Below are 114,963 nucleotides of genomic sequence, written 5' to 3'. Positions count from 1 at the left end.
CGGCGCCACCCGCACCGACGCCCTGCTCGCCAACGTCGACGACGACCGGCTCGCGCAACTGGCCGCGCAGACGCCGCTGCGGCGGATCGGCGAACCCGCCGACATCGCCGCCGTGGTCGGCTTCCTCGCCTCCCCCGACGGCGCCTGGATCACCGGCCAGCAACTGCGCGCGGGCGGCGGATCGTTCTGACGACACAGACCCGAGGGGTACGGGTGGATTCAGCGGGTAGTCGCTGCGTGAGGAGGTGGTTCCGGATGGTCGACGATGTCGAGAAGCGGTGGCACGACCCTGGGATGTACCGCCGGGCCGCCGGATATGTGGCGACCGTCCTGGTCGTGACGGCGCTGGTCTGCGTGGCCGTCGTGCAGTGGGCCGCGCGCCGCGAACCGTGCGCCGACGCGGACACGGCCTTCTGCGATACCACCGCGCGCGGAACCATAATCGCCGCACCCGGCATCGTGCTGGTGCTCGGGACGCTCGGCGCGTTCGTGCAGACCTACCGGGTGTGGAAACGACACCGGGCCTGGCCGATCTGGCAGGGCGCCGGGTGGTTCCTGATGACGGTGACACTCGTCTTCCTGGGCATCGGCGCGAGCACGATCGGCCGTTGATCCGGTGCCCACCGGTAGCGACGGGCCGCACTGGCGCGGACCCGTCGCACCGAGTCAGGCCGACGCGACGGTTTCGCGGCGGCGCACCAGGCGATTCACGAGCGGGTATCCGGCGCACACCAGGACCGCCCACACCAGACCGACGACCAGCGCCGTGCGCCCGCTGTCGGTGAAGAAAAGCAGCACCACCACGAGCCCCAGGAACGCCATGGCCAGCACGCTGGTCACGGGGGCGCCGGGCAGCCGGTAGTCGCTGGCCGGGAGTTCCCCGCGGCGGACCTTGGCGCGATAGAGCAGGTGACAGACCAGGATCATGCCCCACACGAAGATGATGCCCATGGTGCTGACCGAGGTGATGTAGTTGAACGCCTTGTCCGGCGAGATCACGTTCACGACCACGCCGATCACCATCATCGCGGCCGACACCACGATCCCCGCGTACGGCACCTGGCGGCGGCTCAACCCCGACAGCGCGGTCGGCGCCTCCTCGCGCAGCGACAGGCTGCGCAGCATGCGGCCGGTGGAGTAGATCCCCGAATTGCACGAGGACAACGCGGCCGTCAGCAGCACGAAGTTGATCAGGCCCGCGGCGCCGGGAATGCCGATCTGCGCGAACACCTCGACGAACGGACTACGGCCGCTGTGGAATTCGGTCCAGCTCACCACCGACATGATGATGATCAGCGCCCCGACGTAGAACAGGCCGATGCGCAGCGGCAGCGTATTGATCGCCTTGCGCAGCGTGCGCCGCGGATCCGCGGCCTCGCCCGCGGTCACGCCCACCAATTCCACGCCGACATAGGCGAACACCACGATCTGCAATGCCAGCATGGCCTGATCGACGCCGTTCGGGAAGACACCGCCCGCCGACCAGAGATTGGTCACCGTGGAATGGTCGGTATGCCCGAAGCCGAAGACGAGTACGCCGATGCCGATCAGGATCATGCCCACGATGGCGGTCACCTTGATCGCGGAAAACCAGAACTCGCCCTCACCGAAAAGCTTTACCGAGATCAAGTTCGCCGCGAACAGCACACCGAGCACGACCAGCGCGGTCACCCATTCCGGGATCGCGAACCAATACTTCACGTATTTACCGGCAACGGTAATTTCGGCCATGCAGGTCGCCACCCACACGGCCCAATAGGTCCAGCCGGTCACGAAACCGGCGAAGCGGCCCAGGAATTCGTTGGCGTACTCGGCGAAGCTGCCCGAGACCGGGCGGTAGGTCAGCAATTCGCCGAGGGCGCGCATGATCACGAAGATCGCCAGACCGGCGGCGAGATAGCACAGGATCAGTGCCGGCCCCGCCTGTTCGATAGCGCCGCCCGCGCCGTAGAACAGACCGGTGCCGATCGCGCCGCCGATGGCGATCATCTGGATGGTGCGCGGATTCAGTCCGCGCTTGTAGCCTTCTTCGTCACTCGCGGTCGCGAGCGGTGGCGCGCCGGGCGCCGCCGAAGTGCGGTCGGTCGTCATGGTCGGCACGCTACCGCGCTCCCGCGCGACGCGCGCGGCCGAGCCGCGAAGCGCCTCAGCCCTGCTGGGCCTCCCACATCCAGTGCAGCTGCTCGAGCCGCGCGGTGATCTCGATGAACAGATCCTGGGTGACCGGATCGGCCTTCTCGGTCGCCTCGATGCGGCCGCGCATCCGCTGTACCACGGCGGCGAGGTTCCCGATGACGGCGTCGGTGACATCGACGTCGCGCTGCCAACCGCCTGGGAATCCCTTCGCGCCGGAGGAGTCGGCGACGGTGCGGGCCCGGCCGTCCGGGCTCACGCCGATCGCGGTGGCTCGCTCGGCGGCCTTGTCGGTGAAGTCGCGGGCGTCGTCGACCAGTTCGTCGAGCGCCAGGTGCACGGTGCGGAAACGCTCCCCGATCACGTTCCAGTGCGCCTGTTTCGCGATCAGTGTCAGATCGATCAGGTCGACGACGGCGCCGTTGAGCGCCTCGCCGGCGATGCGCTGCTGTTCGGGGTCGAGGGTCGTGGTGATGGGTTGTGCCACGGGATGACTCCTTCCTCTGTGGGCCACTTGTGACCGCCTTACCCGCCCGGCGCGAGATCAACCGGTCGCGGTGAGCCAGGCCACAGCCCGGACGGGTTGCCGAAGAATAATTGTGAATACACAATCATTGTGTGCCTACAACTATCGAGGGACTGACCGCGCGCCGGAAGACGATCGTCCTGGTCACGTGCTGCCTGAGCCTGCTGATCTCGTCCATGGACGCGACGATCGTCAACGTCGCGATCCCCACCATCCGCACCGATATGGACGCGCCGCTGTCTCGGCTGCAATGGATCGTCGACGTCTACACGCTCACCCTCGCCAGCCTGCTCATGCTGTCCGGGGCCGCCGCCGACCGCTTCGGCCGCAAGCGCGTGTTCCGCCTCGGCCTGGTCACCTTCGCCGTGGGATCGCTGCTGTGCAGCCTGGCGCCGAGCATCGAGATCCTGATCGGGGCCCGGTTCGTGCAGGCCCTCGGCGGTTCGATGCTGAACCCGGTGGCGATGTCCATCATCACGACGGTGTTCACCGGCCGCGTCGAGCGGGCGCGGGCGGTGGGTGTCTGGGGTGCGGTGGTCGGCATCTCGACCGCGCTCGGCCCGATGGTCGGCGGTGGGCTGATCGACGCGCTCGGGTGGCAGTCGGTGTTCTGGATCAACCTACCCATCTGCGCGGTCGCGCTGATACTCACGACCATCTTCGTGCCGGAGTCGAAGTCGAAGACGGTGCGCGGCATCGACGGAATCGGCCAGGCGCTGGCGATCGTGGTGATGTTCACGCTCGTGTTCGGGCTCATCGAGCGGCAACCGCTGGTGTTCGTGGTCAGCGCGATCGCGTTGGCGGCGTTCGTCTTCCACGAGTCGCGACACCCGTCGCCGTTCATCGATCTGCGTTTCTTCCGCAGTGTCCCGTTCTCCTCGGCGACCGTGACCGCGGTGTGCGCGTTCGCCGGGCTGGGCGCGTTCCTGTTCAGCGCCTCGCTGTATCTGCAAGGGACACGGCACTTCTCGGCCGTGCACACCGGTCTGCTGTACCTGCCGATGGCACTCGGCGTGCTGATCTGTTCCCCGCTGTCCGGGCGGCTGGTCGGCCGGTACGGGACCCGCCCGTCGCTGCTCGTGGCCGGGACGTTCATGGCGCTGGCCGCCGTGCTGCTCACGACCCTGCACGCCGATACCGCGATCTGGCAGCTGATCATCATGTTCGCCGTCTTCGGCATCGGCTTCGGCCTGGTGAACGCGCCCATCACGACCGCCGCGGTGAGCGGGATGCCCAACGATCGCGCGGGCGCCGCCGCGGCGGTGGCGTCCACCAGCCGGCAGGTCGGGGTCAGCATCGGTGTGGCATTGTGTGGCCTGTTGACCGGCGCGAGCCTGTGGTGGGTGGTGGCCGCGCTGGCCGCGAGCATCATCGGCTTGGGCGTGGCGGCCAACACCCGGTGGGCGGAGCGCTCCCGCGACCGGGTCGCACCGTTGCTCGAGGAGAAGGTCCCCGCCAGTGTCCGATGAAGTCCACACCGCACCACCGGAACCCGCGCCCACCCCGGACGAGGTCTGGCGGTTGCTCACCCACCTGGTCACGGACACTCGCGATCAGTGGAAGCGGGCGGTCGTGGAGCGAACGGGCATGCCGTTCAGCCGGATTCGGATTCTGCGCCGTCTGCGGCAGGGCCCGATGACGCTCAAGGACCTGGCCCGCGCGGCGACCATGGACGCCCCCGCGACCACCGTCACCATCAACGACCTCGAGGAACGCGGCCTGGTGATGCGCCAGACCGACCCGGCCGACCGGCGCTCGAAGCTGGTGTCCGCCACCGAATCCGGCCTGGCGGTCCTCGCCGACGCCCTCGCGACCCCGGACCCCGCACCGGATTCTCTGGCCGCCCTGTCCCCCGACGACCTGCGCACACTGCGCGATCTCCTGCGCCGCCTGGAGCACTGACCGATCGGCGAGAAGGTCAGCGGCGCACCGCATTCGGTCGTTACCGCCGGTTGTCAACCTCGCCGGGTGCGCAATGCCGACCGCGCTCGCTCGACCACCTGATCGACATCGCCTTCGGCATCGATCCGGACGCCCGGCTCGTCGGGGGCCAACGGTTGCAGGGTCGACAGTTGCGAGTCCAGCAGCTGTACCCGCATGAAATGGTTGCTGCGCGTGGTCAATCGGCGTACCAGTACCGCGCGTGGGACGTCCAATTCGATGAAGCGCAGGGCGGGAACCTTGGCGCGCAAGCGATCTCGGTAGACGCGTTTGAGGGCAGAGCAACTGAGCACCCCGCCGGGTTGCCCGGCCCGGTCCGCCAGCCACGCGGCGACCGCGTCGAGCCAGGGCCATCGATCGGCGTCGTCGAGCGGCACGCCGGAGGCCATCTTCGCCACATTCGCGGGCGGGTGGAAGTCGTCGCCGTCGGCGTACTCGGCCCCGAGCGCCGCGGCCAGCCGCTCCCCCACCGTCGACTTGCCCGCGCCGGAAACGCCCATCACGGCGATCGGCCCCCACGGTTCGGTCATGGCCGGGACCCTAGTCGCCGGGATCGCCCGGGACGCCTGAACTACGCTCGGAAGCGTGGCGGAGGAGACTACACCGGAGTGGGCGCCGAGCGCGTCGTCCGGCTTCGAACTGGGCACCGACGGGCCCAAGGTGATCCTCGTCGGGATCGACGGATCGGACGCGTCCTGGCGGGCCGCCGCCTACGCCGCGGGGCTCGCCCGCCGCCAGAACGCGCTGCTGGCAATGATTTACGTGCAGCCGTGGATGGCGATGGCGGGCGCCTACGGCGCCGATGTGCAAGCGGTGACCGCGGAGATGGCCGAGGATCTGGCCCGCGAGATCCAGCAGCACGCCGAGCGCGTGCGCGACGTCTACGCCGTCCGGTGGAAATTCCTCACCCGGCGCGGCGACCCGTATACCGGGCTGGCCGAGGCCGCCGACGAACTCAAGGCCGACGCGGTCGTGGTCGGGGCCTCGGAGAAAACGGGGCACCGGCTCATCGGGTCGGTCGCGGTGCGGCTGGTCAAGGCCGGGCGGTGGCCCGTCACGGTGGTGCCCTGACCCGCGTGGCGAAGCCGGACCGACCGGTCCGATGGTTACGATCCTCGTCGTGGATCCGGTCGACCGAGTTTGACCCACCCCACCGCGGGAATCGCCGGAACAGCCGTCGAGGGAAAGGGTTTTCTTCATGATCATCCGCCGTCTTGCCCGACCGCTGCTGGCTGCCAACTTCGTCGTCGATGGCATCGACACGCTGAGGCATCCGGAGCCGCGCGCGAAGGCCGCCGCGTCTCTGGTGACGCGTGGCCAGCAGAGCCTGTCGCCGCAACTGGCCGAAAAGCTGCCGAGCGAGCCGGGCCAGATCGTGCGTGTCAACGCCGCCGCCCAGGTGGGCGCCGGTGTGCTGCTGGCGATGGGGCGGCTGCCCCGGCTGTCGGCACTGGTTTTGGCGTGCACGGTGGTGCCCGCCACCGTCACCGAACAGGACTTCTGGAACGAACCCGATCCGGAGCGCCGAGCCACCAAGCGAGTCGCCTTCCTGAAGGATCTCGGCCTGCTGGGCGGGCTGATCATCGCGTCCGCCGACACGGCGGGCAAACCGTCGCTGGGCTGGCGTGGCCGGCGGGCCGCTCGCCAGGCCGCCGCCGCGCTGCCGTTCGTCGGCCCCACTTCGGGAGAGGCGCTGCGCGATCGCCTGCAGCAGCAGGCGGTGCACGGCCGCGAGCTGGCGCATACGGCCGCCGACAAGAGCGCGGAGTGGGCCGAGGTCGCGCAGTCGCGCGGCGCGGTACTGGCCGAAGTCGCCCGCCAGCGCGGCGCAGAATTGGCCGTTCCGGCGAAGGAACACGGCGCCGAGTGGGCCGAACGCGCCAAGCACCGCGGCGCGGAACTCGCCGAGGTCGCCAAGCATCGCGGCGCCGAACTCGCCGAAGTCGCCAAACAACGCGGCAGCGCTCTCGCCGACACTGCCGAAGACCGCGGCACGGACTGGGCCGAACGCGCCAAGCATCGCGGCGCCGAACTCGCCGAACTCGCCGAAGTCGCGAAACAGCGGGGCAGCGCTCTCGCCGACACTGCCGAAGACCGCGGCACGGACTGGGCCGGACGCGCGAAGCATCGGGGCGCTGAACTGGCCGAGGTTGCCAAGCAACGCGGCAGCGCGTTGGTCGATACCGCCGAGGAGCGCGGTAGTGAATGGGCCGAACGCGGTAAGCGGCGCGGGGCGGCCGCGGCGGAGACCGCGCAGCACCGGGGTAGCCGAGTAGCGGAGCGGGCCAAGCATCGCGGGGCCGACCTCGAGGACCGCACGCGCAAGCGCGGGAAGAAGCTGGCGCGGACGACGCGCGAGCGCGGGGCCGAAGTGACCGCCGCCGCCCGGCTGCGGGCCGCGCTGGCCGCCGCCGAAGCCGCCGAGCTGGCGGATCGGGCCAAGGACCGCGGCGCCGAGGTGGCCGGGTCGGGCCGGACCAGGTTCGGCCGCGGATAGTTCCGTCCGGTTCCGCATCCCGTCCTGTCGGCGGGGTGCGGTGCCGGTCAGCGGCGCGTCCGGCTAGTACTCCTGCGCCAGATCCGCGTCGTAGCTTCGGAATTCGGCCGCCTCGCCGCGCACTCGGCGCATCTCTAGATCGTCGAACAGGCCGATCCGCCGCACTGTCACCTCCGCGATGCCGAGGTTCAGGGCCTCGGCGGCCGCGACCTCCTTACGGACGGCGAGTTCGCGGTAGCCGGGATCGTCTCTCGGCAACCGTCCCAGCATCGTTCGCAGCTCCGACAGTTCCGCCAGGGCTCGGGTGCGCTGCCGCACCATCCGCCGATCCGGATCGTCCACCGTGCTCACCCGCTCCTAGGACGTGATTCTCGAGCACTCGCGCAAGGCCGCCTCAGAGCCGGGCGGCGGCCTCCAGCAACAACATTCGCGTTTTCTCCGGCGTCGCGGCCTGCACGCTCAGCGTGTCCATGACCTGCCGGTACAGCTCCAGATCGCGCGGCCGGTCCAGATACAGTGCGCTGGTGAGCTGTTCGAGATAGACGACATCGGGGAGTTCGGGCTCGGCGAAGCGCAGCATCGTGAACGAGCTGCCCGCGGCCGCGTGCCCGCCGACGGCGTAGGGCAGCACCTGAATGGTCACATTGTTCCGGGTCGACATCTCCGCGAGGTGCTCGAGCTGGCCGCGCAGCACCTCGGGCCCGCCGATCGCGCGGTGCAGCACCGCCTCGTCCAGCACCGCCCACAAGGTCGGGCCGCACGGGCGATCCAACACCTCCTGGCGGCGGCTGCGCAACTCCACGCGGCGCGGCGCGTCCTCCTGTGCGTCGCCCAGGGCGATCACGGCGCGGGTGTAATCCTCGGTCTGGAGTAGGCCCGGAACCAGCTGTCCCTCGAAGGTCCGGATGGCGTGCGCGGCGTGTTCGAGCCCGAGATAGGTCTCGAACCAGGGCGGCAGCAGATCACCGAAGCGCTGCCACCAGCCGGGCTCGTTGGCCTTGCGGACCACGCCGAGGAAGGCCGCCCGCTCCGCGGCATCGCCGACGCCGTACAGCGTCAACAGATCTCGGACGTCGCGTTCCTTGAAACCGGTGCGGCCCAGTTCCAGACGGCTGATCTTGGCGTGTGAGCCGCGGATGTGCTCCCCGGCCGCCTCGCGGGTGATGCCGCGCTCCTCGCGTAGTCTGCGTAGTTGCCCGCCGACTGCAATCCGTAGCGCGGTGGGCCCGCGCTCGACTACGCCCGAATCCACACGGCCGATGCGCGCGGGTTCCGAAATCATGGGATCGACTCCGATGCTCGGCGGCTATAGGAGGCGGTGCGAGGCCGGTCCGACGCTCCGGCCCGCCACGCCAAGCGGTAATCATACCCCCGCCGCGGCACGGATCGATGGGTTCGCGCATCCCGCGTCGGCGAAGGTTGCCGATCAGATGCGGGACAGCTGGTAGATACGGAAGACGCGCGCGCCGGCCAGCCGCTGTTCCATGGTGTAGCCGGGCCAGTAGGCGACCGCGCGCCGCCAGGCACTGTCGCGTTCCGGTCCGGCGAGGCGGCGCACCCGGACCTTGAAACGCTCGCCGCCACTGTGTATTTCGGCATGGTCGGCGGCATCGAGATTGGCCGACCAGGCGGGATGCCCCGGCCGCCCCCAATTGGAACCGACCAGTAGGAGGTTGCCCGGGCCGTCGGGCACGTAGAGCAGCGACACCGTGCGCGGCAACCCGGTCTTGCGTCCGGTTACGGTCAACTCCACGGACGGCAGGCCGGCGAGATCGAGGACACCACGGCGGCCCCGGCTGAGTCGGCGCACCAGCCGCTCCAGGCGCATGACGACCGGGGCGGCGCGCATGACCGATGGGCGACGCGCGATGGCGCGCCCCACGGCGGGCAGTGGATTCCTCGGCACCTGCTCACCGTAATCGACGGCGGTTTCCGTGCGGTGGCCCACCTGTTACCGGGCGGCTATGCCGGAATCGCGGATCACTCCGAGCATCTCGCTGTAGCTGAGACTCGAAGTGACGGTGAGCGTTTCGGATCCGGGATCGGTGTCGACGTGGCTGACGGTGTCCAGGCCGCGCAGGGTGCGCTCGGCGACCTCGGCGTCGGAGCCGAACTCGGGCAGTTCGAAAGTGTAGGTGCTCATGGATTTCTCCCGACATCGAATGTGGTTGTGTTCCCGGCGTATCCGCGACTACGCGACCCAAACTCCGTGCTCGCCGGTCATTCACCGTTTGATCCGCGCCGCGCCGGGAATTGCGAGCCCATACCATCCGACAACCTTGGGATTGCCATGATTGTTCTCATCGGATTGATCGTGTTGATCGCCGCGGTCGCGGTCGGCGTCGCGGCGGTGTCCGCCAATCTGGGCGGCGCGCACCCGCTGTCCACCGACTTCACGGTCTTCGACCAGCATTTCACCGGCTCACAGGGCGAACTGTTCGCCGCCGGCGCCGCGGTCGGCGCGGTCGGCATGCTCGGGCTCACGCTGGTGCTGGCCGGCGCGCTGACCACCGCGCGCCGCAATGCCGCCGTGCGCCGCGAGTTGCGTCGCTCTCGTCGTGAAATTGCTTCTGCCCGAAGCGATTCGGCGACACCACCGGAGGGCGCTCCGGCGCGGCAGCGACCGGCGTGGTCCTGGAACCGCTTCCTGCGCCGCCCCGGCACGCAATCGAAGACCTCCACCCGACAGGCGCAGCCGCAGAGCTGACGCCGTAGCCGAAACGGAATCACCATGATCATCGCCGGAATACTGCTCGTCATCGCCGGGTATCTGCTCGGCTTCCCCATCCTCGTCACCATCGGCGTCATCCTCGCCGTGGCCGGGCTCGTCCTGGTGCTGCTCGGCGGCGCCGGTCGCCCGGTGGGTGGACGCCGCCACTATTACTGAGTAGCGACGAGAAACTCCGCCATCGCCTTGGCGACGGCCGCCGGCTGGTCGAGCATCGACAATACGTACGCGTCGTCGATCTCGACCAGCCGTCCGCGGGGCAGCAGTTCGGCGAGCCGGGCGCCGTGTGCGCGTGGCATCACCTTCCCCGCCGACGACCACAGCACCAGGGTCTCGCCCGGAAAGTCGCGCAGCGCTTCGGTATTCGCGATCAGCTCGCGCTCGTCCGGCATCGACCGGCCGTACTTGCGGACGTCCCGGCCGATCCGCCGGTCCCGCAGACCGGGCTCGGTCCACCCGCGCACCAGTTCGTCCGAAATCGGCTGGCGGGCCATCCAGCCGAACAACAGCGGCGAACGCCGCAACCGGCCGATCCGCAACTGCCGCAGGGCGATCGGCAAAGCACCGGGAACCCGCAGCGCGACCACCGCCATCTTCCCCGGCAGGCCCGGCGGGAAGTTCCCGAACGCCTCGCACGGCAAGACGATCAGCCGCGACACGCGCTCGTCGAGCCCGTAGGCGGTGAGGAACAGACCGCCGCCCCAATCGGTGTGCACCAGCGTGACGTCCCGGAGGTCCAGCGCCGTAAGGAAATCCGCGATCAGGACGTTGAGCCCGCGCATGGACAGATCGGCGTCGGCGCGCATCGGCTCGGGATGCGAGCCCAGCGGCAGATCCGGGCGGATATAGCGGAATCCGGTGGGCAGCAGGCCCAGTACGGCGTCCCAGACCGTGTGGTTCATCAGCAGCCCGTGCAGCAGCACCACCGGCGGCCCCTCGCCGTGCTCGAGATAGTGCACGCGGCCCGCGGGAACCTCGATGACAGGCATACGGTCGATTCCTTCCGCTAGAACAGTCACTCTAGAGCGTGTGTTCTAGTGTGGTGGTATGGGCGAGCAGATGTCAACCAGCACCCGGGCGCGCATCCTCACCGCGGCGACCGAACTGATGCGGCGCCAGGGCTACGGATCGACCAGCGTCAAACAGCTCACCGCGGCGGCCCGCGCGCCGATCGGGTCGCTGTATCACCACTTCCCCGAGGGCAAGCAGCAGATCGCCGCCGAGGCGCTGCGTACCAGCGGCGCGGCCTACATCCAGTTGCTGCCGCTACTCATGGACCCGCACGAGGATCTGCGGGTGGCGGTGCCCGCGGCGTTCGCCGCGGCGGCGGCCGACATGGCGGCGTCCGGCTGGATGAATATGTGCCCGGTCGGCACGGTCGCCGGCGAGGTCGCCGACAGCGAACCGGAACTGCGCGCGGTGGCCGCCGAGGTGATCGAGTCCTGGCTCGCGCAGGGCACCGAGTATTTCGTGCGGCGCGGGCTGGCGCCGGAGTCCGCGCGCGAGTTCACCTTCGCGATGCTGAGCGCCCTGGAAGGCGCGTTCGTTCTCGGCCGCACGCTGCGGTCGGCCGAACCGCTGCACGCCGCCGGGCAGACGATGGCCGCGCACCTGACACGGCTCCTGGATTCCAGTCCGGATGCGGTCAGGCGACCGTGAATTCCGCTGTGGTGCCGGTGAATCGCGCCAGCGCTCCGCCGCCGTCGCGGCTGTCGCCGAAATACCGGATGCGGTAGCGTCCCAGCTCCGCCGCCTCCGGGACGGTCCACCGGATCGCGATCACGGAGGCGGCGGGCTGGCCGTCCGGGCGGGACCATTCCAGCTCGGTACACCAGTCGTTATCGTCGTACGCGCGCACCCAGTCCGCGCCCGTGGCGCGCTGGACCTCGAAATACGTTCCGCCGGTATGGAAGTCGTTGTTCGGGTGGGCGCCCGCGAACTCCACCGAAACCGTATGCCCCGCATGATATTCCGGCTCCGGCTGGACCAGCACGTCACCGAAGCCATGACCTGCTGCGGGCACGTCCGGCGCCACCGCCGCAAGCAGGTTGGGCTGTGCGCCCGAGGACCAGTCCAGCGGAGCCGGGCCGCGGCCGGGGTCGATCCGGGCGGCCAGCGCGCGGGCCAGCCGGTCGAATTCCTGCATGTAGGCCGGGAGCGTCCAGCGGCCGTAGAGCGTCTCGCCGCCCTCGTACTGCTGCGAGACATACTCCTCGGGCGTGGTCACGTAGCCGCTGTACCCGTTGGCGTAGCCCTGTAGCAGCACGTTGTCCACCGGCGCCGCCAGGGCGCGGGCGACCACCTGCCGGATCCGCAGCCCCGACACCACCGTGTACTCCGCCGGGCCGGACGCCAGCACCAGATCGCCGATTCGCATGATCTGGATCGGCACCACCTGGGGCACCCACGGGCGCGGCGGCAGCACGCCGAGCGGTGCCACGATCAGCTTGGGCGCCTGCGCGTCTCGCATCCACTGCTCGATCGGGGCGTCGATGCCGCCGAGCGCGGCGACCATCGGGTTGGTGTCGCCTTCGCTCAGGAACGCCAGCTGCGTCTTCCAGTTGTCCTCGGAACTGGTGGCCGCCGCCGCGGCGCCCATCATCGCCGGGGCGGTGCGGGCCGGCTTACCGTCGGGCGTGTAGACCCCGTCGATCGCGACGTCGGCCATGTCCACATAGCGCAGCACCGCGTCCACGCCACCGGTGGTCATCGGCCGTGCCGAGGCGAAAGCCGCACGGCCCGAAAGGTATTGGCGCTCCCCGATCAGCGCGCAGTTGGCGCGGTTGTCGTCGGTGGGGCCGCTGGGGCGCCACGGCGTGAGGTTCAGGTTCGGGGTCATGTCCCCCGCGTTGGTCTGCGCGAACGCGGCAACGAAGGCGGGTGCGCCGTCGAGGTGCCGCACGCCCATCTCATCGTGTTCCCAGCGGTAGCTGGCGTAGCCCTTGTTGTCGACGGAGATCAGCGTGTTCTTGTCGGTGAGCGAGGTGCCGTGGGTGGCGAACCAGGTGATCGCGCCGACGTCCTTGCCGCCCTGCCGCAATCGCAGCACCGTGACCCGCGGATCGATGCCGCCCGGGAACTCGGCCTTGTCCGCGGCGGGGTTGAGTTCGAACGCCTCGCGCGAGCGGTTGGCGCTGGCGTCGTGCAGTTCGCCGTGACCGAGCAGCACGGTGCCGGGCGCCAGCCGCTCGTGCGCGGCCACGATCGCCGCGACGATCCCGGCCACCTCCGCCTCGTGCGAGTTCTGCTGAAAGCCGTAGGCGGCAAGGGAATACGCGTACTCCCGCGCGGTGCCGCCGCACGAGTTGTGGTTGTGGGTGGCGTTGAGGTTGACGTTGCGCTCGGTGTAGAGCCCGCCGAAGCGCTCGGCGAGCCGCCGCAGCACCGCCAGGTGCACGGACTGGAACAGGCAGGCGACATCGGCGTTGACGAACACCACCCGGTCGCCGGTGGCACGATCGACGATGACGTAGGCCCGCGCCCAGCAGCGCGTGAGCAGCCCGGTGGCGACCTGGTCGAGTTCGGAGTAACCCATCATGCCCTGCCCGGCGACCGCGCCGGTGACATCGGCCAGACCGCACCCGACCAGATAGTCCTCGCCGTCCGCGGAGCGGCGGAGCGGTTGCGCCGCAGCGGGATTCGCACTCCCGACACCGGCCGCGACCGCCGCGGCCGTGCCGCCCGCCAGCATCGTTCGCCGGGAAACCGCCACCGTGGCTCCTTGGTTCCGTGGGTGTTCTGTTCGGCGAAGCGTACTGGACGCACGTCCAGGTTGCTACCGTTGTGCTGAATTATCGCCGCGAGCTGCGCCGATCCATCAGGTGACGACGACCTCCGCCATCAGCGGCAGCGCGATGACCGAGGTGCCGACCTGCAGCGTGAACGCGCCCGGCTCGGCCTTCCAGCCGTCCTCGGTCCAGTGCTCGAAGGCCCGCTGCGGCAACGCCAGTTCCACCCGTTGCGACTCCCCCGGTTCCAGGGTGACCGTCTCGAAGGCCGCCAGCCAGCGCAGCGGGCGCTCGATCGCACTGTGCTCGCGGGAGAGATAGGCCTGCACGACCTGTTTGCCCACGCGCTCACCGATATTGGTGACGGTCACCGTGGCGGTGCGCCCGGAGATATCGAGATTGCGCACCTCCCACGTGGTGTAGCCGAGCCCGTGCCCGAACGGGTAGGCGGGCTCGACACCGGCCCGCAGCCAGGCGCGGTACCCGATGTGCACGCCCTCCGCGTAGTCCAGCGTGCCGTCGGCGGCGGGGGTGGTGTTCAGCACCGGGACGTCGGCCATGGTCTTGGGCCAGGTGGTGGGCAGGCGGCCGCCGGGTTCGGCGACGCCGGTGAGCACATCGGCCAGCGCCGCGCCGAATTCCTGCCCGGGGAACCAGGACAGCAGCACCGCCGGCACCTCGTCCCGCCACGGCAGTTCCACGGGCGCACCGGAATTCACCACCACCACGGTCCGTGGATTCACCGCCGCCACCGCGGCCACCAGCTCGTCCTGCCGGCCCGGCAGGCGCAGGGTGGTCCGGTCCACACCCTCGCTCTCGATCTGCTCGGTGGTGCCGACGACGACCACGGCCACCTCGGCGGCGCGCGCGGCCTCGACCGCCGCCGCGAACTCCTCGTCCGGGGTGCGCCGGGGCCGGGCGGCGCCCAGCGTGACACCGAGGAACACACCGAGGCCCGGCAGCGCGGTCAGGTTGCCGACGGTGATGCGGATATCGACCTCCTCGCCCGCGGCCAGCGTCCGGGTCGCCTCGCGCTGCGGCGGATCCAGCAGCGCCGCAACGGGATCGGCGCCCGCGAACGCGACGTCGCCCTCGGCCACGGTCACGCCGTCGAGGTCGAGCCGCACCTGTCCGAGCGCGCCCGCGCCGATGCGCCACTCGCCCGCGCTGTCGGCACGCAGCCGGGCCCGCAGTTCCACCGCGGTGGCCCGTTCGGCCGCCGGGTCCCCGAACAGCACCAGATTTCCGGCGGCGCGGTGCTGGGTGTCGAGCACGGTATCCCCGTCGAGATAGCGCAGGCACAGGCCGGGCGTACCGGTCTCGGGGTCGGTGATCAGCTCCAGCGGTGCGGGAGACAGCTTGTCGGACAACCAGACTCCCGGCGTGTAGGTCACCGGCAGGACGTCGCGCAGGCCTTCCAGCGGCGTCGTGGTGTGCGCCGGGATCACCGTGGCGCTGCCCCCGCCCATGAGCCGCGGCTCGGCGGCCGAGGGTCCCAGCAGCGCGACCGTGGTGCCGGGGCGCAGCGGCAGCACCTCGTCGTTGCGCACCAGCACCATCGCGTCGGCGGCCGCGCGGCGCACCAGCCGCCGCTGCTGATCCTCGGTGAAAGCCGGTGTGGCACTCGGCGTCCCGTCGAGGGCTCCGACCCGGCGCGCGAAACGCAGGATGCGGCGGACCTTCTCGTCGATCGCCTCCTCCGCGACCGCGCCCGACCGCACCGCCTGTTCCAGGGGCTCGCCCCACAGCAGCGGCGGCCCGGGCATGCACAGATCGGTGCCGCGCGCCGCGCCCTCGGTGGAGCGCACCGCGGTCCAGTCCGACACCACCACGCCGTCGAAACCCCAACTGCCCTTGAGCGGTTCGTCCAGTAGCGGATGCTCCGTCATGGTGGCGCCGTCGACGGAGTTGTAGGCCGCCATCACCATCCACGCCCCCGCCTGCACGGCCCGCTCGAACGGGTACAGGTACAGCTCGCGCAGGGTCCGGTCGGTGGCGCGCACGTCGACGGTGAAGCGGTCGGTCTCGGAGTCGTTGGCCACGTAGTGTTTCGGGCACGCGCTGACGCCGTGCCGCTGCACCGCCCGCACGTAGGCCGCGGCCATCTCGGCGGTGAGCATCGGGTCCTCGGAGAAGCATTCGAAATGCCTGCCGCCCAAGGGCGATCGGTGCAGATTGACGGTCGGCCCGAGCACCGCGTACACGTTCTTGCGCCGGGCCTCGGCCGCGATCAGGCCGCCGATCTCCGCGAGCAGCTCCCGATCCCAGGTGGCGGCCAGGGCGGTGCCCGAGGGCAGGCTCACCGACGGGTCGCGCTCGTCCCAGAATTCGCCCCGCACGCCGGACGGACCGTCGGACACCGGCATCTCCGCCAGCCCGATCGCCGCGTCGCCGGCCATCCGGAACATGCCGGCCCCGGACACCAGGCGCACCTTCGCCGGCAGATCCAGTTTCGCCAGCACCTGCTCGATCTCGTCGTCCATGCGCTGCCCCGTTCGTGTCGACTGTCGTGTCCCGGCCCGAGGCTACCGGCCGACTCCCCGGCGCCGTGGCCGTTGCGGCACGGCGCGCCACGCTGACACGCCCCGCATTCCGGGCACCATCGTGTTCCAGCGCGCCATCCGACGCGCGGGCACCCGGCATGCCTCGCACTCCCGTTGCGGCCGGGTTCGAACGCGTCACGCGACATGCCCGGTGTTCCGGGCCGGCCAGTGCCCTAGCGTGGGGCCCGTACGGGGTCGATCCTGGTGATCACGGTGGTGTCGGCGAGCGTGCCGACGGTGACGGCCTGCCGGTAGACGCGGGTCGATCGGTCCAGGCGGGTCTCGGTGACGGTCACGAAGAACACGCCCGTCGGCTGCGGCACGATCTCCACGCAGTGGCGGGTGCCGACGGGCACGGTGGCGATGCCGACGTCGATCACCGCGGCGGCCGATACCCACGCGTCGGGTGCGGTCACCGCCCGCGCCGCGACGCCCGAACGAGTGACGTAATACGCGTGCTGGAAGGCCAGGATCACGTCCGGTCCGGACGCGGTCGATCCCGGGCCGTTGCCCCGGACCAGCTCCGCGGTCCGCACCGGCTCGCACCCGCCCCCGCCGCCCAAGCCCAGGTCTGCCGCGCCGGCCAGTACCTCGGCCGTCGGCGGCACGCGGGCCTCGACGCGGCTCAACACCAGTCCGCCGACCACCAGCACGGTGCCCACCGTCGCGGCCGACCCCACCAGCACCGCGCGGCCCCGCGTCCGCCGCCGGGGCGGAGCCGGTGCGATCATCCCCGGCCACACCGTTACGCGCGCGTCACCGCCGCGCGCCGCCGCACCGCCGCGCGACTTGCCGTGCCGTGCCCTGCGCCGCACCGCCATCGCCCACCGCACCCCCTTCCCGATGCGTGCCGCACGTGGGACCCCGACCCGGCGGCAATATCGTTGGGCGCTAACAAGATTGCACATCCGCGCCGGATTCGCCGGTCGAATGGCCAACTCCGCGGCCGGTGACGTCCGCGGACCCGCCGCGGCGCGGCCGAATCCGTTCGCGAGATGCTGTCGCGATGGCCTCCCCGCTCACGGAACCACAGTCCCTTCCGGCCGAATTGCGCACGTACCTGGCGGAGTTGGTGCGGCGCACCCACGATGTGTGTGGGCAGCGGTTGGTCAGCGTCTTCGCCGTCGGCTCCGTGGCGCTCGGTGACTACCGGCACGGGCGCAGCGATGTCGACGTGACCGTGATCGCCGAACCTGCGCTGTCCGAAGAGGCCCTGCGCGAACTCGCGAACGCGCTCGCGGCCTTGGACTGCCCGGCCGCGGGACTGGAGTTGGTGCTGTACGACAGCGATTTCGCGGCGCGGCCGTCCGGCGCGGCGGGATTCCGGCTCAATCTCAACTGCGGCCCGCTGCTGCCCTACCGGGCCGATCTCGATCCGTCCGGGGCGCCGGCCTTCTGGTTCGTCATCGACCGGGCGATCGCCCGCCAGTCTGGGCGACTCCTCTACGGCCGCCCCGTGGACCAGGCCCTTGCCGCACCCTCACACTCCGCGCAGCTGGCCGCGGTCCGGGCCTCCGTCCGCGCGCACGCACAGGACGAGGGGCACCTGGCCGACAACCAGGTGCTCAACGGCTGTCGCGCGGTCGTCTTCTGCCGCACCGGCCGGTGGTTCGCCAAATCCGAAGCCGCGCAACGACTCGCGGAGTCGGACCCCGCCGTCCGCCCGCTCGTCGACGAGGCGCTGCGCAGTTTCCGCCGGCCGCGCACGGCCGCGCTGCCACTGCCGCCCGCCGAGGTACGGCGATTCCTGTCGTGGGTGCGCGAGTACGTCGACAACACCGGCGACACCCAGCGATCGTCCTGATCCGCGCCGCGGTCACCGACGCTCGCGCAGCCGCGCCCGGATGACCTGCGCGGACCCGACGCCGATGCGCATGACACACCTATCACCTACCGATGCCCGCCCGGGGACCGCGTGCATACGCTGCCGCGTCGGGCAATTCGCACCATATCGGAGCCATAGTTGACAGTGCCACGTTCATCGAACCGTTCTGCCGCCGAACCGATTTCGCACCACGGCTCGCCGGTCCAGCTCGACCGGGAGCGGGTGCCGCTGTACGCGCCCGAGTTCGCCACCGACCCGCACGCGGCGTACCGGTCGATGCGCGGCCGGTACGGTTCGCTGGTGCCGATCGAGCTGGCGCCGGGCGTACCGGCCACCCTGGTCATCGGATACCGCACCGCCATCCGGATCCTGCACGACCCCGACCACTTCCCCGCCGATCCGCGCGGCTGGGAACGCACCGTCCCGGCCGACTGCCCGGTGCTGCCCGTATTGCAATGGCGGCCGAATGCCATGCGCAGCACGGGCAACGAGCACGCCCGCTACCGCCGGGCCAACACCGACGGCATCGACGCGGTGGATCTGCACGCGCTGCACGCCACGGTCGAGCGGATCGCGGGCGCGCTGATCGCGGATTTCGAGGCCGCCGGGTCGGCGGATCTGGTGGCGCAGTACGCGTTTCCGCTCGCGTTCGCCGTCATCAACGCGATGCTGGGCTGCCCGCCCGAGATCGGTGAGCGGATCGCCGCCGCCACGGTCGCGGTGTTCGACGGCGACGACGCCGAACAGGGCAACAAGCTGCTGGCTTCGGCCGTACTGGAACTGGTCGAGCTGAAACGGCGCGAGCCCGGCGACGACATCACCTCGCGGCTGCTGGCGCATCCCGCCGCGCTCGACGACGCGGAGGTGATACACCAGATCGTCGTGCTGTACGGCGCGGGCATCGAACCGCTGCAGAACCTGATCGGGAACGCGCTGCGGGTCATCCTCACCGACGACCGTTTCGCCGGTCACGTGATCGGTGGCAGCCTGTCCACCCGGGACGCGCTGGACGAGGTGCTGTTCGACGATCCGCCGATGGCAAACTTCTCGGTCACCTATCCGCGCCAGCCGATCCTGATCGAGGACAACTGGCTGCCCGCGCACCAACCGGTCGTCGTCAGTCTGGCCGGATGCAATAACGACCCGCTCGTCAGCGCGGGTGACCACACCGGCAATCGGTCGCATCTGGCGTGGGGCGCGGGCCCGCACGCCTGCCCCGCACGCTCGGCGGCCTATCTGACCGCGCAGGACGCCGTCGACCAGCTGCTGGACGCGCTGCCGGACCTCGCACTCGCCGTCCCGGCCGCCGAATTGACCTGGCGGCCAGGGCCTTTCCACCGTGCCCTGACCGCACTGCCGGTCGTCTTCCCGCCCGCGCGGCCGCCGGTGTAGATCAGATACCGGCGGCCAGTTCGGTCATGTTCGCCGGGCGGGCGAAGGTGTCGGCGAAGACATCGGCCAGCCGCGAATCGTCGGCCGCCGCCAGCATCAGCTCCTGCATCGGACCCGGCGGGTCGAGCACGGTCGCCGTCCAGCGCGCGGCCGGGTAGGCGATATCGGTCAGCCACGGCTCGGCCGCCGCGATCATCCAGTCCCGGTCGAACGGGCCGTCCGCGTGCCGCAGGATCGCCTCGCCGTATCGGAATCCGCAGTGCACGGCGCTGTTGGCGCCCTGCGCGCCGCCCGGATCCATGCGGCACACCACGTCACCGCCGCCCAGCACGGCGGCTCCGGACGGCAGCGTGCCCACCGGCCGGCGCACCACGGGGGTGACCGCGCCGACCAGCGTGGCCCCGGCGTCGGTCAGTTCGGCATCGCGGTAACGGTCCGCGAGTGCGGGCGGCAGATGCTGATCCAACAGCCGCCGGGCCAGCCGCAGCCGCTCGCCCGGATCGCCGACACCGCCGAACACATCCAGCGCGCCGCCGGGCCGCGCCTCGAAAAGCACCATCTCACAACGGCGTTCGGCCCCGGGCCGGCCGGTCAGGCCGGGATAGGAGATCACCTCGCCCGTCCCGGGCAGCGTCACATATGTTCCCAGCTCGTCCGGGTCGGGCACGACGCCGTCGAGATACAGCGCCGCCAGCTGCCGCTGCGGGCGCGGCGGCAGGTCCCAGGCCGGGTCCGCCGGGAAGCAGGCGGCCAGCTCACGATCCGCGCGCGTGACCACCGTCAGGTCGTAATCGGCTGTGCCGCGGTCGATCTCGGCGACCGACGGCGCGTCGATCGACAGCTTCCCCCGGCATCCGCGAACGCCCGCAACCAGCGGCCGAAGACCGTGCGCTGGTCGACGCTGCGCGCCGGCCGGGTGAATCGCCCGGACCACTGCACCGCCACCGCGCGATCGACCACCATGGTGAACCGGATGCCCGCGATCTGCGGCGCGGCCGACCGCCAGCAGTCCAGTCCCGCGGCCGACTCCAGGTCCAGCGTGGGCGGGAACTTGACCTGCGTGCTCGTGACCGAACCGGACAGGATCGCCTCGCTGTCGCGGTCGGTGATCACGGTGACCTCCGCGCCACCGGCCAGCAGTCGATGGGCCAGCGGCAGTCCGCACTCACCGGCGCCCAGTATCCGTATCCGTCTCATCTCGGTTCCTCTCGACGCCATCGGGCCGAATGCCGCCGTCCGCTCAGGTCCACAGCCGCCGACACGGCAGCGGCGGCAGATTGTCGCGCAGGTCCGAATCGATCGTCACCCTCGCACCGGCCTTCGCCACGGCAGCGGAGAACCGGGCAGCGACCGCCCGATCGTCCTGATAGTCGAAAACGATGGGCGGGCTGTCGAACCGCACTCGGATGTGACACGAGTCCGGGCTGGTGCCGCCCGGATGCGGCGTTCCGGCAACCACTGCGCGTATCTCACTGTTCGGCTTCGAGTTTCGTGGCCGCCGCGGGTCGGCGACCCATGCATAGTGACCCGGCGGCGCGCCGAGGACATCGGTAGATCCGGCACGGGCACGTAGGTAGGTATCTGCTCCCATCCGCGGCTACCCGTTCCCTCGGCGACGGCGGGTGGTTGCCTACTAAAGTGGCTGGATATGCCACCGCACCGTCCGCACCGGGTGGGAACTCCGCCGACCGCCGCACCCGAATTCATCGGCCGCGAGCGTGAACTGGAACGGATCGCGACGCTGTTACTGGGTTCCGCGCGGCTGATCACCGTGATCGGCGCGGGTGGCATCGGCAAGACCCGGCTGGTGGTCGAGGCCGCGCAGCGATTCCACAAGGCTCGCAGCACCCCGGTGCACTGGGTCCGCCTGGCCCGGTTGCCGCGCGGCGCGGACACCGCGACCGTCGAGGACGAGGTGGCCCGGTCGGTGGTCGACACCGATTTCTCCGGCCGATCGGCGTGGCAGGCCCTGATCGACACGCTGGACCACGGCGTCGGCCGCGCCGCCCAGACCGTGCTGATCCTGGACAACTGCGAGCACCTGCTGGCCGAGGTGGGCACGGTGATCACCGAACTGCTCGACACGGTGCCGCGGCTGACGATCGTCGCCACCAGCCGCGAACCCATCGGCTGGGTGGACGAACAACTGGTCGCGATCCCGCCGCTCACCCGCCGGCAGGCGGTCACCCTGTTCCGCCGCCGCGCCGCGCTGACCGGCCACATCCTCGACGAGACGCAGGACGCGGTGGTCGAGGAGATCTGCGCGCACCTGCACAACTATCCGCTGCACATCCGGCTCGCCGCGGCACGGCTGCGCCGCCAATCGGTGTCGATGATCCTCGGCGACCTCACCGGCGCGGCGAGCGATCGCCGGCTGCGCTGGTCGCCCGTCGCCCGGACCGGCGCCGACGAGCGGCACCACGGGATCGCGGATGTCATCGCGTGGTCGTTCGATCTGTGCGGCCCGAAGGAACGGCTGCTGTTCGAGCGACTATCGGTGTTCGCCGCGGGATACGACACCAATCCGGACGACACCGAGGACGGACCGGGCCTCGACGTGGGCGCCGACCTGGACGCGATCGAGACGATCTGCTCCGGTCCCGACGGCACCGGCGCGGAGCTGGCCCGCGAGGAGATCGAGGGCCTGCTGGAACGCCTCACCGATCAATCGCTGGTGTCGACGCATCTGGCCGCCGACGCCGTGCGGTATTCGCTGCTGGAGAGCTTCCGGGTATTCGCGCGGCAGCGGCTGGCGCACCGCGCCGCCGACGAGCCGCGACGGCTGGCGGACCGCCATCGCCGCTACTACCGCGACCGGGTCACCGATGCCGCACTGAACTGGTTCAGCGACCGGGAGCACACGCTGCTCGCCTGGGCCCGCGCCGCTTGGGACAACCTGCAACTCGCGGTCGAGGGCAGTCTGGCCACGCCCGGCGAGGCGGTGATCGGACTGGAGATCGTCGCCGGGATGATCGGCCTGCGAGTGCCCTTCTTCAAAGGGTCGCTGCGGGAATCGCGCCGGTTGGCCGAGCGCACGCTGGCGGCCACCCGCGGCGCCGGGCCGGAAGCGGCGGATCTCCAGGTGTCGGTGATGGCGTCGATCGCCTTTCTCAGCCTGTGTCAGGGGCTGTCGGGCGAGGCCGAGCAGATGCTCGAGCGATGCGTCGCGGCCTGTGTGCCCGACCCCGGCCGGGCCGCGGCCTGGCGAGCGGATCCGGTGACCGACGTCGGGCTGCCCGCTCCGGTGGAGTTCGCCTCCGGATGCGCCCTGATGCTCACGCACCTGGACGTTCGTGCCCTGACCGTACTCGCGCGGGCACGCGAGAAGTTCACCGCGGCAAACGATTTCGGTAGCGCCACGATGAGTGAGATGTTCGAGGCGCTCGCCGCGGCCTTCCTCGGCACGCCCGCGCAGGCGCTCGAGGTCACCGGTCGCCACCTCGACGCCGCGGCCCGCTCCGGCGCGGAATGGGCCCGGTCCTGGGCCGAACTCGCATGGGCCATAGCGGAAACCGCGCACGGCGATCCGCACGCGGCACTGACGCGCGGGCGCACCACCCTCGCTCGACAGGTCGAGATGCGCGACTCCTGGGGCACGGTGTGGGCGGTGCACATTCGCGCGTGGACCTTGGCGCGCTTGCTCACCACGGACGGGCGAACCGATTCGGAGCGGGCCGCCGACCGGGCGGTCGAGATCGCGAGACTGCTCGGCGGGGCCGCGGCGTTGCGGCACGAACTCGGCGTCGACATCGCGCATCTCGGCCCGTTCGCCACCGAGACCGAGCGCGCCGCCGACCTCACCCGGAAAGCGCTGGGACAGCACGACTTCGACACCGCGTGGGATGAGGGCGCCGCGTTGCGGCCGTCGCCGACCGAGGTGCCGCGGCTGGCCCTGGGCGACCTGACGCTGCGCCGACTCCCGGCCGACCGGCCGGGGCGCCGAGAAAGTCCCACCCCGTGGCAGTTGCTCACCGACGCCGAACGCGATGTCGCGGTGCTGGCGGCGGCGGGCTGGTCGAACACCGCGATCGCCACCCGTCGCGGCAGTTCGTACCGCACCGTCGACGCCCAGATGGCGGCCGTGCTGCACAAACTGATGATCCGCTCGCGCGACGACATCCTCCCCCTCGTCCCGGCCGAACACCGTGACCGGGTCGAACGCGAACGTGAACGCGAACCGCGCGCCACCCGCACCGGCGGGCGCGGCCTCACATGAACCGGAGCGGCACCGCGGGTAGTTCGGGTGTGCTCACCGCGTCGTCACATCGGTAGCTGGTCGGTGGCGCTCGTATCGGAGGGGGTTGCCGGGGCGGGTTCGGTCGTTCGCTCGCGGCGCAGGAACCAGCCGCCGACCAGCACCGGGACCATGATCAAGGGGACCGCGATGATCGCGCTGCGCTGCTCGGTGCCGCCACTGAACGCCATCAGCACCACCACGCCGACGAGGAAAACCAGCGTCGCGATCCCGGTGTAGGGCGAACCCATCAGGCGGAAGGCGGGGCGTTCGGCACGCCCGCTGCGCCACCACTGCCACAATCGCAACTGGCACAGCACGATTGCGGCCCAGGCGGTGATCACCCCGAGCGCCGACATGTTCAGCACGATTTCGTAGGCGCGTTCGGGGACAATGGCATTGAGCCCGACGCCGGTCAGCGCGATCGCTCCGGTCGCCAGAATCCCCACGTACGGAACGCCGTTCGAGGACAGCGCGGCCGCGCGGGCCGGGGCGCTGCCACTCATCGACATGGATCGCAGGATTCGGCCCGTCGAGTACAGGCCCGCGTTGAGGCTGGAGAACGCCGCGGTCAGCACGACCACGTTCATGACCGAATCCGCGCCGTGGACGCCGATGCGCGCGAAGAACGTGACGAACGGGCTCTCCCCCGCGCGAAACGCCGTGTACGGCAACAGCAGTCCGAGCAGCACGAGCGATCCGACATAGAACAACGCGATGCGCGCGATCACGGAATTGATCGCGCGCGGCATGATCTTCTCCGGATTCTCCGCCTCCCCGGCGGCGGTGCCCACCAGTTCCACCGCGGAGTACGCGAAGACGACCCCGGTCGTGACGACGACCAGCGGCAGCAGCCCGGTGGGGAACAGTCCGCCGTGGTCGCGCAGCACCGCGGGCCCGGTGCTGTCCCCTTCGATCGAGAAGCGCCCGGCCAGGAAAACGGTGCCGATCACCAGGAAGCTCACCAGCGCAACGACTTTGATCAGCGCGGCCCAGAACTCCAGCTCACCGAACCAGCGCACCGACACCAGATTGATCGCCACCACCACCGCCAGCGCGACCAGCGCGATGCTCCACTGCGGAATCGCCTTGAACGCGCTCCAGTAGTGCACGTAGGTGGCGATCGCGGTGATGTCGACGATGCCGCTCATGCACCAGTGGAAGAAGTACATCCAGCCGACGGCGTACGCGAGCTTCTCGCCGTAGAACTCACGGGCGTAGGAGACGAACGACCCCGACGACGGTCGGCGCAGCACCAGTTCGCCCAGCGCGCGCAGCACGAAGAAGACGAACACCCCGCAGACGGCGTACACCAGCACCAGTCCCGGCCCGGCATCGGCCAAGCGCCCGCCCGCGCCGAGGAACAGGCCCGTCCCGATCGCGCCGCCGATCGCGATCATCTGCAGCTGCCGCGGCCGGAGACTCTTGTGGTACCCCGCGTCCTCGTCCCGTAGCGCGTCGGTCATGGCGGCCTCCCGCGGTCTCGGATCGTATCGCTGAATAATGTATCGTCATTCAACGGCTCACTCAATGGTGTTAGGGTAGGCGACGTGCGAGCAGTGGTGGTCGGATCCGGAATCGTCGGGCTCACAACGGCATCCGAGCTGCTACACCGTGGGTACGAGGTCGTCGTGGTAAGTGCGGAGCCGGTCAGTTCGTCGACCTCCTTCCTCGCCGCCGCGGTGTGGTTTCCCACCGCGGCCGGTCCGGCCGACCGCGTGGCCGCCTGGAGCGCGGAGACGTTCACGCAGTTGGAGCGCCTCGCGCGCGCCGGTGTTCCGGGCGCGCGGATGTGCGAGTCGCTCACGGTCTACCGCGACGAGCCGCCGATCCCCGCGTGGTCCTCGGCCGTGCGCGAGTTCCGGCGGGCGGGGGCGGACGAACTTCCGCCGCACTACCGGTTCGGCTACCGGTTCACCGTCCCGCTGCTCGAGATGCCGCTCTATCTGCCGTGGCTGGAGAACCAGGTGCACCGGGCGGGCGCGTGGCAGGTACGCCGCACGGTCCAGGGGCTGGACGAACTCGCCGATCTCGCACCGGATGTCGTGATCAACTGCGCGGGCCTGCGCGCCGGGCCGCTGGCCGACGACGCCGGGGTCTATCCGATTCGCGGCCAGATCGTGCGGGTCGCCAATCCGGGCGTCTCGGTGTCGGTGCGCGACGAAGCGCATCCGCTGGGCCGGGCCTATGTCCATCCGCGCACCCACGATTGCATCCTGGGCGGTTCGCTGGACGCCGGAGCCTGGGACCGCACTCCGGATCCGCAACTGACACAATCGATTCTGCGCCGCTGCCGCGACCTGGTCCCCCAGCTCGCCGAGGCCGAGGTCCTCGAGACACTCGTCGGCCTGCGACCGGGCCGCGGCGAGGTGCGGCTCGAAATCGACGCCGCCGCATCCTCTTCCACACCCGTGATCCACAATTACGGCCATGGCGGCTCGGGCGTGACGATCGCGCACGGCTGCGCCCGCGAGGTGGCGGACCTCGTCGGCTCGCTCTGAGCGGCGGACGACCACGGCTTATGTCTGGTCATTCGACCAGAAATTAGCTTAGGCTAAGCTCGTGAAAGCGCGTCATCTGATTCCCTTGCTGGGCGCGGTGCTCGCCGCACCGGTGCTCGCCGCCCCCGCGCAGGCGGACACCGCGCCGCGGGGCGTCGTCGTGGTAGTGCCGGGCCAGGCCATCGGCGCGCTGCCCTACCAGCCGATGGCCGCCGCGCTGCGGAGCGACGGCTACCTGCCGATCGTGCTCGACCTGAAGGGCTTCTCGATGGCAGCCGATGCCGAGAACATCGCCGACGCAGTGGATTCCGCCGCGGCCGCGCACCCGGGCGTGCCGATCTCCTTGGTCACGCACAGCGTGGGTGCCGTCAGCGGCCGCTACTACCTGCGGGCGCTCGCTGGGCACGAGTCGGTGGACACCTACATCGCCATCGGCGCACCGCAATACGGTTCACCGGGGGCGTGCGGGCAGGCCATCGGTCCCGAGGTGTGCCCCGGCACGGACTTCATGACCGCGCTCAACGCCGGTGACGACACTCCGGGCGACACCGCCTACTACGCCGTGCGCAGCGCCCGCGAGTGGACCGACGGCCGCCTCGACGGGGGGCAATGCCGGATGACCCCGTTCGCCTCGCTCGGCAACGGCGGCGTCGACCACACCCTCGAGCCGGTGCTTCCCGTCGTGCTGGACCAGGTGCGCGCCGCGCTCGCCGGGGACTGCGCGGGCGAGTACGCCGACGACCCGGACGGCGTCGTCAGCTCCGACGCCAGCCTGTTCCCGAGCGGAGTTCCCTTCGGCTGACGGCATTTTCGGGCTAGAGCCGGACGGCGGCCTGAATGCCGTCGCCGATCGGCAGTTTCACCGACTGGTAGCCGTTCTCGGGTGCGGCGAGGTAGGCGAGGAGTTCGCCATGCACGTCGCGCCCGAAATCCATGTCCACGTCATCGATGAGGACCAGGGCGCCGGGGCGCAGTGCCGGTTCCACCACGCGCAGGACGGGCAGGGCCAGGTCCGGCCAGCCGTCCAACAGCAGCAGATCGACGAGTTCGGTTATCCCGGAGAGGGTTTCGCGCGCGTCGCCCGCCCGCAACTCGATCAGATCGGCGACACCGGCGGCGGCGAAGTTCTCCCGCGCCGCCGCCACCTTCCCCGGTTCGATTTCGGTGCCGATCACGGTGCCGCCGCCGTTGTCACGGACGGCGCCGGCCAGGTAGATGGTCGACACCCCGAACGAGGTGCCGTATTCGACCACCGACCGCGCCCCGGTCGCCCGCGCGAGCAGGTAGAGCAGCTCGCCGCCGTCGGCGGACACCGACATATAGATGTCCTTCAGCTGCGTCGCCCGCGCGGCCGCGTCCGGATTCGCGAGAAAGTCGGTGCCGGGTTCCAGTGCGGCGACCGCCCGCGGGTCGTTCTCTCGTTCGGCGGCCAGCAACCGTTGCAGCACAAGGGAAACCGGTTCGGAGTGCAGGGTGGAGGTCATGTCGATTCCTTCCTCTGTTCGGATACGACTCAACGTATGCCCGAAAAGAGTTGACCTCCAGTGCATCTTCGATAAGAGATAGTTGCGCGGAACGCAATTCAAGGCCTGGTTGTCATTTCCGGTCACCCGCGATGAGCCGGTCGAGCCAGGATTGCCATGCGGCCGTGCGGGTTTCGCGATCCACCTGGATCCCGTAGAAGTACTGCACCGAACTCACCATGTGGTGCGGTTCGTCGGCCATGAAGCGGTGGAAACCGTGCTCGGTGCGGATGCCCAGCAGCAGCCGGTCCCGCAGATCCACCACGCCCTCGACCGGTTCGAGGCCCGCCGGGGCGAGGCGCACGCGCTCACCGAGCGCCGGATCCGCGCCGAGACACGCGATCAGCTCGCGCCACACCGCCTCGACGGGCGAGGAGGTGAAGCCGGTGGCGACGATATTCGCCACCGGCAGTCCGGGGAAGTATCGGAAGTACTCGGAAAGGTTGTGCAGGAACATATCCCAGCCCTTGCCGAAGCCGTCGTACTCCGCCTCCCAATCGTCGCCGAAGAACCCGCTCTGCACCAGGCGCAGCACCGTGGTGCCGCCCGCCCTGCCCTCGACCAGGAATTCGAAGGTCATCGGCGCGGTGCCGTCGGGGCCGGGCGCGCCGTACACGATCCGCCTGCCCGGTTCCGACTCCAGCACGCGTCCGGCCTGGGTGTTGCCGCCGCCGAAATCCGCTTCGAGTTCCCCGGCGGCGTCCTCGTGCGGCACGAACCAGATCGACATGCCCTCCGGCGTGGAGATCGCCCGCCACACCTGTTCGGGTGTGGCGGCGAGTTCGATCTCCTTCGCCAGGCGACGCTCGTCCACCGAGGTCAGTCCTGCTGGGCGAGCACGATGAGATTGCCGCAGGTGTCGTCGAACACCGCCTGTGCACCGAAATCGGTTTTCGTCGGCTCCTGCGTGAACCGGACGCCGTGGTTCTTCATTCGCTCGTAGTCCTGTTCCAGGTCGGTGCTGCCGAGCATGGTGTACGGTATTCCGGCGTCGTAGAGCGTCTTCTTGTACACCTGCGCGGCCGGCTTGCCCTCGAGTTGAATGCCCGGATTCCAGTCGGGTTCGAGCAGTACCTCGACGCCGTCGGGCGCGTCGGGTGAGACGACGGTCAGCCATTTGGCGTCGCCCACCGGGATATCGGTCTTCTTCACGAAGCCGAGCACGTCGGTGTAGAAAGCCAGGGCCTTGTCCTGGTCATCCACGGGAATGCTGGTTACGGGTACGAACATGAATCAGCCCTTCTCTTGTGGTTGAACTGTCGGATGCACGGCGAGCACGATGCGGTGGGCGCGCCCGCCGGTCGCGGACTCGTCGTGATACTCGGCGATCAGCGACGTGACCGCCGCGGTCAGTTGCTCGGCGAATGCGGCGCGGTCAGCCGCCGAGGCGAACCGGACCTCACCGTCGAGGGCGAAGGTCGCCACCGGCTTGCGAGCCGCGGCCGCACCCGTGATCAGTGCGCCCACATCGCGCACCAAGCGCGCGGCCACCGCCAGCAACCACCGCGCCGACAACTGATCACGCGAGCGCTCCGGATCCGGCGCAACCGGCGCCAGCGCACTCGGCGAGATCACATACGACGCCGCGGTCGCCCGCAGTATGCGCTCGGTCAAGTTGCCCTTGCGCCGCTCCTCCACCAACTCCACCAACCCGTGCCGTTCCAGCGCGCGCAGGTGATAGTTGACCTTCTGCCTGGTCAGCCCGACCCGCTGCGCCAGCGTGGTCGCCGAGCCCGGTACGGACAACTCCGCGAGCAGCCGAGCCCGAACCGGGTCCAGCGAGACCTCGGCCGCCGCCGGATCCTCGATCACCGCTACGTCGTGCATGCCCCCACAGTTCCACCGACAAATTTTTTTGTCAAGGGACCGCACTGGACGAGGCCGCCGCCCGGATCAGTTCGTCCACGCCCGCAGACACCACAGCGGCCGTGACGGACCGGCATCGACCGGTCCGACCTCGACCGTGCACGCCGGGTCCCACTTCCGCAGCGCCACAAGGAATCTCGCGATCGTGTCCGGACTCGCGGTATAGGTGAGCGTCGGCGGCCGCTCGAGACCCGCCGCTTTAGGTCGTTGCGGAAGCTCCCCGTCCGGATTCATCGCACGCCCCCACTCCGCCTCCCGCGTGCAACGTACGGCGCGACATCCCGGCCACCGCGCCCGCGCCTCCGCCAGATCGGTCCCCCGGAGCAAACCTCACCACCTCCGGCCGAGCACCGCTGTCCCGCACCGCCATCACCTCGATTCCCTTCCTGGCGTCATGAGTGGGCCGCCACACGGCCAGAAGCCCACCCACCCGCGTCGTGCGCTCGCCGCCGATCACCGCAGCTTCGTTGTGTCCCCCTAGTGATGAACTGGCCCATGTCGCATGCACCAGCTATAACCAGCTTCCGACACATGACGTTTCGTCAGCCTCGCGTGCCGCGCTGCCTCAAAACCCGATACATCGACGCGCACCAAACAGATCGCAGTCGGCTTGTCATTCGGTTCACCGGATTCCATGCTTTCCTTTCGGCTCGACTTCGCTGGGGCACCCGCCGCCGGGAGTCTGCTCGCCATGGCCAGGCAAACGGTCGGGCGGGTGCCGCAGACGTTTCCGGAATTCGAGACAACGAAGTGCCAAACTTTTTGGCACGCTGGGACCCGCAGAGAGCGTTGAATAGAGCGGTGGACATGATGCCGAAAGACCGTCGAAGTATCGGTTCCCGAGTTGCACAGGCCCCGCAAACTGGCAGGGATCACCCAGCGCGAACTGGCTGCAAGAGCGGACGTTTCACACAGTCTCGTACGAGCCGTCGGACGGGGCGCAGTACCAGCTTCCGCGGCGTTCCTCGGCGCAGTGTCCAAGGCGCTCAGGGTCGGCGTTCCGGACCTCACGGGTCAGCCGTACGCTCCCACGCCTGGTCAGGATAGCGGCGTACATGCCGCAGTGGCAGTTCTGCGAACCGAACTAGCAGCCTTCGACCTGGACAATTCCGGCGTGCTCGAAATTCGGCCGCTTGCGCGAATCGCCGAGGACGTACAACAAGTCTGTCGTTACCGGCGTGCAGCGGCGTTTCACAAATTGAGTGATGCGCTGCCGCCCTTACTGGGGGAAGTACGTGCGGCTGTGCACCGCAACCACGGCAAAGCGCGTGATCAGGCGTTCGAACTACTTTGCGAGTTGTACTACTCGGCTCACAGTCTCGCGCACAAACTCGGATACACCGACCTCGCTGCTCTAGCCATCGATCGTTTGGCTTGGGCTGCAACCGAAGCCGACGATTGTCTCTGGATTGCCACGAGTCAGTTCCACCGTGCGGCAATCCTCACTTCCGGCGGCGACTGGACGGCAGCGCTGGCATTCCTCGAGCGCTGTCGCTTCAGCGTAGAACCGCGCCTGAGCGTCGGCCGTCGCCGGGATTTGACGGCATGGGCGGTGGCGCTGGCCGTCGAGGGCTTGGATGGCGTCGAGGCGTTGAACCGGGCCGACGCTCTCGTCATCCCACCCGGCACGCGCGATCGCACCCTCGCAGACCAGATATAACCCGATGGTTCATGAGACGGTGCGGGCATTGGCACGTGCTGAGGCGCGCAGTGTGGACGCCGTGCACGGTTTCGCTCTGTGGTGTGGAATCACCAACAAGCTGTAGCTCAACCTGTGGGGAGCCCTTTCGCGGCTACTGGCGTCAGGAACTCGACCCGAGCGGAGGAGACGTATCTGTCGCGCTCGGACAGGAAATGCTTTGTGTGCGGTTGCCGTTCGTGGTCGTCGAAAGCGGCGCGGTCGCGGTACACCTCGTAGAAGACACGGGCCAGGGGCTCTCCTTCCACGACGTGGGTTGAGTAGACCAACGTGCCCGCTTCGTGTCGGGTGATGCCGTCGACCGTTTCGGCTACCAGCTGGTCGAATCCATCAGCCTTGGCGGCGTCTTGCAGGTCGAACCTCACGACGAGTGCAAACATCGAATCTCTAAGCGCACGCCCGGAAACCCGCATGATTCGGATACCACCACGCCTATGGCTGTCGGAATCACCAACCAGCGCCGGGCGGCCCGGCTGGAGCGGTCACAATCGGGCTCGAGGTGGCAGATTTTGGTCGTCTCAGTGCTGGTTGTGTCCGCGGGGGCCGGGTCAGGCGGGAGTTCGAGGCACCACGGGTGGTGGTGTCCACTCACCGTTGTCGACTTGGGGTTTGGGCCAGTAGGTGTGGATGGTGAGTTCGAATTCGCTGCGTGGTGCGGGGAGCCGATTCGCTTCGTGTTCGGGGCCGAGTGAGTCGTGCTGGATGTAGAGGGTGAGTGTGCCGTCGGGGTCGCCGGACAACCGCCGATCCTGGTTGTCGTATTCGAGGAAGAAGTAGCGGGTTTCCTCGGGCTGGTTGACGTACATGTTGGATTTGGCGGCGGCGGTGCGGGTGAGATAGTCGAATCCCCAGCGGGCGATATTGGGTGGAGAGTTCCAATTGCCCGGCAGCCGTTGACCGTTGGTGCGGAACTTGAACAGCGGCGCGACGACTCCGGTCTCGGTGTCGCGCGCGGCGTCCTTGATCGCCGCGGCGACGTCGAGATCGGACGCGGTATCGCCCACGCCCTCCACGACGAACTGCTGAGCACGCGCCCGGAAACCCGTGCCACACTCTTGGTCGATCCGGACAACCAGCGCGCATACGAGCGCTACCGCAACTGGGGATGGCACCGCGTCGGCACAATGCGCCCACACTGGCCGGACGCCCCCCGATTCGACGTCTTGATTCATCCACTGGAGCCGTAAGGACCGCGCAACGAGACGACGCCCGGCCGCAGCGGTCACGATCGGGCTCAAGGTGGCAGATTTCGCCGTTTCGGTGCGGATTGTGTCCACGTAGGCCGGAGCCAGCGCCCCGCCACGTTTGTTCACCTGCGCGCCGGGTAGGGCTCCGATGTCCGAACGGTTCGGCGTACACCGGCAGGAGGCCGCGGGATGACCGATAATCGTGCAGATCAGCCAGGGAATGGCGGCGAGACGCATCAGCAGGCGCAGGGGGACGACGTACGGCTGACGACACAGCAGGGTGTGGTCGTCGGCGACGACCAGAACACACTCCGCTCCGGCGAGCGCGGTCCGGCATTGCTGGAGGATTTCCACTTCCGGGAGAAGATCTTCCACTTCGATCACGAACGAATTCCGGAACGGGTCGTACATGCCCGCGGCTTCGGCGTGCACGGCTATTTCGAGAACTACGAGCCGCTGACCGATCTGACCCGGGCCGACCCCTTCCAGGAAGCGGGCCTGCGGACCGAGGCGTTCGTCCGGTTCTCCACCGTGGCGGGCAACAAGGGTTCGTTCGACCTGGCGCGCGACGTGCGCGGATTCGCCGTGAAGCTGTATACCCGCGAGGGCAACTGGGACCTGGTGGGCAACAACATTCCGGTCTTCTTCATCCAGGATCCGATCAAGTTCCCCGACATGGTGCACGCGGCCAAGCAGGAGCCCGACCGCGGCTTCCCGCAGGCGCAGACCGCGCACGACAATTTCTGGGATTTCGTCTCGCTGACGCCCGAGTCGACCCACATGCTGCTGTGGATCATGTCCGATCGCGCCATTCCGCGTTCGTTCCGGTTCATGGAGGGCTTCGGCGTCCACACGTTCCGGCTGGTGAACGCCGAGGGCAAGTCGACCTTCGTCAAGTTCCACTGGAAGCCGAAGCAGGGCCTGCAGTCGGTGGTGTGGAACGAGGCGGTGAAGATCAACGGCGCCGATCCCGACTTCCATCGCCGGGATCTGTGGGACGCCATCCAGGCGGGCGACTTCCCCGAATACGAACTCGGCATGCAGCTGTTCGACGAGGACTTCGCCGACCGATTCGGCTTCGACATCCTCGATCCGACGAAAATCATTCCGGAGGAAGAGGTGCCCGTCCGCCGGGTCGGCAAGCTGGTGCTCAACCGAGTGGTCGACAACTTCTTCGCCGAGACCGAACAGGTCGCCTTCTGCACGCAGAACATCATTCCCGGCATCGATTTCACCGACGATCCGCTCCTGCAGGGCCGGAACTTCTCGTATCTCGACACGCAGCTGAAGCGCCTCGGCAGCCCCAACTTCACCCATCTGCCGGTGAACGCGCCGCGATGCCCGTTCGCGACATTCCAGCAGGACGGCCATATGGCGACGGTCAACCCGACCACGCGGGCCAACTACGAGCCCAATTCCTGGCCCGGCGACATCAAGGGCCCGCGCGAGGATCCGACGCGCGGATTCCGGACCTATCCCGATACCGAAGCGGGCCCGAAACGCCGCCTGCGCGCGGAGAGCTTCGCCGATCATTACAGCCAGGCGCATCAATTCTTCGCGAGCCAGACCAGCGTCGAACAGCAGCACATCATCGACGCGTTCGTCTTCGAGCTGAGCAAGTGCGATCGGGTGGATATCCGTGCTCGCGTGGTCGCCGCGCTGCGCAATGTCGACGAGGATCTGGCCGAGGCGGTCGCCGACGGTCTGCGGCTGCCCGAATTGCCGGAACCCGCCCGCAGTGCGCGCGAGCCGCGTCACGATCTCGCGCCCTCGCCCGCGCTGAGCATCCTGTTGAACGGCCCGGAAACCTTCGCGGGCCGCAAGATCGGCGTGCTGCTCACCGACGGCGCGGACGCGAAACTGCTGTCCGAGTTGCGCGAGGCGGCGCAGGCCGAACAGGCCATGCTCGAGATCGTCGCGGCGAAGGTCGGCGGCGTGGTCACCGACGACGGTGAGCGCGTCGAGGCCGACCAGAAGATCGACGGCGCTCCCTCGGTGCTCTACGACGCCGTCGTCATCCTCGCCACCGACAAGGCGGCGGCCGAACTCGCCGGCCTGGCCCCGGCCCGCGACTTCGTCAGCGATGCCTACGCCCACTGCAAGTTCATCGCCCACCGTGAGGCGGGTGCGTTGTTCGCCGCCGCTGGCCTCGGGGGCAGCCTCGACGCGGGCGTCGTCGACCTGACGGCATCCGGCACGTCGATGGCCGAGTTCGTCACCCAGTGCCGGGACGTGCGGTACTGGGCCAGGGCCAGCTGATCAAACCCGGACGGCCGCAAACAGATAGCAATCACAGCGGCCGGTCCGGGGAAATACCACCTCGCCGGGCCTGACGGTACCGCCCGGCGAGGAAGAGTTGCTCGCCCTGGACCTGGCCGCCGCGGGCTGGTGGATGATGTGGGAGGAGGACATGATCATCCATCACGAACCGTCGGTCAGCCGCGACGCGACGCGACGGCGGCAACTCGGCATCCGCAATACGCTCTGGACGCTGTGGCTGCGCCGCCCCGCCCGCAGCGCCCTGCGCCGGACGCGCGCAGTACTCGCGGGCGCGCCGAAGGACGCGGCGACCCCCGGGGCCGTGCTGGAGGCGGCCGCCTCGCTGCCCTGGGTGCTGCGCCACCGGAAGGTCGTGCCCGAGCATGTCGAGGCCGGGCTGGTGCTGCTCGAGGAGCCCCAATCACGGTCGCGCGCAAGGCGTTACATCGGCTGACCGCGCGGGTCAGATGTCGGCCTTGCGGCTGCCCTCGTTGCCCATGATCTGCGGTGGATCCTCGGCGGTACCGGACGCCTTCTTGCGCCGGATCAGCACGATGGCGACGAGCACGGGGATCACCAGCAATATCAGCAGAAATTCCATAATCAGCCACACCTTTCCGCTGGAGTACGAGCAGCAACCTATCGGCGAGCTACCCGGCGCAAGCGGGTCCAAACCGCCGCACCCGGGTGTTGCCGACGCCCGACGGGGCAGGCCGCCGAATGAACCTGTCGTCGAACCGAACGGACGTGCCGCCATGTCTATGGATCCCGACCCCGAACGTGTCCCGGACCTGGAGCAGGGCGGTGGGGTGCGCCCCGGCGCGACCCCACCCGACACCGCGCAGACGTCCGGGCTGTCCGCTCCCGAGCCGCGCACGCGACGATCGTTCCCGCCGACCGGCATCGCCATGATCGCCGTCGTCGTGGCGGTGGTGGTCCTGTTTCTCGGCGTCGCCATAGCGCTCCTCGCGACTCTGTGACCGAACGAGGTCGTGCCGGGCTCACCGCGTGTGGCAATGACCACGCTGCCGGTCGCCCGCGAATCCGGCATCCTTGACTCGGGCTCGCTTCGCCGGGCGCCACGACAACCCCGACGACTGGTGAAAAAGCTTGCGACACAGCCCGCCCAGGTCCCCGGCCACGAACGGCTCGGCGTGTCGCGAGTTCGAGTATCCGCGGCCCGAGCCGCTGCCGCAGACCGGTCGGCCCATCGAGTTCGTGGCGGATCTGCTCGACGATATCGCGACGCCGAATCCGGCGGCCCGCACGCTGACGGACCCGCACGCGGCGGCGGACCTGATCGCGGCCGAGACCCGGTCGCGGGTCCGCGCCGTCTGCGACGCCCTCCCCGGCAACCCGGTGATCCTGCTCAGCGGCGGGGTGGACTCGATCTATGTGGCCGCCGTCGCCGCGGCTCTCGGCCGCACGCCACACGCGGTCACGATCGTCACCGCCGAGGCCTCCGACGAGACCAACGCGGTCGTGGCGGCCGCCGCGCTGGGACTCACGCACGACATCGTCCGGCTCTCGCACGACGATGTCGTCCGCTTGGCGCAACAGACCATGGCACGCCTGAGGACCTCCGAGCTCTGGGAGGTCACCGCCGGGATTCCGCTGCTCGCCGCCCGCCGCGGCCTCGGCGGCGACATCGGCCCGATCCTGTCGGGCAGCGGCGCCGACGCGATCCTCGCCGGTGGCCGCGCGCTCTCCCATCCCGTCGAATCTCCCTCCGCCCGAGTGGAACTCGACACGATCGTGCGCACCGAGTCCGCCGCCAACTTCCGTCACGATCGGCTGGTTCCGCACTTCTACCCCGCGCTGCTCGACGAGTACGCCGACCGGCTCGTGCACGTCTTCCAGACCGTCCGATGGTGGCGTGTCGCCGAAACCTTCTCGCCGCCCGCCCTGTTCGGCGAGAGGGACGGCGTCCCCTTCGACAAACTCGCGCTCCGCATCGCCTGTGAGAAGCAATTGCCCATCGGCGCAAAGCATCTCGCCTGGGCGGTGAAATCCCCGATCCAGCGCTCGACCGGACTGACCGCGGTGCTGTTCGCCGCGGCCCGCGCCTACAGCGCCCGACTGCCGGGAGCGGCTACCTACACCGACCCCCTGACCGAGCCACCGGAAGCAGTAGCCACCCGCCTGTACCTCGCCGCACTCCATCGCATGATCAACGGCTGACCTCTCCTCCCCGCGAAACAGGTAGCGGGGTACTCGTGCCCGCGGGCCGGGCGTGGCCGAGTGTTGATACCGCAGCGTGGATCACCTCTCGGCGGTCCGCGCTCCGGAGGTGGATCATGAGAGGCGCGGTGCGAGCGTTCCTCGTCACGCTGTCGGCGGCGGGGGTCCTCGGTGCGACAGCGGCGACGGCGGGGTCTGTGCCCACACCGACCTCGCCGATCCCACCCGGCGGTCAGGTGGAATCGTGCGCTACGACGCCCAGTGCGGTCGGGCGGAGCTGCGAACGCCCGGATCCCACTCTCTCCGTCCCATCCAGGGCCGAACGCGGCACGCAGATCAGCGTGACGGGCGACAACTGGCAGTGCAGCACGGCGGCCCGGGTCACGCCGAGTTGGTCCGGGGCGGTGCAGAGCGCGATGGTCGACCGAGGATCGTTCGATGCCTCGCTCCCCGTCGATGCTCAGGTCGAGCCGGGCTCGTACTCCGTCGAGGTGTCGTGTGGCGACGACTTCGCCACCTCGCCGATCACTATCTTCGCGCGGCGCGGCGAGACCACCACGCCGACTACCACGCGCAGGACCACCGAGCCGACAGCGGAGATCACCACACCGTCCTCCGGCGTGGAGACGACCGACGAGCAACCGTCGATCGCCGCGCAGCCGGGCGATATTCCCCAGTCGCACAACACTATCGGCGGTCCGCTCGTCGTCCTGACGCTCCTGGCGGCCGTCCTGCTGGCGGCACTCGTTGTCTGGTGGCGCAGGCACGTGGCCCGTACACCGCACGAGCCACCCCCGCCCCGCGTTCGCGTACGGGTGGTCGCCGACGCGAATCCGTCCGTCCGGGTTCGCGAACTCGCTCACCCCGTGGGCCCGGCGGTTCGAGTCCGGCTCAGCGCCGGTGAACCGACCGTACGCGTGAAAGAGGTTCCGCGATGACGAATCCCCCATCCATCACGGCCCGCACGGTGCTGTTCGGGTACGCTCCGCGCGAGGCCGTCGAGCGTGAGTTGACCGAGCACCTCCGCACAAGCGGTGTCGACGATCTGGCGCTGCGACGTGCGCCCGCCGTCACCGCGCTCCTGCGAGCCGCCGCGCTACGCGAAATCGCCACGGCCGTAGACGGTTTGCTCGCGTTCGATATCGGCGGCGTCGCGGTCGCGGGCTGGCGGCGTTATGAACAGCTGCGCGACGCGGCAATGCGAACCAGGGCGGGCGGTACCGAACAGGTCGACCTGCTCGCGCATGAGATCACCCGGACCTGCCGCCCGCAATTCGACATCACCGTCGACGGAAACACGGTGGGCCGCTTCGAACTCGAACTCGAGGCCACGCTGCTGCTCCTGCCCGTCGCCGCCACCGTCCGCGACGGCCGCCTGGTAGCCCTCGGACCCGGCGACTGCACCGTCACGATCGCGATCCTGGTCCCGGAAATCGGTCCGGTCCTGGAACGCGAACGCGCCTTCCCCGTGGGGATCATGGTGGACCTCCGGCGTCCGATCCCACTGATCGGCCCGCAGGATTTCCCTGCGCCGCAACGCGTGTCCGGGCCGATGGCACGACAGCCGAACCGCTGACCGGCTAGCGCTACGGAACCCTCGCTGCGCGCCCCGCCGCTCCGAGGCCGGGTTCGCCGCGCCTCGCCCGCGACGGCCACCTGCCCGTACAACGCCAGGTTGTGGCCTGCCGGACGACTGGTTGTTTGACCGGGTCACCGCCGGTCGGCTTCGATGTCGGCTCGACACAGGGTGATGCGGATCGGACGGAGCCGGCGCGGGTGATGCGGGGCAAGCGGTCGCTGGGGCGGCAATTCGGGTGGCTCTGGGCCGCGTACGCGGCGAGCGCGGTCGGGACGTGGCTGGCCTTCGACGCGTTCGCGTTGATCGCGATCCAGGTGCTGCACGCGGGTCCGGGCGAGGTGGCGGGACTGGCGGCGGCGGGCCTGGCGGTGGGGGTGGTCGTCGCCCTGCCGCTCGGCCCCTGGGTGGAGTTCCGCCGCAAGCGGCCCGTGATGATCGCGATGGACCTGCTCCGGTTCGCGGTGCTGATGAGCGTGCCCGCCGCCTACGCCCTCGGCCGCCTCACCTTCGTCCAGTTGCTGATCGTGTCGGTGGTGGTCGCCGCCGCCGACATCACCTTCACCGCGGCGAGCGGCGCGTACCTGAAAGCGCTTGTGCGCCGCGAGGATCTGCTCGTGGCCAACGGCCGGTTCGAGTCCACGAGCTGGACGGCGACCATGCTCGGACCGCCGCTGGGCGGAGCCGTCGTCGGACTGTTCGGCCCGGTCGTGACCGTCGTCGCCAACGCGGTCAGTTTTCTGCTGTCGGCCGCGGGGATTCGCGCGATCGGCGGGCACGAGCCGCACCCGGCACGCGCCGAGGGACACCGATTACGCGCCGCCGACCTGCTCGAAGGCTGGCGCTACCTGCTGACCCATCCGACCCTGCGCCCGCTGCTGTGCAACGCCGTGCTGGTCAACGGACTGATCATGGCGACCCAGCCGTTGATGGCGGTCCTCATGCTCGGCCACCTCGGGTTCAGCCCGTGGCAGTACGGGCTCGCGTTCGCGGCGCCCTGCCTCGGCGGGCTGGTCGGTTCGCGGCTCGCCCCACGGTTCGTCGCCCGATTCGGGCAATACCGAACCCTGCTGGCCGCCGGGGCCTTTCGCGTGTGCTGGCCGATCGGGCTGGCGTTCGTCGGCCCCGGCCTGCCCGGCCTGGCACTCGTCGTCGCGGTCGAACTCGGCCTGATCACCTGCTGCGCCGTATACAACCCGGTGCTGGCCACCTACCGCCTCGACCAGATCCCGGCCGACCGGATCGCCCGCACCCTGTCCGCCTGGTCGATCGCGACCAAATCCGGCATCGCCGTCCTGACCGCTCTCTGGGGCCTCCTGGCCACGATCACCACGCCACGCACCGCACTCGCCGCCGCGGGCCTCCTGATCCTCACCACCCCGCTACTGCTCCCCCGCCCCGGCCACGCGCCCCACCCCGAACCGCAACCCGCCCGAACCCACGCCTGATCCGGACGCGTTCCTCGCATCCCTCGACCTCCGTCATGACGTAACGTCAAGCGGGCGTGAAGAAGTCGCCGACTCGCTTGCGGACGTCGGCGCATCTGAGGTCCAGGTCGTCGGCGTCGTCCGCGACGACGAATGCGAGGCCGAGGGCCACCGAGTCCATCATGGATCTGGTGGCCGGGTAGGTCTTGCCGGGTGCGGCCGCCATCCGGACCTCCCGCACACCCGGCAGGCCCGTCAGTTCGGCTTCGGCCCCGCCGAGGTACCGGGACGGTTCATCGATGCTGAAGAGGACGAGGGCGCCGCGCTGCGACAGGGTGTAGCCGGGCGATCGGCCCGATATCGGTGTCCGGATCCCGAAACGTGCTGCGATATAAGCGCATTCGCGATGGATCTGCGAGTTGCCGGTGAGCAGATAGGTCTGCTGTGGATGGCCGATCCCGTGCGCGCGTGCGCCGAAATCGATCAGCCGGGGGCCCAGCGCGCCGGACATGATCTCCATGTGCGCGGGACCGATGCGCACGCCGAGGGCGTCGAGCACCTGCCACGCGTACTCCCCCAGCTCGCCCACCACGGGGTCGTCGTGCTCGAGCCACCGCCCGCGCTCGTAGACGAAATCCCCTGCGGCCGAGACCCATTTGTCGTACACGCTCACACACAGCAGTTCGTGACCGTGCTCGGTGGAGAACGTGTCGACGGCGTATTCGACTCGGGGAGCGGGATACATCTGCTGAATCAGGGCGGCCGAACCGGCCCCGAACAATCCGGCGCCTTCGGTGATGGCGGCGACGGCGGCGGTCAACTCGGCGGGGGTCTCGACCGATCGGACGTCCACCGAGGCCGCCCCGCGAGCGGGCTTGACCACCAGCTTCCGGCCACCGCGCAGCTCCGCGAGGGCCGCGGCCGGAATGGCGTCGGGCGTCTCTACCGCCCGCGTCGTCAGGCTGGGAACGCCCGCCGCCGCCAGCGCCTCGAACATGTACTGCTTGTCCCAGCGCCGCATCGGCAGCGCCGTATCGCTGCCGGGGCAATCGGGCAGGTCGGCGCGCAATCGTTCACACAATTCGACGCCGGGCTCCGAACCGGCGATGACATAGTTCACCGCGCGGTCCCGGCACATCCGGAGCAGCAGCTCGTACGATGCCCCGAAATCCGCCTGGAAATTCAGCGCACCCGGAGTGGGCGCGGTACGAAACCCCGACACCCGCGCCTGCGCGGTATCCAGCAGTATCGTCTCGATGCCGAATTCCGCGAGCACGGCGGGATACAGCCTGCCCGAACTCACCGGGTCCACGATCAAAACCGAATTATCCGACACGGGACGGACTCCTGTTCTCGTTTACCCCCGCTACCACCGCCACCGCCCCCGCGACCAGCGAAATCTGTACCACCAGCGCCCAATAGAGCGACAGGTCGTGCAATACCCCGAAGGCGCCTATACCCGGACCGACCGCGAAACCGATCGACTGTGCCGCCGACAGATACCCCTGATATCTGGGATTGTCCGATCGAGACGAGAGCCGCGCTATCGCCGCGCTCGCCTGCGGAATGAAGAGGGCCTCACCGAGGGAGAACAGCACGAAACCGCAAATGCATACGGTCCAGCTGGTTCCGAAACCACAGACCGCGAGCCCGGCCCCGGTCACGAAGATTCCGAGCCCCAGCGCGTAGTTCCAGCGCAGCTTGGCCGTCACGAAGCTGAGCGGCAACTCGAAAACGATGATGAACACCGAATTCACCGCGATCAGAACGCCGTACAGGTGCCCGCCGCCGGCGATCCGGTCGACCGACAGCGGTATTCCGCTCATGCTCTGGGCGTAAACGGCCATCGCCGTACCGAATACGACGATCACCGCCCACAATCGCGCCGCACGGGAGCCGCGACGCCTGGTGAACGGCAGCTCGGTCTCCGTCGAATTCGACGGTCCCGCAGCGTTTTCCGCCGTACGCAGCCGCGCGCGCTCGCTCAGTAACAGCACCGCGGTCAGCAGCGAACCGAACGCGGACAGCGTGAACAGCGTCGGGAAGTTGTCCTCCCCGACCATCGCGACCACGATCGGAGCGACCGTGACACCGCTGCTGAGGAAGATCCGGTGGAACGCGACCACCGTCACGGTATTGCCCCGGTAGCCGGAACCGGTCACCAAGGCCGCCGCCGGCCCGGCGAACGATTGCGTCACCGCGACACTCAGCGACGCCACCACGATCGCCGAAACAGGCTGCGCCGAAAGCATTCCGAGCAGAAACAGCAGCGGCACATTGAGCACCGAACCGGCGATCAGTACGTCGGTCGACCCGAACCGGCCCGCGCACCATCCGCCCGCCAGCGATCCGAGCACCCCGGCGAAACCGGCCGCGAACAACGCCGGCGACAACGCGGCGGCGCTCAGCCCGATCGATTGGTAGAACACCGTGGAGAACAGCGCGAGGAACCCCACCGATCGACTGAGGAACGTGGTGATCGAAACGATCCACACTTCCGCGGGAAACTCCGGCCGCACCTGATCCTCCTCGCGATCCGCCGCGGGTACGCCGCCAACTAGTGGCAATCCGGACGCTAGTCGCCTGCCATCGGCGCCGGTTTCGCGCACGCGAAACGAACTTGCCGTCACGCGCAGAATCCGCGGGCGGGGGGCCGGTGGACCTCTCAGGACTGGGTGGAGTACCGGATGTCTCGCGGGCTGACGCCGAAGCGCTGCCGGAACGCGGTGCTGAACGCGCTGGCCGAGCCAAACCCCAGGCCCGAAGCGATCGACGCGATGCTCTGGTGCCGATACGACGGATCGCTCAGCCGCCGGTTCGCCAGTTGCAGACGTTCCTCCCGGATCAGCTCTCGCGGCGTGGTTCCGGAGCGCTGCAGCGCGAGCTGAATCTGCCGGACCGACCAGCCGAGCGAGCGCGCGATGGTCGCACCGGACAGCCGGGGGTCGGTGGCGTGCGAGCGGACGTACTCGCGGATCGCCGCGTCCAGTTTGTCGAAATGGCCCGCGCTGGTCAGCTGTTGCGCGCGGGCGTGCATGCACAGCAGGTCGACGATGTGGGACGAGGCGGCGTCGAACTGGTACCCGTCGAGCGTGCCGGACTCGTCGAGCAGTCCGGTCAGCATGCCGGTCACCACGCGTCCCAGTCCCGCGGTCAGGTCCATCGGCCGCCCGAGGAGCCCGTCGCCGATATCGAGGCGGTGCGTGATCTCGTGCCGCGGAATGGTCATCAGCACACCGCTGGTGCCCTGGCCGAGCGCGAATCCGAACGGCCGGTCGAGCGACACCAGGCAGCCGGAACCGTTCGGCAGAGGCGAACTGCCGCTGTCGTCCCAGAGGTCGGCACGCCCGCCGAAGGTGAGCAGCAGCCGGAAGTCGTCGTCACTGTCGCGGCGGATGTGCTTGGCCGTTCTGACGTAGGTGACATCGTCGGAATGCCAGCCCACCAGCTGGTACTTGCCGGTGCGCGCCAGCTTCGTGCGCCCCTGGAAGTCGGTGCCGCCGGGGAATTCGTATGCCAGGCGCCGATGGTAGGAGGTGATGAGTTCCGCCCAGTACTCCGCCCGTTCCCCCGGCTCGACACTGTGGGTCGTCGAGGTCTCCACCGTCAGCTGCGGCATGTTCACCGGCGTTCACTCCTGCTCGAACCGACAACACGCCAAATAATCGCTGGCCCAGCCCACCTCGTCCACACCGACCACGGTGAACCCGGTCACCGGCGCGGTGCGGGACCGGCGGCGCTCGTCACAGCCGACCCGCGATCATGATGAATTCGACGAGCAGCCCGAGGGCCGACAACACGATTCCGAGGATGGCGAGGCCGACCGCGCGGCGATGTCCGGTACAGCCGACGATGCCGCAGACCAGCCCGGCGACCGCGAACGGGACACCGATGAACGGCCGCAGGTTCGTCGGATCGACGATCACGTAGTTCGGCAGCAGCGGCAGGCTGACGGCGAGCAAGCCGAGAAGTACCGCCGCGACAGCGAACATCGGCCCCGGCCGACCGGTCGGCGGCGGGCCACCCTGCCAACCGGGTCCGGCCGGACCCGGCCACTGGTGCGGAGGCGGTGCCACCGGTCCTGGCGGAGCCGGGTATCCGGTCGGCGGGACCGGGAAGTTCGGATCCGGCGGTGGATACGACATCGCTCGTCCTCATCAATCGCGCGGGAAGTCGCTTCCACCCAACCACATTCGGCGCGCCGAGTCAGCCGATGATCACCGGCAAGGTCTCCCAGCCGCGCACGGTGGAGGTGGACGACAGCGCGATGCTGTCCCATTCGACATCCCAGCGCGGGAACCGGGCGAGCAGTTCCTCCAGGGCCACCTTCGCCTCGAGCCGGGCCAACGCGGCGCCCAGGCAGAAGTGGGTGCCGAAACCGAACGTTCGCAGATTACTGATCTTGCGATGGATGTCGAACCGGTCCGGCTCCGGCCAGCGGTCCTCGTCCCGGTTGGCCGAGGCGATCAGCAGGATCATCGCGCTGCCCGCGGGCACGGTGCGGCCGTACAGTTCGACATCGGTGGTGACATACCGGGCGATCGCGTGCCCGGTGGGCTCGAACCGCAACGTCTCCTCGATGGCGTTCGGGATGAGCCGGGGGTCGGCGACCAATTCGGCGCGCTGGTCGGGGAATCGGGCCAGTAGCGAGCCGAGCCAGCCGATCAGCCGGGCCGTGGTCTCATTGCCCGCACCGGCCACGACGGAGATGTAGGTCAGGATCTCCTGCCGAGTCAAGGTCCGGGTGACCCCCTCGGTGTCCACGAACTCCGCGCGCAGCAACTCCGTCATCAGGTCGTCGGAGGGATGGTCGGCACGCCAATCAATGTACTCGGCGAACTGTTCGGCATTCGGAATCGCCTGATCCGACACCTCCATCTGCTGACCCGGAGCGGTGCGCAGATTCGCGTCCGCGCGGTCGCGGACCGACTCCTGGTCGGACTCGGGAATGCCGAGCAGCATCCCGATCACGCGCATCGGCACCTCGTTGGCGAACGCCGTCATGAGATCGAACCGGTCGAGCCCGGCGAGCCGGTCGAGCGAGCGGACGCACATCTCGCGAATCTGCGGTTCCAGCGACAGCACCCGGCGCGGGGTGAACACGCTCTTGAGCAGTCCGCGGTGGATGTCGTGGGCCGGCGGATCCTCCATCAGCAGGGTGCCCGGCGGAATCTCGATGCCGGCCTTGATGATTTCCAGGATCGGGCCGCGCGAGGAGGAGAAGGTCTCCCAGTCGAGAAGGGCGCGGTCGACGTCGTCGCAGCGGCTGAGCAGGTAGAAATCGTGCTTGTCGTTGTAGTACAGCGGCGCCTCCGCGCGCAGTCGCCGGTAGATCGGGTACGGGTCGCGGGCGATCGCGGGATCGAAGGGGTCCCAGTAGAGCGGGCCGCCGGAATCCGGTGAACTCCCCTGCGGCGCTTCGGCAATGGTGGGCTGTGTGTCGGTCATGCTGCCTCCGGGGTGGGCGGTGGATTCGATTCGGGCGTAGTCGTCAGCGGGTGGCGTCGTATCCGGCGGTCATCCAGTACAAAGTGCGGTCGATGGCGGGCACGATGTCGGTCACCGCGATCTCTCCGGACGAGAACTGGCCCATCAGCCCGTACACCAGGCTGTTGAGAATCGCGTAGAGGTCGTGGATGAAGTCCATGTCCACATCGCCGAGCACGGCCATGGCGGCGGGGAAGACGGCATCGATGCCGTGGCTCATCAGGGTCTGCCCGCCCGCTGAGGCGCGGGCGCGGAAGTAGGCGGCGAGCAGGCCCGGATGGTCTTCCCACGGCTCGAACACCGGGCGCAGCACCCGCATCATCCCGGTGTGCAGTGATTCGCCCGGGCGGACAACGTATTCGGGCATGCGGGCGTAGCAATTCTCGGCCATCCACCAGTCCAGCGCCGCGAGGATGAGTTCGTCGCGGGTGCCGTACAGCTTGTAGATCTTGGCCAGTGAGACCCGCGCCCGCCGGGCGACCTCGCGCACCTGTATCGCGTCGTAGCCCTCGGCCTCGAGCAGTTCCACGACGGTCGCGCGGATGCGTTGCTCACCCTGTCCCAGGGCCGATTCCATGACCGAGTCGTGAGGATCGCTCATCGCGCCCGCTCCTCTCCAGGAGGTCTCGACGCCACCTTCGGTAACAAAGTTACCAATTTTGGAGATGACAGATCCCCAAAATCGACAATTGCACTTCGCGAGCCAAGAACGATATTCTGACCGTCAGAAACAGCATTCTCCCCGAGAGGTGGGTCGTATGGCTTGGGACTTCGAGACCGAACCCGAGTACCAGGCAAAGCTGGACTGGGCCGACGGATTCGTGCGCGAGGAGGTGGAGCCACTGGATCTGGCCTGGCCGCACGAGCAGTTCGTGCCGTTGGACGGCGGCCGCCGCAAGGCCATCACACCGTTGAAGGACCGCGTACGCGAACAGGGCTTATGGGCGACGCACCTGGGCCCCGACCTCGGCGGCCAGGGACACGGGCAGGTGAAACTGGCGCTGCTGAACGAGATTCTGGGCCGGTCGTCCTGGGCGCCGATCGTGTTCGGCTGTCAGGCGCCCGACACCGGCAACGCCGAGATCCTCGCCCACTACGGCACCGCGGAGCAGCGGGACCGGTACCTGCGGCCGCTGCTGGAGGGCGAGTTGTTCTCGTGTTACTCCATGACCGAACCGCAGGCCGGGGCCGATCCGCGGCAGTTCAGCACCGTCGCGACCCGCGACGGGTCGGATTGGGTGATCAACGGCTGGAAGTACTTCTCCTCCAACGCGCGCACCGCGGCGTTCCTCATCGTCATGGCGATCACCAACCCGGAAGCCGGTGCGTACCAAGGGATGTCGATGTTCCTGGTGCCCGCCGACACCCCCGGCATCGAGATCGTCCGGGACGTGCGGCTCTACGGTGAACCCGAGGCCACCGGTCAGCACGCCCTGATTCACTACGACGGCGTGCGGGTGCCGGATTCGGCGCTGCTGGGCGGGGAGGGGCAGGCCTTCGTCATCGCGCAGACCCGGCTCGGCGGCGGGCGCATCCACCACGCGATGCGCACCATCGGCCTGGCGCGCAAGGCGCTGGACATGATGTGCGAACGCGCGCTCAGTCGCGAGACCGCGGGCAGCCGGCTGTCGGACAAGCAGTTCACGCAAGGCTTCATCGCCGACTCCTACGCGCAGTTGCAGCAGTTCCGGCTGTTCGTGCTCTACACCGCCTGGGAGATCGACAAGCACAACGACTACAAGAAGGTGCGCAAGGACATCGCCGCGGTGAAGGTCGTCATGCCCACGGTGCTGCACGACATCGCCTGGCGCGCCATGCAGATCCACGGGGCGCTCGGCGTCACCGACGAAGTGCCGCTCATGCGGATGATCCACGGCGCGGCGGTCATGGGCCTGGCCGACGGCCCCACCGAGGTACACAAGACCACCGTCGCCAGGCAGGTGCTGCGCGACTACTCCCCCGCCACCGGGATGTGGCCCACCGAGTGGATCCCCGCGAAACGCGAAGCGGCACTGGCCCGGTACGCCGAATTCCTCGAACACGAAGTGGGAAACCGATGACCGAGCACACCGCCGAAGCCACCGCCCTCGATATCGCACGGCTCACCGACTGGCTGGACCGGACCGGGATTCCGGGCGCCGGCGAGCCACTCACCGTCACGCAACTGTCGGGCGGTGCGCAGAACGAGATCTACGACCTCCGCCGCGGCGACCACCGCAGTGTGCTGCGCATCCCGCCCGCCGCCGCCCCGGCGGAGCGCGACAAGGGAATTCTGCGCGAATGGCGTATCACCGAGGCGCTCGACGGAACCGATGTGCCGCACCCGGACGCGGTCGCGGTCTGTACCGATCCGGACGTGCTGGGCCGGACCTTCTTCCTGATGGGCTACATCGACGGATGGTCGCCGATGCAGCATCAGCGGGCGTGGCCCGAACCGTTCGGCAGCGATGCGCCGGCCCGGGCCGGACTCGCCTATCAGCTGGTCGAGAGCATCGCGCTGCTGTCGCGGGTCGACTGGCGAGCGCGCGGACTCGGCGACCTCGGCAGGCCCGACGGCTTCCACGATCGGCAGGTGTCGCGCTGGACGAGCGTGTTCGAACGGAGCAAGGGCCGCGATCTCGAGGGCATGGACGTCGTCACCGCGTGGCTGAACGCCCATCGGCCACTGGATTTCGTGCCCGGCCTGATGCACGGGGACTACCAGTGGGCCAACGTCATGTATCACCACGGCGGGCCGGCGCGACTCGCCGCGATCGTCGACTGGGAGATGGGCACGGTCGGCGATCCGAAACTCGATCTCGCGTGGACGCTGGGCGATTGGCCCGCCGACACCCACTCCGCCGAGGCGTCGCGGGCCAGCTATGTCGACCTGCGGTACATGCCCTCCCGGGACCAACTGGTCGCGCACTATGCCGAGGTGTCCGGTCGCCAGGTCGACGATCTCGACTACTACCTCGTGCTGGCGAAATGGAAGCTCGCCATCGTGCTCGAGCAGGGTTTCCAACGCGCGGGAGACAACCCCAAACTGCGGGCCTTCGGTGCGATCGTGCCGCCGCTCATGCGGTCGGCCGCCGACCTCGCGGAGACCACGACCTACCGCGGATGAACCGGGAGCAGCGCATGGGATTCGCCGACAACCTGTTCGATCTGACCGGCCGGGTCGTCCTGATCACCGGCGGCAGTCGCGGGCTGGGACGCGAAATGGCCTTCGCCGCAGCGCAATGCGGCGCCGACCTGGTCATCGCCAGTCGCGACTACGACAACTGTGCGGCCACGGCCGCGGAGATCGTCCGCCGGACCGGTCGCGCCGCGCTGCCCTACGGCGTGCACGTCGGTCGCTGGGATCAGCTCGACGGGCTGGTCGAGGCCGCGTACGAGCGATTCGGCACGGTGGATGTGCTGATCAACAACGCCGGTATGCAGCCGGTCTACGACAGCCTGACCTCGGTGAGCGAGAAACTGTTCGACGCCGTTGTCGCCCTGAATCTCAAGGGGCCCTTCCGATTATCGACGCTGATCGGCGAGCGTATGGTGGCCGCCGGGCGGGGCTCCATCATCAACGTCAGTTCGACCGGCTCCATCCGGCCCCGGCCGTCGATCGTGCCGTACGCGGCCGCCAAGGCGGGGCTCAATGCGATGACCGAGGGACTGGCCCTGGCATTCGGCCCGGCCGTGCGGGTCAATACGCTCATGGCGGGCCCGCACCGCACGGAGGCCACCGCCGGATGGGACCTCGGCAACCTCGAGGACGGGCGGAATCCGTTCGCCGCCCATGCCCTGCGACGCATCGGCGAGCCTTCCGAAATCGTCGGCGCCGCACTGTATCTCGCCTCCGATGCGGCCAGCTACACCACCGGTTCCATCCTCCGCTGCGACGGCGGCATGCCGTGACCGCCGCCCGGAGTGACGGTGCCAGAAGGGAAACCGATGGTGAGACGGCGGTGATCACCGGGGCGGCCGGTGGGATCGGCGCGGCCGTCGCCCGGCTGCTCGCGGCGCAGCGGGTGGATTGCGTTGTGGTGGACCACGATCCACGCGTCGAGGAGGTGGCCGAGCAGATCGGCGGGGTGGCCGTCGTCGCGGATCTCACCGATCCGGAATCCTCCGTGCGCGCCGTCGCGGCCGCCGGGAATCGCCTCGATCTGCTGGTGCTCAACGCGGGGCGCAATTCGGCCGACAAGGACCCCGCCGCCCTGGACCTCGACCGCTATCACGCGGTAGTGGGCGTCAACCAGCACGCGGTGATGTGGGGATTGCGGGCCGGGCTGCCGGTCATGCGTCGCGGCGGCGGTGGCGCCATTGTCGTCACCGCCTCGCTCGCGGCCGTGCGGGCGACGCCGCAGGATCCCGTGTACGCCATGACCAAACATGCCGTCATCGGGTTGGTGCGGTCGCTGGCCGGGCCGCTCGCACAGGAGAACATCCGCCTGAACGCGGTCTGTCCGGGCCTGGTGGACACGCCGCTGACGGCTCCCGGGCGGGATCGGTTCCGGTCCGCCGGTATCGCGATGCTGTCGGCCGACACAGTGGCCGCCGCGATCGTGGACACCCTGCGCGGCGGCGAGGCGGGGATAGAGGTGCTGGTCCGGCCCGGACTTCCGGATAGCCGATACCGGCCCGCCCCGCTGCCGTGAATCCACAGCGGACGCTCGGACCGACCGCCTCGCCACTGTCCGCAGCACCGTGATCGACTGCGGCACTGGGCAATTCGACACCCAGGCGACAGCCGTCCGGCCGGAGTCGTTGATCCGCGCAAACGACATTGCCCGGCAATGCCATTCGGACGCACACCGCAATTCGTGGCGAGCCGACGCCGTGTACACGCCACCGCGGGTCGCGGGCGATCCGTGGGCCGCTAGTCCGGCATCGGCGGAATGGCGCCCGCGCCACTGTCTTTCGCGATGGAGCCGCCGGAGGCGAGGACGTCGGGGCCGTACTTGGCGGCGATGAGTTTCCACGGATCGGCGTAGGGGCCGCGGCGTTCCGAACGTCTTTGCCGCGCAAGGAGTGTGCGCAGGATCGGGCGCAGCGCCGGGCCGAGGACGTGCAGCGCCGCCCGGATCGCGCGGGGTTGGCTTCGGGCGATCCAGTCGACGGTCTGCTGCCAGTCGTGGTGCTGATAGTCGAGCAGGGCTTGGGATTCGGTGGTGTCGAACCAGCCGGTGAAGCTCCAGCCGCGGTCGTCGCCGGGATCGCCGGGCAGGCTCGCGGACGGTCCGAGGCGGCCGATGCCCAAGGCCGCGAGCATCTCGTCCTCGACATCGCGATGCGTGTGCCGGTAGGTCTCGTTGCCCGCGATGAGCAGGATCTTGCCGTCGACGGCGGCGCGGCGGTCGACGGCGTTGACGAAGGCGGTCGCGACGTCGCGCGCGTCGACGGCGTGGAGCCGGTTGTCGCCGGGTGTGGCGCGCATGAGCAGCAGGTAGTCGCCGTTGACGCCGGCCGTGCCGTCGGGCGAGAGCACTCCGCCCAGGCGCAGGATCGCATGCGGCAGTCCGCTGCCGGTGACGACCGCCTCGGTCAGCACCTTGTCCTCGCCGTATTGATCGATCGGGTGCACCGGGGTGTCCGGGGTGATCAGCTCGGGATAGCGGTGCGGATTGCGGGAGCCGTAGACCGCGGCGCTGGAGGCGTACAGCAACAGCGGCGGCTCGGCGAGGGCGTGGGCGGCCCGGACCAGACCGGTGGTGCCCTCGACGCTGATCCGCCTCGCCGAGGCCGGATTCCGGTACGACCGCGGGGCAAACAACGCCGCGAGATGGACGATCGCGCCGGGCCGATGCTCGGCGACGAGCGCGCCGACGGTCGCTTCGTCGAGCAGGTCGGCGTAGACGGTGTGCAGCGTGCCGTCGTGCCCGGGGGCGTCCACACCGGCGGCGGCCGCCAGGGTGGCCTCGGTGCGCAGGTCGGTGGCGACGACGGTGCGGCCGCGCGACAGCAGGATCTCCACGCAGCGCTTGCCGACCTGACCGAAGGCGCCGGTGACGAGAACGGTATCGGTCATCTCACCGACCTCCGTGCCGCGGCCGCGCCCGCCGCATCACGCAACCGCGCCGGGATTCGGACGGAGACGATCGGGGTGTGGAGGTCTTCGCGCAGCCGAGTCAGCTTGGAGGTCTTGATGTACCAACGGCCGTCGGTCTTCTCGTAGGTCTCGTGGTAATGCCCGTAACCGACCATATGCAGTCCGGGAGCCAAGGCCACGACATCTTGAAGCGCCCAGCAGCCGCGGGCGGTGGTGAGCGAGGTCAGCTCTATCTCCGGCGCGTGCACCTGGTGCACGGTGATACGCGCGGGCTTGCCGAGAGTGGCGATCAGGAATTGCACGAACGCGTCGGCGCCGGTGACGAGCCGCCCGCCCACCTCGGACGTATCACCGACGAAATCATCGGTGAACAACCCCCGCCATGCCGCCCAGTCCTTCATGTCCAGATACCGACAGTACCGCGCCTTCAACTGCTTGATGGCCTCTACATCGCGGAAGTGCCGGAGTTCGTCGAGATCCGCCGCTGGTTCCTCATGGACCGAAGCGTTCATGCCAGTCCCTTCACATAGCCGGAAACCCCATTCTTCATTATGGAGAGTCCGACTATCAAGCGCGACGTTACCGCGGGAATGCGGATTGACCGAAACATGGGCCGGTGGCCTGGTGGTTTCGGGCGATGATGGTCAGCAGGATCTGCGGAATGTCCAGCCAGCCGGGGGAATTGGACATGTGGTGCGCGTCGCGGATGTCGGCGGGTGATACGTCGAGCCGGTCGTGGGCGGATTCGATTCCGCCCCACCACTGATCCTGTGCGCCGCCCCCGAGCCGGATCGGCAGCGCGTGCACCTGGATATCGGTGAATTCCAATCTGGTGAGCAGCGACGGCACGGTGCGAATCCAGGTCAGCGCCGCCCCGGTCCGCACGGCGTGATCGTGATAGGCCGCCAGCACCTTGCCCAGGACGGGGTCCGGCGCGTCGTCGAGTTGATAGGGCTCGGTGAGCATCAGGACGCCGCCGGGACGCAGCATGGTGGTCGCGGTCGCCACAATGCTGTTGCGCGCGGCGGCCTTTCCGAGCGTGAGCCGGGAGTGAATCAGATCGAATCTCCGGCCGCGTTGTCGCCCTGGGGAATTCGGGGACACTGTGCCGACCCGGCAACCGGCCGACAGCGTCCGGTGATCCGCGGTACTCACCCGGGCCGCGGGATATTTCGCCGCGAGCGCCGCCGCCAGCCCGACCGGTGCGGCGCTGATATCGAGGAGACGAGCGTCGGGTCGCAGCTCGAGCGCGGAAATCAGCCCGAGACTGTAGTCGTCGAGTGGCGTCGCGGCCTCGGAGTCGCTGTCGTCGCTCCCGTGCCGGCCTGGGATCATCTGCATATCGTGTGGCCCTGTATCGCGAGTGTGGTCCGGTAGTGGATTCGCCCGATTCTGCGCAGGGCCGCTAGCGGGTATCTTGCAATGCGCTTAACGCAGCGGCCGGATGGACCGCCCGCGGCACCGGCGGCGCGGGCGGTCACCGCGCTTACCGGACCGCGCTCCCCCGCCCGAATACGGTTGCGGCCGTGAGGATTCCCGCGACGGCCAGCACCGCGGTCATCGCGAACGCGGCATGGAAACCGCCGAGCCCGGTACCGGCCACCAGCACGGTCGAGACCGCGGCGACCCCGGCCGCGCCGCCGATCTCCCGCATCGTCTCGATCAGACCGGCGGCCAATCCCGTTTCCGCCTCGGTGACCCCGGCCAGCGCGCCGATCTGCAGCGACGGGACACACAGCCCGAAGCCGAGCCCCGCGAGCAGGAACGGCGTGAGCAGCCCGGCGAGATATCCGGCGTCGGCGGAGATCTGCGTCAGCCACAGCATGCCCCCGGCGATGAGCGCCAGCCCGGTGATCAGCATCCGGCGGACACTCACCGCCGCGGCGAGTCGGCCCGCGGCCGTCGAGGTCACGAACACGGTCGTGGTGGTCGCCAGCCACGCCAGCCCCGTCCGCACCGGCGAGTAGCCGAATTCCTGCTGCATCAACAGTGATCCGAGAAAGATGAACGAGAAGAATGCGCCGAAGCCGAACAGCGCCGTGAGGTTCGCGCCGAGCAGCGTGCGGTTGCGGACCGCCGCCGCGGGCACCAGCGGCACCGCCGCGCGCGTCTCGATCACCACGAACGCCGCCAGCGCCACCGCGGCCGCACCGCCCCACGCCAGAGTGGATGCCGCGGTCCAGCCGTGCGTCGCCGCATGGTGCAGCGCGTAGACGAACAGCAGCAGCCCGCTGGTCACCGTGCCCGCGCCGGCGAGGTCGAGCCGCCCCGAGCGGTCGCGGGAGCGGTCGGCGACGAGATACACCGCGACGATCGCGAGCAGCGCCAGCCCGGCCGGAACGTTGATGAAGAACGCCCAGCGCCAGCCGGGACCACCGGCGATCAGCCCGCCCGCGACCACGACGAGCGTCCCCGCCGCGCCAACCACGGCACCAAAGACGCCGAGAGCCCGATTACGTTCGCGCCCTTCCCGAAAGGTGACGGCGAGCAGCGACAACGCCGCGGGCACGACGAGCGCACCGCCCAAACCCTGCAAGCCCCGAGCGGCGACCAGCAGACCCAAGCTCTGCGACAGCCCCGCCAGCAACGAGGCACCGGTGAACAGCGTCAGCCCGGCGAGCAGCATCCGCCGCCGCCCCACCAGGTCGGTCAGCCGCCCGCCGACGAGCAGAAACCCGCCCAGCAGCAGGCCGTAGGCGACGACGACCCATTGGGCGCCGCCATTGCCGACGTGCAGATCCCGCTGGATGGAGGGCAGCGCCACGTTCACGATGGCGATGTCGACCGACACCATGGACTGGGCCGCGCACACCAGCCCCAGCACGAGGCCGCGCCGCACCGGGCGGGCGCAGCCGGATTCCGAAATCGTTTTCCGCGCGGTCTTTTCGATCAATGTCATGATTCGTGTCCTCTCGACGCGCGGGCGGTCAGTACTTCGCGATCGGGTCCCCGGCGCCCGTGGCGAGCAATTGCGGGAGACTCTTCGTGATGTAGAAGGTCCAGCCGCGCGAGCAGGCCTGGAAGCATTCCGATTCGGAGGCGGTCAGGCCGCGGTGGACGAAGTGCAGCGTCGTGCCCTCCGGGGTGGCCGCGATGTCGAAGACGACGTCGGTGCCGGTCCACTCGTCGTGGTCCGCGACGAAACCGAGGTACGAGTCGACGACGTGCCAGACGACGCGGGCGCCCGGCACGAACTCGGTGATCCGGAACCGGCAGAAGCGAATTCCGGTGTCCGCCCGCGCGGCTTCGCCCGGATATTCGCAGTCGTCGGTGAAGACGAACTCGTCGTGCCGGGCGGCGGTGGCGCCGATGATGTTGGCGTTCCACCATCCGCGTACGTCGGTGACTGCCGCGAAGACCTCCTCCGGGGTGTGGTCGACGGTGATGGTGGCGGTCAGGTGATCGGTGTGCGACATCGGTCTTACCTCTCTGTTCGGTGGGTTTTGCCCACCGACGAACGAGGTCGACCGGGATCGACACCGGCTGGGAGATTTTTCGAAAATTTCCTACGGGCGGGCCGCCGTGCAGGTCAGAGCGCCCGCAACCGGCCCGTGAGGTATCGGCGCTCGGCAGCGGTGGGCGCGAGGGCGAGCGCCTGCTCGTACGCGGCGGCGGCCTCGGTCACCCGCCCGGCGCGGCGGAGCAGATCGGCGCGGGTCGCGGGCAGCAGGTAATAGCCCGCGAGCCGACCGGATTCGGCGAGTTCGTCGACGCGGGCGAGGCCCGCCGGGACACCCTCGGCCATGGCGATCGCCACCGCGTGGTTGAGATCCACCACCGGCGAGGGCGCCAAGCGGGCGAGTTCGGTGTACAGCGCCGCGATCTGCCACCAGTCCGTCGCCGCGGCGTCGGGCGCGGTGGCGTGACACGCGGCGATCGCGGCCTGCACCTGGTACGGGCCGGGCCGCCGCACGGCCAGCGCCGTCTCCAGCGTCGCGACTCCCTCGGCGATCAGTGCGCCGTCCCACCGGGAACGGTCCTGTTCCTCGAGGGGAACCAGCACACCGTCGACGGTCCGGTGGGCGCGGCGGGCCTCCGACAGCAGCAACAGCGCGAGCAGGCCGCGCGGCTCGGGTTCGGATGGCAACAGCCGCACCAGCACCCGCGCGAGATGGATGCCCTCGCCCGCGAGCGCCCGCGGCCCGTCCTGTTCGTCGTAACCCTGGTTGAAGATCAGGTACAGCACGGCGAGCACCGCGGACATCCGCTCCGGCAGCGCATCCACCGGCGGCACCCGGTACGGGATTCCGGCTTCGACGATCTTGCGCTTCGCGCGCACCAGCCGTTGCGCCATGGTGGTCTCGGTGGTCAGGAACGCCTTCGCGATCTCGGCGGTGCTCAGGCCCGTCAGGGTGCGCAGGGTGAGTGCGACGCGCGCCGGCAGGGCCAGGGCGGGGTGGCAGCAGGTGAAGATCAGCCGCAGTCGTTCGTCGGGAATCTCTTCTCCCGCGCCACCTTCCGGCTCCCGCGCCAGAACGGCGAGTTCACGCAGTTTGGCGCGGCCCGTGGTGTCGCGGCGCAGGCGGTCGATGGCGCGGTTGCGGGCCGTCGTGGTGAGCCAGGCGCCCGGCCGATCGGGAATGCCGTCGCGTTCCCAGGCGGCCAGGGCCGCGGCGAACGACTCCTGCGCGCAGTCCTCGGCCAGATCCCAGTCGCCGGTCGCCCCGATCAGCGTCGCGACCACCTGACCCCACTCCTCGCGATACGCCGCCTCGACCGCGGCGCGCACCGCGTCCGACGCGGTCATTCCCAGACGGGGCGGACTTCGACGCAACCGTGGCGGGCGTACGGGTGACCCGCCGCGATCGCGAGCGCCTCGTCCAGATCCGCGCAGTCGATGATGTCGATACCGCCGATGAAGTCCTTGGTCTCGGCGAACGGACCGTCGGTCACCAGCGTTTCGCCGTCGCGGACCCGGACCGTCGTCGCGTCCGCCACCGGGCGCAGCCGCGCGCCCCCGAGCAGGGTGGCACGCCGCTCCGCGTCCGCGTGCCACGCGCGGTGCGCCGGATCGGCCGCGATTTCCTCGTTGCTCGGCGAGACGGACTCGTCATCGCAGATCAGCAGCACGTATTTCATCGCACCACTATGCCCGGCGACCGATGCCGAGTCGACCGTTTCACCGCGCGGGCGCGCCCGCCACCAACGACATGATGTCCTCGATCCGCACGATCTCCCCGCGCGCACCCCAGTTGCCCTCCGGCACCTCGTTGATATGCACCCACGCGGTGGCGGCCTCGGCGAAACGCGCCGGATCGTCGTCGGCGTCCGCGAGCACCTTCGTGACCCGGCGCACGATGTCGGCACGCTTGTCGTCGTTCATCGAACCGGCCGGAACACCCACTCGCACCACGTATTTCGGCTTCTCTCCGGCGGGCAGCCGCCGCCCGCCGACGAACCAGGCGTCGATCTCGTTCACCACCAGCCAGGAGATCGACCGCGCCGCCTCGGTGTCCGGCGCGCCCTCGGCGAGCATCACCTCCGACACCAGGCGACCACCGATCTCCTCTCGGCTGCCCTGGTCCTGCGAACCCTTGGGAACGAACAACTCCACGAACGGCATTGGTAAGTCCTTTCATTGAACCCTATGATCGGCAACCGTACGCCGAGTGAGTTCAAACAATCAACCCTCTAGACTGGGGAACATGCAACGGACCAGCTTCGCGGAGATGCACTGCTCGATCGGGCAGTCCTTGGAACGCGTCGGGGAATGGTGGACGCTGCTGATCGTGCGGGATCTCCACCTGGGCCTGCACCGGTTCGACGACATCGCGGAGAACCTGGGCATCTCGCGAAACCTGTTGACGCGCAGGCTGGAGACGCTGATCGGCGACGGCATCGTGGAACGGCGGGCGTATCAGGATCGGCCGCCGCGGCACGAGTACCACCTCACCGCGGCCGGGCGCGACCTCGTGCCGGTACTCCTGGCCCTGATGGCCTGGGGCGACAAGTGGGTCACGCCGCCGGGCGGGCCGCCGGTGCGCCTGATTCACGATGATTGCGGTGCGGAATTCACCCCGCAGGTCTGCTGCTCGGCGTGCCGCGAACCGGTGCGGGCCACGAAGGTGACGGCGCTGCCCGGCCCCGGCGCCGCCAGTGGGCCGGGGACGCGCGTCCTGGCGCGCCGGGCGAACGAATCTCGCGACGGCTCTGCCGCGCCGTGACGGCGCGGCGATACCGGGCGGTTATTTCCAGGCGAACACCGGCTGTCCGAAATGCGCTACGCGGGTGTGGCGGCCGTGCAGCACCACCTCGCGAAACTGGTGCAGGACGGCCGCGGTCGGCGCGTGCACGAGTGCGCCCCGAAATGGCCACTGCACAATGGGTTCCGCGACGGCCGGGTCGCTGACGAAGAGCGGGTCCACGTCGATTTCATCGAGCGTCACGAGGTACACCTCGGCGACTTCGCCGGGATTCGGGTGTATCGCCTCGACCTCGTCCCCGATCCACACCACGAACGGTGACATGACATATCCCGACTTGGTGGCGAAATCGTCGAGCCGGCCGAGAACCTGGGCGGGCGTCACCCGGACGCCGAGTTCCTCGGACAACTCGCGGACAGCGGCCTCGACCGCCGTCTCGCCGCTGTCGATGCGCCCGCCGGGAAAGGCGTACTGGCCCGGATGCGAGCGCAGCGACGTGCTGCGCTTGGTGAGGCAGACGACGGGCTCCCCCTGCCGCACGCCGACCGGGATCACAATCGCCGCGCCGCGCCGACCCTGCAGCGGAATCTCGACGGGTCGGAATTTTCGCAGGGTCTCCGTGAGTATCTGCTGGTCCATACCGGTATCACTCCTCGCACTGCCGCGACTGCGGCATAGGTCACCATGCCCTATGCGGCCTTCGGGCCGGAAGTGTGGCATGCTGGGGGACGGGTACGGGCTGTTGAAGTGATCGCCCGGCTCGCAACAGGAAGTTAAGACAAAGTATGTCGCAAGGCAGTGTGAAGTGGTTTAACGGCGAAAAGGGCTTCGGTTTCATCGCGCAAGACGGTGGCGGCCCGGATGTTTTCGTCCACTACTCCGAGATTTCCGGCTCCGGCTTCAAGTCCCTCGAGGAGGGGCAGCGTGTCGAGTTCGAGATCGGGCAGGGCCAGAAGGGCCCCCAGGCTCAGAGCGTCCGCGCTATCTAGCCGGTATCGGTAAACCTGTGAAACCCGCGCCACGGCGCGGGTTTTGCTTTTTCTCAACGCCCCTCAGCACCTGGACCCCGCCGCGCGCACTTCGGCCAGTGCCCGCCGGGCCAGGTCACCGAACTCCGCATCAGCGGCCGGGTCGCTCCACCGCTCGTAGGCGAGATCCCAGGCCAGTGCGCCCAGCTCCGCCGCCACACGCGCGGTCAAGCCGGGAATGCCGCGGCGCTCGAGTGACTCGCTCACCGCGGCGGTGAGGCGGAGCCCCTTCAGCGCCTCGCGTTCGCGCAATTCCGGATTTGCGGCGATCACCGCCCGCCGCCGGGCACCGAAGGCGCGGCGATCGGGTGTGAAGGCTTCCCGTCCGATCAGGTCCAGGGCATCTGCCACCGCCTCGAGCGGGGTCGCCTCGTCCGGCGCCGCGGCGATCCCCGCGGCGACCAGGTCGGTCATCGTGTCACCGCCGAACAGCACCTCGCGCTTGTCCGGGAAATGCCGGAAGAAGCTGCTCTTCGTGAGCCCGGCGCGCTCCGCGATCTCGACCACCGTCGTGTTGTCGTAGCCCCGCTCCTCGAACAGCTCGAGCGCGGCGACGACGAGGCGCTGCGGGGCATTGGGTTGCCAGCGAGCCATCCGAACAGCATACGGGACTTGGTCCCGTCACCGGTGTAGAGTGACGGGACCAAGTCCTATCACTGGAGGTAGCCATGGGCCGTGCCGTCATCTACGAGAGGTTCGGAGGTCCCGAAGTACTGCGGGTGCGGGAGGTCCCGGAGCCGCACGCCGGGCCGGGCGAGATCCGCGTGCGCGTCACCGCCGCCGGCCTGAACCCCATGGACTGGGGCCTTGTCTCCCGACCCGAAGCGGCCGCGCAGTTCGGTATCACCGTGCCCGCCGGATTCGGCTACGACTTCGCCGGGATTGTGGACGAAATCGGTACCGGTGCAGCGGGTTTCGCGGTGGGCGACCGCGTCTACGGTGGCGCGCTGGGCCGGGCCGCCGCCGATTACGTGGTGCTCGGGACGTCCGGCGGAGCGACCGAGGCGGTCTGGCACACGCCGGAGGGCATCAGCGACGAGGTCGCGGCCGCCCTTCCCGTGGCAGGCATGACGGCCGCCGCGGCCTTGGCGGCGATCGGCCTGCGGTCCGGCGACACCGTCCTGATCGGCGGCGCGGCGGGCGGTGTGGGCATCTTCGCCGTACAACTCGCCAAACTCGCCGGCGCCCGAGTGATCGGCACCGCCGCACCGAGCACCTTCGAATTCCTCCGGAGACTCGGCGCCGAGCCCGTGGCCTACGGCGCCGGACTAGTCGATCGCGTACACACGCTGGCACCCGGAGCCGTCACCGCGGCCACCGACCTGGTCGGCACCGAAACAGCCGAGACCGCACTGGCTCTCGGCGTCCGGCCCGAGCGAATCTCCACGATCGCCGCGGGCCCGAACCCGCCCGGCGGCGTGCGCGCGACCGGCGGCATCGACGCGGGACCTGACGCCATGACGCGAATCGCCGACGCGGTGCGCACCGGCGAGTTGACCGTGCCGATCGCCGCGACCTACCCGCTCGAGCAGATCCGCGAGGCCGTCACACTGCAGGCCGGGCGGCACGTCCACGGAAAGGTCGTGATTACCCTCTGATCCCGGGAGTGTCGTTTCCGATCATCGACCGTCGCCGCCCGTGGTGTTGTCCGTGCCCACGGTATCCGGGGCGGCGCTGAATTCGAGGCGGTATACGCCGTCGCCACTGGGCGCCGAACCGGTCTCGACTGGTCCGTCGAGGTGGCTGAACAGGTTCTTCGACCTGTCGTCCGTGCTGCTCACTCTTGCACCCACATCCCACTAGCCGCGACGAATTACCTTGTCTCGCGGGCATTTCGATGCCGCACCGAGGTTAGGGAGACCCCGTTCGGGCGGCAGGGAGATCACGATTCAACCGAAGCGCTTACCGTGATGGTACCCCGCGCACCGCGAGGCTCGCGATGAGTCACCCCGGCCGGTCCCCTCCCGCCGCTTCACCACCGAGCCGGAACGACGGCTTCTGCGCCACCGCGTGGCCGAGCTGGAGTCCAGGGCCGGTGTATCGCGGGCGTATCGAAAATCGCATACGGCACGGCAACCGTCTTCCGGCTTCTATTGGGGAATGGAGAATTCCTCGTCACTGGCGGCGCCGGGCGGCCGGGTCCGTAGGGCCGTGCCGGCCGGTCTGGTGATCGTCGGCACGGCGATTGTCGCGTATGTCCTGCGGCGGCCGCTGCTGATGCCGCTGCGATCCACGCCCGGAGGCGGCATCGCCGCGGATCGGCATGTCTGGCTGTACACGTTCAACGGCGTGGCACTGCTCACGCTGGCCGCCTTGCCGTTGGCCGGGCTCACGGTGTGGGCGCTGGCGCGCCGCCGGATCGCCACCGGCACGGCGTCGCCGTGGGCGTGGCGCAAGTCGCTGGCCGAGGTCGGCATCGTCTACGGGACGGTGCCGTGGGTGTGGCTGATCATGTTGCCGGGCGCCCGGGCCGGCGCCGTCCCCGGCCGGGTGAGCCTGGTCCCGCTGCGGGACCTGCTCGCGGTCCTGTCGGCCGGCCCGGTGACGGCGACGATTCAGATCGTCGGCAATCTGCTGGTCTTCGCTGCGCTGGGATTGCTTGCCCCGCTGCGGTTTCCGGCGTTGGCCTCGCTCCCGCGGATCTCGGCTCTCGCGGCGGGCTGCTCGATCTCGGTGGAGGTCGCGCAGTACGTACTGCAGCTGGACCGGGTGTCGTCGGTCGACGACGTACTGGTCAACACGGCAGGCGCCGGGCTCGCCGCGCTGACGTCACGCGGTTGGTGGCGCCCGCTTCCGCCACAGCGGATACCGACAGCCCCGTCAGTTCAGCGGAAAATGTTGCCGCAGCCTGCTTGTCGGTCGCAGGGACGATCGTGTGATTGAGAACGATGGACATCGCCGCCTCCTGTGCCGTGGACCCCGAAAGGCCGGCCGTCGCGGCCGGATACCAGCTCACCGCGGCGTGGAACGAACACGACCGCCGCCAATTCGCCCGCTACCTCCAACACCTCGCCGACGAAACCATCGAGTGAATCGATAGGCCCGCGCGAACGTCGCGTAACCCATGGGGAGACACTGCCTAGTCGTGTTCCGGAGTGGTGGCCCGCTCGGAGGACGCGTTGTGCTGCTGGGCTCGGGCGAGTTGGTCTTCGAGGCTGATGATCCTGCACGCGGCCTCGAGCGGGGTGCCCTGGTCGATGAGTTCTCGGGCGCGGGCGGCGATACGCAGCTGGGCGCGGGAGTAGCGGCGATGCCCGCCGGGTGAGCGCTGGGGGGTGATCAGCTCCGCTTCGTCCAGGCTGCGCAGGAACGCCTGGGTGGTACCGAGCATGTCCGCCGCACGGCCCATGGTGTAGGCGGGGTAATCGTCGTCGTCGAACTTGTCGTTGCTGCCAGGGTCAGAAATCGTGCGGTCTCCATACGTCGGAGTGCCCCGGCGCCTGGGGCGCCGGGGCACTGAAAGGGGGAATTGGTTTATCTTCCGACATGTATCCGAAACGCCGGTGATCACCCGAACCACATGTTCGTAGATGACCCGGCAATAACTGCTCCCTTCTCCTCACGGGGGTGTTTCCACTTCCTTGCACTGCGCTTGCCGGTCCGGCGGGCGGCGAGATCCTCCATCGTGCTGATCTCCGAGCCGCCCGCCGTCCTCTCAACCTCACGGGTAGTTCGTCATCTCCCGTGCCATTGGAGACTTCCTTCTTCGTTCGCATCACAGAAGTTACACGCCTCGAACGCAGATGTCTACAGTCACCACCACAGATTTTTTCCCGTGTCGCTTGCAGGGCTAGCCGGGGTTGTCAGCTCACTCCGCCGACTCGCATTCGGCCTGCAAGGAGGCCAACCGGTCACGCATATCCGTGGCCAGGCGTTCGATCACCGGGCGTTCGAACAGCTGTTCCGGGTAGATCAGCGTGCCCGAAAGGGATCCGGGAGCGGGGCGTTCGGTCAGCTCCAGGAGCAGGTCGAATTCGGTCGTCGGTGCGGGCAGCGGGTACGGGTGCGCGTCCGGGAGGGGTTCGGGCCCACCGGTTTCGACGCGGTAGGTGACCGCCACCTGGACCAGCGGGTGGCGGTGCGCGGCGCGGCGCGGGTTCACCTGCTCGACCATCCGGTCGAACGGGTAGTCGCGATGATCGACCGCCGCGAGCAGGTCGTCGCGCACCGCACGGACCAGTGCCCGGCCGCCCGCATCGGTGTCGACGCGCACGATCACGAGGTCGATCAGGCACCCGACCATGGTGTCCAGTTCCTCGCTGTCGCGTCCGCTCACCGCCACACCGATCGGCACGTCGCGCCCCGCTCCCGCCGCGCTCAGCGCCGCGGCCAGCACGGCGTGCACGACGGTGTAGGACGTTGCCGCACAGGCACGCGCCACCCGCGCCACCGCCGCCGCGTCGAGATCGACGGGCACCGCCGCCGCGGCCCGGTCGGTCAGCTCGGCACGTGGCCGGGCGAAGGGCAGCGACAGTTCCTCGGGCAGATCCGAGAGCTTCGTACGCCAATACCGGGACTGCGCGTGCAGCACCGACCCCGGATCCGCCTCGTCACCCAGCCGGGCGCGCAGGGCCAGCACATGGTCCGCGTATTGCGCTGCGGGCCCGGGCCATTCGGGCACATGGCCCTGCTGTCGCGCGGCGTAGGCCGTGGCCAGGTCGCGCCGCAGGACGACGAGGGATTCGCCGTCGACGGCCGCGTGATGCATCATCGCGAACAGCACATGCCGGTCCGCTGCGAGCCGGAACAGCTTGCCGCGCACCGGGAGTTGGGTCCGCAGGTCGAAGCCGCGCTCCAGCTCGCGCGCGAGCGCGCCGTCCAGTTCGGCCGCCGCGAGGTCGCGGGCGGGCAGGCCGATCCGCACGGCGTCGGCGGGCACGATCTGTTGTGCGGGACCGTCTTCGGTGTACGGCAGTACGGTGCGCAGAATCTCGTGCCGGGCGACGAGATCGCCGACGGCGGCCCGCAGCGCCGCCACGTCGAGGTCGCCGCGCATTTCGACGGCCGCCGCCAGCAGATAGTCGGGCCGCTGTCCGCCGAGATAGTTGACGGTCCAGAACCGTTGCTGCGCAGACGACAACGGCAGCACGCCGGGCCGCGTAACCGGGCCTGCGACCGCGGCGGCCGGTTCGGTGGTGCGGGTGCCGAGATGGCGCTCCATGCCGATCGCCGTGGGCGCCTCGAACAGGTCCCGCAGCGACACCGGCGCGCCGAGCGCGGACCGGATCCGGCCCACCAGCCGCATCGCCGACAGCGAGTTCCCGCCGAGCGCGAAGAAGTCGTCGTCGACACCCACCGCACTCACGCCGAGGGATGCGGCGAACAGTCCCGCCAAAATCTGCTGCCGGGGTGAGCGCACCGCACGGCTGTCGCCGCGCGGAGGCTCCGGCAGTGCGTCGACATCGACCTTTCCCGTTGCCGTCAAAGGCAATTCGGGGATCTCCACCACGACCGACGGCACCAGATAGCGGGGGAGCTGCTCGAGCAGTTCAGCGCGCACCCGCACCGGGTCCACCGTGCCGCGGGGCACGACGTATCCGACCAGCGCGACGCCGCCCGGCCCGGTGCGCGCGGTCACCACGGCCGCCGCGACCGCCGGGTCGCGCCGCAACGCCGCCTCCACCTCTCCGGGCTCTACCCGGAAGCCGCCCACCTTCACCTGCCGATCCGATCGGCCGTGAAAATGCATGACGCCGTGCCGGTCCCAGCGCCCGAGGTCGCCGGTCCGATACATGCGGGCGCCGGGCGGCCCGAACGGGCACGCGACGAAACGCTCGGCCGTCGCCCCGGGCAGGCGATGGTAGCCGTCCGCCAGGCCCTGCCCGGACAGATAGATCTCTCCGACGACCATCGGCGGGACCGGGCGCAGCATCGAATCCAGTACGAACGCCGAACTGTTCGCGATCGGGCGGCCGATCGGCACCGGGCCGTCGGGCTCGTGCGGCGAAACCGTATGCGCCAGTGCGATGAACGTCGCCTCCACGGGACCGAAACCGTTCACCACGACGGCGTCCGGCCGCGCCGCCCGCACCCGGGCCACCGCGGCGGGCGCGAGCGCGGATCCCGCGACGATCAGCCGCACCCGGGCCAGTTCCGCCGCGCAGTGCTCGCTGAGGACGTCGAACAGCCCGGTGGCCACCGACGCGGTCGTCACCCCGCCGTCACGCAGGATGCGGCCGTACTCGGCGGGATCCGGGTCCCCGGCGGGGGCGACGACGAGACAGCGGCCGGTGAGCAGCGGCAACCACACCTCGTGGACGGCGAAATCCCAGGAATGCGGGGAGTGGAACAGGATTCGGTCCGCCGCGTCACCGGTGCGGGCCCGCTCCCGGACCCGCGCGAGGATATTGCGGTGGGTCACGACGACGCCCTTCGGCACGCCGGTCGACCCGGAGGTGAACATCAGGCAGGCGGGCGTGTCCACCGGAACGGTCCGGAGTCCGTCGCCGTCCGGGGCGCGGTCCGCGGCGGCCATCGCCGCGGCGTCGAGCAGCACATCGGCACCGGTGTGCCGCAACACGTTTCGTTTGCTGTCCGCCGGGAAGCGGTGGTCCAGCGGCACGATCAGCGCGCCGAGTCGCACCACGGCCAGGAATGCCACCGCCACCTCGACGGAACGTTCCAGCGTGACGCCGACCGCGACGCCCGGACCTACTCCGCGGCGCTCCAGATACCCCGCCAGCCGCCGGACCCTCCCGTGCAGTTGCGCGAAGGTCAGCTCGGCAGCTTCCGACCGGATTGCCACGCGATCGGCGTGCCGACCCGCTGTCTCCTCGAAAACTGTTGCCAGACAGTCCTTCCCGAGATCGATGTGCGGTCCGCGACCCCACTCCAGCATCCGGCTCCGCTCCGCGCGGCCCAGCAGATCGGTGCCCGCGACGGTCCGTTCCGGAGCGTCCGTGAGCGCCGCGCAGGCCGCGCGGAAGCGATCCCACCAGTCTGCCGGGGTGCCGGACCAGGCCAGCTGCCGGGGCCGCACCGCCAGTCGGAAGACGGTGCGCTCGGCGCCGGGCACCACGACCAAGGCGACCGGGTAGTGCGGGCGGTCGAAGACGTCGACCATGCGTGCGCGCAGGCCGGTGTCGCCCAGGTCGTCGACCTGCACCGGATAGTTCTCGAAAACGACCGAGGTGTCGAACAATTCGGCGCTGCCCGCGACCTCTTCGATCTCGTGCAGCCCGAGGTGGTCGTGCTCGTAGAGGGCGGCGCGCGCCGCCTGCAGCCCGGCGGCGAGGTCGGCGAGGGTGTCGCTCGGCCGCAGCCGGACCCGGACGGGAACGGTGTTGATCATCAGGCCCACCATCCGCTCGGCGTCCAGGTCCGCCGGGCGGACCGCCACGGTGGTGCCGAAGACGACGTCGTCGCTGCCCGTGAGGTGCGCCAGGACCAGCGCCCACGCCGCCGAGACCAGTGTGTTGAGGGTCAGTCCGGCCTCGGCCGCGCGCTGTGGCATGCGCTTCGCGAGCGCGTCCGGCAGCACGAATTCGTGCACCTCCGGCTGCTCCGACCAGCCGGACCGGCCGGCTCGGCTGACGCGTGTCGGGCGGCAGTCGCGCAACGCGGTCCGCCATGCGTCCCGGGCCGCGGCGCGGTCCCGGGTGGACCGCCACCGCAGATAGTCGCGGAACGGTGGCGCGGGCGGCAGTTCCGCGCCGAGATACAGCAGGATCGTCTCGCGCAGCACATTGGCCACCGACCAGCCGTCGAGCAGGACGTGGTGGTGGGTGAACGCCAGCCGCCACTCCCGCTCCCCGGTCCGGATGAGGCAGAACGCCAGCGGCGGCGCGGCGGCCGGATCGATCCGGCGGCGTTCGGCGCGCAGCGCGTCCGCCACGGCGGGCTCGCGCTCGGATTCCGGCAGTGCCGTCGAATCTACTGTGCGCCAGTCCGGTTCGGCTCCCTCGCGGACGACGGCGACGATCCGGTCGACGCCTTCGACCGCGAAGACACAGCCCAGGTGCGGGTGGCGACGCAGCAGCGCGACGGTGGCCGCGCGCAGACGCTGTTCGTCGAGCTTCTCCCTCGAGACCGAGGACGAGCTGCACCACGTACACGTCCTCGGGCGCGTCGGTGGCCTGCTGATAGAGCGTGTGGAACAGCAGCCCGGACTGCAGCGGCGTCGCGGGCAGCAGATCCGACGGCTCACCGAAAGCGTCTCGGAGACGGGCCAATTCCGCCGCGGTGACCTCGGCAAGCGGGAAGTCCGACGGCGTGCGTTCGACACCTGCCGGGTCGGTGTGGTGTGCGGCGAAGGCCGCGAGCGCCGCGACCCAGTCGGCGGCCATTCGCTCCACCACGGCGGCGCCCAGCACGCGCGGCGCCCAGGTCCATTCGGCATGTAGTACGGGACCGTCGGGCGTCTCCCGCACGGCCGCATTGATTTCCAGCGCGTGGGGCAGCGCCATGGCGGGATCGGCCGTACTGCCGAATCGCACGCCGAGCCCCCCGGCGTCCCCGCCGAGCCTGCCGAGATAGTTGAACCCGATCGGCACCCGGGCGGCCGCGATCTCGGGCGGCACGTCCGGTTCGTGGCGCAGCAGGCCGTAGCCGACGCCACGGCGGGGCGTGGATCGCACCGCTTCCTTCACGGTATTGGCCACGTGTGCGAGGCCGGAACCGTTGCGCACCATGGCGTCCCAGTCCGGCACACCGGCAGTCAGTCGCACGGGATACACGACGGTGAACCAGCCGACGGTGGTCGAGACATCCAGTGCGGACGAGCTCGGGTCGGTGAGGTCGCGGCCGTGTCCCTCGACGTCGACGAGTACACCGGGCCAGGAGCCGCCGGGTGCGGTGCGGCGGGCGGCGGCCGACAGTGCGGCGAGCAGGATATCTGCCGCCGTGCCGCGGAACCGATGCGGAACGCGAGTGAGCAGTTCGGCGGTCTGCGCCGAATCCACAGTGACCGTGAGCATTTCGGCGGTGCCGACCGTATCGCGCGCCGGATCCAAGGGCTGGTCGCCCGCGCTTCCTGCCGCCTGTCCCACCGTCCGGCGCCACCATCGCGCCTCCGCGGCGGGCACCGGCCGCGCCGCCAGCGCGGCCGCCCAGGTCCGCAGCGGTGTCACGACCGGCGCGAACGCCGGTTCCACACCCGTGGTCACCGCGCGGTGCGCGGCGGCCAGCTCCGGTATCAGGATGCGCCAGGAGACGCCGTCGACCGCGAGGTGGTGGATGACGATCAGCAACAGGCCCGGCCGCGCGTCCAGCCACACCGCCTGCAACAGCACACCGTCGGACGGGCGCAACCCGGCGCGCGCGTCGGCGAGTGCGCCCGGCAGCGCCTCCTCCGCATCGTGGACTGCGCTGTGCCGCAACAGGTTCACGGCGTTCACCGCGCCGGGCGCGCGCACGACCAGTTGCCTCCCGTCGAGCACCTGCAGGCGCAGGGCGTCATGGCGGTCCAGGATGCGTTGCAGTGCCGCGGCGAGCGTGGTCGCGGTGGCGTCGTCCGGTGCGGGCACCACCACGTACTGCCCGAAACCGTCGGTGGGAGTGGGATTGTCGAGCAGATCGCGCATGATCGGCGTCGGCGGCACCGGGCCGATCCCGGCCAGCGGGTCGGCCGGGGCCGACACCGTCGTCGCGATCCGGGCCAGTTCGTGGACGGTCTGCCGTTCGAACACGTCCGTGGGCGTGAGCGACACTCCGCTCCCCCGGGCGCGATTCACCAGCCGGATGGCGAGGATGCTGTCACCGCCGAACCGGAAGAAGCTGTCGTGCACGCCGAGGTCGTCGACGCCGAGCACGGACCGTGCCAGTTCGAGCAGCAGGTTCTCCGTCTCCGGGTCCACGGCCGCCGACGTCGCGGCCGGCGGTGGCGGGATCGGCGTCGAACGGAACCGCTCGCCGTCGGACAGGAACGGCAGGTCGTCCACCGGGCGGCCGGGCTCGGCCAGCGCGGCGGCCAGCAGCCGCCGCAGGCCCCCGGCCAGTGACTCGGCCGTCGTGCGCTCGAACAGATCGGTGCTGTACTCCAGCACTCCGCCCACTGCCTCTGTCCCCCAGGCGAACTCGAACAACAGCGGGAACTTGGCGTGGGTCCGCGGCAGCTCGATCGGCCGGCAGGTGAGACCGGCCAGCTCGACGGCGGCTCGCTCCGGCCGCAGGGTCACCATGACCTCGAACAACGGATGCCGCCCCGGCACGCGCGCGGGGCTTACGGCCGCCACGACACGGTCGAAGGGCACCGGGTGCGCGAAGGCGGCGAGGTCGGCGTCGCGCGCCCGGTCGACGGCGTCGGCGAAAGCCGGCCGTCCGGACAGGTCGGTGCGCAGCACCACCGTTTCGGCGAAGAACCCGATCAGTTCGTCGAGGCCGAGCGTGTCGCGTCCCGAGGTCACCGTGCCCACGACGATGTCGGTGCCCGCACCCGCCCGGGTGAGCAGGCAGGCGACCGCGGCGTGCAGCACCATGAACGGCGTCGCGCCCCGGGCCGCCGCCAGCGCGGCGATCCGGTCACGGGTGTCCGGGTCGAAGTCGAACGGCACCGTGTCGCCGTGCTGCGTGACCGATGCCGCCGTGCGGTCGATCGGCAGCGGCAGGTGTTCGGGCAGGTCGCGCAGCGTGTGCCGCCACCACGTGAGTTCGGCCGCGAGCGCGGGATGCGGGTCGGCGGTGGCGCCGAGAGTGGCGTGCTGCCACACCACATAGTCCGCGTACTGCACCGGGAGCGGCGACCACGCGGGGGCCTGACCAACGCGGCGTGCCATGTATGCGGTCCCGAGGTCGGCCGCCAGCACGCCCAGCGAGTGTTCGTCGGCGATCAGGTGGTGCAGCACCAGCAGGATCACGGCACGCGCGTCACCGGTGAAAACCGTTGCCCGCCAGGGCGGCCGGACGCACGGGTCGAACGGACGCGCCGCCTCCTCGGTCAGCCGTTCCGGTGTGAGCTCGGCGGTCTCGACCGACATCGGGTGCGGCGGGTCGTCGCGAATCAATTGCGCATCACCGGATTCGGTGAAGGCGGTACGCAAGCTCTCGTGTCGTGCTTGCAGATCGGCGAGCGCGGCCCACAACGCGTCGAGTTCCAATGCGCCGGTGAGTTCCACGGCGACCGGGATGTGATAGGCGACCGACGACGGGTCCAGCCGGTGCAGCGTCCACAATCGATGCTGCGCCGCCGAGAGCGGAATCCGATCGGGCCGCGGCCCGCCGAGCGTGACTCTCTGTGGCGCGGTGGTTTTCGCCTGCTCGATCGACTCGGCAAGTCCGGCGACGGTCGGCCGGTCGAACAGGTCGCGGACGTCGATGTCGGCATTCAGCTCGGCGCGGATCCGCAGCACCAGCCGCCCCGCCAGCAACGAATCACCGCCGAGCGTGAAGAAGTTCTCGCCGGCGCCGAAGTCGTCGCGCCCGAGCGTGTCGGCGAACAGGTCGTACACGGTCTTCGCGAGTTCGCCGGACGGGCGACCTCGGGTACCGGTCGCGGTGCGCAGGGCGGTCAACGCGTCGTGGTCGACCTTGCCGTTCGTGGTGAGCGGCAGGGCGGCTACCGGCACGACGAGCGACGGCACCGCGTGCGCGGGCAGTGTCCCGGCAAGCCGGTCGCGCAACGCGCTCCCGTCGGCGCCGGGCGCGACCGCGTAGGCGACCAGCCGCCGGTCCCCCGGCGCACGGTCCTCGGCACGGACCACCGCCGCCGTCACCCCGGGCACGGCGCACAGGGCGGCCTCGATCTCCCCCGGTTCGATGCGGAAGCCGCGGATCTTGACCTGCCGGTCCGCGCGGCCCAGATACTCCAGTCCGCGATCGCCCACGCGGCCCAGGTCTCCGCTGCGATACATGCGGGCGCCGGGCGGCCCCGCCGGATCGGCGACGAACCGGATCGCCGTCAGTCCGGGACGCCGCAGGTAGCCGGTCGCGAGCCCGTCGCCGCCGACGTACATCTCCCCTGGCAGGCCCACGGGCACCTCGCGCAGCGCCGCGTCGAGCAGGCGCACCCGACGACCCGGAAGCGGCTGCCCCACAATGCTTTCCGGACCGACGTCGGCCTCGGCCGAGTGTTCGTGCGCGGTGGCGTGCACGGTCGTCTCCGTGATGCCGTACATGTTCACCAGTCGCGGGCCGTCGCGGCCGACCGCCGCCGTCCATCCCGCCAGCCGCCGCGGGTCGGTCTTGTCGCCGCCGAGCACGACCAGGCGCAGCGCCAATTCGGCCGCTCGCGCGGGCCTGGCGGCCACCACGGCGGTGAGCAGGTCGAACGCGGCGGGCGTCTGGTTGAGAACCGTGACGCGGTGGGTGACGAGCAGATCCAGGAAGTCGTCCGGCGACCGGGCGGTCCGCTCGTCCACGATCACCAGCGTCGCGCCGTGCCGCAGCGCGCCCCAGATCTCCCAGACCGAGAAGTCGAAGGCCACGGAATGGAACAGGGTCCACACGTCCGCCGGGCCGAGATCGAGTAGTGCTCGCGTCGACGCGAGCAACCCGGCCGCGCGTCGATGCGTGACCACCACGCCCTTCGGCCGCCCGGTGGATCCGGAGGTGTGGATGACATACGCCGGGTCGTCCGGACGCGGCCTGAATACGTTCTCGCCCTGCGCTTCCGGCTCGTCCGGAGCATCGATGACGAAAGTACGCTCGCCGGCGAGCGCGGCCATGTGGTCCCGGTCGGTCACGACCAGTTCGGGCCGGGTGTCGTCCAGGATCAGCCGCAGGCGCGCGGCCGGATTTCCGGGATCCAGGGGCACGTAGGCCGCACCGGACTTCAGCACCGCCACGATCGCCACGACGAGATCGATACCGCGCGGCAGCAACACCGCGACCAGCATCCCGGGCCCCGCGCCGCGGGCGGACAGCCGCGCCGCCCACCGCTCCGACCGCTCGTGCAGTTCCCGGTAGGACATCGCCTCGGCACCGTGCACGACGGCCGTCGCCGTGGCGGAGCGGTCGACCCCGCGCCGCAGGCAGTCGACGAGAGTGACCGGCTCGGAATCGTTGTCGCGCTCGTCCGCGCAGTCGACGGTGCGGAGGGCGGGCGCGTGGCCGAAACGCAGTCTGCCGACGGGAGTGTCGGGGTCGGCGGTCGTGAGAACGGACAGCAGGGCCAGTAGCCGGGCATGGTGGGCCGCGAGGTTGGCGGGAGTGTGCCGCGCCGTGACCGAGTCCAGGTCCAGACGCAGTTCGGGCTCGCCGTTGTCGTAGACACCGAGGGTGACGCCGTCGGTGCGGCCCGGCGAACCTTCATGCGGCACAGCCGGATTCCCGCCGAACTCGCGCATCAGATCCATCGGCATGATCGTCACCACCGGACCGTGCGGCGGCCGCCCGTCGATGATCCCGGCGCGGCGCATGTCCGCCTGCCGGTAGTGCTGATGCCGCAGCACCGCCGAACTCTCGGCGCCGACCGCCGCGACGAGCGCCGACAGCGGCGCGCGGGGGTCCACCGCCACGCGCAGCGGCACCACGTTCGCGGTCATGCCGAGCGCGTGCCAGGAGCGTTTCGCGGGCACCGTCAGTCCGGGTACGACGACCCGGCCGCCGGTGTCGGCGTGCAGGGCGAGCACGGTGGCCGTCAGCACCAGCACCGGCCACCGGACTCCGTAATCATCGGCACGGTCGCGCAGCGCCCGCCACGTGTCGGCGTCGAGAGTGCCGGTGTGCCGGATGAATTCGTCCGCGCTGCCCTGCACGGCGTCCTCGGCGAGCACGGGCGCTTCCGGCAGCCCCGCCAGCCGCGCGGCCCAGAACTCGCGATCGGCGGTGAACCGGTGCGAGTCGCGGTACCGGATGTCCTGGTCCACGAAGGCGTCGAGCCGGTCGAACACCGTGTCCGCCACCGTGTCACCGGCCAGCAGCGCGCGATAGGTGTCCGACAGGCGCTTGGTGAAGGCGGCGATGCCGCCGCCGTCGCCGACGATGTGGTGGAACCGCAGGAACCAGAGATGGTCCGTATCGCCGACCCGCAGCAGCGCGTGATCGAACAGCGGGGCGGCGGTCAGGTCGTAGGGACGGTCCAGTTCGGTCGCGATATAGGCGCGCGCGGCGTCGAACGGCTCCGCGGAGCCGCGAAAGTCCTTGCGGTACAGCGGCCAGTCGCGAAGCTCCGCCGGTACCTGGCCCGGCCCGTCGTCGCCGACCGAGATGCGCACGCGCAAGGTCTCGGCGCCGGCGACCGTGTGCCGGAGCGCGCGCTCGAACACCGCGTGGTCGAGTTCGCCGCGAATGTGCAGATATCCGCCGACGACGAAGCGGCGGCCGGTGCGGTCGAGTTGCTGGCCGAACCAGATCTCGGTCTGGGCGGCGGTCAGCGGCCGAATACGCTCGTCGGGCAGCGGTGCCGCGGGTTCGGTGTGCGCGGCCGGGAGCGAATCGGCCACGGCGTCGAGGGCGAGGGCGCGGACCGCGAGTTCCGGCTGCCGGACGAGCGCGGCCAGCAGTCGGCAGTATTGCGCCGCCAGTTCCTCGACCGTGCCGCGATCGAAAAGGTCGGTCGCGTACTCCACGGCCCCGACGGCCGGCTGTCCCGGGGCCGGTGCGGTCAGGCCGAAGAACAGATCCACTTTGGCGGCGCCGGTCTCGACCGGCACCGGCTCGACCCGCAGGCCGGGCAGCGTCAACTGTGGCACGGCCGTGTTCTGCCACGCGAACATCACCTGGTACAGCGGGTGGTACGCGGTCGAGCGCCGTGGCGCCAGCAGTTCCACCAGCCGTTCGAAGGGCGCGTCCTGGTTCTCGAAGGCGGCCAACGCTTTCGCCCGCACCCGGTCCACGACCGTCGCGAAGGAGACCTCACCCGACACCCCGACGCGCAGCACCCAGGTGTTGACGAAGAAGCCGACGAGATCACTCAGCGCCGGGTCGTTGCGCCCGGCGATCGGCCCGCCGAGAGTAATGTCCGTGCCCGCGCCCCGCCGGTGCAGCAGGACGACCAGCGCCGCCTGCAACACCATCGACGTGGTGGCGCGCCGGGCGCTCGCGTAGGCCTCCACCGCGGCGAGCACGTCGGCGTCGATCGTCAGACCGACCTGCCCGCCGCCCCGTGCGATCGCCGGTCGCGGACGATCGACCGGAAGCGCCAGGGGCTGAGGCAGATTCGCCAATTCGGTGCGCCAGTACTCCAGCTGACCGCGCAGCAGCGGCGTGGGTTCGTCGTCGGCGCCGAGCCGTTCTCGTTGCCACAGCGTGTAATCCGCGTATTGCACGGGCAGCGGGTCCCAGGCGGGCGCGCCGCCGGTGCGCCGGGCGGTGTACGCGGTGGCGACGTCGCGGGCCAGCGGCATCATCGACCAGCCGTCGGCGGCGATGTGGTGCAGGACCACGATGAGCACGTGATCGTCCGGGCCGCACCGCATCAGCGCGGCGCGGATCGGGAGGTCGGACGCGAGATCGAACCGGCGGCGCGCGGCGGCGTTCAGCCGTGCGGACAGGCCCGCCGCACCGGATTCGATCACCGGCGGCGCGAGGTCGACCTCCGCCGGGTCCAGGACCCGCTGGTACGCCACGCCGTCCGCCACGGCGCACACCGTCCGCAGGGCCTCGTGCCGGATCACCACATCGCGCAGCGCGGCCCGCACGGCGTCGAGGTCGAGCGGTCCGGTCAGGCGCAGCGCGAGCGGAATGTTGTACATCGGTGCGCCGTCGGACAATTCGTGCACCAGCCACAGCCGCCGCTGGCCGTGGGACAGCGGAATGCGCTCCGGCCGCGGCATCGGGACCACACCGCGTTCGCTCGGCGCGGGCCGGGCGTGCGCGGCGAGTGCCGCCACGGTCGGTGCCGTGAATATCTCCCCGAGCGGGACCGCAACCCCGGCGCGGGCACGCAGCAGGCTGACCATCCGCATGGCGCTCAGCGAATCACCACCGAGGGCGAAGAAATCGTCGTCGCGGCCGACCCGCGGCAGCTCGAGCGCTTCGGCGTACGCCGCCGCCACCGCCGCTTCGAGCCGCCCGCGCGGCGGCTCGTAGGGCCGGGGCCCCGAGCCAGCGGAATCGCTCGGGATGTCGTCGACTCGGGTCGGCTCGTCCGGGAGAAGTCGCCGAATCGGGGCGTCCGGGTCATCGATCATCGCCGACAGCACACCCATCCACCGGTCGGTGAGTGCCCGGATTGTGGCCTCGTCGAAGCACTCTCGCAGGTATCCGGCCCGGACGCGCAGCCGGTTGTCCAGCCACGCCACCAGGGTCAGCGGATAGTGTGTGCCGTCGTCGACCGTCACGTCCGTGACCGCCAGCCCGTCGCGACCGGCCGCGCCGAGTGTGGCGGCATCGAGCGGGTAGGACTGCACCTCGAGCAGCGTGTCGAACAGCGCGGGACGACCGGCCGCGGCCAGGATCTCGGCGAGCCCGAGATACTGGTGCGCCGCCAGGTCCACCTGCTCCCGCTGCTGCCGGACCAGCAGGTCGGCGACCGTTTCCGTGGCGTCGATCCGCACCCGCACGGGCACGGTGTTGACGAACAATCCCACCATGTCCGTCACGCCGGGCAGGTCGGCCGGACGGCCCGACACCGCGGTGCCGAACGCCACGTCCGGCCGGCCGATGGTGAGCGCCAGGGTCAGTCCCCAACTGCATTGCAACACCGTGTTGGCCGTAACCTGATGTGCGGCAGCCAGTTTCCGGAGACGCTCGCTGCGCGTCGCGTCGAGGCCGAACTCCACCGTCTCGGCCGGCGACGTGACCCGGCGGGCGCGCTGCTCCGGAGCCAGCAGGGTCGGTCCCGCCGCGTTCTCGAATGCCGCCCGCCAGGCTCGGCGGGCGGCCTCGCTGTCCTGCCGCTGCAGCCAGGCCAGGAAATGCTGGTAGCCGCGTACCGGCGGCAGGGCCGGAGATGCATCGCCCGCGGCGTAGCGGGTCAGCAGTTCGGTGGCGACGAGCGGCATCGACCAGCCGTCCATCAACAGGTGGTGCGTGGTGATCATGAGCCGGAAGTCGTTGTCACCGAGCATGATCAGCGCACAGCGCAGCAGCGGCGGTTCGTCGAGCCGGAACGGCCGGCGGCGATCGTCCGCCGCGAATCTCGCGAATTCCGCCGCGGGGTCCGCGGTGTCGCGCAGGTCGAGGTCGGTCCAGGGCACCCGTACCTCGCCCGCCACGACCTGGACCGCCGTGCCGTCGGCACGGGTGACCACCGCGACCCGCAGCGCGGCGTGCCGATCGAGGATGCGGGCCACCGCGTCGCGCAGGCGTCCGGTGTCCACGGCGCCGGTCAGCCGGAACACCGTGTGCACGTGGTAGACGTCGACGGACGACTGCTGCAGCACGGCGTGGAAGTAGAGGCCCGTTTGGAGGGGAGCGAGCGGCCACACATCCGTCAGGCCGGGATAACGACGCTCCCAGTGCTCGATCTCGTCCTGCGCTGTCCGCACCAGCGGGAAGTCGGAGGGGGTGTGGCCACCGGCGCCCGGCGCGGCGCCGTGCCGGGCGAGGCTCGCCAGCGCCTGCTGCCAGTGTTCGGTCAGCTCCTCGACATCGTTGTCGCCCAACAGGGTCCGGGGATACGCGAAGACGGCGTGCAGGCGGTCACCGGCGATCACGGTCGCCACGTCCAGGCTCGCGGGTGCGGGGGCGTCGGCGGCGGGCTCCGGGAGATCGGCGAGGTCGGGATCGGGCAGCCACGGGGCGTCACCGGTCAGCGCGCCGGTGCGGCCGAGATAGCGGAACGCGACCTCCGGCGCGGGGGCGGCGAGTTTCCCGGCGGTCTCGGGATCGAGGTACCGGAGCACCCCGTAGCCGACGCCGCGATCCGGTAGCTCGCGCAATTGCTGTTTGACCTGTTTGAGTGCCGCCCCCGCCGCCGGACCGCCGGCCAGCGCGTCGGCGACGTCGAGGTCGGCGAGGTCGAGCAACGCCGGATAGACAGTGGTGAACCAGCCGACGGTGCGGGACAATTCGGCGCCGGGCACCGCCTCGCGCCCGTGCCCCTCGAGCCACACCCGATGCCGCGCGGCCGCGTCCGGCCGCCACCGGGCCAGGGCCAGCGCCAGCGCGGCCAGCAGCACGTCCTGCGTGTCGGCGCCGAAGCGTTCGGCGACGATGTCCAGATCGGCGGTCGACGCCTCGGCGATGCGCACCCGGATTCGACGTACGTCTTGTGCGCGGTCCGTGGACGGGTCGAACGGCCTTGCCCCCAAAGGCATCTCGGCGGCCTCGACGATGCGCCGCCACGACGGGAGTTCCGCGGCGCGTTGTGTGTCGGCGGCCAGCGCGTGGACCCACCGGCGCATCGAGGTGGTCGGCGCGGGTAGTGCGGCGGTTCCGTCGGACCGCAGTTGCGTCCAGGCCGACATCAGATCGGGCACCAGGATGCGCCACGACACCGCGTCCACGGCCACATGGTGCACGACCAGCAGCAACCACCCCGCCACGCCCGGACGGTCGAGCCACACCGCTTGCAGCACAACACCTTCCGAGGGCGCCAAGCGCCGCAGGGCCGCGTCCCGCTCCGCCACCAGGAGCGCGCGAATCGTCTCGATGTCCGCCGCCGGATCGACCGGGACCCGCCGCACGAGCGCCGCGACGTCCACCGCGCCGGGCGGGGCGACCGTCAGGCGCCATTGCCCGGCCTCCCGGTACAGCTGGGCCCGCAGCATGTCGTGCCGGTCGACCACGGTGGCGAGGGTCGCCGTCAGCGTCGCGTGATCCGCGTCCGCCGGGAGCCGCAGTGTCGCCGATTGGGTCGGGCCGTCGCCCACGCCGTGGTCGATCAGGTGCCGCAGCACCGGCGGCAGGGGCATGTCGCCGACGCCGCCGCCCGGCAGTTCGGCGAGGATCCCGGCGTCGGTGTCCGTCGGCGAGGTCTCGGCGTGTGCGGCGAGCGCGGCCACCGTACGCTGTTCGAACACGTCCTGCGCGCTGAACCGGACGCCGCGCCCGCGAGCGCGGGCCACGAGCAGGATCGCCATGATGCTGTCGCCGCCGAGCGCGAAGAACGAGTCGTGCGCGCCGACCTGCTCGAGGCCGAGGACGTCGGCGAACGCCGCCGCGACGACCGTCTCCGCGGGCCCGGCCGGGGCGCGGTAGTCGGGCCGGTCGGCTTGCGGTGCGGGCAGAGCGCGCACGTCCAGCTTTCCCGACGGCGTCATCGGAACACGGTCCAGCAGCACGAATGCGTCGGGAATCATGTACGCGGGCAGGCGCTCGGCGAGCCATTCCCGCACCGCCGCCATCGACAAGTCCTGCGCGGCAACCATATACGCCACGAGCCGGTCACCGTGCGGGTCGTCGCCGCGCACCAGCACCACGGCCCGTTCGATGTCCGGGTGCGCGGCGAGCGTCTGCTCCACCTCCCCCAGCTCGATCCGCTGACCGCGCAGCTTCACCTGCGAATCGGCGCGGCCGCAGAATTCCAGGGTGCCGTCGGGACGCCGCCGCACCAGGTCACCGGTGCGGTACATGCGAGTGCCGGGCGGTCCGAACGGATCCGCGACGAACCGTTCGGCCGTCGCCGCCGGGCGGCCGTAATAGCCACGCGCCACAGGGATTCCGGCCAGATGGAGTTCGCCGAGAAAGCCCGGCGGGGCCGGGCGCAGCCCCGCGTCGAGCACATCCGCCCGGACGTTCCAGGCCGGGGCGCCGATCGGCACCACCGCGGTGTCCGCCGGTTCGGCACGATGCTCGGTCACCGCGACCGCCGCCTCGGTCGGTCCGTACAGATTGTGCACGGCCACTTCGGGTCCCACGGCGGCCGCCACGGCCGGTGGCAGCTGCTCGCCGATGACGAACAGCTGCCGCAGCGACGCCAGCCGCGTCTTGTCGACCTGCCGCAGGAACACCGACAGCAGCGACGGCACGAAATCGGTCACCGTGACGCCGTGCCACTCGATCAGCTCGGCCAGGTATTCCGGGTCTCGCCGACCGCCTGGGCGGGCCAGCACCACGGTCGCGCCGACCCGCAGCGGCAGCAGGAAACCCCACAGCGACACATCGAACGTCGTGGCGGTCTTGTGCAGGTACACCTCGTCCGGTCCCAGCGCGTATCGGGCGATCATCCATTCGATGTGGTTGACGATCGCGGCCTGGGAGACCGCCACCCCCTTGGGCACGCCCGTCGACCCGGACGTGAAGATCACGTACGCCGCGTGCTCCGGACGCACAGGCGCCCGGCGGTCCGAATCCTGTAGCGCCACCGGGGAATACGAGGAAGTGTCGAGGGTGCTCAGGGCCACCACCCGGACGCCGGGCGGCACCGTGAGGTCGTCGGCGGAGCGGGTCAGCACGCAGAGCGGGCGGACGGTGTGCAGCATGTGCGCGGTACGGGCGGCCGGATGGTCCGGGTCGATCGGCACATAGACCGCGCCGGCCGCCGCGACCGCGTACAGCGCGACCACCAGCTCGACCGAGCGCGGGATCGCCACCGCCACCGGTGTTTCCGGTCCGGCGCCGGCCGCGACCAGCCAGCGCGCCAAGCGGTGCACGCGGGCGGCGAGCGCGCCGTATGCGACGGTCGTGTCGTCGGTGACCAGCGCGGTGGCGTGCGGCGTGCGCTCGGCCTGGCGCGCGAAAGCCGCCGCGATGGTGTCTGGTACGGGTAGCGGGCGTACCGTCCCGGTGGATACCTCTGTCGCCCACCGACGTTCGGTGGCGTCGGCGAGGTCGACGGTGCCGATCGGTCGATCCGGTTCGCGCGCGAGTTGTTCGAGCGCGTGGAGGAAGCGCCGCGGCAGGTCCGCGGCGACGCCGTCCGCGGTGACGGTCCAGCGGCCGGGGTCATGGTCGTCCAACCGGGCGCGGAGCACGTCCGCGGGTGCGGACTCGTCGCCTTCGGATGCGTCCGTTGTGGCGACGAGTGCCCACCGTTCGGGCCACGGGGCGTCGAACTCGGTGAGATATCGGTGTCGACGTGCGGTCCGCAGTTCCCGCCCGAGCTGTGCCGCGAGACGACCGAACGTCCATTCCGGCGACACACTCGCTCGCACCGGCGTGACCGTCGCGCCCTGCCGGAGTGCGAGCACGATGTCTCGCTCCCCGGTGATCCGGTGGGCGAACGCCGCCAGCGCCGCGAGGAGAACGGCCGCCGTGCCGCCGCCGCTGCGCCGGGCGAGCGGCGTGAGCACGGCGGCCGGCAGGATGCTCCGGAGACCGCCGTCGAGCCCGTTGCCCGCTCGGAAACCGTTGGGGCCCAGTGGCAGTGCGGTGTCCGGTCGCGGCGCGTCCGCGAGCCGGCTCGCCCAGTATTCGCGGTCGGCCGCCCATCTGCCGGACTGCCGGTAGCTCGTCTCGTCAGCGATGGTCATGGAATCCCCGCTCCGCGGCCGAGTTGTCCGGTGTGTCGGCGGTCATGCCTTGCTCCTGTCGGGGTCCGTGGCCGCAGCGGCGACTTCCGAGCAGGGCCGGTCCGGTTCCCGTAGGAGGCCGTCGAGGATCCGCGCCAGGTCCGCCAGCAGCGCGTCGGCGGTGGATTCGTCGAAAAGGTCGGTGGCGTAGTCGAGGGTCAGCACAGCGGCCGGTGCCCGGCGGTCCACTGCGAGCGCCAGTTCCACGCCCGGCGCAGGCGCGGGGATGCACTCGCCTTCGTAGCGGACCGGAAGCGGTTGCGCGGCAGATGGTTCCGGCACCACGCCGACCGGCTTCCGGCGCGCCAGCCGGTCGAGCAGTGCGGCCGGCGTGGGATCGTCACTCAGATCCACGCGCAGCGGCCGCGGTCCGGGGGCGACGTCCAGGTCTACGACGTCCGCGCCGCTGTACCAGGACAGCAGCACGGCCCATGCCGCGGTCAGGGCCGCGTCGAGATCGGGGACGTCCCGGTCGAGAACGCGCCGCGTGCGGGCTACCGTGTACGCGGGGACGGCTGGGCGCGGGCGGTCGGCGGGTATCTCGATCGGGTGGAAGGCCTCGCCGGTGAATGTGGCCGGGGGGCGGACGATCTCGTCGACGGTCCGGTCCGGTTCCGAGCCCGCCAGTTCCCGCAGGATGCCCAGGTAGGCCGATGCCATCTCCGCCGCGGTGGCGGCCGTGAACAGGTCGGTGCTGTACTCCAGGCAAGCGTCGATGCCGGGCCGTCCGGGATGGTCGAGGGTGAGCAGTGTGAGATCGAATTTCGCTGTGCCGAGCGGCATTCCGGGGAACAGGTTCGCCACGGTGCGGTGCTGATCGAAGAAGTCGGTGATCGCCTCGCCACCGGACTCGCCGCCGGGCAGTTCCTGGTGCACGTGGAAGACGTCGAACACCGGGGTGCGGCCGAGGTCGCGGTCGCCGCCGAGTTCCTGCACCACCCGGTCGAACGGAATCTCCTGGTGGTCCAGCGCCGCGAGCACGACCGAACGCACCCGGTGCAGCCAGTCGCGCACCGACGGCCCGCCGGACACATCGGCCCGCAGCGCGACCGTGCTGTTGAAATAGCCGATCAGTCCGGCCAATTCGGGACGGTTGCGGCCGGTGGTCGGGGTGCCGATGACGATGTCGGACTGCCCGCTGTAGCGCGCGAGCAGCAGATGGAACGCCGACAGCAGCACCACGAACACCGAGACCGATTCGCGCCGGGCCACCGTTCGCGCGGCCGCCATCCGGTCCGCGTCGATCTCGAAGATCTCCAGCGCTCCGGCGAAGCTCTTGCGCGCCGGGCGCGGCTTGTCCAGCGGCAGTTCCAGTCTCGGTGCACCCGTGAGGATTTCGGTCCAGTAGCGCAGTTCGCCGTCGAGGACGTTGCCGGAGAGCAGGTCTCGCTGCCAGCGCGCGTAGTCGCGATATTGCACCGGCAGCGGCGTCAGTTCGGGGGCGCGGCCGGCGACGCGGGCGCGATACAGCTCGGGGAGTTCGCGGTGCACGATTTGTGGTGAGCCGCCGTCGTTCACGGAGTGATGCATGGTGACCTGCAGGACGTGGTCCTCGGCCCCGACGCGGACGAGTAGCACGCGCATCAGCGGGTCGGTCGCCAGATCGAAACGCACCCGGGCCGCGTCGGCCACCAGATCCCGGGCGGCGGCCACCGGATCCGGCGTCTGGCGGACGTCGGCGAGCCGGAAGAACTCGCCGAGATCCGGCCGGATCCGCAGCGCCGGTGTGCCGTCGTCGTCGACGAAGTTCGACCGTATGGTTTCGTGCCGGTCGGCGAGGTCGGCGAAGGCGCCACGCACGGCGTCGGGTTCGACGGCCCCGGTCAGCCGGATCACGATCGGGAGGTTGTAGAGGGTGGTGTCCGGGTCGAGTTGATGATGGAACCACATCCGGACCTGGCCGAACGACAGCACATACTCGTCCTGCGGGACCACCGGCGGCAGAGTCGCGACCGGCGCCGCGGCGTGGGTGAGCAATTCGGCGAATTCCGCGAGGGTCGGATGCTCGTAGACGTCGAGGAGTTTCGGGCGCACCCCGTAGGCATCGGTGACCCGATCCAACAGGGCCAGCGCGAGCAAGGAGTTGCCGCCGAGGTCGAAATAGTTTTCGTGCGCGCCGATTTCGCGATCGCTGTCGAGCAGGGCGCGCACTGTGGCGCGCAACCAGGCGACCGGGTCGGCGGTGTCGTCGTCGATCGGCGGCGGCGCGGCGGGCGGCTGTGACGCCGGGCTCCAGGTGATGTCGACCCAGCAATGCACTCCGCCGAGCGGGTGCCCGGGGAGGCGGAGCCGCCGCGCTGGACCCGGTTGCCCTGTGGCCCAATGCAAGTCGGCGCCGCGTTCGTACAGCGCCGCCAGCACCCGTGCCGGGCCGTCGGACACGTCGTGCGGAATGAGGATCTCGGCGTTCGGCTCGCCGCCGAGGGCGCGGGTCAGCAGCGTGCCGAGGCAGCCACCGGGCGCGGTCTCGGCGAACAACACCGGCCCGTCCGCCAAGAGCTTCCGGGCGACGGCGAGCAGGCGTTCGGTGTCGACGACACCGCGGTCCGCTGCCGCCGCGGCCAGCTCGTCGGGGCCTGCCGCGTCGCCCGTGCCCGCCAGATAGCGTGCGGCATATCGGGAAACCCCCGCACCGAGCACCGCGGCAACGGTCACGCCGTACCGCCGCAACTCGTCATGAAACGCGAGCTGCCCGGCGAGCAGATCCGCCACCGGACCCCGCGCGGGCAATGCGTCCGGCAACGCCCCTCCACCACGCGGCCGCGCGTCCGGCGACAACAACAGCACCACTCGCGGGATGCGCTCGGCGGTGGCGGATGACGCTGTGGCGGTGTCGGTTTCGGGGCGGATGGCGGCGGCCAACCGTTCGGACAGTTCGGCGGTGGTGGTGGCGATGAGGCCGAGGCGGTGTCGGTGGTGGTCGCGGCCGCGGTTCAAGGTGACGGCGACATCGGCGAGCGGGGCGGAGCCGTCGGACAGAGCGGAGGCGAGGTCGGCGCACAGGTGACGCAGGGCCGCGCCGGTGCGCGCGGAGATGCCGACCAGGCGGGGGACGTCGTTATCCGGGACTGTCGACGGAAATTGTTGCCCCGGAGCTTGTTCCACCACGCAGTGCGCGTTCATGCCGCCGAGGCTGAACGAACTGACACCGGCCCGTCGCGGGCCACCCGAGTCGGGCCATGCGGCGGCGTGGCCCGTCACCTCGAGGCCGGCGGCCGCCACATCGATTCCACCGGTGGGCTTGTCGAAGTTCAGCGAGGGATACAGTTCGCCGTGCTCGACCGCCAGCACCGCCTTCACCAATCCGGCGATGCCCGCGGCGTGGTCGAGGTGCCCGATATTGGTCTTCACCGAGCCGAGCGCCAGCGGCGCGGTCCGGCCGCCGGGCAACACCTCGGTGAGCGCCTCCAGTTCCACCGCGTCGCCGAGGCGCGTGCCCGAGCCGTGCCCTTCCAGATAGCCGGCGGATTCGAGGGGCACACCGGCGTCACGCCAGGCCGCCGCGATGACCTTGGCCTGGGCCCGAGCGCTCGGCGAACTGATGGTCGCCGTGGCGTGGCCGTTGTGCCGGGTCGCGCTGCCGCGCACGACCGCGTGCACGGCGGCGCCGTCGGCGCGGGCACGGTCCAGGGTGGTGAGCAGCAGTACGGCCCCGCCCTCCCCGATCACGGTGCCGTCGGCGTCGGCGTCGAAGGCGCGGCACTCGCCCCGCGCCGACACCAGCTCGTCGAAGCCGGCCGCCTCGTCGGCGCCGATCCCGAAGGCGCGCACGCTGACTCCACCGGCCAGCGCGTAATCGGCGGTCCCGTCGCGCAATTCGCGGCAGGCCTGGTGCACGGCCAGCAGCGCGGCGTTGCAGCCGCTGTCGATCGCGTAGCACGGGCCCGTCACACCGAGCACGTGGGCGATGCGCGCGGCCGCGCCGAAACCCGCGCTACCGAGCGCGCCCAGCGTGTTCGCGCCCGCGGCCAGCCCGTACAGCGGCGCCGGGGTCGCGCCGAATACCACCGCGGTATCGGTCGACCGCAATGTCGACAGCGCGTATCCGCCGTCCTCGGCGGCTCGATGGGCCAGCACCAGCGCCAGCCGCTGCTGTGGATCGATCAGGGCCGCTTCGCGTTTCGACAGCCCGAAGAACTCGTGATCGAACGTCGACACGTCGTCGAGGTACCCCGCCGGCACCGCGGCCGCCCGCGCGTCGACGCCGGTGCCGGTCGCCCGCGCGGCGGGCATGGGCGCGATCGAGGCGCGGCCGGACCACAGGTTGGCCCGGAACGCCGCGGTGTCGGCGGCGTCGGGAAAGCGCAGGCCGATGCCCACGATCGCAATGCCGGGTCCGCCCATACAGTTGTCTCCTGACTACGATTCGACCGCGATCGGCAGTGATCATCACCAGGCCCATCGCACCTCCTGCGGATCCGGCACGCGGCGCAGCAGCGTGAGGCTCCACGCCGCCACCGGGGCGGAGTTCAGCACCATGAGGTAGTCGCCCGCCGTTCGCGCGGCCGCCGCGTCCTCGGCGTTCACCAGCACGTCGACGGGGCCCAGATGGCCGTAGCGGGCGAGGTTGCGGCGGCAGACCGGATCGATCGGCACATCGAGGGCCTGCTGCCAGAATTCGATGGCTCCCGCGCCCAGGTTCTGCATCAGGTATGCCGCGATATCGGTGTGCCCCAGATTGTTTCGGGACAGCATCGCCGCCCGCAGGTCGGCGAACCGGTTGCGGCTCTCCACCGCGAGCCGGAACGAGTAGGCCGTCTCGTCGGCGCACTCCTCGGTCCAGTCGGCGGTGGGCACATCGCGGTAATCGATCCGGAACAGATCCGCGTATTGCCCGTTACTCCGGACGATGTGGTCGACCAGTTCGTACCGGCCCGCGCCGTCGGTGGTCAGCAGCACGGCCGCCGCGCCGTCGCCGAGGATGGTCATCGGCGGCCGGTACCGCGCCCGGGTCGGGGCCGTCGCGGCCGCCACCACCAGCACAGTGCGGTAGCGGCCACCGCCGCGCAGCAGCGCCGCGCCCATCTCGACGGCCGCCGACACCGAGACGCAGCCGAGATCGCCGATGCTCGTGGTGAATGCTCGCGCGGCGCCCAGCCGGTGCTGCAGCGCCGTGGCCTCGGAGGCCAGCAGGTAGTCCGGCGCGCGGCCCTGCACCAGCAGCAGGGCGTCGAGGTCCGCGGCGGCGAGACCGGCCTCGCGCAACGCGGTGTCGGCGGCGGTATATGCCAGGTCGGCGGCCGCGATCTCCCCGGCGACCGGCACGCTGTCGATGCCGAGGCTCAGTGCGTGCGCACGCTGCGCCGCGGTGCGCGTCGCCAGCTCCGGCAACCGCGCCACCGCCTGCGTGGTACGGGGAATGCACCGCGCGACAGGACCGAGCCTGACGCTCATCACGAACTCCTTCTACTGCGACGTTCCGCGCGCGGTCTTCCGTCACACTCGTTGGAAGACACGTAACCGGACCGCACCGTCCCCGCACGAGCCGCATCAATTCGGGTCTTGGCGCTGCCACCGGTCCCCGATAGACATCGAGTTTCGACGGGACATCACCCGGGGGTCCGGGCGACTAGGTTGTGTCTCCCAATGATTTGAGCCATTCCACGATGAGGGCCAGCGTGAATCCGCCACGGTAGGTGGTGGCGAGCTTGTCGTAGCGGGTGGCGACTGCGCGCCAGTGTTTGGCTTTGTTGAACGCGCGCTCGACGACGTTGCGGCGTTTGTAGACGATTGTGTCGAAACCTGTCGGCCGCCCGCCTGCACGTCCCCGGCGCTTGCGGTTGGCGATCTGATCGGCGCGTTCGGGGATTACCGCCCGGATATGCCTGCGCCGCAACAAGTTCCGGTTGGACCTCGCCGAGTACGCCTTGTCCGCGATCACGGTGTCCGGGTTGCGCCGGGGTGGGCCGCCCTCGAGACGGGGTACCGCCAACTGCTCGAGCACTGCCGGGAGCATGGGTGAGTCCGCAGCCTGCCCAGGCGTGATCAACACGGCCAGACCGCGACCGCTGCCGTCCGTCGCGACATGGGCCTTGGTGCTCAGCCCGCCTCGCGAGCGGCCCAGCCCGTGGTCGGCCGGTTCATAACCCCACCCTCCGGGCCGTCGGTGCGGGCACCGGCAGCGTGCTGGTGGGCTCGTACGACCGTCGAGTCGATCGACACCACCCAGTCCAGATCGCCGGTGGTGTCAGCCAGCGCCAGCAGCGCGGTGAGCACCCTGTCCCAGGTGCCGTCGGCGGCGTAGCGCCGGTGCCGTTTCCACACCGTCTGCCACGGCCCGAACACCTCCGGCAGATCCCGCCACGGCACGCCCGTGCGCAGCCGGTACAGCATCCCCTCCACGACCCGGCGGTTGTCTCCGAAGTTACGACCCACGCGCCCTTCGGATTTCGGCAGCAGCAACTCCAACAGCTCCCACTGCCTATCCGTCAGGACTCGATACCGATCGCCAGCCACCGTCACCACAGCGAACATGATGCATGATCGGGCCCGCGCAGCGGGGCCGATCAACCGGCCTCATTAGGAGACACGACCTAGACCCGTGCCCCCTCCCCGGCGGCATCCCACGGAGCGAACCGAGGCGCCGTGGCACACAGCGCCGGCAGCTCTCGTCCGCAGCGCTGGACCGTTCCGTCCGGACGAATCAGGGCCGCCGCTGCGCGAGCACGACGCAGCCAGCGGTGCAGCTCGGTGCCCCGTCCCGCCGTCAGCACGGCGACGCCGCGCTGTTCGGCGTTCGCCCGCTCCCGCGCGGTCGGGGTTGTCACGGTGACGACGGCGAAACGGCCCGCGATGACATCGTCCACGCGGCGACCGTCGGCAAGTCGTGCGTTGGGGATCAACCGGCCGACGAGTCCGCGGCGCATCCACGGTGCGCGGACGAGCGCGGAACGATGCAGGGGCGGCGACTCTCCACTGAGAATCGCACCCGCCAGACCGGGCACCCGGGGCAGCTGTGGCGCGATCCAGCCACGCAGGCGATCGCCCGTCTCACCACCCGCCGTCATGGTCACGCCGGTGAGCTTCGCGAGCCGGATCATGGTCCGGGCGTGTGGTTTTCGTTCCGTTTCATAGGTGTCGAGCACATCGGGCGGGAGTTCGCCGCGCAGCACACCGGCCAGCTTCCACGCGAGGTTGGCCGCGTCGCGCAGCCCCGCGCCCATCCCCTGTCCGATGAACGGCGGGGTGAGGTGCGCGGCATCGCCGAGCAGGAACACCCGGCCCTGACGCCAGCGGTCCGCCAGCCGAGCGCGGAAGGTGTACTCCGCCACCCGCACCACCTCGAACTCGGCGGCCGCGATGTCCTCGATCCAGGGCGCGAGCAGCGGCCGCACGTCGGCGAAATCCTTGTAGTCGGAGGCGGATTCACCGGGCCGGAGCCGAAATTCCCAGCGGTAACGGGTTCGCCCGATGCGCATGTACGTGGCCGCACGCACCGGGTCGCATATCTGGTGCACGCCGTCCCACCGGCCGAGTTCGGCGGTGGTGGCGATGTCCACCACCAGCCAGCGCTGGTCGAACCGCAGATCTCGCATCGTGGTGCCGAGAGCGGACCGGACGAGGCTGTTGGCGCCGTCGCAGCCCAGCAGGTACCGCGCTCGCACCGAATCCGCCGTGCCGCTCGGCCGGTCGACGAAATCGACTCGGACACCATCGGTTTCGACGGCGATACCCACCACCTCCGCATTGCCGCGCACCATCACCCGCGGATACCTTCGCAGGTTGGCGCGCAGCACCGCCTCCAGGTCCGGCTGGTCGAACAGATTCGCCTCCGGGTGACCGTTGCGGCCGCCGGACGGATCGCGGTCGAACTGCGCGAGGACCCGCATGTGCCGGTCCAGCAACCGTAGCCCCAGCGCCGGCCGGGAGATGGCGTCGAATTCCTCCCCCACGTCGAGGCATTGCAGGATGCGCCGGATCTCGCCGTCGAGGTGCACCGCCCGCGGCTGCGGATAGATACCGTCCCAGCGTTCCAGCACGAGGCATTCGATGCCGTACCGCGCGAGCAGTGTCGCCGCGGTGAGCCCGGTGGGACCGGCCCCGACGAGAACCACCGGAACGTTGCCGCTCACGGGGCGTGCCTCACGATCGTGCGCTGCCGACCCAGGTCGAGCGCGCCGTCATCGGTGCCGATCGCGGCCTCGACCACGGCGCCGTCGTGCAGGTATTTCGGATTCTTGGCCTGACCACGGAAGAACAAGCGCCACTTCACCTTCGGCGGCAACAACGATCCGAGGATCTCCACCGGTCTGGGCGGTGCGCTCAGTGCGGTGCCCGCCGGGGTTCCGGTGAGCAGCAGATCACCGGCATCCATGCGCTGGAACCGGGTCAATGCGCGCAGCGTCTCCAGGGGCCGGTAGATCATATCGGCGACGGTCATGTCCTGGCGCAGCTCACCGTCGACCCACAAGCGCAGGCGCAGCTCGGTGAACCGCCGTAGCTCCGCCGCGTCCAGCAGCACCAGCGCCGGACCGACGGGCGTGAACGTCGGATACGACTTCCCCTCGTAGAACTGGGTTTTGGGCAGTTGCACGTCGCGGGCCGACACATCGTTGGTCACCACCAGACCCGCGACATACTCCGTGAGATTCTCGGCCGTGATGTCGGAACCGACCGGCATCTCCCGGCCGAATACCAGGCCGATCTCCACCTCGTAGTCCAGCAGCCGCACGTGCGCCGGGCGCACCACATCGTCGAACGGGCCGCTGATCGACCCGGACGTCTTCCGGAAGAAGGTCAGCGGCACCGTATCCGGATCCATACCCGAATCCCGCACGTGGGAAGCGAAATTCGTCATCTGGGCCACCACCCGGCACGGCGCCGTCACGGGCGAGACCAGCGCCAGGCCCTCGACCGCCACGGTGTCCGCGCTCGCCGCGGCCGCGGTGACCGCCTGCCGATCGGCCAGCAGTTCGCGCGTGGTGGTGGCCGCGGTGTCGACGCGGGCGGCGCCGGTGGGTGTCCGCACCCACCACGCGTCGGCGGTCCGGAGCACGGAAAGGGTCATGAATTGGCTACTTTCCACAGGCCGCGCAGGCGGCGGAGATCGAATTCGTTGTCCTCGCGCAGCGCACCGGCGATCGCGCGCAGTTCGCGCAGCGATTCGCGGCCGGGCGCGATGCCCAGGAAGTCCTTGGTCGCGGGCGGGCCCCATTGCGCGAGACCGGTCGCGGTCATCGGCGCCCATCCCGGCTCGAGCGTGCAGTCGAACATGTCGCCATCGCTGAAGTGCTCGACCATGAACCCCTCGGGATCTCGCCAGTAGTCGAAGATCTGGCTGCCCTGGATATGGCGGCCGATCCCCCACGACCGCCGATAGCCCCGCTCGCGCAGGTATTCCCCGCCCGCGGCGAGCGCATCCAGGTCCGCGACCTGGTACGCCGAATGCACGTATCGGTTCGAGGGGCCCAGCGTCAAGGCCAGGGTGTGGTGATCGGCCGGGGTGAGGCCGCGGTCGCAGCGAATGAAGCTCATGACCGGGCCGTGCTCGCGCCGGCCCGGGTAGTAGAGAAAATCACTGACGATCAGGCCCAGGTACCGCAGGTACCAGTCGAGGGTCTCCCGGTACCTGGTCGTCTGCACGACGACGTGCCCGAGCCGTTGCACGCGCGCCGGCACCCGCGGCGGTCGCTGGACGGCGTTGATACGCACCATCTCCCGCCCGGTGTTCAGCACCTGCGGCTGTTGCGTCGGCAAGCCCGGCAGTTCGTGCGTCTCCGCGACCACCCGCACCCGCAGGTGACTCGGATCGGTGAGATCGACGGACAACCCGCCGAGTTCCTCCGGCAGCGGCACGGGCCGCGAGTCGGTCGCTGCCGCCAGCCGTGACAGGTCGGCGGAATCGGCGGCGCGGAACGCCGGACCGACGAACCGCGACCGGGCGCCCCGGCGGATGAGCACACAGGGCGAGCCCGGGTCCATACCCCGCAGATGCAGTCGATCGGCCGTGCGCGTCGCCGTCACGAATCCGAAAGCGTGCGAGAAGGTTTCGGCCACGTCCAGGTCGGGCTTCTCGAACTCCAGCCAAGCGAGATCGAACACTTTGATTACCGGATCACGCGCCCGGCCGGGATGCTCGCCCGCCAGCGCCCCGTGCTCGCTGTGCAGGCCGCTGTGCGCATCGCGATGGCCGCTCATCGACCACTCCCTTCCTCTTAATGAGGATATCGTCACTTACGAACCAATCATCAGTCAAGGTATGTGACAATTTCGTCAGAACTGACCCGGAAGATAGGATCGCGTGCGAGCGCGTCAGGGAGAGGTGAGCAGCGATGTCCGTGCAGACCGGTTCGGAACCCAATCGTCTGGAACGCCGCAAGGCGCGAACCCGGGCGGCGCTCGTCGGCGCCGCGCAGGCGCTGCTGGCCGAGGGCAAGCTCAACGTGCCGATCCTCGAGATCACCCAAGCCGCCGACGTCGGCATGGGCTCGTTCTACAACCACTTCCGCAGCCGTGAGGAACTGTTCCACGCGGCGGTCGAGGAGGCGCTCGACCGGCACGGCGCGCTACTCGACGTGCTGTGCGAGAACATCGAGGACCCAGCGCAGGTTTTCGCCCAGAGCTTTCGCCTCACCGGTCGCATGCACCGCCTCAATCCCACCCTCAGCAAGGTCCTGCTCAACGACGGACTCAACCTCATGAGGTCCGCCAAGGGGCTCGCGCCCCGGGCTCGCCGCGATATCGAAGCGGCGGCCCGCGCCGGCCGATTCGAGGTCCGGGACCCGGAATTGGCCATGACCGTCGTCGCCGGGGCCACCCTCGCCCTCGGCCGCCTGCTCCACGACGATCCGGAGCGCGATGACGCCGAGGCCACGGATCAGGTGGCCGAGGATCTGCTCCGCATGTTCGGACTTCCGCCGGACGACGCGCACCGGATCTGCCGCGCCCCGTTGCCTCCGCTCGATCGATGAAGTCGGCGGCTACCCGCTGATCCGCGCCCCAGCGTCGAACCCCCACAGCGACAGCGTCATGAGCAGGTTGACGCAGATCATCACCGTGATGCTCGCGCGCATGGCCCGGCCCGCCGCAATGCCGACTCCCTCCGGACCGCCGGTGGCGTAATAACCGAAATAGCATTGGATCGTCGTGGTGATCACGACGAATACGACGGCCTTGCTCAGCGAATACAAGATGTCCGTACCGGTCAGCACCATGCGGAAGTAATGGTCGTAGGTGCCCGGCGCCTGGCTGCCGGCGATTCCGATGGCGAACTGGACCGCGAGAAAATTCATCGCCAGGCACACCAGATACAGCGGGACGATCGCCGATACCGACGCCATCAGCCGGGTGGTGACCAGATACGACACCGATCGGATACCCAGCGACTCCATCGCATCGATCTCCTCGGCGATGCGCATCGCGCCCAGTTGCGCGGTGAACCGGCAGCCCGCCTGCGCGGCGAAGGCGATGGAGGCCATGATCGGCGCGAGTTCCCGCGTCGACGCGGTCGCGGAGATCAGGCCGGTCGCCGGGCCGAGGCCCAGCAATTTCAGCGCGTTGTACCCTTCGATCCCGACCAGTGCGCCCGCACTGGCACCGAGCACGACGACGATGCCGGCCGTGCCGCCGCCGACTATCAGCGAACCGTTGCCCCAGGTGACCATCGAGATCAGACGCAAGAATTCCTTGCGGTAATGGCGCAACACCACCGGAATCGACGACACCGCCCGCACGAAGAACAGGGCCATGTGCCCGAGCCGCATGATTTCTCGCGTCGGCGGCTCGGCCGCGCGGAGCACGCGGCCGAGGCCGAGTGGATAATACGTAGCCGCCATGTCAGAGCGCCGCTCGCGGGAAAAGCATGGTGTATATCTGCGTGAAGCCCACATTGACCACCATGAGCAGCACGATGGACGCCACCACGGTCGCATTGACCGAATCGGCGACCCCGCCGGGTCCGCCCTTGGTGCTCAATCCCTTCTGGCAGGCGACAACGGTCACGATCAGTCCGAACACCACTGCCTTGACCACCGCCAGATACATGTCGCCGATGGTCGCGAACGAGGAGAACGTCGCCACGAAGCTGCCCGGCGTTCCACCCTGGACATAAACGTTGAACAGGTATCCGGCGAGAAAACCGACGAACGCGCTCAATCCGGTGAGCCCGACCGCGACGACCACCCCCGCGGCCACCCGCGGCACCACCAGCCTGCGAATCACCGAGACGCCCATGACCTGCAGGGCGTCGATCTCCTCCCGGATGGTCCGGGAACCGAGATCGGCACAGATCGCCGAGCCCACGGCCGCGGCCAGCAGCAGCGCGGTCACCACGGGCGCGGCCTGCCGGATCACCGCGAGTCCGCTCGACGCACCGGCCAGCGAGGTGGCGCCCACCTGACCGGCGATGAGCCCGAACTGGATCGACAGGGTCGCGCTGATGGGCAGCGCCACCGCGACCGTCGGCACATACGAGGTCTTGACCATGAACGCGGCCTGCCGCACGAATTCGTGAAAGGCGAACCGCCCGGTCGCGATATCGGCGACCAGATACTGCACCGCGCGAACGCCCATGACGAACTGCGCCCCGACCGTTTCGAGGGACGCGATCGGGTGCCGCCGCAGGTAGCCGCTCCCCCAGGAGGTGATCCGGCCGACCGGAGCGGACGTCCGCGGCGCACGAATCTCGTTGGCGCTCATGGTGATCAGACCATCTCCACTTTGCCGGCCAGCCACCGATCCCCGGCCCGCTGCATGGTCATGACAATGCGACTGCGATCCAGGCGGGGATCGGGACTGGCGGCGTTGGTGACCTCCTGATCGACGAACAACATCACCTCGACCCGTTCCGTCGAGGCGGATCTGATGGCGACGCCGACCACCTTCCCCTTGCTCACGGCCTTGTTGTCGATGAGCAATTGCTTCAGCTGCTCACTCGATTTCGAGTACATGTCCTTGAATTCGCCGGTGGCGCCGTTCAACACATCGGTGAAGTTCTGGTCGATGTGCTGCGAGTCGATACTGGTGAGTGTGACGGCGTAATTCTGCGCGGTCGCCGACGCCGCGCGGCCCGCGGCATCGATCTCGTTGCGCTCCTTCAGTTTCCAGCCGAATACTCCGGCACACACCGACAACCCGATCACGACGACGGCGACCACGGCGACGGCCGCGCGCAGGGAACGCCACGGGGACGGCGACGGTGTACCGGTGTCGGGCGCCTCGTCGGCCGAATCCTCTTCCGTCTCGGGCATTTCCAGAACTCGTCCCGATGATGTATTCGGCATCGGATCGCTCCTCACTGTCGTGAATCGTTGGCTACCGAGGTGGCACGTACGCCGGTTGGGGAATCCCGCCGTAGGGCGTCGGCACGGTCCGGGGCTGCTGCGGCGTGGCGGCCGCGGTCGCCAGCGGATCCACTCCCGGCGGCGGTCCGGCCGTGTCGTCACCCGGGGGACGCGGGGCGTTCCGCGCGCCTCGCACGACCATGCTCGGATCCGGGTCGGTGCAGTAGGCGTACAGATACGGTTCCGGGAAGCTCGCGTCGGTGGCGGCCCGCCGCGGCAGGTCGTAGTCACACTGCTTGCGGGGATAGATGTTGACCAGCGCCCACACCGCGTTGTCGTGGAAGGCTTTCCCTATCGCATCCACCGCGGAACCGTCGCGCTGCTGGGGAAAGAAGAACTCTTGAAACGCCGGCACATGCGCGTACGACATCTGCGCGACCGTCGCGAGGTTGCCCAGTAACTGGACCATCGTGGGCGAGTTGTCCGCGATGATCCGATCCATGGTCTGCAATGCCCGCGGGCCCGTGCCGAGCAATGTCGCGTAGCCGTCCGTCATCGACTCCACCCCGGACGCGACGCGATTCATCTCGGCAACGGTCGCCGTGAGCCCCGGGCCCGTGTCGCGGACCGTCGACAAGACGATCTCGCTGTGGCGCAACAGGCTCACGGTCTGCGGCAGCACGGCACCGAGCGTGCTGATCAGGAACGTGCCACCGTCGATGATCGCCGCCAGCTTCTCGGGCGCCTGCGAACCGGCGCCCAGCTCCCGGGAGATCGTGGCCAGTTTCGCCGGATCGAGCTGAACGATGGCGCCGTTCGCGTCACCCAGCAGCTGCGCCAGCGTGACCGGCGTGGATGTCCGATCGGATTCGACGACCGACCCGTCCGTGAGAAATGGTCCGCCGCCGGCCGCCGGGACGAAATCCAGATATTGCTCACCGGCGGCGGACAACGAGGCCACCCGCACCGTGGTGTCGGCCGGTATCTCGGCCGAGGAGTCGATCGCCGCGTCCACCACGACGCGCCCGCGCTCGATATCGACCGACGACACCCGCCCGACCCGTTGACCGCGAATGGTCACATCCTGATTCGGCAGCAACCCGCCCGATTGGGCCAGGTGAATCCGTACCTGGTAGCTCGACCGGAAAGGGTTCGTCCGCAGCGCTCCGAAGGTGAGATACCCCGCGCCCAGGACCAGCGTGAGCAGCAACGCGACCCAGGACACGGTGAGCCGGCGCCGGAACAGGACGTCGATGCCTGCCACCACCGCACCCGCCGACCGGTCCAGCACGCGGAAACCGATGGCCGGCAACGAGTCCCGGCATGTCATCGTCCCGGTCCGATCACGCGGTCGTGCAGGCGCTGCAGCGTGTAGGCCAGCGATCCGACGAAATTCGCCCAATCCGCCCGGTCGGGGATCTTCGATTCCGGATTGCCGGGGAAATTGGGGTCCGGCACGACGCCGAGCGCGAGTTGATAGATATCGACACCGGCCGGGCTCGCGGCCGTGGACGAGGCCACCTTGCCGCCGACCGTGGCGATACCTTTGTTGAGGTTGTCCAGATTGGCGTCGGGGTTCTCGGCCGCGGCGTTCAATCCGGCCGCGAGATTGTTCAGATCGGCGATGATGCTCCGGTCCCCCGTGCCGTTCACCGAGGGAAACTTCTCGAGTTGCCCGGCGATCCCGGCGAATCGCGCCGCGAGGTCGGCAATGCTCTGTGTGCTCTCCCCGACCACGGCCAGCGCAGGACCGGCCGCGGCCACGGCGTCGTTCACCGTCGACTGCTGCGCCGCCACGGTCTCCGCCAGCGCGCCGGTGTCTCGCACTGCCGCCCGGATCTGTTCCGAGCGCCGGGAGAGCGTCTGTACCAGCGTCGTGGTCTCGGCGATCAAGTCGCCCAGGCGATCCCCGCGCCCCCCGAATTCGGCGCCCAGCCCGTTGACGACCTTGGTCAGATCCCGCATCACGCCGCCGTTGACCAGAAGCGCCGCCCGGCTCAGCACGTCCTCGATCGTCGCCGCGGCCGAGGTCGACGATTCCGGGATGCTGTCGCCGTCACGCAGGACCGGAGCGCCCGGCAGTCCGGCAGCGGGCGGCACCAGCGCGACGAAGACATCGCCCAGCGGCGTGGCGGACCGGAGTTCGGCGGCCGTGCCGACCGGCAGTGTCACCTCCGATCGGATCCGCATCGTGACGACCGCCGCGTAATCGCGCGCGCGCATTCCCTCGACCTTGCCGACCCCGGCGCCGTTCACCTTCACTTCGGCCTTGGCGGGGAGATTCAGCGCATTGCCGAACGTGGCGGTCACGGTGTAGCTGTGCGGTCCGATCGAGGGCGCGGGCAGCGGGAGTCGTTCCGTTCCCACCGCACACGAGGTGACCGAGATCGCCGACAGCACGATGACGGCGGTCAGGCCGCGACGAAGAATTCCGACACTCATTCCGGCAGACCCGCTATTCCGGCCAGCATGGCCACCACCCCGAAATCGGGTCCCATATCCGACGCTTTCCCGGTGTCGCAGCCCAGCTGTTTCAGACCCAGCAGGTTGCACACCTCCTTCACCATCTGCCCGTCCAGGGCGATCTTGTCCACGTTCGCGTGCACGCGGGCGGCGCCCGCCTCCTGATCGATCACGCGATAGGCGTTGTCGGTGACGAGCGGAAACACATCGAGGAATTCGGCGATATTCCGGTTGTAGTCGGCCAGGCTCTTGAACAGGACATCCGCTCCGGTCGCGGTCGAACGCAGCGCGTCCCTGTTCTTCTCCATGAGATCGGTTGTCGCGGTGAGGATCTCGACGAGTTCCGTCCCGGTATCGCCCGTGCCGAGATTCAGATCGGCGAGCAGTGTGCTCATCTGGTGCACCGCGCTGCCGAAGTCCCGGATCTTCTGGTCGTTGCCCGCCGCCGCGGCCGACAAGGTGTTCAGGTTGTTCACGATCTTCGTGATGGCGTCCTGGGTGGCCGCGCCGCTGTCGTTTCCCCTCCGCAACGCCCGCGACAGTTGATCCAGCGCGGCTTTGAGGTTCGCATTGTTACCCGTCGCGACGGACGCGCCGACCCCGACGATGTCCGCGACCGGGCCGTTCCCCCTACCGTCTCCGGCGAGCGATCGGGAGAGTTTGTCGGCCATCGCGAGGACACTGTCGAATTCGATCGGTGTCCGCGTTCGTCCGGTGTCCAGCACCGCGCCGTCCGGCAGCGTCGGCCCGCCGCGATAGGCCGGGGTGAACTCGATGTGCCGATCGGTGAGCACCGAATCCGATACCGTCACCGCCATGGCGTCGGCGGGAATCGGCACCGACTTGTCGATCGACATCGTCACGTCGATATACGTGCCGCGCTGGACGATGCCGGAGATCTCTCCCACGCGCATCCCGAGCACGTCCACCGGATTCCCGGCATAGAGGCCGGCGGCATTGTCGAATCGAGCGACGACATTGATCGTGGTGTTCCCCATTCGCGTCACCGGAACGCTCGCGGCAGCCACCACGGCCGCGGCCGCCCCGAGGAATGCCAGCTTGGCCGGCCGTGACAAACGCGTCATTTGCAGTCCTCGGAGTACGGGGAGATGCGGGCTTGCGGCGCCCGCAGGACGAGCGCGCACATGAACGAGTCGACGAAGGCTCCGCTGGGGGCGTTCACGTCCATTTCCGGTCCGGTGCCGGTCAGGTTCGCCCACGATCGCCACGGCACCGGAAGGATTTCCAGAATGTTGCGCATCAGGTCGTCGTGGCGGCTGAGCTTGCCCGTCATCGCGCTCAGGTTGGTCAGCAGGGATTGAATCTGCGGCTGATCGTCGACCGCGAGCGGCTTCAGAGTATTCACCAAGGTGGTGGTGGCCGCGATCATCGTCTCGATCGCCTGCTTGTGGGCCAGAATGTCCTGGAGCAGGCCACTGCCCTGGGTGAACAATGCCCCGAGATTCGCCCGCTGGTTCTCGATCGCGGTCGTCAGCCGGCTCGTGCTGTCCAGCAGCGCGCCGATCTGGCCCCGGCGTTCGGCGATCACGCTCGAGAGCGTGCTGATGTTCTGCAGCACCGACGGGATCAGCTGTGGCAAGCCGTCGAGCCGGCCCGACAGGTCGGTCAGCGCGGTGGCGACCTGGTCGGCATCGACCTGGTCGAAGGTCTTCGTCGCATCGGACAGCGCTGATTGGAGGTCATAGGGAACGCTGGTGTGTGCCAAGGGTATTCGGCCGGAGGCCAGTGAGCCGGAGCCGGCGGGCGCCAATTCGACGTAGCGATTGCCCAGCAGCGTGGTGAGCTTGATCGATGCGGTGGTGTCCGCGCCGAGGTGGACATCGGCGCCGATGGTCAGGGTTACGGCGACATGGTCGCCCGCCAGCCGCACGCGCGCCACACTGCCGACCGGCACCCCGGCCACGGTGACCTGATCCCCGACGCCGAGCTGTGCGGCCTGGGCGAAATCCGCCTCGATCCGCTTGTCGCCGATACTCAGCGAATTGATCGTCAATGCGACGGCGACGGCCACGACGAGTGCCGCGATCGCCAGCGTACCGAGCCAGGCCGGGTTGTATTCCTCGAGCGTCCGTCCCCGAATTCGGCGACGCGCCACGGTCTTTCGCCACGACATCCGGTTCACCTGCATTTCGCCGTATGTGCGGGGACACCGCCGGGCGTCAGCGCCCCGACGATCTCCGGAATCAGCGGCGCCAGGCCTGGCACCATCGAGAACGACACATCGCAGACATAGGCATCGACGTACGCGCCGCTCTGCGCCAGCCGCGCCAGTCCCTTCAGCACCAGCGGGAGGTTGTCGCCCATGAATTCGAATTTGTATTCGTTGTCCAGGAAATGTTGTGTGAACCCTGGCTCGCGGCGGAGAAATTCGTCCAGCATCGGCGCGTCCGCCCGTGCGAGTTGCGCCGCCCGGTCGACGACCCGGGACGCCTGATCCACCGAGCCGAGCAAGGTCTGCTTGTTCTTCTCCAGCCCGTCGAACACGGATCGGGTCCGCTCGATCACGGTGGTGAGGTTGCCGCTCTGTGCGGCCAGATTGCCCACGATCGTGGTGAGATTCGCGATCACCTGTCCCAGCACGTCGTCCGGTCCGGCGAACGATTGTGCCAGCTGGGTCGTCTGGGCGATCAGTACCGTGAGCGAACCGTTGTCGCCCTGCAGCGCCTTGATGAGCGCATCGGTGATGTTGTCGACCGCGGTGCGGTCCATCGTGCCGAACAACGGCTCGAAACCCTTGAGCAGTTTCGAGATATCGAACGACGGCTCCGTATTCTCCACGGGGACAACGGCTCCGGCCGGCAGCGGCGCCGGAGCACCCTTGCCGCCCCGTGCCAGACCGAGATAACGCTGGCCGATCAGATTCTGATAGGTGACCGACACGACCGTGTCCCCGTACAACGTCTGATCGTTCTGCACCTCGAATCCCACGCGGGCGCGGGACCCGTCGAGTCCGATGGAGTCGACCCGGCCCACCCGTACTCCCGCGACCCGGACGTCGTCACCGACCCGCAGGCCCGAGACATCGGTGAACTGGGCCGAATACTTCGCGGTGGCGCCGCCGACGCCGCGGTCCAGGATGACCGTGACGGTCCAGATCAGCGCGGCCGACACGACGGCGAAAACGATCAGCACGAGCAGCGACCTGCGATAGCTCATCGAGGGCCGCCATTCGGGTCGGGCGAAACCGTGACGGTCGTTCCCCGCGCGAGCGGACCGAAAAGGATGTCGGCGGCGGCATTCGGCGTTCCGCCGAGAATGCCGGCGATCCGCCGCTGCTCCTCGGGACTGCCCACCGGCCCGATATCGACCGGCCGGAACATGTCCGGCCGGAATCCGGGCGGCAGCGCCGCCGCCTCGGGCGCCGTCACCGGCGCGGTCGAGCAACTCGGGCCCGCCAGGTCGCCGTATCGCGGGCAATCCGCACGGTCGTACCGGCGGTTCGGCGTGAACTGCACGATCGCCTTGCCCACCATCATCTGCGCCTGGGGATCGAAGACCTGATCGCTGAACAATCCGGTGGTTCTGGTGAGCGAGGTGGTCATCTGGGTGAAATGGCTTGCGCCGTCGCCGAGTACGGCGAGGGGCGGTGACATGTGCGTGGTGATGTCGATGATGCGGTCGGCGTTGTGCGCCAGTGCCGCCTCGGCGGTGCCGGACGTGTGCAATCCGCCGGTGAGCAGGTCGGCGAGTTGCTGCCGCTGCTGGGCGAGGGTCAGCAGCGGCGAAATCGCGTGATGCAGCGTGTCGAGCAGTTCCGGCGCCGTCGCCTGCACCGATCGCAGCGCCGCCGCCAGCGCGTCGAGCGTCGACGGCGCTTCCCGGAGGGAGACGACCTTGCCGAGTTCTCTGACGATCTCGAGCAGGCGGGCCCCCGCGTCCTCGATCGCGGCGCCACGGCCCGCGGTGGCCTCGGCCAGGGTCGCCAGCATGCCGACGGCCTCGTCCGATTGCTCCCGGCCGACAGCGTCCAGGACGTGACGGAACTGATCCAGCGAGGATTGCAGCCGCACGGCCGACAGGCTGCGGTCCTGCGCGATGGTCGCCCCGGAGGTCACGGCGGGCGCCTCGCCGTTGTAGACCAATTGCACCGACGGCACCGCGAACACGTTGCTCGGTACGACGCGCGCGGTCACCGTGGCGGGCACCCGATTCGCGTACCGCGGATCCAGCTGGATGCGGACGGCGTTGCCGCCGATCTCGGCCGTCGGTGTCACCTCGACGACCGATCCGACCCGCACGCCCTGGAACTTCACATCCGACTTCGGCGGCAGACCGTCACCGGCGTCGGCCATCAGCGCGGTGACCACCACGGTCTCGCGTAATGCGCCGCGCGACACCGCGATCATGGCCGCCACGGCGACCGCGATGGCGGCGAGGAAGCAGATCCCGGTCAGCAACAGGCGCGGAGCGGAGGCTCCCCGTCCATCGGGATCGAAGACGCTCGGCATCGTTCACCCCCCGCCGTCGCGGCGAGCCACTACGTTCCCTGGGCTGCGCATCTGGCTCCCTTTCCGATCGAAACCGAACTACCGGAAAAGGTACCGTATCAATTACAGTTACATGGACTGTTTCGCTAACTCGTAGAGAAACCACGGCAGTGGATGGAACCGATGCCGGACCAAGCCGTCGCGGACGGCTTCCGGCCCTGGAGGAATGCGCTCGTGAGCCGAACCGAAGCCCCGTTTCGAGATGCGCCGATCTTCGACGCCGATCAGCACATGTACGAGACCCCCGATGCGCTGACCAGGTATCTCCCCGCGCAGTACGCGGGCGCCGTGCAGTACGCGCAGATCGGCCGGCAGACCCGGATCGTGATCAACAACAGGGTCACCGACTTCATCCCGAACCCGACCTTCGAACGTGTCGCCGCCCCCGGTGCGCACGAGAAGTTCTTCGCGGGCGAGAACACCGAGGGACTCACACTGCGAGAGATGCAGGGCCACTCCATAGAAGCGCCCGCCGCCACCCGCAATCCGGTGGACCGGGTCGCCGAACTCGACCGCCAGGGCGTGGTCGAGGCGCTGAACTATCCGACTCTGGCCAGCCTGGTCGAGCATTCCGCGGCCGAGGACCCCCAGCTGAACCTGGCGATCATCCACGCCCTCAACCAGTGGATGGCCGAGCACTGGACCTTCGACTACGCCGGTCGCATCTACTCGACACCGATCATCAATCTGTCCGAGGTCGACGCGGCACGGCGCGAGCTGGAATACATCCTTGCCCACGGCGCGCGGGTGGCGCTGATCAAGCCCGGGCCGGTGCACGGCCTGCACGGGTGGCGCTCGCCCGCGCTGCCCGAATTCGATCCGTTCTGGCGCGATGTCGAGACCGCCGGCCTGCCGATCGTGCTGCACGCGAGCTACCCACCGCTGGACGAGTACATCGCCAAGTGGGAGCCGCCGCACACCGCGAGCTTCATGGCGCAGAGTGCGTTTCGCTGGATGACCCTGGGACACCGCGAGATCGCCGACATGATCACCAGCCTCATCTGCCACGGCACCCTGACCCGGTTCCCCAAGCTGCGCATCGCCAGTGTGGAGAACGGCAGCTCGTGGATCTATCCGCTGTTCCACGACTTCGAAGACCTCTACAAGAAGATGCCCCAGAACTTCCCCGAACACCCGCACGACGTCTTCCGGCGCAATATCTGGGTCAGCCCGTTCTGGGAGGGTTGCGTGGCCGACGTGGTCGACACGGTCGGCTGGGACAAGGTCATGTTCGGATCGGACTATCCGCATCCGGAAGGTCTGGCCGAGCCGAAGGGCTACTGGAAATACGCCGAGGGCATGGACATTCGGCGCACCTACGACTTCATGGGCGACAACGCCCGCCGCCTGCTCGGCCTCCCCCTCGCGTGAATTAGTGCGAAAAGCCGTGCGGGTGCGCCGACAGGCACACCCGCACGGAAGTCTCGCGACCGGCCGCGCTTACCGCGGCTGGAATCGTTGCGCGCCGTCGATTCGCACGACTTCCCCGTTGATATACGGATTTTCGAGCAGGTGCTGAGCCAGTGCCGCGTATTCGTCCGGCGCCCCGAGTCGCTTCGGGAAGGGCACCGACGCGGCGAATTTCCCCAGCTTCTCCTCGCCGAGGAAATCCATGATGGGCGTGTGCATCGTGCCGGGCGCGATACTGTTCAACCGGATCCCGACCGAACTGAGATCCCGGGCGCCCGACAATGTCAGCCCGATCACGCCGCCCTTGGCCGCAGCGTACGCGGACTGACCGATCTGACCTTCGTAACCGGCGATCGAACTCGTCATGACGACGGCGCCGCGTTCACCGTCGGGCTTGGGATCCGATGTCGCGATCCTCGCCGCCGCCAAGCGCAACACGTTGTACGTCCCGCTCAGATACAACGCGATGGTGTCGGCGAAACCCTTGAAGGTGTGCGGGCTGCCGTCCTTGTTGACGACCTTCTCCAGCACGCCGAATCCACCGTGGGCGATCACGGCGTAACGCAGCACGCCCAGCTCGCCCGCCGCGGCGATCGCGGCCTCGACCGTCTCGTCGTCGAGCACGTCGGTACGCACATAAGCGACCTTGTTGCCGAGTTCGTCGGCCAACGCGGTGGCCTTCTCGTCGTTGACATCCGCGATGACGACCGCGGCGCCCGCCGCGTGCAACCGGCGCACGGTCGCCGCTCCCAAGCCACCGGCGCCACCGGTCACCAGCGCAACTTCACCTTCGAACGACACAGCGTCTCCTTACTTTCACGGGTCGATGTGCTCTGCCCTACGCACCTGTCCATTGCGGCGGGCGCTTCTCGGCGAATGCCTGCGCGCCCTCCTGCGCGTCCCTCGACTGGAACACCGGGACAATGAGTTCCAGCTGCTTCTGCCACATCTCCTCGGAACTCCAGTCGCCGGACTTGACGATGATCTCCTTGGTCTTCGCGACAGCCAGCGGTCCGTTCGCGGTGATCCGATCGGCGAGGGCCAACGCCGCCTCGAGCGCGCCGCCCGGCTCGGTGAGCAGGTTCACGAAGCCGAAGCCCGCCGCCTCCTCGGCGGTGAAATTGTCACCGGTCAGGGCCAATTCGAGGGCCTTCTGATGCGGGATGCGGTGCTGCAACCGCAACAGCGCCCCCGCTCCGGCGACCAAGCCGCGCTTGACCTCCGGGACACCGAACTGCGCGGTCTTGGCGGCGACGATCAGGTCCGTCGCGAGCACGATCTCGGTGCCCCCGGCGAGGGCGTATCCCTCGACCGCGGCGATGATCGGCTTGACCGGCGGCTTCTCGGTGAAGCCCAGGCCCCGCCCGGGCACGATCACCACCTCGCCCGCCGCGAAGGCCTTCAAATCCATTCCCGCGGAGAAGTTTCCACCGGCGCCGGTCACCACGGCGACCGACAGTTCCGGACTCTCGTCGAGTTCGTCGATCGCGTCCGCCAGTCCCTGACTGACCGCGGTGTCGACGGCGTTGCGCACATCCGGCCGGTTGATCGTGATGACCAGCGTGCGCCCGCGGCGCTCCCGCAGAACTACGTCCGACACCGGTAGCCTCCAGTTCGACTCGGCAGCTTTTGGTAAAGCTTACTATAATACTTCCAGTATATAAATCGACAAGGTCGCCGAGCTCAGACCTCGACCACGAGGGCGCCGCCCTGGCCGCCGCCGGCGCACATCGCCGCCACACCGATACCGCCACCGCGGCGCCGCAATTCGTAGAGCAGCGTGGTCACCATGCGCGCCCCGGACGCCGAAATCGGATGTCCCAGACTGCATCCGCTGCCGGAGAAGTTCACCAGTTCCTCGTCCAGACCGTGCTCGCGGCACGCGGCGATCGGTACCGACGCGAACGCCTCGTTGATCTCCCACAGCGCCACGTCGGCAGGCGCGAGACCGGCGCGATCCAGCACCTTGCCGATCACCTTGCCCGCCGCCAGGCCGTTGTCCGCGGGGGTCACCGCGGTGTTGGCCCACGCCCGCACGGTGCCCAGCACGTCGAGTCCCTCGGCCGCGGCGTAGTCGTCGCCGACCACCGTGACCGCCGCGGCGGCATCGTTGATACCGCTGCTGTTGCCCGCCGTGATCGAGAAGCCCTCGATCTCCGGGTGCAGCACCGGCAGCCCGGCCAGGCGCTCCGAAGTGGTGTCCCGGCGCGGGAATTCGTCGACCGCGAAGTCGACCACCGAGCCGTCGAGTTGCCGAATCTTCAACGGCACGATCTCGTCGAGGAACTTCCCGGCATCGATCGCGGCGACGGCACGCTGATGCGACCGCAACGCCCAGGCGTCCATCTCCGCACGACTGATCCCCGCCTTCTTCGCCGTGTTCCAGCCGACGGTGATCGCCATGTCGAGAGTCGGCGCGTCCGGCGTCTCGGGATGCGACGGCGGCATCCACGGTTCGACGAATTCGAGTTCGGCCTTGCCCGGCACCCGCCACTTCATCAGCGGCGCGGTCGACAGCGACTGCACACCACCGGCGACGATCACCCGCTCCATACCCGACACGATGTGCGCCGCCCCGTTGGCGATCGCGGTGAGGCTCCCCGTGCAGTGCCGGTTCACGGCCTGCCCCGGCACGCCGACCATGCCGCACGCCACCGCGGCATGCCGCGCCAGATCCCCTCCGCCGTAGTTCAATTCGGCCAGGATGACATCGTCCACGACGGCGGGATCGACCCGGGACCGGCGGACCGCCTCGGACAGGATCGTGCTCGCCAGTGTTTCCGAGGGCACATTCGCGAGCGCCCCTTTGAATGATCGTCCGATCGCCGTTCTGACGGCGCCGACGATGACGGGCTTGGCCATATCTCTCAACCTCTGAGCTGTCGAGCCACGCGTTCGGGCGCGGCGTAACCGATGATTTCTGCGCTTGTGCTATTTGCCCCAGGGCACGGCTTTGACGAAACCGCCCGCGTCCACCCGCAATTGGCTGCCGGTGATGTAGCGCGATTCGTCGCCGGCGAGGAAGACAACGAGATCGGAGACATCCTGCGGTTCGATGTACGGGATCGGCATCGCCTGCATCGCCGGGAAGGCCGCCTCGGCATCCTCGCGGGTCGGCGATGTCAGGTCCGGGCGGAACACCCGGTACATGCCCTCGTTGTGCAGCATGGCGGTGTTCACGTTGGTCGGGTGGACCGCGTTGATCCGGATCGACTGCTTCGCGAGTTGATTCGCCAGATCGTTGACATAGTGCGCGACAACCTGTTTCGCGAAACTGTACGCCGAGCCGCCGGGGCCCTGCTTCGTCGAGCTGCCCAGCTGCGCCGCCAGCGATCCGGTCGCGATGATGGATGCCCCGGCCTCGAGATACGGCAGACCGGCCTGGATCACGTTGAACACGCCCACCAGATCGGTGTCGATGGTGTCCGACCACGACCGGAGGGTCTGCCCGGTCCCCATCGCGGCGATACCGGCATTCGCCACCACGATGTCGAGCCCGCCCAGCGCCTGGACGCCCTCGGCGACCGCGCTGCGGACCGCGCCGCGCTCCCCGACATCGACGATCACCGGGTGGGCGCGCACGCCCTCCTTCTCGACCAGCCGCGCGGTCTCCTCCAGGTCTTCCGGGCGGGCCAGCGGATAGGTGTTGCCCTCCAGATCGGCGCAGATGTCCAGCGCGATGATGCTCGCGCCCGCGGCGGCGAGGTTGACGGCGTGCGACCGTCCCTGTCCGCGCGCGGCGCCCGATACCACCGCGACCTTGTTGTCCAATTTGCCCACTGGAGCACCTTTCGTTGTGACGGTCGGCCACCGGGCCGGGAATTGTTCAGCGCCGCCGCGGAATTCGGCAGCCGATGGTTTTCGTCTCGAGGTACTGCCGGAAACCCTCGAGGCCGCACTGGCGGCCGACTCCGCTGTTCTTGTAGCCGCCGAACGGAGCGTCGGCGCCGTAGAACATGCCACCGTTGACGCCGACCGCCCCGGTCCGGATACGCCGCGCGATGGCCATGCCGCGGTCCGTCGACGCCGACAGCACCGCACCGGCCAGCCCGTAGGCACTGTGGTCGGCTATGCGCACGGCCTCGTCGTCGTCATCGAACGGGATCATCACCACGACCGGGCCGAAGACCTCCTCCTGGGCGATCGGCAGGCCGGGGTCGTCGCACACGAACACCGTGGGTTCGACGTAGTAGCCGCCGGCCAGCGGCGGCGGCAACGTCCGCACCGCGCCGCCGCCGGTGATCAGGCGGGCGCCGTCCGCCGTGGCGCGAGCGCACGCGTCCAGAACCCGCTCGCGCTGCGCGGCGCTGATCACCGGGCCCACGACGGTGTCGGGTAGCGCCGGATCTCCCACCGGCACGGCCTGGAACGCCGCGGTGACACCGGCGACCAGATCGTCGAAGATGGTGCGGTGCACCAGCATTCGACTGGTCGCGGCGCAGGCCTGGCCCGCGTGCACGCAGACACCGGCCGCACTGCGGATCGCGGCCGCCGGATCGGCGTCGTCGAGCACGATCAGCGCCGATTTCCCGCCCAGTTCCAGGAAGGTCCGCTTCATCGTGTCGGCGCCCAGCCGCATGAGCGTGCGCCCGACCGCGGTCGACCCGGTGAACGAGACCATGTCGACCCGGGCATCGGTGCCCAGCAAGCCGGCGACCTCGTTCGACGGCGTGGGCACGACATTGACGACGCCGGGCGGGATGTCGGTGCGTTCGGCGATGAGCCGACCGAGCCGGGTGGCGTTCCAGGGCGTGTTCGGGTCCGGCTTGAGCACCACCGTATTACCGGCGGCCAGCGCGGGGCCGAGTTTGTTGAGCACCACCTCGATCGGATAGTTCGAGGGGCAGATCGCCGCGACCACACCCACCGGTTCCTGAACCACCGTGCGCACGTTGCGGTCACCGAACAGGCCGCCGCCGTCCAGCGTCCGTTCCCATTCGAAGGTGTCGATCAGCATCGACGGATAGCGCAGCGCCCCGGCCAGCGGCCAGTCCAGCTGGGCATTGCCCAGCGTCATGACCGGGCAGCCGACCTCGGCGACGAGTTCCTCGCCCAGTTCGTGCTTTTCGGACTCGAGCGCCTGCTGTAGCTGATCGAGGCACCGCCGGCGCAGCGCCCGGTTCGTCGACCAATCGGTCTCGTCGAATGCACGGCGCGCCGCCGCGATCGCCCGCAGCATGTCCCCCGAGTCCGCCGCGGCGGTATTGCCGAGCACCGCTCCGGTCGCGGGGTTCACATTGTCGAAGGTGGCGCCGGAGCCCGACCCGGTCAGCTCGCCGTCGATGAGCATGCGGGACTCGGCTCGCTCGGCGACGCGGCGCCCCCATTCCACACTGGGAACCGCGGGCTCCCCGACGATGTCGGTCACATCTCCTCCTGATCACCCGGCACAACCCTTCCCGGATGACTAACTGTAATCATTACCGTATAGTTCTTCAAGCTAGGTGGCAATCGTAGGAAAGGGAGCACCTATGTCGGGTCTGCTCAACGGCGTCCGGATAGTCGAACTCGCTTCGTGGACATACGTTCCCTGCGGCGGCGCCGCGCTGGCGGACTGGGGCGCGGACGTCATCAAGATCGAGGACACCCGGGGTGGCGATCCGTGCCGCGCCCTGATCGTGGGCGGGCTGGATCCCGCGCGGTCACCGGTGCGGGCCAACTTCATGATGGAGATCGGCAACCACGGAAAACGCAGCATCGGCGTGGATCTCAAGTCCGAGCGCGGACGCGCGATCGTGGGCGCGCTGATCGCGAGCGCCGATGTCTTCCTGACCAACTGGCTGCCCGGCCCGCTGCAGCGCGCGGGGCTGACGGTCGAGCAGATCCGGGAGTTCAACCCGAACGTGATCATCGCCCGCGGCAGCGGCCACGGCAGCCGGGGACCGGAGCAGGACCGCGGCGGATTCGACGCCGCCAGTTATCTCGCCCGCGCCGGCGTGGCGTACGCCCTGACCCCGCCGGACGTGGAGTTCCCGGTCACCCAGGCGCCGGCGTTCGGCGATCTCCAGGGCGGCATCACACTGGCCGGCGGCATCGCGGCCGCGCTGTTCCACCGCGAGCGCACCGGACACGCACCCCTCGTGGACAGTTCGCTACTCGCGCAAGGGATGTGGGCCGTGGCGCCCGACATCGCGGCCGCCGACTACTACGGCATCGACCGCATCCCGGCCGGCCCGGCCGGCACCTCACTGAATCCGGCGGTCAACCGCTACCGGACCCGCGACGGTCGGTGGGTGCAGCTGATGCTGCTGCAGGCCGACCGCTTCTGGAAGGGCTTCTGCGAGCGCATCGGCCGACCGGATATGGCCACCGACGAGCGGTTCACCCCCTTGACCAATCTCGTCGTCAATCAGGAGGCCGCCACCGCCGAACTGCGCAAGACCTTCGCCGAGCGGGATCTCGCCGAGTGGCAGCAGGTGCTCGCCGACGAACCCGCGGTCTGGGCCACCCTGGCCAGTCCGCAGGAGGTCCTGGACGACCCGCAGGTGGCCGCCAACGGCTACCTGATGACCGTCGCCGACGACGCGGGCAAGAACTACCGAACCGTCAGCGCCCCGGTGCAATTCGACGAGACGCCGGCGCCGCCGAGCCGCGCGCCCGAATACGGCGAACACACCGAGACCATCCTGCTCGAGCTGGGCATGGACTGGGACGACATCATCGCCGCCAAAGAAGCGGGCGCCATCCTCTGACCGCTCGCGGACCCGACTCGAAAGCCAGGTCTGCGAGACCCGGGTCATCCGATGCTCGTCAGTCCTTGCCGGCGAGATGGGCGGTGGCCGCGTCGATCTGGGACCGGAACGCCGCCAGCTTCTCGTCGGCCGTGCTCTGGTGGTGACTGCGCGCCTTGATACTGACATCGTGGTCGCCCGCCGCTGCCCGCAGCGCGCCGACGGTGGCCTTCTCGCGCGGGACATGCTGGAACGGGTCGAACGAGTACCACCGCAGCGCGTTGAGATGAGTCATCTTGTCGATCTCGGTATCGGTCACGTTGTGCGCCTTGAAGACCGAGTCCAGTTCCTCGGGCGCGCCGGGCCACATGGAGTCGCTGTGCGGATAGTCCATTTCCCAGGCGATATTGTCGATGCCGATATCGTTGCGCAGCCGGACGCCGACGGGATCGCTGATGAAGCAGGTCAGGAAGTGCTCGCGGAAGATCTCGCTCGGCAGCTTGCCCCCGAAGTCCTGCATCGTCCACGTCGAGTGCATTTCGAAGGTCCGGTCGATCCGTTCCAGGAAATAGGGGATCCAGCCCGTGCCGCCCTCGGAGAGCCCGATCTTCAGGTCCTTGTACTCCTTCACGGGGCGTGACCAGAGCAGGTCGGCGGCGGCCGAGACGATATTCATCGGTTGCAGTGTGATCATCACGTCGGGCGGGGAATCCGACGCCGGAATGGACAGGGTGCCGGAGGAACCGATATGAACATTCAGCACGGTGTCGGTCTCCACGAGAGCCTGCCACAGCGGATTCCAGTGCTCGCTGTGGAAACTCGGATAGCCCAGGGCCGCGGGGTTTTCGGTGAAGGTGAGCGAATGCACGCCCTTCTTCGAGACCCGGCGCACCTCCGCCGCGCACAGTTCGGCATCCCAGATCACCGGCAGCGCCATCGGGATGAAGCGGCCCGGGTAGGCGCCGCACCACTCGTCGATATGCCAGTCGTTGTACGCGCGCACCAACGCGAGCGAGAATTCGGAGTCCTCGGTGGCGAACAGACGGGCGGCGAACCCCGGAAAAGAGGGGAAGTTCATCTGGGCCAAGACGCCGCCGGCGTTCATATCCTTCACGCGCTCGTCGACGTCATAACAGCCGGGCCGGATCTCGTCGAGTCCTTCGGGTTCGAGCCCGTACTCCTCCTTCGGACGGCCGGCCACCGCGTTGAGCGCCACGTTCGGGATGACCCGATCGCGGAACTTCCACATGTCCGCGCCGTTGTCCATGTGCACCAGCCGGGGCGCGTCGTCGGCGTACCTGGCAGGTAGGTGATTGGCGAACATATCGGGCGGTTCGATGATGTGGTCGTCGACGCTGACGAGGATCATATCGTTCTTGTCCACGGAGGTACTCCTTCCGAGTACTATACTGTAATGCTAACTATAATCGTTTTGGTTCACCGCGCGACGAAGGTCGTCGCATCGAGGATCAGCACGACCCGGTCCTCCACATCGGCGGGCAGTTCGATGTCGGTGTCCCCGTAGCGCTCGCTCAGTTCCGAGTAGAACTTGCCGTCCTGGTCGCCCTGCACGGTGACCAGCCAGCCCCGCGTCTCGAGGCATCGCGACGGCTCGTCCGGGTCGGTGACGAGGAACGAGTAGTTCGGATTCGCCTGCAGGCTGGTGAATTTCCGCCGGGGAATGGTGTGGCTCATCCGCAGGTGCGCACCGTCCCAGGTGAACCGCATCGGCGACTGGTCCGGCGATCCGTTCGGTGTCACAGTGGCGAGCACCCCGACGAGCGGCCGGCGCAGGAGGTCCTCGAGTCCGGCGGGAATTTTCGAGTTCATGGCTCCACCTAGAAGATTTACCGTTGACATTACCGTAAGCTATCATCCAAATGCTGCGAACGGGGTGAGGAACAAGCGATGCAGAGAATGATCAGCCCGGAGATCTCCAACTGGCCCGAGGATGATTTCCGCCTCGTCGGCGGGGCCTGCGACGACTGTGGTGCAACGGTTTTCCCCTGCAGGATATCTGCCCGCGGTGCAGCCGTTCTGCGATCGAGAGAATCCAACTACCGGAACGCGGAACTCTGATTGCCTGGACGACCCAGGGGTTCCTGCCCGGGCCGCCGTATCTCGGGAACGAGACGGCGGCGACCTTCGTCCCCTTCGGCGTCGGCCTGGTCCAGCTCGGCGATGTCATCCGGGTCGAAGGCCGGCTCACCGAGAACGATCCGGACAAGCTGGCGTTCGGAATGGAAGTCGCCCTGACCGCCGTGCCGCTGGGCACCGACAGCGCCGGCGACGACGTACTCACCTTCGCCTTCCGGCCGCTCTGACCACGAGGAGTTCACATGACCAACGACGTAGCGATCGTCGGCATCGGGATACACCCGTTCGGCCGCTTCGAGGGCAAGACGGCAATGCGGATGGGAACCGACGCGATCCGCGCCGCGCTGGCCGACGCCGGGCTGGAATGGCGGGATATCCAGTTCGCGGTCGGGGGCAGCTGGGAGGTGGCCAACCCCGACGCCATCGTCGGCATGATGGGGCTCACCGGCATCCCGTTCACGAATGTGTTCAATGCCTGCGCCACCTCGGCGAGCGCCACCGAGGCCTGCGCGGACGCCATCCGGCTCGGCAAGTACGACATCGGCATCGCGATCGGCATGGACAAACACCCCCGCGGCGCGTTCACCGTCGACCCGACCCTGGTCGGAATGCCGAAGTGGTACGGCGAGAACGGCCAGTACCTGACCACGCAGTTCTTCGGGATGAAGGCCAATCGCTATCTGCACGACCACGAGATCTCCGTCCGGACTCTGGCCAAGGTCGCGGCGAAGAACTATCGCAACGGCGGGCTGAATCCGAACGCGTTCCGCCGCAAGCCGATTCCCGAGGCGGAGATCCTGGCCGCGCCGGTGCTCAATTACCCGTTGACGCACTACATGTTCTGCGCGCCGGACGAGGGCGCCGCCGCGGTGATCATGTGCCGCGCCGATCTCGCTCATCGCTTCTCCGCCAAACCGGTATTCGTGCGCGCGGTCGAGATCCGCACCCGCAAGTACGGCGCCTACGAGGTGAACACCACCTACGCGCCGGTCCAGGAGGATGTGGCGCCCTCGGTGTATGCCTCCCGCGCGGCGTTCGAGTCCGCGGGGATATCGCCGACCGATATCGACGTCGCCCAGCTCCAGGACACCGACGCCGGAGCCGAGGTCATCCACATGGCCGAGGCCGGCCTGTGCGCCCACGGCGACCAGGAGAAGCTGATCGCCGAGGGCGCCACCGAGATCACCGGTTCGATGCCGGTCAACACCGACGGCGGACTCATCGCGAACGGCGAGCCGATCGGCGCGTCGGGGATGCGCCAGCTGCACGAACTCGTCCTGCAACTGCGCGGAACCGCCGGCGCCCGCCAGGTCGCGGGTGCGCCCAAGGCGGGGTTCGCACTGCTCTACGGCGCTCCCGGTACCGCCGGGGCCACGATCGTCACCACCTGACCCGGCGGGTCCGATTCCACCTGGCGTTTCCAGATCTCGAGCAGGTCCGCGGTGGTCGTGTCGCTCATGCCGGAGTGCCGACCGGGGGCACGTCGTAGAACTGGGTGGCCCACTTGCGCAGCGACAGATACGGTTTCGCGTCCTTCGGCGACAGCGGCGGACGCTCGACGTACTTCTGATGACGCCAGATGCTCAGGTCTTCCCACACGGTCACCAGGAACTGCCTCTCGACGCGCTCCCGGACCTCCGGGGGTGGCACATCGGACTCGTCGCCCGGATTCCGCGGCCACCAGATCGAATAGAACAGATCCGAGCATTCGTCGTCGACGGGGGTCGTGGCGAAGATGAGCCGGTGCTTCGACGATCCCTCGAACGCGCTGATGGATCCGCCGAGACCGAACATCTGCGCGTGGATCTTCAAGGCCATCTTGTCCGGGTCGTCGCTGCGCGCGTCGGGCCACCCGGTGAGGAACGACCAGGTGTGGCCGGACTCGCCCCAGTCCAGCATCCGCGGGGTCACGGTGGCGCCGTGCACATATTCGAAATGCAGGCTGTCCGGGCCGTTTTCGAGCACGACCTGGGGGTGTACCGGCTCCCGCTCGGACTTGCGGGAGAACTCCGGGTACGGGCGGTAGTAGCCCGACGGATCGGTCCCGACCTCCGGGAACAGCCCGAAGATATCGGGCATCTCCCACTGCGGTTGCCTGCCTTCCGGCTGGTGCCACATGAACACACAGCCGTTCTGTTCGTCGACCGGATAGACCCGCAACCGCAGGCCGCGATTCGTCCGGTCCGTGCCGGGGATCTTGCGGTTGCGGCCGTCGGGTCCCCACCGCCACCCGTGGAACGGGCATTCGACGCAGTCGCCGACCACCTTGCCGCCGTAGCCGATGTGGGCGCCGAGATGCCGGCAGTGCCCGGTCAGGATGTGCAGTTCGCCGGACTCGTCGCGGTAGGCGACGAGATCCTCGCCGAAGTACCGCAGCGGCCGGACCTCACCTTGGGGAAATTCGGCCGACCACCCGACCATGAACCACCCGGTGACCTTCCAGGTGAAAGGAACCTTCACGTCACACCGCCTTGGGCGGGGCGTAGTGGGGACGGCCGAGGCCGAGCACGTGCTGTGCGATGAGGTTGCGGAAGACCTCGAGCGTGCCGCCGTAGATGCCGCACAGCGGCGCCCAGCGGTAGATGTATTCGGCCCCGCCGTCGTCGGCGGCGCCCTCGGCGCCGATCGGCAGGACCGAGGCCGGCCCGAGGATGTCCATGAGGTCCGGGGAGATATCCCGCATCGCCTGGGCGATCGCGACGCGGCCGAACATGTTCGGCGTCGACAGCGCCGCCTCCATCCGGGCGATGCTGCGCCCCAGCCGATAGGCGACCGACCCGTCGTCGAGCAACCGGCGACCGTCGGGGCCGCGCCGCGCGGCGATCGCCGTGGCCCGGTCCGCCGAGGTCGCCATGATCGTTCCCTGATGAATCATGATCGACACGTCCTGCAGGCCGTCCGCGGCCATGTCCACGATGCCGTGTTCGGTGCTGAGCGGCTCCATGAGCACCCGCCAGCCGTCGTTCACCTCGCCCAGCCGGTATTTGTCGTCGATCCGGACGTCGGTGTAGTAGACGATGTTGGTGCGGTCGCCGTCCACCGTCCGGATGCCCTGGATCTCGATGCCCGGGGTGTCCAGTGGGACCAGGAACATGGTGAGGCTCTTGTGTTTTCGCGCCTCGGGAGCGGTATTGGTGATGAGGAAGACGTACTGGCAGTTGTGCGCGCCGGTGGTGAACATCTTGGCGCCGTTGATGATCCACTGATTCCCGTCGCGCACGGCCCGGGTCTTGCTCGTGGCGATATCGGACCCGCCGTCGGGCTCGGTGTAGCCCAGGCACAGGCGGACCGCGCCGCTGCGCACCCGGGGCAGCACCTCTTCCCGCAATTCCGGGGAACCGAACTGCTCGACCGATTTCGCGACGATGACCGTGGTGCCCCAGGTGACCCACGGGACGTGGACGCGACGCCGCTCCAGATCCCAGATCCGTCGCTGCACCCGCGTCATGCCGCCGTCGGCGCCGGTGTCCAGCTCGGCGGCCAGCCAGCCCTCGGCGCCCATGGCCAGGTGCACCCCTTCGTCGAAGTTGTCCCCCGTTTCGCGGTCACGCCGCCGCACGTCGTCGGTGACATGGGTGTCGAGGAACTTGCGTACGCGATCGCGGAAGTCCGCGTCTTCCGCGGATAGCTCGACTCGGGAAAAGTCCATCGGTATCTCCGTCCTATGCCTGTGCCGACAGTTCGGCGACTCGCACCGCGGCGGCGCCGGGGTCGCCCGCCGCCAACGGCCAGCCCCGGGCCCGCACCAGATATGCCGAAGCGGCCGCCTCGGTGGTCACCCCCAGCCCGCCTTGAACGTGCACGGCCATGGTGGCCGCCTTCGCGGCCTCCTCGGCCAGGTAGACGTAGGCCGCCGACGCGAGGGCGGGCTGGGCGCCGGGTTCGTATTCGAGGAACCAGGCCGCCCGCCGCACCAGGTTGCGCCCGCCCTGTACGACGATCGCGATATTGGCCAGCGGATGCGATATGCCCTGCAGCGTCGAGATCGGAACACCCATGGTGTAGCGGGTTTTCGCGAATTCGACCGCGATCCGCAGGGTCTCCTCGACGAGTCCGACCAAGGCGGCGGCGGTGAGCACCCGCCATTCGTCCAGGGCGCGTTCGTAGTGTGCGAGCGCCTCCGTCCCGCTCGCCAGCACCGTACGCCCGTCGGCCGCCGCCGGATCGATCCACGCCATGGGCAGCCGCCCGATATTGTCGACCTTCGCCGGTCGGGTGGCGAAGGTCAGGCGGACGATATCGTCGCCCTCGCGGACCACGATGTGATCGGCGACCGACCCCGCGGCGATCAACCGGGCGCCCTCGGCGGCATCGGGACGCGGATCCAGCGTGACCACCTGCCTGCCCGCGACCACATCGGCCGCATCCTCGGCATCGGATCCCAGGGCTGCGAGGTTCGCCAGCAGCCGGGTCGCGCACACGTGGTCGATCCACGGCACCGGCGCGATCGCCCGCCCGAGTTCCTCCGCGACCAGGGTGAGATCGACCAGCGTCGCGCCGTCGCCGCCGACCGACTCGGGCAACGCCATGGTGGTCGCGCCGGTGCCGCACAGCTGCTCCCACAGATTCTTGTCGAATCCCGCCGGTTCGGCCGCGCGCACCACCTCGATCGGGCATCGCGTCCTGACGAACTTCGCGTAGGTGGCCTGCAGTTCGGTCTGGTCTTGCGACAGGCTGTAATCCTGTCTGCGCAATTCGTAGCGGTCCATCGTCATCGCTCCTGGTTCCCGGCACGGTCACCGACGCTCGGGCGGGTGAAAAAGAATTCCTCCGCGTTGTTGTAGAGATAGTTGTCCAGCACGTCGTCGGGCAGTTCGAGCGCGAGTGCCTCCGGGACCACCCGGTGCATGCGGAGGACCGGCCAGTCCGAGCCGAAGATCACCTTCCGCTTGCCCCGGGTCCGCATGAAATGCAGGAGACTGCCGGGGAGCCG

At 69.4% G+C, this 114,963-nt stretch carries 101 protein-coding genes and 4 pseudogenes (2 of these 105 only partly in view); 37 read left to right on the top strand and 68 right to left on the bottom strand.

Going from position 1 to position 114,963, the window contains the following annotated elements; translation table 11 throughout:
• Positions 1-190 carry the final stretch of an SDR family oxidoreductase gene (locus ACFMRZ_RS01260; RefSeq protein ID WP_400177527.1) on the top strand. Its footprint begins 536 nt before the window's first position, so only the last 190 of its 726 coding nucleotides appear in the window; the start codon falls outside the window, past its left edge; it ends in the stop codon at positions 188-190.
• Positions 191-255: 65 nt separating this feature from the next.
• Positions 256-612: a hypothetical protein gene (locus ACFMRZ_RS01255; protein WP_400177526.1), complete on the top strand. Its 357-nt coding sequence runs from the start codon at positions 256-258 to the stop codon at positions 610-612.
• Positions 613-666: 54 nt separating this feature from the next.
• Here the strand turns inward: ACFMRZ_RS01255 and ACFMRZ_RS01250 are convergent, their stop codons facing one another.
• Both ACFMRZ_RS01250 and ACFMRZ_RS01245 read right to left on the bottom strand, forming a co-directional pair.
• Entirely contained in the window at positions 667-2,091 is a 1,425-nt protein-coding gene (locus ACFMRZ_RS01250) for an amino acid permease (protein ID WP_400177525.1), read from the bottom strand.
• 55 nt (positions 2,092-2,146) lie between these two features.
• Positions 2,147-2,620, bottom strand: a complete 474-nt coding sequence (locus ACFMRZ_RS01245) for a DNA starvation/stationary phase protection protein (RefSeq protein WP_280276528.1) — start codon at positions 2,618-2,620, stop codon at positions 2,147-2,149.
• 131 nt (positions 2,621-2,751) lie between these two features.
• Between ACFMRZ_RS01245 and ACFMRZ_RS01240 the strand changes: the two genes are divergently transcribed.
• Both ACFMRZ_RS01240 and ACFMRZ_RS01235 read left to right on the top strand, forming a co-directional pair.
• Entirely contained in the window at positions 2,752-4,128 is a 1,377-nt protein-coding gene (locus tag ACFMRZ_RS01240; protein WP_400177524.1) for an MFS transporter, read from the top strand.
• Positions 4,118-4,561 carry a MarR family transcriptional regulator gene (locus ACFMRZ_RS01235; protein ID WP_400177523.1) on the top strand — a complete coding sequence of 148 codons (444 nt, stop codon included), beginning with the start codon at positions 4,118-4,120 and terminating at the stop codon, positions 4,559-4,561. Before ACFMRZ_RS01240 ends, ACFMRZ_RS01235 begins: the two co-directional genes overlap by 11 nt.
• Positions 4,562-4,614: 53 nt before the next feature.
• Here the strand turns inward: ACFMRZ_RS01235 and ACFMRZ_RS01230 are convergent, their stop codons facing one another.
• On the bottom strand, positions 4,615-5,130 hold the full coding sequence (locus tag ACFMRZ_RS01230; protein WP_400177522.1) for a gluconokinase: 516 nt from the start codon (positions 5,128-5,130) through the stop codon (positions 4,615-4,617).
• Positions 5,131-5,185: 55 nt separating this feature from the next.
• Between ACFMRZ_RS01230 and ACFMRZ_RS01225 the strand changes: the two genes are divergently transcribed.
• Together ACFMRZ_RS01225 and ACFMRZ_RS01220 are read left to right on the top strand one after the other, a co-directional pair.
• Positions 5,186-5,671, top strand: coding sequence for a universal stress protein (locus tag ACFMRZ_RS01225; protein WP_280276532.1), 486 nt, complete (start codon positions 5,186-5,188; stop codon positions 5,669-5,671).
• A 127-nt stretch (positions 5,672-5,798) separates the two neighbouring features.
• A complete protein-coding gene (locus ACFMRZ_RS01220) occupies positions 5,799-7,097 on the top strand; it encodes a DoxX family membrane protein (RefSeq protein WP_400177521.1) in 1,299 nt (432 codons plus the stop codon).
• Positions 7,098-7,160: 63 nt separating this feature from the next.
• Here ACFMRZ_RS01220 and ACFMRZ_RS01215 read toward each other — a convergent pair whose 3' ends face one another.
• The 4 genes from ACFMRZ_RS01215 to ACFMRZ_RS01200 all read right to left on the bottom strand — a co-directional run bounded on the left by ACFMRZ_RS01215 (position 7,161) and on the right by ACFMRZ_RS01200 (position 9,240).
• Complete coding sequence (locus ACFMRZ_RS01215; RefSeq protein ID WP_400177520.1) at positions 7,161-7,448, bottom strand: hypothetical protein; 288 nt, start codon at positions 7,446-7,448, stop codon at positions 7,161-7,163.
• Between the two features lie 43 nt (positions 7,449-7,491).
• On the bottom strand, positions 7,492-8,379 hold the full coding sequence (locus tag ACFMRZ_RS01210) for a helix-turn-helix domain-containing protein (protein WP_400177519.1): 888 nt from the start codon (positions 8,377-8,379) through the stop codon (positions 7,492-7,494).
• Positions 8,380-8,523: 144 nt separating this feature from the next.
• Positions 8,524-9,003 carry a nitroreductase family deazaflavin-dependent oxidoreductase gene (locus ACFMRZ_RS01205; RefSeq protein ID WP_400177518.1) on the bottom strand — a complete coding sequence of 160 codons (480 nt, stop codon included), beginning with the start codon at positions 9,001-9,003 and terminating at the stop codon, positions 8,524-8,526.
• Between the two features lie 45 nt (positions 9,004-9,048).
• Complete coding sequence (locus ACFMRZ_RS01200; protein ID WP_187683612.1) at positions 9,049-9,240, bottom strand: hypothetical protein; 192 nt, start codon at positions 9,238-9,240, stop codon at positions 9,049-9,051.
• Between the two features lie 147 nt (positions 9,241-9,387).
• Between ACFMRZ_RS01200 and ACFMRZ_RS01195 the strand changes: the two genes are divergently transcribed.
• Positions 9,388-9,804 carry a hypothetical protein gene (locus tag ACFMRZ_RS01195; RefSeq protein ID WP_280276537.1) on the top strand — a complete coding sequence of 139 codons (417 nt, stop codon included), beginning with the start codon at positions 9,388-9,390 and terminating at the stop codon, positions 9,802-9,804.
• 24 nt (positions 9,805-9,828) lie between these two features.
• Entirely contained in the window at positions 9,829-9,984 is a 156-nt protein-coding gene (locus ACFMRZ_RS01190) for a DUF6131 family protein (RefSeq protein WP_400177517.1), read from the top strand.
• Here ACFMRZ_RS01190 and ACFMRZ_RS01185 read toward each other — a convergent pair.
• The gene (locus ACFMRZ_RS01185; protein WP_400177516.1) at positions 9,978-10,814 is read right to left on the bottom strand and encodes an alpha/beta fold hydrolase; all 837 of its coding nucleotides are present in this window, start codon (positions 10,812-10,814) and stop codon (positions 9,978-9,980) included. The genes ACFMRZ_RS01190 and ACFMRZ_RS01185 overlap by 7 nt on opposite strands.
• A 70-nt stretch (positions 10,815-10,884) precedes the next feature.
• On the opposite strand from ACFMRZ_RS01185, the gene ACFMRZ_RS01180 reads away from it, so the two are divergent.
• On the top strand, positions 10,885-11,484 hold the full coding sequence (locus ACFMRZ_RS01180; RefSeq protein WP_400177515.1) for a TetR/AcrR family transcriptional regulator: 600 nt from the start codon (positions 10,885-10,887) through the stop codon (positions 11,482-11,484).
• Here the strand turns inward: ACFMRZ_RS01180 and ACFMRZ_RS01175 are convergent.
• The 3 genes from ACFMRZ_RS01175 to ACFMRZ_RS01165 all read right to left on the bottom strand — a co-directional run bounded on the left by ACFMRZ_RS01175 (position 11,471) and on the right by ACFMRZ_RS01165 (position 16,917).
• On the bottom strand, positions 11,471-13,537 hold the full coding sequence (locus ACFMRZ_RS01175) for a neutral/alkaline ceramidase (protein ID WP_400177514.1): 2,067 nt from the start codon (positions 13,535-13,537) through the stop codon (positions 11,471-11,473). The genes ACFMRZ_RS01180 and ACFMRZ_RS01175 overlap by 14 nt on opposite strands.
• 105 nt (positions 13,538-13,642) lie before the next feature.
• A complete protein-coding gene (locus ACFMRZ_RS01170) occupies positions 13,643-16,036 on the bottom strand; it encodes a beta-glucosidase (protein WP_400177513.1) in 2,394 nt (797 codons plus the stop codon).
• Between the two features lie 233 nt (positions 16,037-16,269).
• Entirely contained in the window at positions 16,270-16,917 is a 648-nt protein-coding gene (locus tag ACFMRZ_RS01165; protein WP_400177512.1) for a hypothetical protein, read from the bottom strand.
• A gap of 185 nt (positions 16,918-17,102) precedes the next feature.
• On the opposite strand from ACFMRZ_RS01165, the gene ACFMRZ_RS01160 reads away from it, so the two are divergent.
• The gene (locus ACFMRZ_RS01160) at positions 17,103-17,900 is read left to right on the top strand and encodes an aminoglycoside adenylyltransferase domain-containing protein (RefSeq protein WP_400177511.1); all 798 of its coding nucleotides are present in this window, start codon (positions 17,103-17,105) and stop codon (positions 17,898-17,900) included.
• Between the two features lie 159 nt (positions 17,901-18,059).
• Positions 18,060-19,313, top strand: coding sequence for a cytochrome P450 (locus ACFMRZ_RS01155; protein ID WP_400177510.1), 1,254 nt, complete (start codon positions 18,060-18,062; stop codon positions 19,311-19,313).
• A 1-nt stretch (position 19,314) separates the two neighbouring features.
• Here the strand turns inward: ACFMRZ_RS01155 and ACFMRZ_RS01150 are convergent, their stop codons facing one another.
• The 3 genes from ACFMRZ_RS01150 to ACFMRZ_RS01140 are packed head-to-tail and all read right to left on the bottom strand — an operon-like array spanning position 19,315 to position 20,772.
• Positions 19,315-20,091, bottom strand: coding sequence for a styrene monooxygenase/indole monooxygenase family protein (locus tag ACFMRZ_RS01150; RefSeq protein WP_400177509.1), 777 nt, complete (start codon positions 20,089-20,091; stop codon positions 19,315-19,317).
• Between the two features lie 2 nt (positions 20,092-20,093).
• Positions 20,094-20,510, bottom strand: a complete 417-nt coding sequence (locus ACFMRZ_RS01145) for a hypothetical protein (protein WP_400177508.1) — start codon at positions 20,508-20,510, stop codon at positions 20,094-20,096.
• A 43-nt stretch (positions 20,511-20,553) separates the two neighbouring features.
• Positions 20,554-20,772: a hypothetical protein gene (locus ACFMRZ_RS01140; protein WP_280276546.1), complete on the bottom strand. Its 219-nt coding sequence runs from the start codon at positions 20,770-20,772 to the stop codon at positions 20,554-20,556.
• A gap of 189 nt (positions 20,773-20,961) precedes the next feature.
• On the opposite strand from ACFMRZ_RS01140, the gene ACFMRZ_RS01135 reads away from it, so the two are divergent.
• Positions 20,962-23,529 carry an ATP-binding protein gene (locus ACFMRZ_RS01135; protein WP_400177507.1) on the top strand — a complete coding sequence of 856 codons (2,568 nt, stop codon included), beginning with the start codon at positions 20,962-20,964 and terminating at the stop codon, positions 23,527-23,529.
• A gap of 44 nt (positions 23,530-23,573) precedes the next feature.
• On the opposite strand, the gene ACFMRZ_RS01130 is transcribed toward ACFMRZ_RS01135, so the two are convergent.
• Positions 23,574-25,013, bottom strand: coding sequence for an amino acid permease (locus ACFMRZ_RS01130; protein ID WP_400177506.1), 1,440 nt, complete (start codon positions 25,011-25,013; stop codon positions 23,574-23,576).
• 84 nt (positions 25,014-25,097) lie between these two features.
• On the opposite strand from ACFMRZ_RS01130, the gene ACFMRZ_RS01125 reads away from it, so the two are divergent.
• Together ACFMRZ_RS01125 and ACFMRZ_RS01120 are read left to right on the top strand one after the other, a co-directional pair.
• Positions 25,098-26,048 (top strand): FAD-dependent oxidoreductase, encoded by a 951-nt coding sequence (locus ACFMRZ_RS01125; RefSeq protein ID WP_400177505.1) that lies wholly within the window; start codon positions 25,098-25,100, stop codon positions 26,046-26,048.
• 61 nt (positions 26,049-26,109) lie between these two features.
• Positions 26,110-26,850 carry an esterase/lipase family protein gene (locus tag ACFMRZ_RS01120; RefSeq protein WP_400177504.1) on the top strand — a complete coding sequence of 247 codons (741 nt, stop codon included), beginning with the start codon at positions 26,110-26,112 and terminating at the stop codon, positions 26,848-26,850.
• 13 nt (positions 26,851-26,863) lie between these two features.
• On the opposite strand, the gene ACFMRZ_RS01115 is transcribed toward ACFMRZ_RS01120, so the two are convergent.
• The 4 genes from ACFMRZ_RS01115 to ACFMRZ_RS01100 form a co-directional block, all read right to left on the bottom strand.
• The gene (locus tag ACFMRZ_RS01115; RefSeq protein ID WP_400177503.1) at positions 26,864-27,532 is read right to left on the bottom strand and encodes an O-methyltransferase; all 669 of its coding nucleotides are present in this window, start codon (positions 27,530-27,532) and stop codon (positions 26,864-26,866) included.
• A 112-nt stretch (positions 27,533-27,644) separates the two neighbouring features.
• Positions 27,645-28,385, bottom strand: coding sequence for an SRPBCC domain-containing protein (locus ACFMRZ_RS01110; RefSeq protein WP_400177502.1), 741 nt, complete (start codon positions 28,383-28,385; stop codon positions 27,645-27,647).
• 5 nt (positions 28,386-28,390) lie between these two features.
• A complete protein-coding gene (locus ACFMRZ_RS01105; protein WP_400177501.1) occupies positions 28,391-28,801 on the bottom strand; it encodes a VOC family protein in 411 nt (136 codons plus the stop codon).
• Positions 28,802-28,804: 3 nt separating this feature from the next.
• Positions 28,805-29,398, bottom strand: a complete 594-nt coding sequence (locus ACFMRZ_RS01100; protein ID WP_400177500.1) for an ArsR/SmtB family transcription factor — start codon at positions 29,396-29,398, stop codon at positions 28,805-28,807.
• A gap of 883 nt (positions 29,399-30,281) precedes the next feature.
• On the opposite strand from ACFMRZ_RS01100, the pseudogene ACFMRZ_RS01095 reads away from it, so the two are divergent.
• Both ACFMRZ_RS01095 and ACFMRZ_RS01090 read left to right on the top strand, forming a co-directional pair.
• Positions 30,282-30,428: pseudogene (locus ACFMRZ_RS01095) on the top strand (helix-turn-helix domain-containing protein); the annotation flags it as partial.
• Positions 30,429-30,500: 72 nt separating this feature from the next.
• Positions 30,501-31,097 carry a hypothetical protein gene (locus ACFMRZ_RS01090; RefSeq protein ID WP_400183061.1) on the top strand — a complete coding sequence of 199 codons (597 nt, stop codon included), beginning with the start codon at positions 30,501-30,503 and terminating at the stop codon, positions 31,095-31,097.
• Positions 31,098-31,204: 107 nt separating this feature from the next.
• On the opposite strand, the gene ACFMRZ_RS01085 is transcribed toward ACFMRZ_RS01090, so the two are convergent.
• Positions 31,205-31,516: a putative quinol monooxygenase gene (locus ACFMRZ_RS01085; protein WP_400177499.1), complete on the bottom strand. Its 312-nt coding sequence runs from the start codon at positions 31,514-31,516 to the stop codon at positions 31,205-31,207.
• Positions 31,517-31,684: 168 nt separating this feature from the next.
• The gene (locus tag ACFMRZ_RS01080) at positions 31,685-32,140 is read right to left on the bottom strand and encodes a DUF1214 domain-containing protein (protein WP_400177498.1); all 456 of its coding nucleotides are present in this window, start codon (positions 32,138-32,140) and stop codon (positions 31,685-31,687) included.
• 372 nt (positions 32,141-32,512) lie between these two features.
• Between ACFMRZ_RS01080 and ACFMRZ_RS01075 the strand changes: the two genes are divergently transcribed.
• The gene (locus ACFMRZ_RS01075) at positions 32,513-34,582 is read left to right on the top strand and encodes a catalase (RefSeq protein ID WP_400177497.1); all 2,070 of its coding nucleotides are present in this window, start codon (positions 32,513-32,515) and stop codon (positions 34,580-34,582) included.
• Between the two features lie 97 nt (positions 34,583-34,679).
• Positions 34,680-35,036 carry a hypothetical protein gene (locus ACFMRZ_RS01070; protein WP_400177496.1) on the top strand — a complete coding sequence of 119 codons (357 nt, stop codon included), beginning with the start codon at positions 34,680-34,682 and terminating at the stop codon, positions 35,034-35,036.
• A 9-nt stretch (positions 35,037-35,045) separates the two neighbouring features.
• Here the strand turns inward: ACFMRZ_RS01070 and ACFMRZ_RS01065 are convergent, their stop codons facing one another.
• Positions 35,046-35,183: a hypothetical protein gene (locus ACFMRZ_RS01065; protein WP_280275695.1), complete on the bottom strand. Its 138-nt coding sequence runs from the start codon at positions 35,181-35,183 to the stop codon at positions 35,046-35,048.
• Between the two features lie 154 nt (positions 35,184-35,337).
• Here ACFMRZ_RS01065 and ACFMRZ_RS01060 point away from each other — a divergent pair, with 154 nt between their 5' ends.
• The 5 genes from ACFMRZ_RS01060 to ACFMRZ_RS01040 all read left to right on the top strand — a co-directional run bounded on the left by ACFMRZ_RS01060 (position 35,338) and on the right by ACFMRZ_RS01040 (position 39,787).
• Positions 35,338-35,562, top strand: a complete 225-nt coding sequence (locus ACFMRZ_RS01060; protein WP_400177495.1) for a DUF6480 family protein — start codon at positions 35,338-35,340, stop codon at positions 35,560-35,562.
• A gap of 130 nt (positions 35,563-35,692) precedes the next feature.
• On the top strand, positions 35,693-36,763 hold the full coding sequence (locus ACFMRZ_RS01055; protein WP_400177494.1) for an asparagine synthase-related protein: 1,071 nt from the start codon (positions 35,693-35,695) through the stop codon (positions 36,761-36,763).
• Between the two features lie 116 nt (positions 36,764-36,879).
• Complete coding sequence (locus ACFMRZ_RS01050) at positions 36,880-37,701, top strand: hypothetical protein (RefSeq protein ID WP_400177493.1); 822 nt, start codon at positions 36,880-36,882, stop codon at positions 37,699-37,701.
• Positions 37,698-38,339 carry a hypothetical protein gene (locus tag ACFMRZ_RS01045; RefSeq protein WP_400177492.1) on the top strand — a complete coding sequence of 214 codons (642 nt, stop codon included), beginning with the start codon at positions 37,698-37,700 and terminating at the stop codon, positions 38,337-38,339. Before ACFMRZ_RS01050 ends, ACFMRZ_RS01045 begins: the two co-directional genes overlap by 4 nt.
• A gap of 203 nt (positions 38,340-38,542) precedes the next feature.
• Entirely contained in the window at positions 38,543-39,787 is a 1,245-nt protein-coding gene (locus ACFMRZ_RS01040; protein ID WP_400177491.1) for an MFS transporter, read from the top strand.
• A 46-nt stretch (positions 39,788-39,833) separates the two neighbouring features.
• Here the strand turns inward: ACFMRZ_RS01040 and ACFMRZ_RS01035 are convergent, their stop codons facing one another.
• From ACFMRZ_RS01035 to ACFMRZ_RS01010, 6 genes are all read right to left on the bottom strand, one after another.
• Positions 39,834-41,102 (bottom strand): ATP-grasp domain-containing protein, encoded by a 1,269-nt coding sequence (locus ACFMRZ_RS01035; RefSeq protein WP_400177490.1) that lies wholly within the window; start codon positions 41,100-41,102, stop codon positions 39,834-39,836.
• Positions 41,092-42,285: an MFS transporter gene (locus ACFMRZ_RS01030; RefSeq protein WP_400177489.1), complete on the bottom strand. Its 1,194-nt coding sequence runs from the start codon at positions 42,283-42,285 to the stop codon at positions 41,092-41,094. Before ACFMRZ_RS01030 ends, ACFMRZ_RS01035 begins: the two co-directional genes overlap by 11 nt.
• Positions 42,286-42,431: 146 nt before the next feature.
• Entirely contained in the window at positions 42,432-43,385 is a 954-nt protein-coding gene (locus ACFMRZ_RS01025; protein ID WP_400182745.1) for an AraC family transcriptional regulator, read from the bottom strand.
• A 124-nt stretch (positions 43,386-43,509) separates the two neighbouring features.
• A complete protein-coding gene (locus ACFMRZ_RS01020; RefSeq protein WP_400177488.1) occupies positions 43,510-43,911 on the bottom strand; it encodes a hypothetical protein in 402 nt (133 codons plus the stop codon).
• 61 nt (positions 43,912-43,972) lie between these two features.
• A complete protein-coding gene (locus ACFMRZ_RS01015) occupies positions 43,973-45,214 on the bottom strand; it encodes a cytochrome P450 (protein ID WP_400177487.1) in 1,242 nt (413 codons plus the stop codon).
• A gap of 43 nt (positions 45,215-45,257) precedes the next feature.
• A complete protein-coding gene (locus ACFMRZ_RS01010; protein ID WP_280362128.1) occupies positions 45,258-45,854 on the bottom strand; it encodes a TetR family transcriptional regulator in 597 nt (198 codons plus the stop codon).
• A gap of 157 nt (positions 45,855-46,011) precedes the next feature.
• Here ACFMRZ_RS01010 and ACFMRZ_RS01005 point away from each other — a divergent pair, with 157 nt between their 5' ends.
• Genes ACFMRZ_RS01005 through ACFMRZ_RS00990 form a run of 4 tightly spaced genes read left to right on the top strand, consistent with a single transcriptional unit; the run spans position 46,012 to position 49,887 of the window.
• Positions 46,012-47,313, top strand: coding sequence for an acyl-CoA dehydrogenase family protein (locus tag ACFMRZ_RS01005; RefSeq protein WP_400177486.1), 1,302 nt, complete (start codon positions 46,012-46,014; stop codon positions 47,311-47,313).
• Positions 47,310-48,359: a phosphotransferase family protein gene (locus ACFMRZ_RS01000; RefSeq protein WP_400177485.1), complete on the top strand. Its 1,050-nt coding sequence runs from the start codon at positions 47,310-47,312 to the stop codon at positions 48,357-48,359. The genes ACFMRZ_RS01005 and ACFMRZ_RS01000 overlap by 4 nt, the downstream gene beginning before the upstream one ends.
• A gap of 14 nt (positions 48,360-48,373) precedes the next feature.
• Positions 48,374-49,144, top strand: a complete 771-nt coding sequence (locus tag ACFMRZ_RS00995; protein WP_400177484.1) for an SDR family NAD(P)-dependent oxidoreductase — start codon at positions 48,374-48,376, stop codon at positions 49,142-49,144.
• Positions 49,145-49,194: 50 nt separating this feature from the next.
• A complete protein-coding gene (locus tag ACFMRZ_RS00990; RefSeq protein ID WP_400177483.1) occupies positions 49,195-49,887 on the top strand; it encodes an SDR family oxidoreductase in 693 nt (230 codons plus the stop codon).
• A gap of 221 nt (positions 49,888-50,108) precedes the next feature.
• Here ACFMRZ_RS00990 and ACFMRZ_RS00985 read toward each other — a convergent pair whose 3' ends face one another.
• The 8 genes from ACFMRZ_RS00985 to ACFMRZ_RS00950 form a co-directional block, all read right to left on the bottom strand.
• Positions 50,109-51,257 (bottom strand): NAD-dependent epimerase/dehydratase family protein, encoded by a 1,149-nt coding sequence (locus tag ACFMRZ_RS00985; RefSeq protein ID WP_400177482.1) that lies wholly within the window; start codon positions 51,255-51,257, stop codon positions 50,109-50,111.
• On the bottom strand, positions 51,254-51,790 hold the full coding sequence (locus ACFMRZ_RS00980; protein WP_400177481.1) for a nuclear transport factor 2 family protein: 537 nt from the start codon (positions 51,788-51,790) through the stop codon (positions 51,254-51,256). Before ACFMRZ_RS00980 ends, ACFMRZ_RS00985 begins: the two co-directional genes overlap by 4 nt.
• A gap of 67 nt (positions 51,791-51,857) precedes the next feature.
• Positions 51,858-52,613: a hypothetical protein gene (locus ACFMRZ_RS00975; protein ID WP_400177480.1), complete on the bottom strand. Its 756-nt coding sequence runs from the start codon at positions 52,611-52,613 to the stop codon at positions 51,858-51,860.
• A 151-nt stretch (positions 52,614-52,764) separates the two neighbouring features.
• Entirely contained in the window at positions 52,765-54,177 is a 1,413-nt protein-coding gene (locus tag ACFMRZ_RS00970; RefSeq protein ID WP_400177479.1) for an MFS transporter, read from the bottom strand.
• A gap of 28 nt (positions 54,178-54,205) precedes the next feature.
• Positions 54,206-54,694, bottom strand: coding sequence for an SRPBCC domain-containing protein (locus tag ACFMRZ_RS00965; RefSeq protein WP_400177478.1), 489 nt, complete (start codon positions 54,692-54,694; stop codon positions 54,206-54,208).
• Between the two features lie 113 nt (positions 54,695-54,807).
• Positions 54,808-56,025: an RNA polymerase sigma factor gene (locus ACFMRZ_RS00960; RefSeq protein WP_400177477.1), complete on the bottom strand. Its 1,218-nt coding sequence runs from the start codon at positions 56,023-56,025 to the stop codon at positions 54,808-54,810.
• The gene (locus ACFMRZ_RS00955) at positions 56,022-56,357 is read right to left on the bottom strand and encodes a YciI family protein (protein WP_280275717.1); all 336 of its coding nucleotides are present in this window, start codon (positions 56,355-56,357) and stop codon (positions 56,022-56,024) included. The genes ACFMRZ_RS00960 and ACFMRZ_RS00955 overlap by 4 nt, the downstream gene beginning before the upstream one ends.
• Positions 56,358-56,397: 40 nt before the next feature.
• Complete coding sequence (locus tag ACFMRZ_RS00950; protein ID WP_400177476.1) at positions 56,398-56,841, bottom strand: 4-oxalocrotonate tautomerase family protein; 444 nt, start codon at positions 56,839-56,841, stop codon at positions 56,398-56,400.
• An 82-nt stretch (positions 56,842-56,923) separates the two neighbouring features.
• On the opposite strand from ACFMRZ_RS00950, the gene ACFMRZ_RS00945 reads away from it, so the two are divergent.
• Positions 56,924-57,442 (top strand): helix-turn-helix domain-containing protein, encoded by a 519-nt coding sequence (locus ACFMRZ_RS00945; protein WP_280275719.1) that lies wholly within the window; start codon positions 56,924-56,926, stop codon positions 57,440-57,442.
• 21 nt (positions 57,443-57,463) lie between these two features.
• On the opposite strand, the gene ACFMRZ_RS00940 is transcribed toward ACFMRZ_RS00945, so the two are convergent.
• Positions 57,464-58,060, bottom strand: a complete 597-nt coding sequence (locus ACFMRZ_RS00940; protein WP_400177475.1) for an NUDIX hydrolase — start codon at positions 58,058-58,060, stop codon at positions 57,464-57,466.
• A gap of 146 nt (positions 58,061-58,206) precedes the next feature.
• On the opposite strand from ACFMRZ_RS00940, the gene ACFMRZ_RS00935 reads away from it, so the two are divergent.
• Positions 58,207-58,410, top strand: a complete 204-nt coding sequence (locus ACFMRZ_RS00935; protein WP_067590617.1) for a cold-shock protein — start codon at positions 58,207-58,209, stop codon at positions 58,408-58,410.
• Between the two features lie 63 nt (positions 58,411-58,473).
• On the opposite strand, the gene ACFMRZ_RS00930 is transcribed toward ACFMRZ_RS00935, so the two are convergent.
• Positions 58,474-59,043: a TetR/AcrR family transcriptional regulator gene (locus ACFMRZ_RS00930; protein ID WP_400177474.1), complete on the bottom strand. Its 570-nt coding sequence runs from the start codon at positions 59,041-59,043 to the stop codon at positions 58,474-58,476.
• Positions 59,044-59,117: 74 nt separating this feature from the next.
• Here ACFMRZ_RS00930 and ACFMRZ_RS00925 point away from each other — a divergent pair, with 74 nt between their 5' ends.
• A complete protein-coding gene (locus ACFMRZ_RS00925) occupies positions 59,118-60,047 on the top strand; it encodes an NADP-dependent oxidoreductase (RefSeq protein WP_400177473.1) in 930 nt (309 codons plus the stop codon).
• A gap of 21 nt (positions 60,048-60,068) precedes the next feature.
• Here the strand turns inward: ACFMRZ_RS00925 and ACFMRZ_RS00920 are convergent, their stop codons facing one another.
• Positions 60,069-60,230, bottom strand: coding sequence for a hypothetical protein (locus tag ACFMRZ_RS00920; protein ID WP_280275723.1), 162 nt, complete (start codon positions 60,228-60,230; stop codon positions 60,069-60,071).
• A 319-nt stretch (positions 60,231-60,549) separates the two neighbouring features.
• Between ACFMRZ_RS00920 and ACFMRZ_RS00915 the strand changes: the two genes are divergently transcribed.
• Both ACFMRZ_RS00915 and ACFMRZ_RS00910 read left to right on the top strand, forming a co-directional pair.
• On the top strand, positions 60,550-61,332 hold the full coding sequence (locus ACFMRZ_RS00915; RefSeq protein WP_400177472.1) for a VanZ family protein: 783 nt from the start codon (positions 60,550-60,552) through the stop codon (positions 61,330-61,332).
• Positions 61,329-61,481 (top strand): hypothetical protein, encoded by a 153-nt coding sequence (locus ACFMRZ_RS00910; protein ID WP_400177471.1) that lies wholly within the window; start codon positions 61,329-61,331, stop codon positions 61,479-61,481. Before ACFMRZ_RS00915 ends, ACFMRZ_RS00910 begins: the two co-directional genes overlap by 4 nt.
• Before the next feature lie 47 nt (positions 61,482-61,528).
• Here ACFMRZ_RS00910 and ACFMRZ_RS00905 read toward each other — a convergent pair whose 3' ends face one another.
• From ACFMRZ_RS00905 to ACFMRZ_RS00865, 9 genes and pseudogenes are all read right to left on the bottom strand, one after another.
• Positions 61,529-61,798 carry a MerR family transcriptional regulator gene (locus ACFMRZ_RS00905; RefSeq protein WP_280275725.1) on the bottom strand — a complete coding sequence of 90 codons (270 nt, stop codon included), beginning with the start codon at positions 61,796-61,798 and terminating at the stop codon, positions 61,529-61,531.
• Between the two features lie 459 nt (positions 61,799-62,257).
• Positions 62,258-66,595, bottom strand: coding sequence for an amino acid adenylation domain-containing protein (locus tag ACFMRZ_RS00900; RefSeq protein ID WP_400177470.1), 4,338 nt, complete (start codon positions 66,593-66,595; stop codon positions 62,258-62,260).
• A 28-nt stretch (positions 66,596-66,623) separates the two neighbouring features.
• A pseudogene (locus ACFMRZ_RS00895) lies at positions 66,624-79,622 on the bottom strand (amino acid adenylation domain-containing protein); the annotation flags it as partial.
• 42 nt (positions 79,623-79,664) lie between these two features.
• Entirely contained in the window at positions 79,665-84,005 is a 4,341-nt protein-coding gene (locus ACFMRZ_RS00890) for a condensation domain-containing protein (RefSeq protein ID WP_400177469.1), read from the bottom strand.
• A gap of 45 nt (positions 84,006-84,050) precedes the next feature.
• The gene (locus tag ACFMRZ_RS00885; protein WP_400177468.1) at positions 84,051-85,055 is read right to left on the bottom strand and encodes a 3-oxoacyl-ACP synthase; all 1,005 of its coding nucleotides are present in this window, start codon (positions 85,053-85,055) and stop codon (positions 84,051-84,053) included.
• 175 nt (positions 85,056-85,230) lie between these two features.
• A pseudogene (locus ACFMRZ_RS00880) lies at positions 85,231-86,135 on the bottom strand (IS5 family transposase).
• Between the two features lie 59 nt (positions 86,136-86,194).
• Positions 86,195-87,733 carry a bifunctional 3-(3-hydroxy-phenyl)propionate/3-hydroxycinnamic acid hydroxylase gene (locus tag ACFMRZ_RS00875; protein ID WP_400177467.1) on the bottom strand — a complete coding sequence of 513 codons (1,539 nt, stop codon included), beginning with the start codon at positions 87,731-87,733 and terminating at the stop codon, positions 86,195-86,197.
• The gene (locus ACFMRZ_RS00870; protein WP_400177466.1) at positions 87,730-88,668 is read right to left on the bottom strand and encodes a fumarylacetoacetate hydrolase family protein; all 939 of its coding nucleotides are present in this window, start codon (positions 88,666-88,668) and stop codon (positions 87,730-87,732) included. The genes ACFMRZ_RS00875 and ACFMRZ_RS00870 overlap by 4 nt, the downstream gene beginning before the upstream one ends.
• Complete coding sequence (locus ACFMRZ_RS00865) at positions 88,665-89,798, bottom strand: VOC family protein (protein WP_400177465.1); 1,134 nt, start codon at positions 89,796-89,798, stop codon at positions 88,665-88,667. Before ACFMRZ_RS00865 ends, ACFMRZ_RS00870 begins: the two co-directional genes overlap by 4 nt.
• Before the next feature lie 134 nt (positions 89,799-89,932).
• On the opposite strand from ACFMRZ_RS00865, the gene ACFMRZ_RS00860 reads away from it, so the two are divergent.
• Positions 89,933-90,571 (top strand): TetR/AcrR family transcriptional regulator, encoded by a 639-nt coding sequence (locus tag ACFMRZ_RS00860; protein WP_280270555.1) that lies wholly within the window; start codon positions 89,933-89,935, stop codon positions 90,569-90,571.
• A gap of 9 nt (positions 90,572-90,580) precedes the next feature.
• On the opposite strand, the gene ACFMRZ_RS00855 is transcribed toward ACFMRZ_RS00860, so the two are convergent.
• The 9 genes from ACFMRZ_RS00855 to ACFMRZ_RS00815 all read right to left on the bottom strand — a co-directional run bounded on the left by ACFMRZ_RS00855 (position 90,581) and on the right by ACFMRZ_RS00815 (position 99,813).
• Positions 90,581-91,435 (bottom strand): ABC transporter permease, encoded by an 855-nt coding sequence (locus tag ACFMRZ_RS00855; RefSeq protein WP_280270556.1) that lies wholly within the window; start codon positions 91,433-91,435, stop codon positions 90,581-90,583.
• Position 91,436: 1 nt separating this feature from the next.
• Complete coding sequence (locus ACFMRZ_RS00850; RefSeq protein ID WP_280270557.1) at positions 91,437-92,297, bottom strand: ABC transporter permease; 861 nt, start codon at positions 92,295-92,297, stop codon at positions 91,437-91,439.
• Between the two features lie 5 nt (positions 92,298-92,302).
• Positions 92,303-92,848 carry a hypothetical protein gene (locus ACFMRZ_RS00845; RefSeq protein ID WP_400177464.1) on the bottom strand — a complete coding sequence of 182 codons (546 nt, stop codon included), beginning with the start codon at positions 92,846-92,848 and terminating at the stop codon, positions 92,303-92,305.
• Positions 92,849-92,912: 64 nt separating this feature from the next.
• A complete protein-coding gene (locus ACFMRZ_RS00840; RefSeq protein WP_400177463.1) occupies positions 92,913-94,211 on the bottom strand; it encodes an MlaD family protein in 1,299 nt (432 codons plus the stop codon).
• On the bottom strand, positions 94,208-95,323 hold the full coding sequence (locus tag ACFMRZ_RS00835; RefSeq protein ID WP_400177462.1) for an MCE family protein: 1,116 nt from the start codon (positions 95,321-95,323) through the stop codon (positions 94,208-94,210). The genes ACFMRZ_RS00840 and ACFMRZ_RS00835 overlap by 4 nt, the downstream gene beginning before the upstream one ends.
• Positions 95,320-96,429 (bottom strand): MCE family protein, encoded by a 1,110-nt coding sequence (locus ACFMRZ_RS00830; protein WP_400177461.1) that lies wholly within the window; start codon positions 96,427-96,429, stop codon positions 95,320-95,322. The genes ACFMRZ_RS00835 and ACFMRZ_RS00830 overlap by 4 nt, the downstream gene beginning before the upstream one ends.
• Positions 96,426-97,478, bottom strand: coding sequence for an MCE family protein (locus ACFMRZ_RS00825; RefSeq protein WP_400177460.1), 1,053 nt, complete (start codon positions 97,476-97,478; stop codon positions 96,426-96,428). Before ACFMRZ_RS00825 ends, ACFMRZ_RS00830 begins: the two co-directional genes overlap by 4 nt.
• Positions 97,479-97,483: 5 nt before the next feature.
• The gene (locus ACFMRZ_RS00820) at positions 97,484-98,521 is read right to left on the bottom strand and encodes an MlaD family protein (RefSeq protein ID WP_400177459.1); all 1,038 of its coding nucleotides are present in this window, start codon (positions 98,519-98,521) and stop codon (positions 97,484-97,486) included.
• Positions 98,518-99,813: an MlaD family protein gene (locus ACFMRZ_RS00815; RefSeq protein ID WP_400177458.1), complete on the bottom strand. Its 1,296-nt coding sequence runs from the start codon at positions 99,811-99,813 to the stop codon at positions 98,518-98,520. Before ACFMRZ_RS00815 ends, ACFMRZ_RS00820 begins: the two co-directional genes overlap by 4 nt.
• Before the next feature lie 270 nt (positions 99,814-100,083).
• Between ACFMRZ_RS00815 and ACFMRZ_RS00810 the strand changes: the two genes are divergently transcribed.
• Positions 100,084-101,223: an amidohydrolase family protein gene (locus ACFMRZ_RS00810; protein WP_400182744.1), complete on the top strand. Its 1,140-nt coding sequence runs from the start codon at positions 100,084-100,086 to the stop codon at positions 101,221-101,223.
• A gap of 69 nt (positions 101,224-101,292) precedes the next feature.
• Here ACFMRZ_RS00810 and ACFMRZ_RS00805 read toward each other — a convergent pair whose 3' ends face one another.
• The 5 genes from ACFMRZ_RS00805 to ACFMRZ_RS00785 form a co-directional block, all read right to left on the bottom strand.
• Positions 101,293-102,063, bottom strand: a complete 771-nt coding sequence (locus ACFMRZ_RS00805) for an SDR family NAD(P)-dependent oxidoreductase (protein WP_400177457.1) — start codon at positions 102,061-102,063, stop codon at positions 101,293-101,295.
• Positions 102,064-102,100: 37 nt separating this feature from the next.
• On the bottom strand, positions 102,101-102,862 hold the full coding sequence (locus ACFMRZ_RS00800; protein ID WP_400177456.1) for a crotonase/enoyl-CoA hydratase family protein: 762 nt from the start codon (positions 102,860-102,862) through the stop codon (positions 102,101-102,103).
• An 83-nt stretch (positions 102,863-102,945) separates the two neighbouring features.
• On the bottom strand, positions 102,946-104,124 hold the full coding sequence (locus tag ACFMRZ_RS00795; protein ID WP_400177455.1) for a thiolase family protein: 1,179 nt from the start codon (positions 104,122-104,124) through the stop codon (positions 102,946-102,948).
• Between the two features lie 69 nt (positions 104,125-104,193).
• Positions 104,194-105,042 carry a mycofactocin-coupled SDR family oxidoreductase gene (locus ACFMRZ_RS00790; RefSeq protein ID WP_400177454.1) on the bottom strand — a complete coding sequence of 283 codons (849 nt, stop codon included), beginning with the start codon at positions 105,040-105,042 and terminating at the stop codon, positions 104,194-104,196.
• A gap of 46 nt (positions 105,043-105,088) precedes the next feature.
• Positions 105,089-106,552, bottom strand: a complete 1,464-nt coding sequence (locus tag ACFMRZ_RS00785) for an aldehyde dehydrogenase family protein (RefSeq protein WP_400182743.1) — start codon at positions 106,550-106,552, stop codon at positions 105,089-105,091.
• A gap of 181 nt (positions 106,553-106,733) precedes the next feature.
• Here ACFMRZ_RS00785 and ACFMRZ_RS00780 point away from each other — a divergent pair, with 181 nt between their 5' ends.
• Positions 106,734-107,954, top strand: a complete 1,221-nt coding sequence (locus ACFMRZ_RS00780; RefSeq protein WP_400177453.1) for a CaiB/BaiF CoA transferase family protein — start codon at positions 106,734-106,736, stop codon at positions 107,952-107,954.
• 58 nt (positions 107,955-108,012) lie between these two features.
• On the opposite strand, the gene ACFMRZ_RS00775 is transcribed toward ACFMRZ_RS00780, so the two are convergent.
• Together ACFMRZ_RS00775 and ACFMRZ_RS00770 are read right to left on the bottom strand one after the other, a co-directional pair.
• On the bottom strand, positions 108,013-109,317 hold the full coding sequence (locus ACFMRZ_RS00775) for an amidohydrolase family protein (RefSeq protein ID WP_280270724.1): 1,305 nt from the start codon (positions 109,315-109,317) through the stop codon (positions 108,013-108,015).
• Between the two features lie 53 nt (positions 109,318-109,370).
• Entirely contained in the window at positions 109,371-109,763 is a 393-nt protein-coding gene (locus ACFMRZ_RS00770) for a pyridoxamine 5'-phosphate oxidase family protein (RefSeq protein WP_400177452.1), read from the bottom strand.
• A gap of 78 nt (positions 109,764-109,841) precedes the next feature.
• Here ACFMRZ_RS00770 and ACFMRZ_RS00765 point away from each other — a divergent pair.
• Together ACFMRZ_RS00765 and ACFMRZ_RS00760 are read left to right on the top strand one after the other, a co-directional pair.
• Positions 109,842-110,257 (top strand): annotated as a pseudogene (locus ACFMRZ_RS00765) (Zn-ribbon domain-containing OB-fold protein).
• Positions 110,258-110,272: 15 nt separating this feature from the next.
• On the top strand, positions 110,273-111,421 hold the full coding sequence (locus ACFMRZ_RS00760) for a thiolase family protein (RefSeq protein WP_280270727.1): 1,149 nt from the start codon (positions 110,273-110,275) through the stop codon (positions 111,419-111,421).
• A gap of 64 nt (positions 111,422-111,485) precedes the next feature.
• Here the strand turns inward: ACFMRZ_RS00760 and ACFMRZ_RS00755 are convergent, their stop codons facing one another.
• The 4 genes in view from ACFMRZ_RS00755 to ACFMRZ_RS00740 are tightly spaced (at most 13 nt apart) and all read right to left on the bottom strand, a layout consistent with a single transcriptional unit that may run on beyond the window.
• Positions 111,486-112,490, bottom strand: coding sequence for a Rieske 2Fe-2S domain-containing protein (locus tag ACFMRZ_RS00755; protein ID WP_400177451.1), 1,005 nt, complete (start codon positions 112,488-112,490; stop codon positions 111,486-111,488).
• A 1-nt stretch (position 112,491) separates the two neighbouring features.
• Entirely contained in the window at positions 112,492-113,679 is a 1,188-nt protein-coding gene (locus ACFMRZ_RS00750) for an acyl-CoA dehydrogenase family protein (protein WP_400177450.1), read from the bottom strand.
• A gap of 13 nt (positions 113,680-113,692) precedes the next feature.
• Positions 113,693-114,739, bottom strand: coding sequence for an acyl-CoA dehydrogenase family protein (locus ACFMRZ_RS00745; protein ID WP_400182742.1), 1,047 nt, complete (start codon positions 114,737-114,739; stop codon positions 113,693-113,695).
• A gap of 2 nt (positions 114,740-114,741) precedes the next feature.
• Positions 114,742-114,963: the 3' end of an amidohydrolase family protein gene (locus ACFMRZ_RS00740; protein ID WP_400177449.1), read on the bottom strand. Its footprint extends 639 nt past the window's final position; only the last 222 of its 861 coding nucleotides appear in the window; its start codon lies beyond the right edge, outside the window; its stop codon occupies positions 114,742-114,744.

Source organism: Nocardia sp. N2S4-5 (assembly GCF_044628355.1).
GTDB classification, from domain to species: Bacteria; Actinomycetota; Actinomycetes; order Mycobacteriales; family Mycobacteriaceae; genus Nocardia; species Nocardia wallacei_B.
This window is presented reverse-complemented; position numbering and strand designations above follow the sequence as displayed.

Bases quoted from the DNA above. Each gene is read 5' to 3' on its own strand.
- ACFMRZ_RS01255 (WP_400177526.1), top strand. From the start codon at position 256: ATGGTCGACGATGTCGAGAAGCGGTGGCACGACCCTGGGATGTACCGC.
- ACFMRZ_RS01250 (WP_400177525.1), bottom strand. From the start codon at position 2,091: ATGACGACCGACCGCACTTCGGCGGCGCCCGGCGCGCCACCGCTCGCG.
- ACFMRZ_RS01230 (WP_400177522.1), bottom strand. From the start codon at position 5,130: ATGACCGAACCGTGGGGGCCGATCGCCGTGATGGGCGTTTCCGGCGCG.
- ACFMRZ_RS01220 (WP_400177521.1), top strand. From the start codon at position 5,799: ATGATCATCCGCCGTCTTGCCCGACCGCTGCTGGCTGCCAACTTCGTC.
- ACFMRZ_RS01210 (WP_400177519.1), bottom strand. From the start codon at position 8,379: ATGATTTCGGAACCCGCGCGCATCGGCCGTGTGGATTCGGGCGTAGTC.
- ACFMRZ_RS01200 (WP_187683612.1), bottom strand. From the start codon at position 9,240: ATGAGCACCTACACTTTCGAACTGCCCGAGTTCGGCTCCGACGCCGAG.
- ACFMRZ_RS01195 (WP_280276537.1), top strand. From the start codon at position 9,388: ATGATTGTTCTCATCGGATTGATCGTGTTGATCGCCGCGGTCGCGGTC.
- ACFMRZ_RS01190 (WP_400177517.1), top strand. From the start codon at position 9,829: ATGATCATCGCCGGAATACTGCTCGTCATCGCCGGGTATCTGCTCGGC.
- ACFMRZ_RS01185 (WP_400177516.1), bottom strand. From the start codon at position 10,814: ATGCCTGTCATCGAGGTTCCCGCGGGCCGCGTGCACTATCTCGAGCAC.
- ACFMRZ_RS01180 (WP_400177515.1), top strand. From the start codon at position 10,885: ATGTCAACCAGCACCCGGGCGCGCATCCTCACCGCGGCGACCGAACTG.
- ACFMRZ_RS01170 (WP_400177513.1), bottom strand. From the start codon at position 16,036: ATGGACGACGAGATCGAGCAGGTGCTGGCGAAACTGGATCTGCCGGCG.
- ACFMRZ_RS01165 (WP_400177512.1), bottom strand. From the start codon at position 16,917: ATGGCGGTGCGGCGCAGGGCACGGCACGGCAAGTCGCGCGGCGGTGCG.
- ACFMRZ_RS01160 (WP_400177511.1), top strand. From the start codon at position 17,103: ATGGCCTCCCCGCTCACGGAACCACAGTCCCTTCCGGCCGAATTGCGC.
- ACFMRZ_RS01145 (WP_400177508.1), bottom strand. From the start codon at position 20,510: ATGAGACGGATACGGATACTGGGCGCCGGTGAGTGCGGACTGCCGCTG.
- ACFMRZ_RS01135 (WP_400177507.1), top strand. From the start codon at position 20,962: ATGCCACCGCACCGTCCGCACCGGGTGGGAACTCCGCCGACCGCCGCA.
- ACFMRZ_RS01130 (WP_400177506.1), bottom strand. From the start codon at position 25,013: ATGACCGACGCGCTACGGGACGAGGACGCGGGGTACCACAAGAGTCTC.
- ACFMRZ_RS01115 (WP_400177503.1), bottom strand. From the start codon at position 27,532: ATGACCTCCACCCTGCACTCCGAACCGGTTTCCCTTGTGCTGCAACGG.
- ACFMRZ_RS01105 (WP_400177501.1), bottom strand. From the start codon at position 28,801: ATGTTCGTACCCGTAACCAGCATTCCCGTGGATGACCAGGACAAGGCC.
- ACFMRZ_RS01100 (WP_400177500.1), bottom strand. From the start codon at position 29,398: ATGCACGACGTAGCGGTGATCGAGGATCCGGCGGCGGCCGAGGTCTCG.
- ACFMRZ_RS01085 (WP_400177499.1), bottom strand. From the start codon at position 31,516: ATGTTTGCACTCGTCGTGAGGTTCGACCTGCAAGACGCCGCCAAGGCT.
- ACFMRZ_RS01075 (WP_400177497.1), top strand. From the start codon at position 32,513: ATGACCGATAATCGTGCAGATCAGCCAGGGAATGGCGGCGAGACGCAT.
- ACFMRZ_RS01065 (WP_280275695.1), bottom strand. From the start codon at position 35,183: ATGGAATTTCTGCTGATATTGCTGGTGATCCCCGTGCTCGTCGCCATC.
- ACFMRZ_RS01060 (WP_400177495.1), top strand. From the start codon at position 35,338: ATGTCTATGGATCCCGACCCCGAACGTGTCCCGGACCTGGAGCAGGGC.
- ACFMRZ_RS01050 (WP_400177493.1), top strand. From the start codon at position 36,880: ATGAGAGGCGCGGTGCGAGCGTTCCTCGTCACGCTGTCGGCGGCGGGG.
- ACFMRZ_RS01045 (WP_400177492.1), top strand. From the start codon at position 37,698: ATGACGAATCCCCCATCCATCACGGCCCGCACGGTGCTGTTCGGGTAC.
- ACFMRZ_RS01040 (WP_400177491.1), top strand. From the start codon at position 38,543: ATGCGGGGCAAGCGGTCGCTGGGGCGGCAATTCGGGTGGCTCTGGGCC.
- ACFMRZ_RS01025 (WP_400182745.1), bottom strand. From the start codon at position 43,385: ATGCCGCAGCTGACGGTGGAGACCTCGACGACCCACAGTGTCGAGCCG.
- ACFMRZ_RS01020 (WP_400177488.1), bottom strand. From the start codon at position 43,911: ATGTCGTATCCACCGCCGGATCCGAACTTCCCGGTCCCGCCGACCGGA.
- ACFMRZ_RS01015 (WP_400177487.1), bottom strand. From the start codon at position 45,214: ATGACCGACACACAGCCCACCATTGCCGAAGCGCCGCAGGGGAGTTCA.
- ACFMRZ_RS01010 (WP_280362128.1), bottom strand. From the start codon at position 45,854: ATGAGCGATCCTCACGACTCGGTCATGGAATCGGCCCTGGGACAGGGT.
- ACFMRZ_RS01005 (WP_400177486.1), top strand. From the start codon at position 46,012: ATGGCTTGGGACTTCGAGACCGAACCCGAGTACCAGGCAAAGCTGGAC.
- ACFMRZ_RS01000 (WP_400177485.1), top strand. From the start codon at position 47,310: ATGACCGAGCACACCGCCGAAGCCACCGCCCTCGATATCGCACGGCTC.
- ACFMRZ_RS00995 (WP_400177484.1), top strand. From the start codon at position 48,374: ATGGGATTCGCCGACAACCTGTTCGATCTGACCGGCCGGGTCGTCCTG.
- ACFMRZ_RS00985 (WP_400177482.1), bottom strand. From the start codon at position 51,257: ATGACCGATACCGTTCTCGTCACCGGCGCCTTCGGTCAGGTCGGCAAG.
- ACFMRZ_RS00980 (WP_400177481.1), bottom strand. From the start codon at position 51,790: ATGAACGCTTCGGTCCATGAGGAACCAGCGGCGGATCTCGACGAACTC.
- ACFMRZ_RS00975 (WP_400177480.1), bottom strand. From the start codon at position 52,613: ATGATCCCAGGCCGGCACGGGAGCGACGACAGCGACTCCGAGGCCGCG.
- ACFMRZ_RS00970 (WP_400177479.1), bottom strand. From the start codon at position 54,177: ATGACATTGATCGAAAAGACCGCGCGGAAAACGATTTCGGAATCCGGC.
- ACFMRZ_RS00965 (WP_400177478.1), bottom strand. From the start codon at position 54,694: ATGTCGCACACCGATCACCTGACCGCCACCATCACCGTCGACCACACC.
- ACFMRZ_RS00960 (WP_400177477.1), bottom strand. From the start codon at position 56,025: ATGACCGCGTCGGACGCGGTGCGCGCCGCGGTCGAGGCGGCGTATCGC.
- ACFMRZ_RS00955 (WP_280275717.1), bottom strand. From the start codon at position 56,357: ATGAAATACGTGCTGCTGATCTGCGATGACGAGTCCGTCTCGCCGAGC.
- ACFMRZ_RS00950 (WP_400177476.1), bottom strand. From the start codon at position 56,841: ATGCCGTTCGTGGAGTTGTTCGTTCCCAAGGGTTCGCAGGACCAGGGC.
- ACFMRZ_RS00945 (WP_280275719.1), top strand. From the start codon at position 56,924: ATGCAACGGACCAGCTTCGCGGAGATGCACTGCTCGATCGGGCAGTCC.
- ACFMRZ_RS00940 (WP_400177475.1), bottom strand. From the start codon at position 58,060: ATGGACCAGCAGATACTCACGGAGACCCTGCGAAAATTCCGACCCGTC.
- ACFMRZ_RS00935 (WP_067590617.1), top strand. From the start codon at position 58,207: ATGTCGCAAGGCAGTGTGAAGTGGTTTAACGGCGAAAAGGGCTTCGGT.
- ACFMRZ_RS00930 (WP_400177474.1), bottom strand. From the start codon at position 59,043: ATGGCTCGCTGGCAACCCAATGCCCCGCAGCGCCTCGTCGTCGCCGCG.
- ACFMRZ_RS00925 (WP_400177473.1), top strand. From the start codon at position 59,118: ATGGGCCGTGCCGTCATCTACGAGAGGTTCGGAGGTCCCGAAGTACTG.
- ACFMRZ_RS00915 (WP_400177472.1), top strand. From the start codon at position 60,550: ATGGAGAATTCCTCGTCACTGGCGGCGCCGGGCGGCCGGGTCCGTAGG.
- ACFMRZ_RS00905 (WP_280275725.1), bottom strand. From the start codon at position 61,798: ATGGGCCGTGCGGCGGACATGCTCGGTACCACCCAGGCGTTCCTGCGC.
- ACFMRZ_RS00890 (WP_400177469.1), bottom strand. From the start codon at position 84,005: ATGGGCGGACCCGGCATTGCGATCGTGGGCATCGGCCTGCGCTTTCCC.
- ACFMRZ_RS00885 (WP_400177468.1), bottom strand. From the start codon at position 85,055: ATGAGCGTCAGGCTCGGTCCTGTCGCGCGGTGCATTCCCCGTACCACG.
- ACFMRZ_RS00870 (WP_400177466.1), bottom strand. From the start codon at position 88,668: ATGACCCTTTCCGTGCTCCGGACCGCCGACGCGTGGTGGGTGCGGACA.
- ACFMRZ_RS00865 (WP_400177465.1), bottom strand. From the start codon at position 89,798: ATGAGCGGCCATCGCGATGCGCACAGCGGCCTGCACAGCGAGCACGGG.
- ACFMRZ_RS00860 (WP_280270555.1), top strand. From the start codon at position 89,933: ATGTCCGTGCAGACCGGTTCGGAACCCAATCGTCTGGAACGCCGCAAG.
- ACFMRZ_RS00855 (WP_280270556.1), bottom strand. From the start codon at position 91,435: ATGGCGGCTACGTATTATCCACTCGGCCTCGGCCGCGTGCTCCGCGCG.
- ACFMRZ_RS00850 (WP_280270557.1), bottom strand. From the start codon at position 92,297: ATGAGCGCCAACGAGATTCGTGCGCCGCGGACGTCCGCTCCGGTCGGC.
- ACFMRZ_RS00845 (WP_400177464.1), bottom strand. From the start codon at position 92,848: ATGCCCGAGACGGAAGAGGATTCGGCCGACGAGGCGCCCGACACCGGT.
- ACFMRZ_RS00840 (WP_400177463.1), bottom strand. From the start codon at position 94,211: ATGACATGCCGGGACTCGTTGCCGGCCATCGGTTTCCGCGTGCTGGAC.
- ACFMRZ_RS00835 (WP_400177462.1), bottom strand. From the start codon at position 95,323: ATGAGTGTCGGAATTCTTCGTCGCGGCCTGACCGCCGTCATCGTGCTG.
- ACFMRZ_RS00830 (WP_400177461.1), bottom strand. From the start codon at position 96,429: ATGACGCGTTTGTCACGGCCGGCCAAGCTGGCATTCCTCGGGGCGGCC.
- ACFMRZ_RS00825 (WP_400177460.1), bottom strand. From the start codon at position 97,478: ATGTCGTGGCGAAAGACCGTGGCGCGTCGCCGAATTCGGGGACGGACG.
- ACFMRZ_RS00820 (WP_400177459.1), bottom strand. From the start codon at position 98,521: ATGAGCTATCGCAGGTCGCTGCTCGTGCTGATCGTTTTCGCCGTCGTG.
- ACFMRZ_RS00815 (WP_400177458.1), bottom strand. From the start codon at position 99,813: ATGCCGAGCGTCTTCGATCCCGATGGACGGGGAGCCTCCGCTCCGCGC.
- ACFMRZ_RS00810 (WP_400182744.1), top strand. From the start codon at position 100,084: ATGTACGAGACCCCCGATGCGCTGACCAGGTATCTCCCCGCGCAGTAC.
- ACFMRZ_RS00795 (WP_400177455.1), bottom strand. From the start codon at position 104,124: ATGGCCAAGCCCGTCATCGTCGGCGCCGTCAGAACGGCGATCGGACGA.
- ACFMRZ_RS00785 (WP_400182743.1), bottom strand. From the start codon at position 106,552: ATGCTCATCGACGGCGAGCTGACCGGGTCGGGCTCCGGCGCCACCTTC.
- ACFMRZ_RS00780 (WP_400177453.1), top strand. From the start codon at position 106,734: ATGTCGGGTCTGCTCAACGGCGTCCGGATAGTCGAACTCGCTTCGTGG.
- ACFMRZ_RS00770 (WP_400177452.1), bottom strand. From the start codon at position 109,763: ATGAACTCGAAAATTCCCGCCGGACTCGAGGACCTCCTGCGCCGGCCG.
- ACFMRZ_RS00760 (WP_280270727.1), top strand. From the start codon at position 110,273: ATGACCAACGACGTAGCGATCGTCGGCATCGGGATACACCCGTTCGGC.
- ACFMRZ_RS00750 (WP_400177450.1), bottom strand. From the start codon at position 113,679: ATGGACTTTTCCCGAGTCGAGCTATCCGCGGAAGACGCGGACTTCCGC.
- ACFMRZ_RS00745 (WP_400182742.1), bottom strand. From the start codon at position 114,739: ATGGACCGCTACGAATTGCGCAGACAGGATTACAGCCTGTCGCAAGAC.